Below are 115,343 nucleotides of genomic sequence, written 5' to 3' on the forward strand. Positions count from 1 at the left end.
CGATTTATAATAACTTGATTATTATCAGTATATTGCAGTTTTATGAGATTTCTTGATTGTGTAAGTTAAAGTCCCGTACGGACCGGAAGAGCGGGGGCGGAATCGTCCACTCCGTTGCGGGTGACGGTTCCGCCCCTGTCGTTTCTGCCTGCGGGGTGTGCCGCTCAGGCCTTCCAGTTCAGCGCCGCCTGGAAACGGGCTATGACCTCGGGTTTTCCCGTGTGCTTGCCGTCGTCCTCGCTCAGCTTGCAGGTGTCGTTGTAGAAGGGCCACGCCTCGGTGATCTTGGCGGCCGTGAGCTTGATGACGATGTTCAACGGCCGGATGCCTTCGAAATCGTTCGTGAAGTGCGTGCCGATGCCGAACGACGGCTGACACCACTCCCGGGCGTAACGCTGTATCTCGATGGCGCGGTCCGTGTCGAGCGCATTGCTGAAGATGACCTGTTTGGTGCGCGGGTCGATCCCCAGCGAGCGGTATTTGTCGACGATTTTCTGCAGCTGCTCGCGGTTGTCGCCGCTGTCGATGCGCAGCCCCTTGAAGAGGTTGGCGAAATCCTCCGAGAAGTTGAGGCTGAAGATCTCCCACCCGAACGTATCATAGAGATAGGTGCCCAGCGCACCGCGGAAGGTCTGCCGCCAGGAGTTCATGGCAATGTGGTTGGCCATCTGGGGACCGTACATGCCGCCGATGGCCGAGACGAACTCGTGGGCCATTGTTCCGATGGGGGTCAGACCGTATTTCATGGCCAGGTAGACGTTGCTCGTCCCCACGAAGCGTCCCGTATGGCTGTCCGCGGCCGCCTCGTCCTTCAGCGCCCGCACGGCCGTATCCTCGGCCTCGAACGAGGCCCGGCGGCGCGTGCCGAAGTCGCTGAAGAGACATCCCGCCTCGAGCAGCCGCCGGGCCTTGAGGCGGCTGCGGCGGTAGAAGTCCCCGTAGTCGAGACGCCCGGTCTGCCCCGTCATCCGGTAGTAGAGCTCCGAGATGATGGCCAGCACCTTGACCTCGAGCAGAATCGTGTCGGCCCAGCTCCCCTCGAAATCCACCGTGAGGTGTCCCTCCTCGTCCTGGCTGGCGGTGACCCAGCGGCGGTTGAACCGATAGCCCTTCAGGTAGTTGTAGAACCAGTGGGGGATATAGGGGCAGCTCCGCTTCATGAAGGCGATCTCCTCGTCGGTGATGACCAGCGTTTCGAGCAGGGCGATCTGTTCGAGCAGCGCTTCGGCGAAGCCTGCGGGATAGCGCGTGCCGTCGCGGTCGGTGAACGAGTAGCGGACGCGTGCCCTGGGGAAGTTGTCGATGACGGCACAGCACATCGTGAACTTGTAGAGGTCGTCGTCCGTAAAGTGAGAAATGATTCGCTCCATGTTGGTTGTCGGGTTTGGTCTTGTTGCGTATGCAAAAATACATCAGAGAGTGGGATGTTTGCAAGCAAAAGCGTCCGAAATCGGCTTTTCGGAACAATTCGGTGTATCCCGAGACCCCGGCCGGCTCCGATCCCCTTCTTCCGGCCGCCCGACGTGCCGGCCTTGCCGCAATTCCTAATTTCTCGAGAAGCGGTATTCGTTGGGCGAAAAACCGGTCATCTTCTTGAACAACAGACTGAAATACTGTACGTTGGCGTATCCCAGATGATGCGCGACGGCGGCCGGGGAGTTTTCGGCCCTGAGCAGCAGGCTTTTGGCCGCATCGAGCCGCTTCAACTGGAAATATTCGTCGAGGCTCTTGCCGGTCTCGAATTTCAGCAGATCCTGGAGGTAGGGGACCGAAAGCCCCAGTTCCGAGGCACAGTATTGCGGGGAGATCCCCTCGGAGCCGCACCGAACGCCGGAAAGGAGGTATCGGTCGATCAGCGCCTCGAGTTGGTCGATCAGGGCCTTGTTCTTCGCTTCGCGCGTGATGAACTGTCGTTCGTAGAAGCGCGTGCAGTAGTCGAGCATCAGTTCGATGAGCCGCGAGAGGATGGTGGCGCTGTGGGTGTCGACGGCGTGCCGCAGCTCCTCGACGACGTGTTCCATGCAATCGGTGACGGTGGCGGCCTCCCGCTGCGAGAGGTGCAGGGCCTCCTGCTTGCGGTAGGAGAAGAAGGTGTAGTTGCGGATGTGATTCTTCAGGGTGGTGCGGTGGAGCAGGTCGGGAGCGAAGGCCAGCAGCCACCCCTTGTCGGGCAGCGCCCCGGCTTCGCTCATGCGGAAGATCTCGCCCGGTTGGAGGAAGACCATCGTGGCGCAGGTGTAGTCGTCCGACCGGCGGCCGCAGCCGCAGCAGCCGTCGTTGCACTTTTCGATGAAGAGGATGGCGTAGAATTCGAATTTCACGGCATCCTCTTGCAGGTCGGGGTGCTGCAGGTTGATCACGCTGATCTGCGGATGCAGCGTTTGGCAGTTGAAACTGCGGTTGCATTCGCATACGGTTTTGATATCCAGCGTCGAGGGCTTCATGGCGCTCAGTCGGTCTTTCGCATGCGGTACTCGTTGGGCGTGCATCCGACGCGCTTCTTGAAGAGCCGGCAGAGGTGTTGCGGATACTGGAAACCGATCGAGTAGGCGATCTGGCTCACGGTCTGCTGCGTGTTGTCGATGCGCTCCTTGGCCACCTCGATGATCTTCTCCTGGATGTACTCCTGGGGGGTGTGTCCGGTCTCCTTTTTGAGCATGTCGCCGAAGTAGTTGGCCGACAGGCAGAGCTTGTCGGCAAAGAATCGCACCGACGGAAGCCCTTCGCGTTCGGCCGTGTGGCCCTCGAAGTAGTCGTCCAGCAGCCGCTCGAAGCGGATCAGAATGTCGCTGTTGGCCTTCGTGCGCATGGTGAACTGCCGCTCGTAGAAGCGCGTGCAGTAGTTCAGCAGCAGTTCGATGTAGTTGACGAGCAGCCTGCGGCTGTAGCGGTCGACGTCGTGGCGCAGCTCCGTGCCGATGATCTTCAGGCAGTCGAGAATGACGTTGCGCTCCTCTTCGGAGAGGTGCAGCGCCTCGTTGGCCTCGTAGTCGAAGAACGAGTAGCGTTTGATGTTCTTTCCGAGTGCGGTGCCGGCCAGCAGGTCCGGATGGAAGAGGATGCCGTAGGCGTTGATCTGCGTTTTGGGGGATGTGGTGATGATTTCGGTCGACTGTCCCGGCGCAAAGCAGACGACGGTACCCTCCTGATAGTCGTAGGGCTGGCGGCCGTACCAGATGTCGCAGGCCTTCTCCAGTTTGAGGAACAGGGCGTAGATGCCGTAGTTCCAGCGGGTGTATTCGACGCGTCGGGTGGCCTTGTTCAGGTCGACGACGCTGACCAGCGGGTTGAGGGTTTCGAGCCCGTAGAGGCGGTTGTACTGATCGACCGTATCCAGATTGACGGTTCGGGAATCCATCGTTGTTTCCATCCTGCTTGTTGTTTACTGCTGCAAAGATACGCAGGAATGGCCGGATTCCGATAACCTTTCTTACGGAACATGCCGGCGGTTTATAACCCGCGTTACGGATTTGCCTTTTCCGGGGGCCGACTCTCCGGCGAGGCCGGCCGGCGGCCGGTTCTGTAATCGGGGTCATAAAGGGGCGATAAATCCGTAATCCGTCTACACCGGATCCGGCGAAAAATTGCGATCTTTGCCCCGCGCAAACGGACTCCTGCACGAGGAACCGGATCGGCGATGCAATAAAACGTCCGGCGAACCGTTTACCGAGGAGTGCCCGGAGGATGGCAGGGATCTGCCGGTTCCTGCCGGGGTGCCGCAATGATAAGGGATCGAAAATGGAACGAACGATGAGACTGGCCAAACGGACCAATGAACTGCTGATTCTGATTCGCACGGGGCGGGCCATGACCTTGAGGGAGCGCCTGCAGCTGACCGTGCGGCTCAGCATCCCGGCCATCATTGCGCAGCTGTCGTCCATCTTCATGCAGTATATCGACGCCTCGATGGTGGGGCATCTCGGGGCCGAGGCCTCGGCCTCGATCGGACTGGTCTCGACCACGACATGGTTGTTCTGGGGGTTGTGTGCGGCCGTCACGTCGGGATTTTCCGTGCAGGTGGCCCATCGGATCGGGGCCGGCGATCTGGCGGGGGCCCGTGCCGTGGTGCGGCAGTCGATGACCGCCACGCTGCTCTTCAGTCTGTTGCTGGCGGCCGTCGGTGCGGCCATCAGCGGGCCGCTGCCCGCGTGGCTGGGTGGCGACCCCTCGATCCGGCGGGATGCATCGCTCTATTTCTGCATCTTTTCGCTCTTCCTGCCGGCCCTGCAGATGAACTTTCTGGCGGGCGGCATGCTGCGTTGCAGCGGCAACATGCACATCCCGAGCATCATGGGGGTGGCGATGTGTGCGCTGGACGTCGTCTTCAACTTCTTCCTGATCTTCCCCACGCGCGAATGGGACCTGGCGGGGCTGACGCTGACCGTGCCGGGAGCCGGACTGGGCGTATGCGGCGCCGCATTGGGAACGGCGGCCGCCGAGGTGGTGGCTGCGGCTGCGCTGCTCCGCTATCTGTGGACCCGCTCCGAGACGCTGCGGCTGAGCGGCGAGCGGGGCAGTTTCCGCCCGCGGCCCGAAACGTTGAAGCGGGCCTTCCGCATCGGTTTCCCGATGTGCATGGAGCATGCGGTCATCTGTGGCGCGCAGATCATGACCACGGTCATCGTGGCGCCGCTGGGGGTCTTCTCCATTGCGGCCAACTCGTTTGCCGTGACGGCCGAGAGCCTCTGCTACATGCCCGGTTACGGCATTGCCGAGGCGGCTACCACGCTCGTCGGGCAGAGCATCGGGGCCGGACGGCTGAAACTCACGCGCAGCTTTGCCCGGATCACCGTTCTGACGGGCATGGGGATCATGGGGGTGATGGGTGTGCTGATGTATCTGTTCGCCCCGCAGATCATCGGTCTGATGACGCCCGTGGAGGAGATCCGCCAGCTGGGCGTCATGGCCCTGCGCATCGAGGCCTTTGCCGAACCGATGTTTGCGGCCTCGATCGTCGCCTACGGCGTCTTTGTCGGGGCGGCCGACACGATGGTGCCGTGTCTGATGAACTTCTTCAGCATCTGGGCCGTGCGGCTTTCGCTGGCGGCGTGGCTGGCCCCGACGCTGGGGCTGAAGGGCGTGTGGATCGCCATGTGTGTCGAGTTGTGTTTCCGGGGGGGTATCTTCCTGGTCCGGCTGGCGGGCAAACGGTGGCTCAAGCGGCGATAAGCGGCTTCAGTAATCGTGGTTATATTATCCGTAATTCGTCTACAGCGATTCGGCGCAATCTCCCGTAACTTTGCGGGAGCAAGGACGAAAAACCGACAAATTCAAATCAAGAGATATGGAAGTGATTAAAAATCGGGAGTTCGGGGGCGAGCGACCCCTGTTCGGTTCCCATGACCTGCGCTTGGAGCAGGTGATTGTCCGGGCCGGGGAGTCGGCCATCAAGGAGTGCCGCAACATCGAGGCGGTCGATTGCCGTTTCGAGGGCAACTACCCCTTCTGGCACGTGCACGGCTTCCGGATCGACCGTTGCTATTTCGACGTCGGAGGGCGTTCGGCGCTGTGGTATTCCGACCATCTGAAGATGACCGATACGGTGATCGACGCCCCGAAGATGTTCCGCGAAATGCAGGAGATCGACCTTGAGGACGTCACGATGAACGATGCCGACGAGGTCTTCTGGCGCTGCCGGGGCATCCGCGCCCGCAACCTGAAGCTGCATGAGGGGACCTATCCCTTCATGTTCAGCCGGGATATCTACGTCGACGGGCTGGAGAGCGACAGCCGGTATGTCTTCCAGTATGTGAAGGACGCCGAGATCCACCACGCGCGGATCACCACCAAGGATGCGTTCTGGGAGGTGGAGAACGTGACGATCTACGACTCGGAGCTCAACGGCGAGTACCTGGGCTGGCACTCGCGGAACCTGCGGCTGGTGAACTGCCACATCACGGGCGAGCAGCCGCTCTGCTATGCGGAGAATCTGGTGCTGGAGAACTGCACGTTCGGCGAGGATTGCGACCGGGCCTTCGAGTACACCACCCTGCAGGCCGATATCCGCGGCGCGATCACCAACATCAAGAACCCGACGTCGGGGCGGATCGTGGCCGACGCGATCGGTTCGGTGACGATCGACCGGAACATCCTGCCTCCGGCCGACTGTGAGATCCGCCTGCGCGACGGCGGTACGTATGAGATCACCGATAAAACCCTCCTTCGATGAAATACGATTTCGATACGCCGGTCTTGCGGCGCGGTACCGACTCCTATAAATGGGACAGTGCCGACAGAGACGACGTGCTGCCCATGTGGGTGGCCGATATGGATTTCCGGACGGCTCCGGCGATTGTCGAGGCGCTGCGGCGACGGGTCGAACACGGGATTTTCGGCTATACGCGGGTTCCGGAGAGTTATTACGAGGCCGTTACGGGGTGGTTCGCCCGGCGTCACGGCTGGACGTTCGACCGCCGGTGGATGATCTACACGTCGGGGGTGGTGCCGGCCCTCTCGGCGATCATCAAGGCCGCGACGCGTCCGGGCGACAAGGTGCTGGTGCAGACGCCGGTCTACAACTGCTTCTTCTCGTCGATCCGCAACAACGGCTGCGAGACGGTCACGTCGCCGCTGCGGCCCGTTGGCGATACCTATGAGATGGATTTCGGGGATCTGGAGCGCAGGGCGGCCGATCCGCAGGTGAAGGTGATGCTGTTGTGCAATCCGCACAATCCGGTCGGGCGGGTCTGGCGGCGCGACGAACTGCAGCGCCTGGGCGAGATCTGCATCCGTCACGGAGTGCTGGTCGTCGCCGATGAGATCCATTGCGAACTGGTCTATGAGGGGCATCGCTATACGCCTTTTGCTTCGATGTCGGAGGAGTTCCTGCGCCACAGCGTGACGTGTGTCTCTCCGAGCAAGGGGTTCAATATCGCCGGGCTGCAGATTGCGAACATCGTCTGTGCGGATGACCGGCTGCGGGCACGAATCGACCGGGCCATCAACGACAACGAGGTTTGCGACGTCAATCCGTTCGGGGTCATTGCCACGCGTGCGGCCTACAACGAGGGTGGGGAGTGGCTCGACGAACTGGTCGGCTATCTCCATGCGAATTACCGGCACATGCGGGCTTTCTGCCGGGAGCAGCTGCCCGACTTCCCGATTGCGGAGCTCGAAGGGACCTATCTGGTCTGGATGGATTGCCGGGTGCTGGGACTTGCATCGGAGGAGCTCGAACGGTGGTTGGTCGACGAGGCCGGGCTGTGGCTGAATGCCGGAACGATGTACGGAGCCGAAGGGGAGGGTTTCATGCGCTGGAACATCGCCTGCCCGCGGACGCGACTCGACGAGGGTCTGAAGCGTTTCGCGGCGTTTGTCCGCTCGACCGGTCGTAGACGGTGAACCGGGGCAAAAGATATGAAAAAACGCTGCAAATCAAGTGATTTGCAGCGTTTTTTGTCTGGTCGATCCGCGGACCTGGCGGAGAGAACGATAACTGAACCCATATCGTAATTGCCAATATATCAATATGTTAAGATTGTAAAAATTTTTAGATACACCGAATAGGCCACAACCTTTTTTCGCTGTTTTCCCTTGTATTCACTTGGTTGTTACAAAGTTACTAAAATTCCCTGATTTTGCAACCGAATTGGAAACGAACCTGCGGATTTTTTTGCCGAATTTTGTAAGTAGTATACTGTGTGTAAATATAAATAAATCAAAGATTTAGTTCGGCAGATAGTCGTTTGTGTCCACCCGGATACCTCTGATTGTGTAATTTGCCTGGAGATTGTTCTGGCGGTTCAGTAGGGGATTCGGAAGTAGTCGAGCAACGCCTTGTAGTTGTCCTGCACCGTGAGGCAGGTGTCGCGCAGATATTCACGCACGGCGGGCCACTGTTGCAGACCACGGTAGTAGAACATCTTGAGGTCGTCGGTGATGATGAAGGGAACGATGCCGGCCGCCAGACACTCCTTGAACATCACAAGGCGTCCGACACGGCCGTTGCCGTCCTGAAACGGGTGGATGCATTCGAAACGCAGGTGCAGGTCGAGGATGTCGTCGAGCGTCTTGCTCCGCCGGGCGTTGTACTCTGCTAGGAGTCGCTTCATCTCGCGGTGTACCTCTTCGGGAGGTGTAGTCTCCATGCCGCCGACCTCGTTGGGCAGACGCTTGTATTCGCCCACGGCGAACCACTCCTTGCGGCTGTCCGACGTGCCGGACTTGAGTTGTGCATGCAGTTCCTTGATGAAAGCCTCGGTGAGCGGCTCCGTGGCCCGGTCGATGATCATGTCGATGCAGCAGAAGTGATTTGTGGTTTCGAGGATATCGTCCACGCGTAGCGTCTCGCCCTCGACACCCACCGTGTCGGTCTCGAAGATATGACGTGTTTGGTCGTGGGTCAGCCGACTGCCCTCGATGTGATTCGAGTTGTAGGTGAGGTCTATCTGCGTGCGGTGGTAGATGCCGCCCTTGAGACGCATCGTCTTCTGCTCACGCAGCACCTCCAACAACGGCATGATATGCCCGGCTCGCGGCTTGCGCTGAGGCAATGTAGCATCTGCCGGGATATTCCAGGTCTTGCCCGTCAAGAAGGCTCCCTCGATCTTTCCCGAGGCGCAGTAGTTGCGGGCCGTGCGTTCCGCGATGCCGTACTTTGCGGCGAATGCCGCGACTGAAATGTACTCCATAATCGAACGTCGTATCGGCAAGTGAAACGGTCGATTCCCGACCCAAATATAATGATTTTTGCCGATGCCGGCAAATTATGGGAATTTTGTTCTGCTCTCTGATGGATTGCCGGGAACAAGAAATCTCCGGGTTTCGGATCTGGGAAAACATATAATTGATTCAAACACTGATAAACGAGTTTCGGGGTTGTCCCATTTTTGCCGTGGAAACCAAACCCGACATAGATGGAAAATCAACACACGGATGACCTGTCCCGCATTCTGCGGACGGTCGAAGAGATCCTCGAGATCGTACACTTCATGGAGGATCACCGGAGCCAGCTCGAAGGCGATCCGATCCTCGATTTTGCGGAGGTCTGCCAGTTGCTCCGCCAGAGCGAACGCCAGGTGCGCCGCTTCCGCGAACAGGGGCTGCTCGTCGGCTTCAACATCGGAGCCCGGCGCATGTGCCTGCTCTCCGAGGTGCAGGAGTTCATCCGCAAGATACGCCGCCGCGGGAAACTCGAATTGTTGAATCAATAAATCTGTTACTCATGGAAACCAAACAAAATCCCCGCATCTATCGGCTTGTCTCCTCCGAACAGCTCGAACGTCTCATCAAGACGAACTTTCTTTTGAGCAAAAGTTTGCTGCTTTTTGAATACCTGTGCAGTCAAAGCGACGAGCCGTTATTCCTGACGGCCGATGCGGCCTGCGAAGTCCTCGATATTCGTCCCGAAACGCTGACCCATTACCGTCAAAAACGGCTGATTCGCCCCAAGATCTATCGGCGGCAATTCCTGTACAGCGCCTATGATCTGCTAATGCTCGTTTACCGGATCAACCAGCGCAATCTGCAGAATGCGCTGCGACGTACTCCCCGGATTGTAGTTGGACCGGATGAGCAAAAAGTTTGACAGTGGGGTATAAGGTTATTCCGCAAGTGCCGACCGCGGGCTAAGATAGCAGCGCGCCTGCACCTTGAAGCCCTTTTCGCACGATCTCCACCCGTTCGGGTCGTATCGTCCGAAAAGTGTCTCCGGTTGGTCCCGCCGCTGTGTATCTGCCCGTGGTCGGCACCTTCTTTCCTAAATGGGACCGGCCCATGAACCGTATGTCAAACTTCAAAATGGATTTGGTATGATTGACCTTCAGAAACACATCTGGGAAGGCTGGACCGTCGGAGATTTTGTCGAGCGCTTGGCTCCCGAGTTGGATCGTATTATGTCGGGACGCAGTTGGCATCGTCCCTTTACCACGAAGCAGCAGCTCGCCACGTGGTGCCGGGAGAATCAGCCCTATTACAAAAAGCACATTCCGGGCGTTGTTGCCTATTTTGCCCGGAGGTATCGTTTACGTTGAAGCAGCAGGAGATGATTTACTACCATCGCTTTTATGTTGAGAGTCTATATCCCGAGAACCGGCGGAGGATTCTCCGCTGGTTGTTCAGTACTTTTAGCGTCTACTTGTGTGAAGCGACGCCTGCGGGTTACAAGGGGCGCTTCTACACGCAGGACGTCCGCTTCCCGAAAGCAGCTTTCCGTGATCTGACATTCAATCTTCGAGGTGACCACTCGTTATGTCTGTGGGTCATCTCATATGACCTGCACACGCTCTATCTTGAGCGGAATATCTATATCTATGGCAAATGGCTTCCCAAAAATAAATCGTACAAAGGCAGGAGTAACTCTACAGATTTTTCAGATATGTGGCCATTGTTACTTTCAGACACATTTATTGGAATACTACCCATAGTGCGTAAAATAGATATGATATTATTATCTCTTACCTGAGCATATTCAGGAAATTCCGATAGCTTTCGCAGGAAAAAAACTCGTTGACTAAATTCTCCCGGCTAATCCTTCAGACAACCTGAAGGGATCACCTTGACCCCATCGTCGCGTGTATAGGCCATGTTTCCTCCGGTCAATACGATCATCAGGTCCGGAAGCCGCAGCGGCATTTGTCTTTCTTGTTTATTCTGCCGTTCGACAAGGCCTTTTAGTTCGGGCAGGTGTTTTGCACCTTCGTCTATCTCCCTGCTGCCGAGTTTACACTCGATAAGCGCATATCTGCCGTCATCCAGCTGCAAAACCGCATCGGCTTCCAGGCCATACCGATACTGGTAGTAGGACAAATTCCCGCCTAATGCCTGTGAATATATTCTCAGGTCCCGGATGCACATGCATTCGTATATGAATCCGAACGTCTTCAGGTCGACCTCCAGACTTCGGGGTGATGCGCCCATCGCCGCGATGGCTATCGACGGATCGACGAAGCATCGTTTTTCCCCGCTTCTGATGACTGTCGCTGACCGAATGGCGGGATACCATGCCTCTATATCTTCAATAACGAAAAACCGTTTCAGCGCACTCGTATAGTCATCGAAAGTTTTCATGGAGGAGCCTTCCATCTCAACCGAGACATCTGCCAGTATGCTTGTTTTTTTCGCCAGTGTGCAAAGGTTGAGGGCGTATGAACGCATGATGAGCCGCGTCAAAGCAGGATTGCGCCGGATCTTATCCTCTTTCGAAATATCCTCGTTACAGATAACGTCCAGATAATCCTTTGCGATCAGCAACTTGGCCCGATTACTCATTTCGTCCAACGATGCAGGCCATCCGCCGCGGCAGGCTGCAAAAATAAGCTCCTCAATGGAGAGTTCCGAACTGAACCGTCTATATCAACAGTTCTTTCAACGATATCTTACCGTTCGACTCTTCGGATTCGTAAAGGCTCATCGGATACATGGACATTTTCGATATCCTGCCGGTTCCTGTATGCATGATCTCCGTATCGTCTATTATAGTTGATTCAGTCAGGATAAACTGCCCTTTTAACCCTCTTTCGTCCACGGCATTACGGACCGCATCCCACAATACGGGGGCAACCTGCCATTCGTCGACCAGTCGCGGCGTCTCTCCCTTGAGCAGAAGCGAGGGCTTGGTACGTTGCAGTGGCCAAATAACCTTCTCGGGTATCCGGATCTTGTAACTTGATTACACTCCGGGCGAATTGCGCTTCTTCCGTGTGTCGGAGCCTATGATGGCGGAAGGTTACAAAGCTGAATACGGGATATGGATTGCGATGGATAAATATCTGTATTGAAATGAGATATCGGATATTTACGGGTTGTGATAATTGGGAACTTGCATAAAATTCGCGGTTGCAGAAATTTTGAATGCTGAAAAAAAATATTATCTTTGCAGCCGATTGGTTCCGGATATGGCTCTTTCCGAGTCATGGGATTAAAAGGGAACCGGGTGGGAATCCCGGACAGACCCGCTGCTGTGAAGCTCCTTCAATCATCCGAAAAATCTGTACCACTGGTTTTTTACCGGGAAGGTTTCGGATGAGGAGTCAGTCAGAAGACCTGCCAATGTTTTATGGATTTAACCGTACTCGTGGATCGGTCGGTTGGATATTTATATAAATGTTTGGCAGGTATTATAGATTCTTGTTATTCTTCCTGATTTTTGCGGGGGAAGGTATTCCGGGCGGCGTACATGCGCAAGGGCGTTTGGATAGCCTTCAACATGTACAGGAAGTCGTTGTGACGGGCCATGTTATCCGCAGGGAAGTGATTCCCGTGCAGGAGCTCTCGGGCGAACGCCTCCAGCGGCTCAATTCGCACAACGTAGCCGACGCGCTGCGTTACTTCTCGGGCATCCAGATCAAGGACTACGGAGGCGTCGGCGGTTTGAAAACGGTGAACATCCGCAGCATGGGCACCAACCACGTCGGGGTCTTCTACGACGGTATCGAACTGGGCAACGCTCAGAACGGCACGGTCGATTTGGGGCGCTTCTCGCTCGACAACATGGAGTCGGTGACGCTCTACAATGGGCAGAAAAGCGCCGTGTTCCAGCCCGCCAAGGACTTCGGCTCCTCGGGTTCCATCTACCTGCAATCGCGCACGCCGCGGTTCGAAGCGGGCAAAACCCACCGTCTGAAAGCTTCGTTCAAGACCGGTTCGTTCGGCGTCGTCAATCCGGCGTTGCTCTGGGAGCAGAAACTCGGCGGGCAGGTGAACGGCTCGCTCAGTGCGGAATACCTCCGTTCGTCGGGCCGTTACAGGTTCACCTACCGTATGCAGGAGGGTTACGACACGACCGCCGTGCGGCGCAACGGCGACGTGAACGCCGTTCGGGCGGAGGGTGGTCTCTACGGCCGGATGAACCGCGGCTACTGGCGGGCGAAAGTCTATTTCTACAACTCGGAACGCGGATACCCCGGTGCTGTCGTCCGCAACAAGTTTTCGCACGAAGACCGCCAGTGGGACACCAATTTCTTCGTGCAAGGAGCCTTCAAAAAGGATTTCACCTCATGGTACAGCCTGATGGCCAATGCCAAGTACGCTTACGACTACCTGCACTATCTGGCCGATCCGAACAAGGACGAGTCGCTGATGTACACGAACAACCGCTACTACCAGCAGGAGGCGTACCTCTCCGCCGCCAACCGCTTCACGATCTTCCCGTGGTGGGAGGCGAACCTCTCGGTCGACTATCAGTTCAACCTGCTGGACGCCGACCTGCGCGACTTCGTCTATCCCCGCCGTCACACGATGCTGGCGGCCGCGGCCACGGCGTTCCGCTTCGACCGCGTGGAGGTGCAGGCGAGCCTGCTCGGCACGCTGGTTCGCGACCGCACCCGAGGCGAGACGGCTCCCGACAAACGGAAACTCACTCCGGCGGTCATCATCTCGTGGCGGCCGTTCGGAGGGGCGGACCTGAACCTGCGCGCCTTCTATAAGCGCATATTCCGTATGCCGACGCTCAACGACCTTTACTACACGTTCGTGGGCAATGCGAACCTCGACCCCGAATTCACCACCCAGTACAATGCGGGCTTCACCTACCGGAAGGAGTTCTCCCGCACGTGGCTGCGTGCGCTGGAAATGCAGGCCGACGTCTACTACAACGAGGTGGAGAACAAGATCGTGGCCACGCCTACGTCGAACTTCTTCCGCTGGACGATGGTCAATCTGGGCAAGGTGGAGATCCGAGGCGTCGATGTTGCCGTGCAGACGGAGTGGACCGCGGGGCGCGCCCTCTCGATGGTCGGCCGGCTGAACTACACCTACCAGCAAGCGCAGGACTTTACCGATTCAGGAAGCGAATTCTACGGCGGACAGATTCCCTACATCCCGTGGCACAGCGGTTCGGCGGTGCTGAATGCCGCATGGCGCACGTGGGAGGCGAGTTACAGCTTTATCTACACGGGCGAACGCTATTCGTCGCAGGCCAATATCCCCTGCAACTATCAGCTGCCGTGGTACACGAGCGACCTCTCGGTGGCGAAAAACTGGCGGCTGTGGGGCGGCGACCTGAAAACGACGCTCGAAGTGAACAATCTGTTCGACCAGCAATACGAAGTGGTGGTCTGCTACCCGATGCCGGGCATCAACTTCAGGCTGATCGTGCAATATACCTTTTAAGTCATTATGAATCTGCGAAAACGATATCGCGTTATAACTGTCGCACTCTTCGTCCTGCTGCTCGCCGGATGCCGGAAGGAGCTGCCGATGATCCGCTCCGAGGCGGAATTCGTCGCGCTGCCGACGAATCCGGAGCGCATCGAGGGATTCTTCCTCGTCAACGAGGGCAACATGGGCAGCAACAAGTGCACCGTTGACCACTTCGACTTCCGCACGGGCGGCTATCTGCGCAACATCTATCCGGAGCGCAACCCCGACGTGGTGAAGGAGCTGGGCGATGTGGGCAACGACATTGCCATCCACGACGGCCGCCTGTACGTCGTGGTGAACTGCTCGAACATGGTCGAGGTGATGGACGTCTACACGGCCCGACACATCGGCAGTGTGGACATCCCCAACTGCCGCTACATCGTCTTCGACGGAGACAGGGCCTACGTCAGTTCCTATGCCGGACCGGTGCAGATCGACCCCAACGCCCGTCCGGGCAAGGTCGTGGAGATCGATACACGGACGCTGCGCATCACCCGCGAGACGGTCGTGGGATACCAACCCGAAGAGATGGTCGTCGTGAACGGGCGGCTCTACGTGGCCAATTCGGGCGGCTACCGGTTCCCGAACTACGACCGCAGGGTGTCGGTCGTCGACCTCGGCACGTTCGAGGTCGTGAATACGATCGACGTGGCCATCAACCTGCACCGTATGGAAAAAGACCGTTACGGCCGTATCTACGTCAGCTCGCGCGGCGACTACTACGGCACGGGATCGGACATCTTCGTGATCGATGCGGCGACGGAGCAGGTCGTCGGCAACCTGGGAATCCCGGCCAGCGAGATGTGCATGGACGACGACCTGCTCTACACGATCAGCACCGAGTGGAACTACACGACGGGAAAGAACGAGGTCTCGTATGCCGTATACGACACTGCCGCGGACGAGCGTCGGCCGGGCAACTTCATCACCGACGGCTCCGAAAAGAAGATCGCCCTGCCCTACGGACTGGCTGTGAACCCCGAAACGAAGGAGATATTCGTGTGCGATGCGACCGACTACGTGACGCCGGGTTACCTCTACTGTTTCTCTCCCGAAGGAAAACTGCAATGGAAAGTCCGTACGGGCGACATCCCGGCGCATATCGTTTTTTCGGAATACGAATTTTATTGATACCTGAATTTTATGGAGACAATGGAAAAAATGTTGTTGAAACGCATGTATCCGGCACTGCTCGGCTCGGCGTTGCTCTTCGGCGTAACGGCCTGTAACGACGATGAGGGTTCCGATACGCCCTCTCCCGACGGGGTTTCGCCGTATGTGACGAAAGTCCTCGACTATCGTCCTGCCGTGGGGCAATTCACCAATACGATGCCCGAGTACGAGGAGGGCGACACGCAGGAGGATATGAACCGGAAAGTACTCGAAGCCATCAGGGACAACCGTCGGACGATGATCTCTCTGGGTGGTTACGGCGGCTATGTCGTCGTGGGATTCGACCACACGATCGAAAACAAACCGGGGCTGTGCGACTTCCGTGTGCTGGGGAACGCATTCAATGCCGGCGGGCATACGGAGTACGGCAGCAGTGAGCCGGGGATCATCCAGGTGGCCTACGACGCCAACGGCAACGGTCGCCCCGATGACGACGAATGGTATGAAATCGCCGGCAGCGCCCATCCGGGCGGCAGGGAAGCGTGGTTCGACGAACTGCAAGCTGCGGGCAACGACATCCGGACCGTTACGGACTATCGGATCACCTATTACCGTCCGGAGACGGAAACTCCCGCCGATGCGGAGAAGTATATCCGTTGGACGGACAGCGAAAACGGCAGCGGCTATATTGCGAAAAACGGATACCATGCACAGCCGTACTTTCCGCAATGGGTCGAGGGGAATGAACTGACGTTCGAGGGAACCCGGCTGCCTCAGAACGGACTCGACCTCTCCGGCGAAGGAAATAACTTCGCACTCTACAAATTCGCTTACGGTTATGCCGACAACGAAACGAACACGGCCGATGCGTCGGCCATCGACATCGGATGGGCCGTGGATGCCGAAGGCAATCCGGTCGACCTTCCGGGTGCGGATTTCATCCGTATTTACACGGGCGTCAATCAGCAGAACGGCTGGCTCGGAGAAAACTCTACGGAAGTCATGGGGGTTGAGGATCTGCACCTGTTGGAGATAAGCATCGAAAGTTCCACTTTGAAAAAATGATATTTAATTTAAATTGGAAAAGAAATGAAACGGAAATTGTTACTTTGGGGATTGCTGCTGACCTCCGTGCTGTGTACCACGAGTTGCAGCGATGACAAGGAGGAGGTGATTCCGTCCCCTGAATTCGAACTGACGCCCCGGACCGATGCCGATACGCCGCTATTCGTCGTCCCCGGGCAGTCGTTGGAGTTGACCTACTCGGCGACCAACGTTTCGTCGGTTTCGGCGGGGACGCTTCCCGAGGGATGGACGGTTACGATCGACGAAAGCGATCGAAGCATCGACATTACGGCAACGGAAGATGCCCAGACAAAAGCGACGCTGACCCTTACGGCAACCGGAGGCGGGACGGAAACGGTCTCGGCGACGGTCGACCTCTATTGCCTCAATGCCTTCGACGATCCTAACGGCGCCTTCGTGCTCAACGAAGGCAATATGACGACCGAAAACGGCTCGCTGATCTGGATCTCGCCCGAGGGTTACGTTTTCGACGACGCTTACAAGACGGTGAACGGCTCCGAGTTGGGCAATGTCGCGCAGGACATGGCCTTCCACGACGGCAAAATCTATGTCATTTCCCAGAACGGCGATGAGAATGCGGTCGGCACGAAATTCGAAAACGACGGGATGCTGGTAGTCATGGATGCCAAGACGCTGAAAAAGGTCGCCTCGTTCGGCAAGAAGCAGCTTTCGACGCTGGACTGGCCCACGCATATCGCCGTGCTCGACGAGCAGCATATCTACCTTCGCGACAAGGTCGGTATTTACAGGCTCGATATTTCCGACAAGGAAAATCCGACGCTGACGAAGATCGAAGGCTCGGATGGTGCCCCACAAACTCCGTTTGCCGTATTGAACGGCAAAATCTACTCATATAAGGCCTCTATGCTAGGGACGTATCTGTGGGAAATCGGCCCGGAAAAGGACGGGATCACCAAAATCAAATTGCCCTATGTCCCGAAGTACGACCTGAGCAATGTCTACGGTATCCGGAGTTCCGACGACGGTAAACTCTGGCTCTTTTCGTTCGGATTGGGAAACCTGGCTATCGGGAAAGTCGATCCTGCCGATCCCAATGGAATTGAACAGCGTCGTGTCGGAGAAGCGAAACTCAAGGATATCGGGGCATCGGGCGTAGCATTCGCCACTCACGGAGACGATTTCTACTATGCCGAGGGTACGACGATCTACCATCTGGATTTCTCCGTGATTCAGGAAGACCCCGACGATCAGGGAGGTACGGTAACGGTCAAAAAGCCGAGTGCGGCGTGGTTTGCGGACATCACGGGATTTGGCGACGACGATGCCAAAAGGCTTTACAACGGTCTGGCTGTACATCCTGCGACAGGCAACCTCTATGTCAATACCATCAAGGGCGTGGGCCCGTTTTACACGACGAACCACATCTGGGTAGTCGATCCCTCCTCGGGCGAACCAGTGCAGACATATGAAGATTATACTAACTTCCCGGCCGGAACATTCTTTCCGGCCGACAAATAAATCCGTAAAATATTTTAGATGATGAAACGAATATTTTATTATCTGTTGCCCGCAATATCCTGCATGATGCTGTGGACAGCCTGTTCGGAAGATTCGGGTAAAGATGGCCCGGAAGGTTCCGGCGGAAATGGCGGAGGTAATGAACCGGGGGAAACACTCGGCGGATATGCCGATCCCGACGGCGTACTGATTTTGAATGGAGGTTCACGTCCTAACGAGAACGGATCGCTGACTTATATCGCTCCCGACGGAACGGTCGAGGAGGATGTTTACAAACGCGTGAACGGAACGGAACTCGGCAACGATGCTGCAGATCTTTATATGTGCGATGGCAAACTGTACATTCTTTGTGATGATCAGCTCCATTTTGATGACCTGCCTGTCGGAGACGGCGCACTGATCATTGCCGATGCCGTAACCTTGAAGAAGGAAAAAGTCTTCACATGCGACCAGCTTCAATTCCTTCGACCTCCCGAGACAAATGGAGAATCTGAATATATGCAGGTAATGTCGCTGAAAAATATTGTAGTGATGGATGAGGAAAACATCTATTTTTCAGATGAGCAAGGGCTGTTTCGCTTCAATAGTAAAACCGGGGAGAACGTCATTGTCAAGGGATCGTATGCTCTTGCCAATCAGGGAAGTCCGGTACACAACCTCGAAGCGATTGTTTCGACACGCGGTATGGCGGTTATCGGAGATAGGCTTTATTCGTGTGCGAGCGGTTTTTGGACATCGACGAAGCTTCTGGAGTTTGTCAAGGGAAAAGATGAGGTAAACCGTGAGCTGGAATTGCCGAAAGGCGATTTCATCAGTGGAATCTGCAAAAACGGGGATCATGAATTGATCGTAGGGACCTGCGGACGCTTGGGTGAGGGTTCAAATTTTCTGCACTTTATTGATCTCGACACTTGGACGATCACTCAGACGAAAGCTATCGGTTCCGAAATCTCAGCCGAGTTCAGGAACTCTCCGGGCATTACGTTATGCGGAGATCATATCTACCATGCTGCTGGTTCGACGACCGTCGGCCGCACCTCGATCAAAACATGGAAATCGGAGGCGGCATACATCGACACGACGGCCGACGAACCCACGGCACGGTATCTCAACTGCAATGTGGCGGCCGATCCGGAAAAACAGTATCTCTACGTTGCTGTATCGCAGGAGTATGCTGAGAATGTGGTCTCTCCGGGAAATATCCTGGTGTACGACATCAGCGGTGATGAGCCGAAACTCGTACAAAATATTGCCGGCAAGACGAGCTATCCCAACGGAATTTATCCGGTATCGCAGTTTTATTGATTGCCGGAGGTTGTTCGCTACAAACTCGATTGAAGAAGGAGCCTGTCAAAATAGCTGGATTTTAATGATCTCCCCCCCCCCTGCCAAGGCGTGGCAGGGGGTGAATCTTTCAGGAAAGAGTATTATGCTGACGACCGTGCCGGGTTCCCCAATAAATCGCTCGTTCCGCATTCTTTTTGATCTCCTGAGCCGGCTTGATTTTGCTGTTGTTGATCCATGCCAGCAATTCGTCCTCGTAGAAATAGGCTTTGCGTCCTTGACGACAGCTGGGGATTTCGCCTAAACGGGAAAGCGTATAGACGGTTTGCTTGGCTTTTCCCAGCATTTTGCTTACGGTGTAGATATCAGTTCCATTCGCCAACTGCAGGACTGCATAGGTGTGGCGCGCGCAATGCGTCGAGAGATTCTTGCGGATGCCGCAGATGTCGGCCAACTCCTTCAGGTAGGAGTTCATCTTCTGGTTGCTGCATACGGGGAGCAGCACGCCGTGCGTCTGGCAGTAGGGGTGGTCCCTGTAGCGGTCGATAATCTTTTGCGCCTCATCGAGCAGTGGAATGTTGCACATGTTCTTGGTCTTCTGCCGCGCCTTGCGAATCCAGATCTTGCCGTGGATGTCCGCCACCAGATGCTCGGGCTTGAGCTGTTGCACGTCCATAAAGGCCAGCCCCGTCAGACAACAGAAACAGAAGATGTCGCGAACCTGCGCCAGTCGCGTGATGGTGATCTCCTTGTTGAGCAACACCTTCAGCTCCTGTTTCTCGAGAAACTCGCGTTCGACCGGCTCGAAATGAAAGTGAACCTGGGCAAAGGGGTCCTTCTTCATCCAACCTTTGGCCAGCGCAATGCGGATAATCTTCTTGAAGTTCAGCAGGTACTTGGTGGTCGTGTTGTGGCAGCACCGCCGAACCGTCCTCAGGTAGAAATCATAGTCCTCGACAAACTGGTGCGTAATCTCATCCAGATAGCAGTCCTCCTTTTTGTAGGTCGTGCGCAGAAACGCCTCGGTCAGCCGCAGCGAAGTTTCGTAGCGGATCACCGTTCCCGGGGCGAGGCTGATTCCCGACAGTGCCCTGCACTTTTCGTTGTGGGCGCGGAAGACCTCCATCAGCGTGTGACGGTCCGACTGCTCCTTGCCCAGATAGCGGTTCAGAATGATTTGGGCGGATACCTCTTTCTTGTCGAGTTCGAGGTCTCTTTGAATCCGCAGAATGTTGGCGGAAATGGCGTCCAGGTATAGGTTCAAATCCTTTCCGCCGCGGCTTTTTTCGTTGGCTTTTCCTTTTGCCGAGTTCCAGGCGTGCGGCTCGATAAAGCGTTTGATCGAGGCGTCAGCGCGTTCTCCGTTGATTGTCAGACGCATAAACACGGGAGCTTCGCCTTTTTTGTTGGTCTTGTCCCGCCGAATGTAAAACAACAGTCCGAATGTTGTCCTTTCCATAAGTACACCGAATTAAGGGTTACAAAATTAGTTTCCCAAGTGTCTCACATCAAGAGGAAGACCACTGCAAACAAATGCAAACCAATCTGTTACGAGCAATTCGGTGTACTTTTTTGGCCCGGAAAAAAGTACACCGAATAGGCCACAGGTAACCCGCTTTTCGATGCCTTTTTCTGCATTTCGGCCAAAATAAAAATCCCTGTAAATTCGTGATTTACAGGGGTTTGCAATCTTTTGCGTTTTTTCTTGGCGGAGAGAACGAGATTCGAACTCGTGGTACGGGTTGCCCCGTACGTCGGTTTAGCAAACCGGTGGTTTCAGCCACTCACCCATCTCTCCGGACAACGCTCACGGAGCTTTTGCTCCGAAAGGGTGTGCAAATATAGAATCTTTTTGTGGAAATACAAAATAAAGTGGGCGAAAATTCCTAATTTTGCCTTGCAACCAACCCCGAAACCCATTCTTCCGATGCTGCGAATCCTCCTTTTTTGTCTGTGCATGACGTTCGCTGTACCGGCCGTGCAAGCCTCCGAACCCGATCCGTTCGCACCGCAGCCGCTCACACAACTGCTCCCGATGCTCGAATCCCGCTTCGGAACCCGTATCTCCTGCAAACGCTTCGATCCCGATACGGTGCGGATTTCGTATGCGGCATTCCGCTGTCGCCCCTATTCGTTGGACGAAAGTCTGGACAATCTGCTCCGCGCGACCGATCTGGTGTGGCGCCGTGCCGAGCCGGACGACGCCTCGCCCCGCATCACGATCCAACCCTACGAATACTACCGCCGTACGCCTGCCGACGGCGAGAAGCTGCTCGCCTGGCTTTCATCGCTCTGCGACGACCGCGCATCGTGGGAGCAGCGCCGCGGACAGCTGCTGACCGAGGCCCGCGCGGCGCTCGGACTCGAACCTTTCCGGCGGGCGCTGACGGCCGATCCCGATATCCGCCTCGGGCGCCGCATCCGCCACGACGGCTACGCGACGCGCAACTACGCCCTCGAGACGCTGCCGGGGCTCTACGTCTGCGGCACGATCTACGAGCCCCTCACCGGGGGACGCCACCCGCTCATCGTCTCGCCGGCCGGCCACTGGGAGGGCGGCCGCTACCGCCGCGACCAGCAGATGCGTATGGCTACCTTTGCCCGCATGGGAGCCGTAGCCGTCGACATGGACATCTTCGGCTGGGGCGATTCCGAACGGCAGGTGGGGCGCGAGGCCCACACGGCAGACTATGCCATGCAGATCCAGGTGCTGTGGTCGGTGGCGGTCACCGAGTGGATGATCGCTTCGCGCCGCGATATCGACACAACGCGCCTGGCCTCGACGGGCGGTTCGGGCGGGGCGACCCACGCGCTGCTGCTGGCGCTGTGCGACGGCCGCTTTGCGGTGCTGGCGCCGGTCGTGCATCTGGTGTCGCACTTCGACGGCGGCTGTCCGTGCGAGAGCCGTCGCCCGGTGACGCTGGCCGGCGGTGGGAGTTGTATGCCCGAACTGCTGGCTGCGGTGATGGCTCCGCGCCCGACGCTTGTGGTGAGCGACGGCGGCGACTGGACGGCGACCTATCCCCGGCTCGAATATCCCTTCCTGCAGCGCATCTGGGGCTTCTACGGTGCGGAGGCGAAGATCCGTAACGTCCATCTTCCCGACGAGCGGCACGACTACGGCGTCAACAAGCGCCGGGCGGTCTACGCCTTTTTGGCCGAGACGCTGGGGCTTGACCTCACGGCCGTGGATGAGAGCCGCGTGGAGCTGCTCCCCGAGCGGGCGCTGCAGAGTTTTGCCGACGGACTCCCCGCGGGAGCGCTGCGCAGTCGCGGGGAGCTGGAGCGGCTGCTCAAAACCTTGGAATAATCCGAAAACTGAAATGATATGAGACGAATTCTGCTGTTGATGCTTCTGCTGGGCTGCGTGTCCGGCCCCCTGACCGCCCGAACGCTGAAAGCCCGCTATCGGGTGACGACCTCCGACCAGCGGCGCGACTGTCCGGTGGTCATCCGCGACATCCCGGACTGGGCCGTGAGCGCCACGGTCACCTCCGACGGGGAGACCATCCCCGTGCAGCTGGACCGGCCGCTGGGCGAACTGGCCTTCGTGGCGGATATCTCCGGCAGCCGGGAGTTCCGCGTGACCTATTCGTCGCGCCCCGCGCGGCACGGCTACCCGAGCCGTGTCCACGCCCAGATGTGGTTGAAGCAGCCCGACAAGACGCTGCAGGCCGCCGATACGGTCAGCTCGACGCGTGACGACATGTATCACAAGCTGCACCACCACGGCCCGGCCTTTGAGTCGGAGTATGCCGCCTACCGCATCTACTTCGACAAGAAGCAGACGATCGACACCTATGGCAAGAAACACCCGCGGCTCGAACTGGCCGAGACGATGTGGTATCCGACTGCGGAGCAGATGGCCGCCGGATCGGGTTACGACAATCTGCGGGTTTTCGGCTCGGTGGGGGTCGGGACGCTCAAGGGGTGGGACGCCTCGAAGCGGAAGATGATCCACATTACGGATTTCGCCCGGCGCGAGGCGCGGATCCTGGCCCGGGGCCCCGTGCGCACGGTCGTGGAGATGCGCGTCGAGGGGTGGCGCTACTGCGGCCGCGAGATCGCCATGACGTCGCGCTATATCCTCTATGCGGGCCACGGTGAGGTGCAGGTCGAGAACCGCATCGAGGGCGACTTCAGGGGGTTGCTCTTCACGACAGGCGTGATGAAGATGGCCGAGCACCGTGTCGAGCGCGGCGAGGATTGGGTGGCCGCCTGGGGACGCGACTTTCCGGAGAACGACACGCTCAAGTGGGCGCGCGAGAGCGTCGGGCTGGCCGTGGCGTTACCGGCCGCGCAGATCGTCTCGCGGCAGGACGACCGGACGAGCTGCCTCTTCCAGCTGACGCCCGACGCGCAGGGGCGGATCGACTATGCCATGGGGATGTGCTGGCGGCGGAGCGAGTGGTTCGACGGGCTGAGCGACGAGGAGTGCCTCCGCCGGCTGGAGGCCTCGGTTGCCGAGGCGCGCAAACCCGTCGCGGTGGAACGTGTGCGGTAATTTTGCCGCAGATTTGAATAAAAGTACATCGTTTACGTCAAAAATTCCCGGTTCGATCGGCGGTGTATGTGTACTTTTGTATACCTGAAAAGGGCCGATTTGCAAATTTTCAAGTATACAGAATAAAACTACCTGCTTTATGAACTTCAAGGATGTAACGATCTGTCTGCTCGCCGCGGCGATGTCGGCGGGTGCGGGATGCTCGTCGCAACGGGCGTCGGCCGAGAGTCCGGAGGCGCTGCCCTTCGAGATGCCGGCAGTCCCCCGGCCGCAGATTCCGGCGCGTGCGGTCAGTATCGTTGATTTCGGGGCGGTGGGCGACGGCCACACCCTCAACACGACGGCCTTTGCCGCGGCCATCGATTCGCTGGCGGCGCAGGGCGGCGGCCGCGTAACGGTCCCCGAGGGGGTCTGGTACACGGGCCCCATCGTCCTGAAGGATCATATCGAACTGCATCTCGAACAGAATGCCCTGATCGTCTTCGACAACGATCCCGCGCACTATCCGCTCGTGGAGACCACCTTCGAGGGGCTCAATACGCTGCGGTGCCAGTCGCCGCTCTCGGCGTGCGGGGCGAAGGATGTCGCCATCACGGGCCGCGGGGTGATCGACGGCAACGGCGATGCCTGGCGGGCCGTCAAGCGCGACAAGCTCACCGACCGCGAATGGAAGGCCAAACTGGCCTCGGGGGGCGTTCTCTCCGACGACGGCAAGACATGGTATCCCTCCGAGAGTTACAAGTTCGGCGCCACGTCGGGGGCCGACCAGAACGTCTCGACGTGGGCCACCACGCGCGAGGATTTCGAGCGGATGCACGACTTCCTGCGTCCGGTGATGGTCTCGCTGCACCACTGCGAAAACGTGCTGCTTGAGGGGGTTACGTTCCAGAACTCCCCCTGCTGGAACATCCATCCGGCCATGTGCACCAACCTGACGGTCCACAATATCACGGTTCGCTGCCCGGACTACGCACAGAACAGCGACGGCATCGACATCGAGTCGTGCCGCAACGTTGTGGTGACCTCCTCGCGTTTCGACGTGGGTGACGACGGCATCTGCATCAAGAGCGGCAAGGACGAGGCGGGACGTCGGCGCGGCATTCCGTGCGAGAACATCCTGGTCTCGGACTGCATTGTCTTCCACGGCCACGGCGGCTTTGTCGTCGGGAGCGAGATGTCGGGCGGCGTGCGTAACGTGCTGGTTTCCGACTGCATCTTCTCGGGTACGGATGTCGGACTGCGCTTCAAGTCGACGCGCGGCCGCGGCGGGGTGGTCGAGAACATCTGGATCGAGGATATCACGATGAACAACATCTTGCAGGAGCCGCTGCTGTTCGACCTCTTCTACGGTGGCAAGTCGGCCTCGGAGGCTTTAGCCGAGGGCGGATCGGCCGCAGCCGCGGATCTCGAGCCGAAACCCGTCGACGAGACGACGCCGGCCTTCCGCAACATCCACATCCGGAACGTCTGGTGCCGCGGGGCGCGCCGTGCGATGTACTTCAACGGCCTTCCGGAGATGAACGTCGAACGCGTGACGGTCGAGAATACGCATATCTACGCCCGGACGGGCGCCCGGATCAACGAGTCGACGGACGTTGTGCTGCGCGACGTGCAGATCATCCCCGAGGAGGGCCCGGCGCTGATGCTCAACAACGTGAAGAGACTCCGCGTCGAGAACTTCACCTGCCCCGCGGGGCTTCCGACGGCGCTGCAGGTCACGGGCAGCCGCAACTGCGACGTGGAGATCCGTTCGCCGCACATTACGGCGTCCAACGCCTCCCTTTCGGAGACTTCCGCCGGGCAGGTGGCCATTAACCGATAAAACGTAAAACAAAACCGATAATCGAACTATGAATCGTTTCTTTTCCTATTTGGGACTGAGTGTCCTGTTCTGCGTGGGGGCCTGCAGCAGCAACTCCGCCGAAGAGACGCTCGATGGCGGGGGCCGGGTATTGCCGGTCCCGACGGTGAGCGTAACGGTGAAGGAGCTGACGGCCAACGTGCAGTGGAGCCTCTCCGAGCAGGTCACCAACGTGCGCTATACCTACGAATTCTACCGCGGCGAGGCGGCGTCGCCTGCAGAGACGGCCACGACGCGTTACACGTCGCATGATTTCGAACTGACCGAGGGCGAAAGCTACCGGGTGCGTGTGCGGGCGACATCGCCCGTCGGGACCAGCGAGTGGCAGGATTCGCCCTTCTCGGAGTTCGTCTCCTTCACGAGTGAGGGCCCGGAGCCCGATCCCGACGAACCGGACGATACGCAGCCGGGCGACGGTTCGATGTTCGGCCTTCCACTGGCCAACGAGAACGACGGCGTGGTGCGCGCCTTCCCGGGAGCCGAGGGCGGCGGCATGTACGCGACGGGCGGCCGCGGCGGCGAGGTCTATCACGTGACGAACCTCAACGACAGCGGTGCGGGGTCGTTCCGCGACGCGGTGAGCAAGTCGAACCGCACGATCGTCTTCGACGTGGCCGGCACCATCGCCCTGAACTCGAAGCTCAAGATCACGAGCAGTAATCTGACCATCGCCGGGCAGACGGCCCCGGGCGACGGCATCTGCATCCGCAACTATACGGTCGAGCTGCAGGGCGACAACATCATCATCCGCTACCTGCGCTTCCGCATGGGCGATACGACCAAGACCGAGGACGATGCGCTGGGCGGCCGCTACCACGCCAACATCGTGATCGACCACTGCTCGATGTCGTGGTGCACGGACGAGTGTGCGTCGCTCTACGCCAACCGCAACTTCACGATGCAGTGGTGCATCATCTCCGAAAGCCTCTGCAACTCGGTTCACGCGAAGGGCGAACATGGCTACGGCGGCATCTGGGGCGGCAAGGACGCCTCGTTCCACCACAATCTGCTGGCCCACCACGTGAGCCGCAACCCGCGTTTCGACCACCCGTACGTCTACGACAAGAACAACGCCTCGATCATCGAGCAGTACCACGGTCACGTCGACTTCCGCAACAACGCGATCTACAACTGGGGCCAGAACGAGAACTGCTACGGCGGCGAGCTGTGCTGGCTCAACATGGTGAACAACTACTACAAGGAGGGTCCCGCGTCGAAGAGCAACAACTACTTCTTCGTGGCCTACGGCAACAGCTGCAGCAGCTGCGCTTCGTACGGCTACAGCTACGAGGAGATCATGCCGCGGATCTACGCCGACGGCAACCTCTACCTGAAGCGTGACGGTTCGCAGGCCGCCTTCTCGACGGACAACTACACGGGCATCTACGACAAGGACAAGAAGTCGTTTGACACCTACGCAAAGGATGCCACCGGGACGTTCCGCCAGCCGGCTGCACTTTCCATTACGTCGGACGGCCGCTCCTGCTATACGACCACGCACAGTGCCCGGGAAGCGTTCGATGCCATTCTCTCCTACGGCGGCGCTTCGCTGAGCCGCGATGCGGTGGATCAGCGTGCGGTGAACGATGCGCGGTCGGGCGGTGCGACGATCAACGACGGCGGCAACGGCTCGACGGGCGGTATCATCGACACGCAGTCGGCCGTGGGCGGATGGCCCGAGCTGACGGCTACCGACGAACAGATCGCCCGTGCCGACACGGACAGCGACGGCGACGGCATCCCCGACTACTATGAGGAGCTCTTCGGTCTGGACAAGAACAACGCTGCGGACGGCAAGGCGAAGACGCTCGATCCGCAGGGACTCTATACCAATCTGGAGGTCTATCTCCACTACCTGGTGCGCGACATCACCAAGGCCCAGGTCGAGGGTGGCAACTATACGGTGCTCAATTGATTGGATACGATGACGGTCGTACGGGATTCGGGTGCGGAGGTCCGCACCCGAATCTTGTCCCCCGGGACCGAAAACGGACGAACGGATGAAACGACTTTTGATGTTGATAGGGGTGCTGGCGGCTTTGACGACGTCGGCGGCGCCGTTGCGCATCCACCTGATCGGCGACTCGACCTGTGCGACGAAGGATCTCGCCGGGGAGAATCCCGAACGGGGCTGGGGGCAGATGTTCGAGCCGCTCTTCGACGAGGGGGTCGAGGTGCTGAACCATGCGCTGAACGGCCGCTCGACCAAGTCGTTCCGCGATGAGGGACACTGGACCGAGGTGCTGTCCGATCTGCGCGAGGGGGACTACCTCTTCATCCAGTTCGGCCACAACGATCAGAAACTGAACGACTCGACCCGTTATGCCCTGCCCGAGGCGTATGCGGAGAATCTGCGGCGCTACATCCGCGAGGCGCGCGAACGGGGAGCCCGGCCGGTGGTGCTGACCTCGGTGGTGCGGCGCCACTTCACCGACGGACGGCTCGACGATACGCACGGCGCCTACCTCGATGCCGCACGCCGCACAGCGGCCGAAGAGCACACGCCGCTGATCGACGCCGAGCGGCTGACCCGCACGTGGATCGAGGGGCTGGGCGACGCGGCTTCGCGGAACTTTTTCGTGTGGGTCGAGGCGGGCACCTGTCCGCGGTGGCCCGACGGTCGTGAGGACAATACGCATCTCAACGTCCGCGGGGCGCGGACCGTGGCGCGGCTGATTGCCGCACAGCTGCCCGCCACGCTTCCGGAGTTGGGCCGGCACCTTGTCGGGTCGGATTTTACGGTGGCCCGGGATGGTTCGGGGGACTTTTTCACCCTGACGGAGGCCGTGGCCGCCGTTCCGGACTTCGGCCGCGACACGACGCGTATTGTCGTCTGTGAAGGGGTCTATCGGGAGAAGATCTCCATTCCGGCCACCAAACGATTGGTGGCCCTTACGGGACGCGGCGCCGTGACGGTCTCGTGGAACGACCATGCCTCCGAAACGGGCCCGACGGGCCATCGGCTCGGGACGTCGGGCTCCTCGACCGTCTACTTTGGCGGTGAGGGGTGGACGGTGCGCCACATGACCTTCGAGAACACGGCCGGACGCGTCGGGCAGGCCGTGGCGGTGCAGTGCCTGGCCACGAACCTCCGCTTCATCGGCTGCCGTTTCCTGGGCAATCAGGATACGCTCTACCTCTACGGCGTGGGCAACCGCGACGGCGAACGCGTGGCGGAGAATGCCCGTATCTGCTTCGAAGGGTGCTACATCGAGGGGACGACCGACTTCATCTTCGGCTCGGCGGCGGCGCTGTTCCGGCGGTGCGAGATCCGTTCGAAGGCCGACTCCTACGTGACGGCCGCCTCGACCTGCCGCGGGCAGCGTTGCGGGATGATCTTCGAGGAGTGCCGCCTGACGGCCGACGAGGGGGTGACTTCCTGCTGGCTGGGGCGTCCGTGGCGCAACTATGCGCAGACGCTCTTCCTCCGATGCTGGCTCGGCGGTCATATCCGCCCCGAAGGGTGGCACGACTGGGACAAACCCCGCGCCCGCCGTACGGTCCGTTACGGCGAGTATGCCTGCGAGGGGCCCGGTGCCGCCCCGAAGGCGCGCGTCGGATGGTCGCGGCAGCTCTCCGCACGCGAAGCCCGGCAGGCTATCGCCGATTTCGACCGCTGAGGTTGGAAAAGACCGGATTTTTTTGTACATTTAGCTTCGGATTCGCGGGCAAAGTGACCCGTGAACCCTCTGAAACCGATATTCCCGACCGGGGCGACACCTCCCCGAAGGGGCTGACTACCGACCATGAAACGACTTCTTGTTACTCTGTTGCTGGCGGTTGCCGCTGCCATCCCGTCTCTTTTTGCGGCGGCGCCACCGCAGAGTCTTTTCCGTACCTACTCGACGCTTGACGGCATGACCCACGACCGCATCGCCGACATCTATACCGATTCGCGGGGCTTCGTATGGATCTGCACGTGGTACGGCGTGAGCCGTTTCGACGGTTATACGTTCAAGAACTTCAGCACCACGCCGGGCGACTTCTCGCCGCTGGCCCACCACCGCTTCATTTCGGTGAGCGAGGATGCGAACGGCCACCTCTGGTTCACGACCTACAATCTGCACGTCTATCGCCTGAACCGCTATACGGAGCAGTTCGAGGATGTGGTGTCGCTGATCGACGGTCTCGATTCGAACCACTACCGGACGCTTTTCTGCCGTCACGACCGGCGGGGCGGCACGTGGGTGGCCGTGGCCGGCGTCGGGGCGATCCGCTTCGAGGATGCGGCCGACGAGTCGCCGGTTCGCGTGACGGCCTTCCATACGTGCGACGAGCTGGGCGGCGACGTCACGGCACTCTATCTCGATGCCCGGGGCGGTACGTGGCTGGCCTCCTCCGGGGGCGGGCTGCATTACCTCCCAGCCGATGCGGATACGCTGCGGGTCCTCTGCCAGTCCGAGGCTCCGGGATTCGACTTTGCGGCCGATTCGACGCACGTCTACTGCCTGATGCCCTCGGAGATCGTCCGTTGCGGGATCGACGGTACGGGGATCGAACGCCTCGGTGGCGGCAGTTCGCCGCTGACGGCCATCACGGCCGACACGGTGCGCCAGCGCATCTACGCCGGCAGCCGCACGGGTGAACTCTACCGCGTGGGCGGCGACCGTCTCGAGCGGCTCGATCCGAAGGGCCACCGCCCGCGACGGATCCGGGCCCTGGCCACCGATTCGCACGGTATCGTCTGGGTGACCACCCCCGAGACGGGCATCACGCGCTACAACCCCGCATCGGACGACTACAAACACTTCGAGCAGAAGCCCTATACGGTCTCCTACTACCTGGATACGATTCCGAAGATCGCCGAGAGCGGCGGCCGGCTGTGGATCAAGATGAACAATTGGGGCTTCGGCTACTACGACCGCAAGAACGACCGCATCGAACCCTTCTACAACGATCCGGAGCAGCCCGACTGCCGGATGACCAATGCCGTGGTGCGTTTCGACGTGCACGACAACGTGCTGTGGCTGTCGACCTACAACGAACGGGGGCTTCGCAAGGCGGTGCTGCTGCAGCAGCCGGCCGATGTACTGACGCTCGACGCCAAGTCGTCGAATCCGTTGTCGGGGGAGATCCGCGCGCTGATGACCGACCGCCGGGGACGGATGTGGGTCGGGACGCGCGACGGCGAACTGACGGCCTTCGACGCCTCGAACCGCCCGGTTTACACGCTGCCGCAGCAGGGAGCCGGCACGGGCATGATCTATGCGCTCCGGGAGGATGCCGAAGGGCGTATCTGGGTGGGTACCAAGGGCGAAGGCCTCTACCGGCTGACGCCGAAGGGAACGGATGACTATGCGGTGACGCACTTCACCCACTCCGACGCGGAGGCCTATTCGCTGAGCGATGACCAGATCTACTGCGTCGAGATCGATACGCGGGGGCGGATCTGGGTGGCCACCTACGGCGGCGGCATCAACCTGCTGGAGGATCCTGCCGGGAGCCGCTTCATCCACGCCGGGAACCAGTTGTCGCACTATCCGCTCGACGAGGCGGGGCGCGTGCGGTGGCTGCTGTGCGACGGTGCGGAGCGGATGTTCGCCGCGACGGTCGACGGACTGCTGCTCTTCGATCCGAGTCTGCCGCCGCGCGAGATGCGCTTCCGCCTGATGCAGAAGATCCCGGGCGACACGACCTCGCTGGGCAACAACGACATCATCCACATGCTCAAGGATTCGAAGGGGCGGATCTGGCTGGCGACCTTCGGCGGCGGACTGAACCTCATCACGGGTTACGACAGCGTGGGGCTTCCGCACTTCCACTGCTACGACCGTTCGTACGGTCTGGCCAGCAACATCTGCATGGCGCTGACCGAGGACCGGCGGGGTGACATCTGGGTCTCGACCCACAACGCCGTCTCGCGCTTCGACCCCTCGCGCCATCTCTTCTCGAACTACTACGTCTACGACGAACACCGCAACGAGATCTTCAGTGAGGCCACGGCGCTCACCTCGCCGCTGGGCGACGTCTACTTCGCCGGCGGGCGTCAGCTCTACCGCTTCAGCCCCGGGGAGATGCTCTCCGAGAAGATCGACTACCGGCTGCGTTTCACGGGTTTCGACGTGCGCAACAAACCGGCGCGGGTCGGCAAGGACGCTCCGCTCGAAGTGGCCGTCCCGGAGGCCGGCCGGGTGGTTTTACCCTACAACTTCTCGAATTTCCGCGTGGAGTTCGCCACGCTGAACTTCTCGATCCAGCACGAGGTGGGATACATGTACCGCCTCGAGGGGTACGACCAGGACTGGAACATCTCGGGAACGATCAACCGCGCGTCGTACTCCAACGTGCCGATCGGCAAATACCGTTTCCATGTCAAGGCCTTCGTCGGCAACGCCGATACGGCCGACGAGGGGATCTCGATCGAGATCGAGGTGCTGCCTCCGCTGTGGCTGACGTGGTGGGCCAAGACACTCTACGTGCTGGCGGTGCTGGCGGTGCTGGTCATCGCCTTCCGCATCGCCGCCTCCGTGATGCGGATCCGCCGCGAGGCGAGCGTCGAGCAGAACATGACGGATCTGAAGCTGCGCTTCTTTACGAACATCTCGCACGAGCTGCGCACGCCGCTGACGCTCATTCTGGGCGGCATCGAGGATGTGCGCAAGCACGACCAGCTCTCGCCGCGCGGCGAGACGAGCCTCACGCTGGCCCATCGCAACGCCAAACGCATGCTGACGCTGATCAACCAGCTGCTGGATTTCCGCAAGATCGTCAAGAACAAGATGGAGTTGAAGATCTCGCGCGTGGATCTGGTGCCGCTCGTGGAGGATGCGCTGGATGACTTCCGCGAGATGGCCTCCGAGCGGCGGATCGAGCTGCTGTTCACGGTCTCGAGCCGCTCGGTGCTGGTGTGGGTCGACCCGGAACGCATGGAGAGCGTCGTCTACAACCTGCTGTCCAACGCCATGAAGTTCACGCCCGACGGCGGCCGCATCGAGGTGATTCTCTCGCTGCGCGAGGCTGAGGAGCGGGTGCTGCTGACCGTGCGCGACACGGGCATCGGCATCCCGAAGGACAAGCAGGAGCAGATCTTCGAACGCTTTGCGCAGGCATCGCGGGCCGTCGACCGATCGATGAAGGGGTCGGGCATCGGCCTGTCGCTGTGCCGCGACATCGTCGAACTGCACCACGGCGAGATCTCGGTGGAGAGCCGTCCGGGCGAAGGTGCGGCCTTCACCGTGCGGCTGCGGCTGGGCAACGCCCACTTCGGCATGGAGCAGATCGACTTCTCGCAGGCGGGCAGCGAGGCCGACGGCCACGGACACAGCCATCGCAACAATTACATGGTGAGCGACTACACGTCGGCCGACAGCCAGCGCCGTACGGACGTACGGCCGCCGAAGGATGCACAGAAGATCCTGCTCGTGGAGGACAACCGCGAGCTGCGGATCTTCATGTACAACAGCCTGATCGACACGTACCACGTCGTGGAGGCCGACGACGGCGTCGAGGCGCTCGAGAAGATCCGCAGCGAACAGCCCGACATCATCGTCACGGACCTGATGATGCCCCGCATGGACGGCATCGAACTGATCGACAAGGTGCGCCACGACTTCACGATGAGCCACCTGCCGATCATCATGCTCACGGCGCGCCACTCGCCCGACGACCGGGTGAAGGCCATGGAGTTCGGCGCCGACGGCTACATCACCAAGCCGTTCAGCATCGAGCTGCTGCTGGCACGCATCGACAACCTGCTCACGCAGCGGCGGACGCTGTTCGAACGCTTCTCGACGCAGTCGGCCCGCAACAAGGTGGTCGAGCTGGCGGTTGAGGATGTGGTCGTTACGGACCGCGACGAGGAGTTCCTGCGGGAGGTGATGTCGTGGCTCGGGGAGAACATCGAGAATTCCGAACTGACGATCGACCAGTTGGCCTCGCACCTGGGCGTGGGGCGCACGACGATGTACAACAAGCTGAAGAGCCTCACGGGCAAGTCGCCCGTCGAACTGATCAAGGAGTACCGCATCACCAAGGCACAGATGCTGCTGCGCACGGGGCAGTTCTCCGTATCGGAGGTGGCCTACAAGGTGGGCTTCTCGGATCCGGGCTACTTCAGCCGCTGCTTCCGCGAACAGTACCACATGTCGCCGGCCGAGTTCCTCAAGACGAACCATTTGAAGCAGAATCAGGATAAAGAGACCAAAAAAGAGACCAGAAAATCATGAAACGACTGTTGATTGCCGTGGCTGTCCTGGGGATGGCCGCCTGCTCCTCGGGATCGGGAGCGCTGTACGATTCGCCGGTGTCGCTGGCCGTCCGGATGGCCGAGAGCGAGATTGCGCGCAACCCTTCGCCCGCGATGCTCGACGGCATTCCGGCCGGCAAGGTGAAGTGGAACTATACGACGGGGCTCGAACTGCTGGCCATCCGCGATGCGGGCGAGGCGTGGAACCGTCCGGACTTCATCGCCTATGCCGACCGCTACTACGACACGATCGTGCAGGCCGACGGCAGCGTGCTGACCTACAGCCGTGCGAAGTACAATCTCGACCACATCTGCCCGGGCCGTGCGCTGTTCAGTCTCTACAACCGCACCGGAGAGCAGCGTTACGCGCAGGTGCTCGACACGCTCTACGCCCAGCTGCGCGCGCAACCGCGCAATTTCGACGGCGGCTTCTGGCACAAGGCGGTCTATCCGCACCAGATGTGGCTCGACGGCCTCTACATGGCCGAACCCTTCTATGCCGAGTATGCGATGACGCACCTGACCGGTGCGGCGCTCGACGATGCCGTGGCCGACATCGTGAACCAGTTCGTCACGGTGGGCAAGCACACGTGGGACCCCGCGACGGGGCTCTACCGCCACGCCTACGACGATTCGCGCGAGATGTTCTGGTGCGATTCGATTTCGGGGCAGTCGGCCCACGCCTGGTGCCGGGCCATGGGGTGGTATGCCATGGCGATCGTCGAGACGATGCAGTATCTGGGCAAGAGCGATGCCACGCGTCCGATGCAGGCCATCCTGGAGCGGATCTACGATGTGCTGCCGAAGTACGCCGACCCCCGGACGGGGATGTGGTACCAGGTGCTGGACCAGCCGGGGCGCGAGGGCAACTACCTCGAGTCGACCGGATCGGTGATGTTCGTCTATGCGCAGCTGAAGGCCGTGCGTTTGGGCTATCTGCCCGAGGAGATGCGCGAGGAAGCGCTGCACCGCTACGAACAGTTCGTCGACCGCTTCATCCGTGAGAATGCCGACGGCACGATCTCGATGACGGACTGCTGTGCGGTGGCCGGACTGGGCGGCAAGCAGCGGCGCAGCGGCACGTTCGAATACTACATCTCGGAGCCGGTCATCGAGAACGACTGCAAGGGCGTGGGACCCTTCATCTGGGCCTCGCTCGAGTACGACCGTGCCAAGGGGCGGCTGTAGCTCCGGACCGGAGGTGTGAGGGGTGGTTGTGAGGTCGGATCTCCGGCGAAAATCCTTTGTGGAATCCCGTCACCGAATACGGAAAATCCTCCCTGTGGGGAGGATTTTTTGTTCGGAGAGGTGCTTCCGGATCCATTTGGAGGCCGATCGGGACTATTTGATAAAATCTCCATGAGAAGTGATAAATTTTACCATTTGAATCTGGGTATGGATTCTATTTTTGTATAGGGAAAAGCGGGTAATTCCATAAAAAAAATTAAAAAAGAATAGGAACCTAATTATTAACCAAAACCTTTTTTATGAAAAACTTTACGCTAAAGTTTGCCCTGACGCTCCTGTTGGGACTGGGGATGGCTGCCGCGGCCATGGCCCAGAAGATCGGAGGAGTGGTCAAGGATTCGGCAGGCAATCCGGTAATCGGAGCCTCGGTGGTCGTAGAAGGCACGACTTTGGGAGCAAGTTCGGGAGTCGACGGTTCGTGGACCCTGCAGGTCCCCGACGCGTCGAAGAAGACACTGGTGGTCTCCTATATAGGAATGAAGACGCAGCGTGTGGCCATCGGCACGAAGACGCAGATCGACGTGACGCTCGAGGTCGAGTCGACGGCGCTGGACGATGTGGTGGTCGTGGGTTATGCGGCCGTCAAGCGTCGTGACGTGGTCGGATCGGTGGCTTCGGTGAGTGCCGACGCACTGACGCAGATGCCGGTCAACTCGGTGACCGAGGCGCTGTCGGGTCGCATGGCCGGTGTGACGGTGACGGCTACCGAAGGAGATCCCGATGCGGAGATCAAGATCCGCGTGCGCGGCGGCGGTTCGATCACGCAGGATAACTCGCCGCTCTACATCGTCGACGGCTTCCCGGTGGAGAGCATCTCGGACATCCCGGCTTCGGAGATCGCCTCGATCGACGTGCTGAAGGATGCCTTCTCGACGGCCATCTACGGTGCGCGAGGCGCCAACGGCGTTGTGATCGTGACGACCAAGAGCGGTGAATCGGGCCGCATCACGGTCAACTACAACGCCTACTACGGCATCAAGAAGTTTGCCAACCAGGATGCGCTGACGCCGATGACGCCCTACGAGTTCGTGCAGTACCAGTACGAGGCGGCCATGGTGGAGGGCAAGCTTGCCACCAACTACGAGCCCTATTTCGGCGGATTTGCCGACATGGACCTCTACAAGAACCTGCAGGGCATCGACTGGCTCGACCAGACCTTCGGCCGTACGGGTACGACCTTCAACCACAACCTTTCGATCTCGGGCGGCGGCGACAAGTTCAAGTGGACGGCCGGCTATGCCCACATCGACGAGCGGGCCATCATGGTGGGGTCGACCTTCAAGCGCAACAACCTCAACTTCAAGGCCAGCTACAAGCCGACGAAGAAGGTTTCGTTCGACTTTTCGATCCGTTATTCGGATACGAACGTGCGCGGAGCGGGTTCGAACTCCTACAACGATTCGGGTTCGACGTCGGGCAACGGCCGTGTGAAGCACGCCATCCAGTACCGACCGTTCCCCTTCACGACGGCCGTGTCGGGTGACGAAGATGAGACGTCGGCCGGCGACAACGTCAACCCGCTGATCGCCACGGCCGACAACGACAGCCGCTACGAACGCAAGAACTGGAACGGCAATGCGGCCTTCCAGTGGGAGATCGTCGACAATCTGAAGCTGCGCGTCGAGGCGGGTCTGGATACCTACGACCAGACGAAGGACCGCTTCTACGGCATGACGACCTATCTGATCTACAACTCGAACCGTCCGGGTCCCGCCACGCAGTATACCGACTATACGCGCAACAAGATCCGCAGCACCAATACGCTGAGCTACGATTTCAAGAACGTGATCGGCAACAAGGACCACTCGCTCAACCTGCTGCTGGGTCAGGAGTACATCGTGACGCGTTCGAACACGCTGACGGCCTGGGCCTATGATTTCCCGGAGTTTTACGACTCGATGATGGCCTGGCAGATGATGAGCTCGGCTACGGGAACGCGTTCGGTGAACAACTTCTACGATCCGGACGACCGTCTCTTCTCGTTCTTCGGTCGTCTGAACTACGACTACAAGGGCAAGTACATGTTCTCGGCGACGATGCGGGCCGACGGTTCGTCGAAGTTCGCCAAGGACAACCAGTGGGGCTATTTCCCGTCGGCGGCCGTGTCGTGGCGTCTGTCGGGCGAGGAGTGGATGAAGGACATCACCTGGATCGACAACCTGAAGCTGCGTTACAGCTACGGTACGGCCGGTAACAACAACATCCCCTCGGGCCTGATGCTGCAGGAGTATGCCGGAAACGACAATGCCAGCAACTGGTATCTGTACGACAACTGGTGGGGCGTGGCCAAGGACGACGACGCCAAGATCGTCATGGCCAATCCCGATCTGACGTGGGAGACGACCTATTCGCACAACCTGGGTCTGGACTTCAGCTTCCTGCGCGGCCGGATCAACGGTTCGGTGGACGTCTACCAGAACAACACGAAGGACCTGCTGATCAAATACCCGTTGACGGGCAGCGGCTACGAGTATCAGTACCGCAACCTGGGCGAGACGCGCAACCGCGGTGTCGAGCTTGCTGCGACGTTCGTGCTGTTGGAGAAGCCGGACTACGGTCTGACCTTCACGGCCAACGCCAGCTACAACGAGAATACGGTGATGGATCTGGGCGGTCTGGACTTCCTCGACGGTCTGCAGTCGGGCTGGGTATCGGCCAATGAGGTCGGTACGGACTACCGCGTGACGGTAGGCAGCGCCCTGGGCCAGATGTACGGCTACGTTTCGGACGGCCGCTACGAGGTCGACGACTTCAACTACGTCGACGGCAAGTGGGTGCTCAAGGAGGGTGTCGTGGACTGCTCGGCCGTGATCGGTACGACCTATCTGCGTCCGGGAGCCATGAAGCTCAGGAATGTCGACGGCAGCGCGGACAACAAGGTGACGACGGCCGACCGTACGATCATCGGCAATGCACAGCCCAAGTGGACCGGAGGTTTCTCGCTGACGGGCTATGCCTACGGCTTCGACTTTGCAGCCAACTTCAACTGGGTCTACGGCAACCAGATCTACAATGCCAACAAGATCGAGTTCACCACGGAGCGCGGTACGAATAACAAATTCCGCAACCTGATCGACATGATGGCCACGCAGAACCGCTGGACGAACATCGACTGGTCGACGGGCGAGCTGATCACCGATCCGACGCAGCTGGCCGAGGCGAATGCCGGGACGACGATGTGGTCGCCGCTGATGTCGACGGCCGTCTTCTCGGACTGGGCCGTCGAGGACGGGTCGTTCCTGCGTCTGTCGTCCGTGACGCTGGGCTACACGCTTCCCGATCGGTGGATGCAGAAACTGCACATCAAGAAGTTCCGCCTCTACGTGACGGGCGCCAATCTCTTCTGCTGGACGGGGTATTCGGGCTACGATCCCGAGGTGGATACCCGCCGTGCCACGCCGCTGACTCCGGGAGTCGACTATTCGGCCTACCCGCGCAGCCGTTCGGTTGTCTTCGGTGCGAATCTGACCTTCTAAAGACCTTCAAAAGCAAATTTTCCAAACGAGTATGAAAACACTGATCAAATATATGTTCGTATTGTCGGGAGCGGGTGCACTGACGGCCTGCGCCGACCTGTTGGAGACGGAGACCAAATCGTCGTTCGATACCGAGACCGTCTTCTCGAACTACGAGTTGGCCGAAGGTTGCAACTTCGGTATTACGCAGGCCTTGCTGGAGAAGGCGAACCACCGCGGACGTTACCATCCCTACGTGGGTCTGAACTCCGACATCGAGTGGGCCAACAACTGGAGCAACGATACCGAGAAGGTGACCAACGACAACCGTCAGGCCATCTACGGCTACAACCTGCTGCCGACCAACGGCGAGATGAACACTTCGGGCTCGAGTGCCGACGCCTATTCGCCCTACTATACGGCCATCGAGCGGGCGAACCTCAACATCAAGAACCTGCGCCAGTACGGCGACGTGGCCAACAACCCCGACATGGCCTACCTGCTGGGTGAGGCGCTGACGCTGCGTGCGGTGATGTACTACGACCTGATCCGTGCGTGGGGCGACGTTCCCTTCCGTACGGAGCCCATCAGCGACGACATCTACATTCCGAAGACGAGCCGCGACGTGATCTTCAAGCAGATCCTGGGCGACCTGCAGGAGGCGTGGGACTACCTGCCGTGGCCGGGTCAGGGCCATGCCACGACGACCGACCGTGTAAGCCGGGCCTTTGCCAAGGGACTCTACGCGCGTCTGGCGCTGATGGCTTCGGGCTATGCGCTTCGTCCGGCCGACGGAGCCGTCGGAACGGGTGATCCGGGTTCGATCCGCCTCTCGTCGGATCCCGAACTGCAGAAGGAGGTCCTCTACCCGAAGGCGCTGGCCGCCTGCGTGGATGTGATCCGCAACAGCGGCATGTCGCTCTATCCGAGCTACGAGCAGCTGTGGCGCGACCTGAACAACTTCGACCGCACGTCGGCCGGTACGGGCCGCGAGGTGCTGTGGATCTTCCCCTACGGCAACAACCGCGGACGCTGGAACTACTCGTTCGCCATTCCGCACCCGGGTACGGACCAGTATCTCGGAGCATCGGCCGGAACGTCGAGCCGTGGCGGCAATGTCGGTCCGGTACCCACCTTCTGGTTCGAGTATGAGAAGCAGGATACGCGCCGCGACGTGAGCTGCGTGAACTTCGAGTGGGAGTACGTCTCGGGGTCGACCGCCGCGCCGCAGCTGGCCGGTATCGACCAGTGGTTCTTCGGCAAGTACCGCTACGAGTGGATGGAGAACTATCCCTACAGCGGCGGTAACGACGACGGCTTCAAACCGCCCTACATGCGTCTTTCGGACGTCTATCTGATGGCGGCCGAGTGTGCGATCCACGAGTCGTGCTCGGATGTCGACGGCGGCGGTCTGAACAACGCGAAGAATTACCTGCTGGAGGTCCGCAAGCGTGCCTATGCCGGCAACGAGCAGATGGCCCAGGTGTATGTCAATGCGATCGGCTCGGCCGACGCGATGTTCGAAGCCCTTGTCAGGGAGCGTGCGCTGGAGTTCGTGGGCGAGATGCTGCGCAAGACGGACCTGATCCGCTGGAACCTGCTCAAGACGAAGATGGACGAGACGAAGCAGAAGATCAGCGACCTGAACAACTGGTCGGGTGATTTCAGCTACCTCTCGCAGGGTGACGGCTATATCTACTACAAGGTGGACGGCACGAAGCTGGAGATGTACGGCCTGCTGCCCGACGAGCAGACGGCGCCGACCGACAACACGTGGATTCCCTACACCGATTCGAAGGGTGCCGTAGCGCGCTACATGCCGTGTGCCTCGAAGACCGACAGTCCGAAGTTTACGCAGGCGGAGATCGACCGCCTCTACGACCGGGATCCCAATACGCGTCAGTACTGGCCCATCTTCCAGAGTGTGGTCGACAACTCGCAGGGTCAGATCCGCAACGACTACGGATATTAACAGGTTGACCGCATCAAAACAGAACAAACGATTATGAAAAGCATATTTCGCAAATGGATGTCCGGCCTGCTGCTGATTGCCACGGCAGGACTGGGCGGCTGTTCGGACGATCCGGACGGCATTAATGACGAACTGGTGCTCGATCGGGCGCTGATGCCGTTGAATGTCATGGGATCGGTCCTGACGACGGGCAACCAGATCCGTCTGACGTGGGATGTCCGCACGACGGACACCTACGAAGTAGTGGTCTATTCGGACGAAGGACTGACGCAGAAGGTCACGACGCGGAGTGATATCCAGCCGACGGATCTTCCGGTGACGTTCGATCTGAAGGTCGAGGTGGATTACTATGCGACGGTCCAGGCCTTCAGTTCGAACGAGCGCACGGCGCCGTCAAAGGTGGCCATCGTGGGCCCGATGACGACCTACGCCATCATGTCGCCGCTGAATCCGGTGGTTACGGCGCGCACCTCCGAGTCGGTGACGCTGAAGTGGGATCAGGACGACTTCGTGTCGCACCTGCTGGCTACGCCGGTAGCCGCGACGGCCGAGGAGCCTGTCCGGCTGGATCTGTCGGAGGATCAGATCGCACAGGCCGAGGCGACGATCTCGGGGCTGAAGCCCTCGACGGAGTACTTCATTACGGTTTGCTACAACAGTGCGGTTCGCGGCGGACAGGATGTCTGGACGCGTCCCGATACGGAGGGCGCCTCCGAGGCTGCAACGGCCGAGGAGCTGCTGCGTCTGGTAACCGACGGCGCCACCCGGATCCTGCTGACCAACACGGAAACCCCCTACGACGTGACGCCTCCGAGCGAGCCGGCCGGTTCGACCAATGCTCTGAGCACGGCGCTCACGCAGGATCTGGCCATCTACGGTCAGACCTCCACCGAGGGTAAGAAGCCGACCGTAATCGGCCTTGCCGCCAAACTGGGAGTCGGCACGGCGGCCTATTCGTTCCACCTGGAGGATCTCGTGCTCAACGGCAACGGCGGCGGATCGGTTGTTGCGATCGAGTCGGCCAATGTCAAGATCGAGAACCTGACGGTCAAGAACTGCGAGGTATATAACTACACGAAGGGTGTGATTGCCGAGACGCTCGATCAGGCGGACAACGGCATCGATGTCCAGAAGATGACCTTCGACGGACTCTACATGCACGACATTGCGGGAGACGGCGGTGATGCGATCGACTTCCGGTTCGGTACCTACCATGAGGTTTCGGTTGTCAATTCGACGTTCTACAACGGCGGCCGCGGCTTCCTCTTCATGCAGCGCGGTACGATCCCGGGCAAGGTGACCGTCAGCAACAACACGATTTCGAACTTCTCGCTGGCGACCAACCGCAAGGGTCTGATCTGCCTGCGTGCCACGGGGCTGACCACGGAGAACTTCACGGTTTCGAACAACCTGATCCTGAATGAATATCTGGCCTCCAAGGATTTCTCGTTCATTTCGAACTATTCGGATGCCGTCGTTCCGACCCTGTCGGCAAACTACTTCTTCAACTACTACGACAATGCGGATAAGAAGGAGGGCTTCTTCTATGCGTCGAATCTGGACCTGACTCCGGAGTTGATCCTGGTCAACGGCAGCAAGGTGCTTTCGGAGGATCCGTGCGAGGCTTCGGAGCGGGGCAAGTTCTATCTGGTGAACGGCGAGATCGCGTCGGTACGCGTGGGAGACCCGCGCTGGTGGAATGCCGTGGCACCGGTCATCCCGGAGCAGACGGAGCTCAACGCCATCACCGAGGCTACGGTCTGGAACTTCGCCGATCCGGAGACCTTCGAGGCACAGACGATCGACCGCAACCGGATTCTGGGCAACCTGCAGTTCCTGGTCAACGACGCGGAGGCTCCGATGGCCATTACGGGGAACGGAACGATTTCGTTCTCGGCCGCCTCGACCTTCTCGCCCGTGGACGAGCCGACGAACAATGCGCTGGCCTTCAAGGTGAGCGTACCGGGTTCGGTGCTCATCACGCCGTCGGATGCCGGCTATAACAAACACATGGAGCTGATCGTCAACGGTTCGCGCTATGCGCTTCCGGCCGACGGTTCGCAGAGCAAGTTCGGCTTCGGCGACATCCAGGGCGAGACGATGATCTACATCTGCAGCTGCTCGCCCGTCGAGCTCGAGGCGCTGGAGTGGTCGCTCGAGGTGGTGTCGGGCGGCGAGCCGAAGGTGCTTGAGACGCCGGTCTTCACGACCACGGAGCTTCCTTCGCTGGATCAGGGCACGTCGCAGGTCGTGACCGTCAGCTGGAATGCCGTCCCGAATGCCGCCGCCTATGAGGTGACCTTCAACGGCAAGACGCAGACCGTAGAGACGCCGACGTATGAGATTTCGGCCTCGACGGTAGCGGCTCTGAAGGCGGGCAACTATACGGTGACGGTGGTAGCCAAGGCCGCCGAGGGCTCGCTTAACTGGACGGATTCTCAGGCAGCCAGCCTGCCGTTGAAGATCAACGAGGTACTGACGACCATCCTGACCAACCATACCTGGGACTTCTCCGATGCCGAGGTCTTCCCGGCCGGTGATATCAAGGAGACGACCGTTTATGGCAACCTGCAGTTCCTGGCCAACGCTTCGAAAGGCATCACCATCGAACACTCGACGGGGGATGGCGGTGAACCGGTGAACCGGATCAAGTTCAACGGCAAGAGTACGCTTTCGGGCGTGACGCCGTCGGCCCGTGCCCTGGCTCTGCGCGTGAACGGCAACGGTACGCTGACGCTGAAGGCCATTTCGAGCAGCGGTTCAGATCCCGATCGAGAGGTAGGCGTGAGTGCCAACGGCAAGGAGTATCTGAAGGAGGCCTGCCCGACGTCGTCGGACGGCGCTGCCAAGACGGTGACCTTTACGGATCTGACGGGCGAGACGATGATCTATATCTATGCCTACGACAACATCAACCTCTACGCGCTTTCGTGGGAGCCGGATCCCTCGACGGTACCCTCCACGAAGGAGTATACGATGACCCTTACGGGTACGGCCGGCGTGCTGTCGACAAATATCTCGGGGCTGCCGACGAGCTGGAAGGAGGAGGATTCGACCTGGACGGCCACCGACGATTCGGGCGCCTCGACGATCACCTTCACGGGCAACGTCTATTACAGCACCGATGCCGCGAAGAACATTGTCTGGTACTTCAACAAGGGCAAGGCCGAGACGCACGTGGCCGGTTCGGGCATGGGCAAGATCAAGTCGATCACGGTTTATCCCAATTCGACGCGCGATCCGGCGATGCTGAAGTGTACATACGACGGAACGACGCTGGCCGCCGTTGAGCCTGCCGGCGAGAAGTCGGAGACGATCACGTTCGATTTCGCTGCGGCGGGAGTGGTGACCGACAACTTCCGCATCGACTACACCGACAAATCGACCAACGTCGAGGTAGGCAAGGTGGTGATTGTTTACGAGAAATAGCCGATCCCTGCTGGGAGAACGGGGCGTGGAGCAATCCACGCCCTTTTTTGTGCCCCGGCGGGCCGAAAGGGGTCTGCGGCACCGGTTTTGAAGGCAGTATTATGAAATTCGGATTAGAATTTGTATCTTTGCTCGATATTTTGCAAGCAATGGCAGAGAACGAAAAAGAGATACTGGAAAACCTCGGAGAACAGGAATACAAGTACGGCTTTACCTCGGCGATCGAGACCGAAACCATCGGCAAGGGGCTCTCGGAAGAGGTCGTGCGGCTGATCTCCGCCAAGAAGGGCGAACCGGAGTGGATGACCGAGCGCCGTGTGGCGGCCTACCGCCACTGGCTGACGCTGGAGCCCCCGACGTGGGCACATCTCAGGATCCCGGAGATCGACTTTCAGGATATCATCTACTACGCGGCGCCGAAGGCCCGCAAGAAGCTGGGTTCGATGGACGAAGTCGACCCCGAATTGAAACGCACGTTCGACAAACTGGGCATTCCGCTCGAGGAGCAGATGGCGCTGTCGGGGGTGGCCGTCGATGCGGTGATGGACTCCGTGTCGGTGAAGACCACCTTCAAGGAGACACTGGCCGAGAAGGGGATCATCTTCTGCTCGATTTCGGAGGCACTGCGCGACCACCCCGAACTGGTGCGGAAGTACCTCGGAAGCGTCGTCCCCTACACGGACAACTTCTACGCCGCGCTGAACGCCGCGGTCTTCTCCGACGGCTCGTTCTGCTACATCCCGAAGGGGGTGCGGTGCCCGATGGAGCTGTCGACCTACTTCCGCATCAATGCCGCCGGGACGGGGCAGTTCGAGCGGACGCTGATCGTGGCCGACGAGGGTGCCTACGTGAGCTACCTCGAAGGGTGCACGGCGCCGCAGCGTGACGAGAACCAGCTGCATGCCGCCGTGGTGGAGATCGTCGTCGAGCGCGACGCCGAGGTGAAGTACTCGACGGTGCAGAACTGGTACCCGGGCGACCGGGAGGGGCGCGGCGGCGTCTACAACTTCGTGACCAAGCGCGGTCTGTGCCGCGAGAACGCACGGCTGTCGTGGACGCAGGTCGAAACGGGTTCGGCCATCACGTGGAAATATCCGAGCTGCATTCTGGCCGGTGACAACTCGGTCGGGGAGTTCTATTCGGTGGCGATGACCAACAACTGCCAGCAGGCCGATACCGGTACGAAGATGATCCACATCGGCCGCAACACGCGCAGCCGGATCGTCTCGAAGGGCATCTCGGCCGGACAGAGCGAGAACTCCTACCGCGGGCTGGTGCGCGTGGCCAGGGGGGCGGAGCATGCGCGGAACTACTCGCAGTGCGATTCGCTGCTGATCGGTGACCGTTGCGGTGCCCACACCTTCCCGGTGATCGACATCCGCAACCGCACGGCGGTGGTCGAACACGAGGCCACGACGTCGAAGATTTCGGACGACCAGCTCTTCTACTGCAACCAGCGCGGGCTGTCGACCGAGGATGCCGTGGGACTGATCGTCAACGGCTACGCGCGGGAGGTGCTGGCGAAGCTGCCGATGGAGTTTGCCGTCGAGGCGCAGAAACTGCTGGCCCTGCAGCTGGAGGGCACGGTGGGATAAACGATCGGGTAGATGAAAGTCGTTGTTTTGAACGGAAGCCCGCGCCGCAGCGGACTGGTGTCGCGGATGCTCGACGAGGTGATTGCCGGAATGCCCGAAGGGGTTGAGGTGGAGCGCTTCTTCGTTCACGATCTGACCGTCAGACCGTGCTGCGGATGTATGAAATGCCGGTCGTTGCACCGGTGTGTGCTGGCCGAGGACGATGCGCACCGCGTGGCGGAGGCCCTTCGCGGTGCAGATGCGCTGGTGGTAGGGTCGCCCTGCTACTGGGGCGGCATGAGCGGCGAGTTGAAGGTGCTGTTCGATCGAATGGTTTATGCGCTGATGGAGGACCGGGAGGGAGGATTGCCCGTTCCGTTGCACAAGGGAAAACGGGCGGTGATGGTGGCCACATGCAATACGGCCTGGCCGTTCAGCGTGTGGTTCCACCAGACGAGCGGGGTTTTCCGCTCGCTGCGGGAGATTTTCCGCTGGAGCGGCTTCCGGGTTGTCGGGACGCTGGGCAAGGGCGGCTGCCGGAAGCATCCGGAGCTGACGGCCCGGGAGGTTTCGAAATGCCGGAGACTGGGCGGAAAGCTCTGCCGGGCGTAGGAACCCGAGAAGCGACAATGCGAAGTCCGGCGGCCGAGACGGATTTGAATCCGCGGCCGCAGGGCGCGGGAAACGGCCGCCGGAAAAGAGATAACAAACGAAATTTAGAGAATAGATACAGAATATGCTAAGCGTAAAAAATCTACACGCGACGGTTGATGGCAAGGAGATCCTGCGGGGCATCAACCTCGAGGTGAAGGCCGGTGAGGTGCACGCCATCATGGGGCCGAACGGTTCGGGCAAGTCGACGCTGGCTTCGGTGCTGGCCGGCAACGAGAAGTTTACGGTCACCGAGGGCTCCGTGGAGTTTCTGGGTCACGACCTGCTCGCGATGTCGATCGAGGATCGGGCGCGGCTGGGGTTGTTCCTCGGCTTCCAGTATCCGGTGGAGATCCCCGGGGTGACGATGGCCAACTTCATGAAGATGGCCGTCAACGAGCAGCGCAAGTACCGCGGTGAGGAGCCGCTGTCGGCCGCGGAGTTCCTGCACCTGATGAAGGAGAAGAGCGCCGTGGTCGAGCTGTCGTCGAAACTCACGTCGCGGGCCGTGAACGAGGGTTTCTCGGGCGGTGAGAAGAAGAAGAACGAGATCTTCCAGATGGCGATGCTCGATCCGAAGCTGGCCATCCTGGACGAGACCGACTCGGGACTGGATATCGACGCGCTGCGGATCGTCGCCACGGGCGTTACGAAGCTCCATACGGCGGAGAATGCCACGGTGGTCATCACGCACTACCAGCGGCTGCTGGATTACATCGTGCCCGACGTGGTGCACGTGCTCTACAAGGGGCGGATCATCTATACGGGAGACAAGACGCTGGCGCTGAAACTCGAACGGGAGGGCTACGACTGGCTGATCAACCAATACGACAAGTGATGGAGCGGATTCTGGAGATTATCGGCGGGTTGCGCAAGGCGGGTCCGGAACTTTTCCGGGTCGAGACGCCGATACCGCAGGCCTATGCGGCGGCGGATCCCGACCACCTGCGGGTGGAGCTCACGGCCGGGGCTGCGGCGCAACTGGTGGTGCTCCATACGAAGGCGGGCGTTGCGCGGCTTGACGTCGAACTGGCCGAAGGGGCGCAACTGGACCTGACGGAGATTTTTCTGGGAGAGACTTTTGCTGAAATAGCCCTTCGGCAGGGAGAGCGGAGCTGTTGCCGCGTGACGACGGTCGAACTGTCGAGCGCCAACGCCTCGTACCGCATCGACCTGAACGGCCGCGGAGCCTCGAACGAGCTCAACGGCGTCTTCCTCGCTACGGAGAAGGAGCATTGCGTGGTACGGCTCCACACGGCGCACAACGTCCCCGACTGCACGAGCGTCTCGTGCATCAAGGGAGTGGCCGATGACGAGGCGGTGGGCGAGTTCTCGGGACTGGTCTATGTGGCGCCCGACGCCCAGCGGACGGATGCGCGGCAGCAGAGCCGCAACGTGCTGCTGAGCGAGAAGGCCCGTATCGAGACGATGCCGCAGCTGGAGATCTATGCCGACGACGTGAAGTGTTCGCACGGTGCGACGGTCGGGCAGATGGATTCGGAAGCGATCCTCTACATGCGGCAGCGCGGCCTGAGCGAAGCGCAGGCCCGGGCCCTTCAGATCGAGGGCTTCGTGGGAGACATCGTGCGTCGGTGCGGTGTCGAGCCGCTGGGTGAGGCGCTCATGCGGCTGGCCGCTGCGAAGCTGGAGCGGTAGCGGGCCTCCGGAGAGGAGGGGTCGGCCCGGCAAAGAAAAGAATAACGAAGCGAACAAGCAGGCAAGTGACATGGGGACAAAGGAGAGATTCGATGTCGAAAAGATACGCGGGGAGTTTCCGATCCTTGGGGAGAAGGTCTACGGCAAGCCGTTGATCTACCTCGACAGCGGCGCTACGGCCCAGAAGCCGCAGCAGGTGCTGGAGCGGATCGACTGGCTCAACCGCCACCTGAATGCCAACATCCATCGGGGCGTTCATCTGCTTTCGGAGCAGGCCACGGAGCTCTACGAAGAGGCGCGTCGGCGCATTGCCGACTTCATCGGTGCGGCCGAGAAAGAGGAGGTGGTCTTTACGGCCGGCGCCACGGCGTCGCTCAATACGGTGGCCTACGCCTGGGGCGATACGTTCGTCGGGGCGGGGGACAACATCGTGGTGAGCGAGATGGAGCACCATTCGAATCTGGTGCCGTGGCAGCTGGTGGCCCAGCGGCGGGGTGCCGAGTTGCGGATGCTCCCGATCGACGACCGGGGGGCGCTGCGCACGGATCTGCTCCCGACGCTCATCGACGAGCGCACGCGCGTGGTGGCCGTTACGCAGGCATCGAATACGCTGGGCACGCGGCCCGACCTGCGGCCCGTCATCGAGGCGGCCCACGCCGTGGGTGCCGTTGCGGTGGTCGACGGCTGTCAGGGGGTGGTCCACGGCGGCGTCGACGTGCGGGCGCTGGATTGCGACTTTTACGCCTTTTCGGGCCACAAACTCTACGGCCCGACGGGCATCGGCGTCCTGTACGGCAAACGGGAACTGCTCGAACGGATGCCGCCCTTCTTCGGCGGAGGTGACATGGTCGACCGGGTGACCTTTGCCCGTACGACCTACGCTCCGGTTCCGCTGAAGTTCGAGGCCGGCACGGCCAATTTCATCGGGGCCATCGGGCTGGGCGAGGCCATCCGGTTCCTTTCGCGGTTCGACGCCGCGGAGATCGAGGCCCACGAGACGATGCTGCGGCAGCGGGCCGAGGAGCGCCTTTCGGCCATCCCGGGGCTGCGCATCTACGGAGAGACGGCGGACAAATGCGGCATCGTGTCGTTCAACATCGAGGGGGCCCACCATTACGACGTGGGGATGATCCTCGACAAACTGGGTATCGCCGTCCGGACGGGGCACCACTGTGCCGAACCGGTCATGGACCACTTCGGCATCACGGGCATGTGCCGCGTGTCGCTGGCGCTGTACAATACGGCGTCGGAGATCGACGCATTGGCCGCCGGCGTCGAGCGTGCCGTCCGCATGCTGCGCAACTGACCCTCCGACGGCAAGGGATCTGATCCCGGAAAAACTCGGAAGCAACAACAAACGAAATAAACGGTAGAAGCCTATGTTCATCGTACTCGAAGGTCTGGACGGGGCCGGCAAGTCGACCCAGATCGGGATGCTGCGCCAACTCTTTGCGGAGCGAGGCGTGGAGAGCGAATACGTCCATTTCCCGCGTTTCGATGCGCCGGTCTACGGCGATCTGATCGCTCGTTTTCTCAGGGGTGAGTTCGGGGGTGTGGACGAGGTGAACCCCTATCTGGTGGCGCTGCTCTACGCCGGCGACCGGGCCGAGGCCGCCGGGATGATCCGCGGCTGGCTGGCTGCGGGCCGGGCTGTGATTCTCGACCGTTACGTCTGGTCGAACGTCGGTTACCAGTGTGCGAAACTTCCGGCCGGAGAGGAGCGTGACCGTCTGGCGCGGTGGATCCTCGACCTGGAGTTCGGCCACAATGCGCTGCCGCGTCCCGACGTGTCGCTCTTCCTCGATGTTCCCTTCGCCTTCACCGAGCGCAAACTCGCCGAGACGCGCGAGGGTGCCGACCGCGACTACCTTCACGGCGGGCGCGACATCCACGAGGATGCCCTCGATCTGCAGCGCCGCGTGCGCGAGGTCTACCTCTCGATGGCGGCGCGCGATGCGAAACTGCGCGTCGTGGAGTGCGGCGATTCGAGCGGTGCGATGGAGAGCCCGGAACGTATCTTTGAAAAAATCCGCGGGGTGCTGGCCCCGATAATCGACGCACGATGAGAGGGACGCGAACATTCAAGATTGTGGCGAACATCTGCCGGCTCATTCTGGCCTGCACGTTCATCCTGTCGGGTTTCACGAAGGTGATCGACCCGTGGGGCACGGCACTCAAGGTGAGCGAATACCTCTCGATCTACGGCATGGAGTGGCTCGATCCGGCGGCCATGACCTTCTCGATCTGGTTGTGCGGCGCCGAACTGATGATGGGCTGCATGCTGTTGTTCAAGGTGCGTATCCGGCTGATTTCGATCTTTGCGGTGCTGTCGATGACCTTCTTTACGGTGCTGACGCTGCTGAGCGCCACGGTGCTTCCGGTCGAGGATTGCGGCTGCTTCGGCGATGCACTGCGGTTGACGCCATGGGAGACCTTTGCCAAGAATGTCGTGCTGCTGCCCATGGCGCTGGTGGTGTGGTGGCGTTACCGCCCGGACAAGGTCTTTGCCTTCAAACCCATGGAGATCGTGCTGACCTGCACGTTCTTCTGCCTGTCGATGTATCTGGGCTACTACTGTTACATTCACCTGCCGCTGATCGACTTCCTGCCCTACAAGGTGGGGGTGAACATCCACGAGGCGATGCAGGCTCCGGACGAGGCTCCGGACGAATCGGAGACGGTGCTCGTCTACCGCAACCGGGCGACGGGTGAGGAGCGGGAGTTCTCGCTGGAGGATCCCGAGTGGCAGGACGATACGAAGTGGGAGTGGGTCGATACGCGCACGACGAGCGATGTACCGTCCGTCCGTCCGCTGGTGAGTGAGTTTGCGCTGCGTGATGCCGCAGGTCGCGACGCCACGCTGGAGGTGATCACCCGCCCGGGGAGGGTCTACATGCTCTGCGTGACGGATTTCGAGCGGCAGTCGAAGCGTTGCACCCGCCGGATGGCCGAACTGGTCGAGCGGGCCCGCAGCGAAGGTGCGTGGGTGGTCTGCCTGACCCCCGACCTGCTCCACGGGGCGATGACGCACGATTTCGGTACGGGCGGGGTGCCCTGCTACAACATCGACGCCTCGACGATGAAGACCATGCTGCGGGCCGAATGCGGACTGGTGACGCTCGACGACGGCACCATCACGGCTAAGAAGAACTGTCGCGATATTCGTCCGTAGAGGCGCGCGAGGGGGCCCAGCGGGGCTTGTGGTATGAAAGTTGACCTTCCGACGGGAGGTCGACTTTTCTTTTTGAGGGGCCTTCCGTTTGCGGGGGATCTCCGCACGGTGGAGCCGCGGTCGGAATCCCGGCATCGGAGCCCGGACGGGGGAGAGGTCGATCCATGAAATCGAACTCATCCCATGCGCCACATTCTCTGTTATCTGCTTTTGCCGCTGCTGGCCGGCGGGTGTTCACGCCGCGGAGCGTCGGTAGCGACGGCTCCGCGTCCGGTGAAGGTCACCACGGCGGCTGCGGCCCACACCCTGGAAAAGGATTTTGCCGGTCTGGCCACGCCGGACGATGCCGTCACGCTGGCCTTCAAACTCTCGGGTCAGGTGCTGCGCGTGGCCGTATCGAAGGGCGAACGGGTCGAACGGGGGGCGTTGCTGGCCGAACTCGATCCGCGGGATGTCGAACTGCAGGCCACGGCGACGCGTTCGGCCTACGAGGAGGCGCGTTCGGTGCGTGAGCGCATGCAGCGGCTGCTGTCGCACGAAGCCGTTTCGCGGCAGGAGGCCGAGGCGGCCGACACACGCTACGCCCAGGCGCGGTCGACCTACGAGAATACGCTCGACCTGCTGGACGAAACCCGTCTGAAGGCCCCCTTCGCCGGGGTGATCGAGCGTACGTACGTCGACAATTTCGAGCGGGTGCAGGCCGGACAGTCGATCGTGCGGCTGGTCAATCCCGTGACGACGACCGTGCAGTTCACCCTGCCCGAGAGTGCGCTGGATGCGCTGCGCGACACGACGACGCGCTTCGTGGTGCGTTTCGACAACTACCGCGGGGTGACGATCCCCGCCCGGCTGAAGGATTACGCCCAGACCTCGTCCGACGCCTCGGGATTTCCGGTGTCGCTGCGGCTGGAGAATCCCGATCCGTTGCGGTGGCGCATCTCGCCCGGCATGTCGTGCACGATTACGATGCAGAGTGCCGATCCGGTGGCGGATGCCGTGTCACTGCCGCTGACGGCGGTCTGCGCCCCGGCCGAGGGCGGGACCTACGTCTGGATCGTGGGTGCGGACGACCGGGTGACGCGGCGGGCCGTGACTCTGGGCGAGCTTTTCGGTCGCGACCGTGTGGTGATCGACCGCGGCGTGCAGCCCGGCGAGCGGGTCGTCACGGCGGGGGTCTACCGCCTGACGGAGGGCGAAGAGGTACGGATTCTCAACTGATCGGGCCATGAATCTCACTACCTATTCGCTGCGCAACGGCCGCGTCGTCGGTTTCTTTCTCGTCCTGCTTCTGGTCGGGGGCGTGGCGGGCTTTCTGCGCCTGGGCAAGAAGGAGGATTCGACCTTTGTCATCAAGAGTGCCCTGCTGATGTGCTCCTACCCGGGGGCGACGCCGCAGGAGGTCGAGGAACTTGTCACCGAACCCATCGAACGCGAGGTGCAGTCGATGCGCCGCATCCACAAGATCACCTCCGAATCACACTACGGACGTTCGCGGATCCTGGTCGAACTCGACCCGGGCACCCCGTCGCGCGAGATCCCGCAGCTGTGGGACGAACTGCGCCGCAAGGCGCTCGACATCCAGCCGCAGCTGCCTTCGGGGGCCTCGGCCATTGCGGTGGCTGACGACTTCGGCGACGTCTACGGCATCTACTACGGCCTCTCGGCCGACGAGGGCTTCACGCTGACCGAGCTGCGCGACTGGGCCCAGCGGCTGAAACGCGAGCTGGTGACGCTCGACGGGGTGCAGAAGGTGACCCTCTTCGGCGAGCAGAGCCCCGTGGTGAACGTCTACGTGAGCCTCTCGGCGCTGGCCAACTTTGCGATCCGCCCCGAGACGATCGTCGCGACGATCGGCCAGCAGAACACCCTGGTCGACAGCGGCGAGAAGCAGGCCGGCGAGCTGCAGATCCGCATTCTGGAGGACGGCACCTACCATTCGCTCGACGATCTGGAGAATCAGCTGCTGATCTCCTCCTCGGGCCGGCAGTACCGCCTGGGCGACCTGGCCCGCATCGAACGCGGCTATGCCGATCCGCCGCAGACGCTGATGCGCGTCGACGGACGCCGGGCGGTGGGAATCGGCATCTCGACCGAATCGGGGAGCGACGTGGTGCGTGTCGGTGAGCGGATCGACGCCCGATTGGCCGAACTGCGCGGCGAAATGCCCCTCGGCATGGAGCTCACGGTGCTCTACCCCGAGAACCGCATCGCCCGCGAGGCGACGCGCACCTTCCTGTGGAATTTGGTCGAGTCGGTGGCCATCGTCGTGGCGGTCATCATGCTGGTGATGGGGCTGCGCCCGGGGGTGCTCATCGGCACGTCGCTGCTCTTTTCGATCGGCGGCACGCTGCTGCTGATGCAGTTTGCGGGCGAGGGGCTGAACCGCACCTCGCTGGCGGGCTTCATCATCGCCATGGGCATGCTGGTCGACAACGCCATCGTCGTCACGGATAACGCGCGTCAGGCGATGCGGCGCGGCGCGGCGTGCCGCGAGGCCTTCATCACCGGGGCCACGGCCCCGCGCTGGAGCCTGCTGGGGGCTACGCTGATTGCCATCTTCTCGTTTCTTCCGCTCTATCTGGCCCCGTCGTCCGTGGCCGAGATCGTGCGGCCGCTCTTCGTTGTGGTGGCCTTCTCGCTGCTGCTGAGCTGGGTGCTGGCCCTGACCCAGACGCCGCTCTTCGGCGTGCGGCTGCTGCAGGTCGCCCCGGCCCGGCGCGATCCCTACGATACGCGCTTCTACCGGGCCTTCGATCGCCTGCTCGATGCGTTGCTGCGCCACCGCTGGGCGACCGTTGCCGCGGTGGCCGCACTCTTTGTCGTGTCGCTGGCCGTCATGGGCCGCATGCCGCAGAATTTCTTCCCGGCGCTCGACAAACCCTACTTCCGGGCCGACGTGCTGCTGCCCGAGGGGTACAACATCCACGATACGGAGCAACAGCTCGAACGGATGGAGGCGTGGCTGCACGAACAGCCCGAGGTGAAGTGCGTCTCGTGGACGGCCGGTGCTACGCCGCCGCGCTACTACCTGGCCAGCGGCACCTCGTCGCAGCGGCCCAATTTCGGCAACCTGCTCGTCGAGCTCCACGACAGCCGTCAGACGGCCGCCGTCGAGGAGGGTTTCGACGGCTGGGTCACCGCTACGTTCCCCGACGTGTGGCTGCGCTCGTCGTTGTTCAAGCTCTCGCCCGTGCCGGATGCGGCGATCGAGTTCGGCTTCATCGGCGGGAACATCGACACGCTGCGGCGCCTGACGGCGCGGGCCGAGGCTGTCATGCACCGTACGCCCGGCGCTACGAACATCCGCAACAGCTGGGGCAACCGCATCCCGACCTGGCAGCCGCTCTACTCGCAGATGAAGGGGCAGCGCATCGGCATCACGCGCAGCCAGCTGGCCCGCGGCATCACCATCGCCACGCAGGGCTATCCGCTCGGACAGTACCGCGAGGGGGATCTCACGCTGCCCATCCTGCTCAAGGATGAGAATATCGCCGCCTATAACCTGACCAACCTCCAGTCGTTGCCGATCTTCAACCCTTCGGGGCGGGTCTTCTCGATCGAGCAGGCGACCGACGGCGTGCGCTTCGACTTCCGCCCGGGGGTGATCCGCCGTTTTGACCGCCAGCGGGTGATGAAGGCGCAGTGCGACCCGGTGCGCGGGGTCAACACCATGCAGCTCTTCGCGGCACTGAAGGACTCCCTCCGCCGTGCCGTCGACCTTCCCGCGGGCTATGCGATGCGCGTCTTCGGCGAGCAGGAGAGCCAGCAGGAGTCCAACGCCGCACTGGGCCGCTACCTGCCGCTGACGCTGGTGCTGATCTTCATCACGCTGCTGCTGCTCTTCCGCAACTACCGCGAGCCGGTGGTCATTCTGCTGATGATCCCGCTGATCTTCATCGGCGTGGTCTTCGGACTGGCCGTGACGGGCCGGATCTTCAACTTCTTCTCGCTGCTGGGGCTGCTGGGGCTCGTCGGGATGAACATCAAGAACGCCGTGGTGCTGGTCGAACAGATCAACACGCTGCGGGCCGCGGGCCGTACGCCGCGCGAGGCGCTCGTCGAGGCGACGCGCAGCCGCATCGTCCCCGTGGTGATGGCTTCGGGGACCACCATCCTCGGCATGCTGCCGCTGCTTTTCGATGCGATGTTCGGCGCGATGGCCGCCACGATCATGGGCGGACTGCTCGTGGCCACGCTGCTGACGATCTGCGTCCTGCCCGTAGTCTATGCCCTCTTTTACCGGATCCGATGACCATGAAAACCTGCTTGTTCCCACTCATTCTGCTGCTCACCGGGCCTGTTGCCGCCTTCGGGCAGACGTCGCTCGAAGAGTACCGCACGGAGGTCGCCTCCTACAGCCGGACGCTGAAAATCGCCCGGGCCGGGAGCCGGGCCGCCGAGGCCGAGGCCGCCGCCGCGCGTACGGGCTACCTGCCGCAGTTGTCGCTGGCCGGGAACTTCTCGTGGGCGTTCCGCTGCCGCGAGGGCGCCGAACAGTGGACCTTCGGTGTGCTGCCGCAGCTGGTGCAGACGCTCTACGGCGGCGGAGCCGTGCGTGCGGCGGCCCGGCAGACGGCCCTGGGAAGCGACATTGCCCTTTGCGAGGAGGCGTTTTCGCGTTTCGAGGTGCGCTACGCGGCCGAATACGCCTATTGGAGCCTCTCGGCCGTGGAACTCTACGCCGCGGCGATGCGTGAATACGTCTCGCTGATCCGTTCGCTGAAGGAGGTCGTCGACCGCCGCTTTGCCGAGGGCTATATCGCAAAGGGCGACGTGCTGATGATCGACGCGCGGCTGAGCGAGGCGGAGTATTCGCTGGTCAGCGTCGAGCAGAACCGCGAGGTGGCCCTGCACAACTTCAACATCCTGCGCGGCACCGATCCGGCCGAGTCCGTGTCGTTGCGCGAGAGCATCCGCGACACGCTGCCGCTGCCGCGCCGCATTCCGGCCGGGGAGGCCGTGGCGCGACGTCCCGACCATACGGCCGCGTTGCTGCGCACGGAGCAGGCCGACGAAGGGGTGCGGGCGGCCCGGGCCCCGTACAATCCGCAGGTGAGCGTCGGGGTGGGAGGCTCATGGCAGCCGGCGACGCCCAACCGCGACGGCCGCACGCATATCGACGGTTCGGCCTTCGTGCAGCTGTCCGTTCCGATCTTCCATTGGGGCGAGCGGCGTCGCACGGTGGCCGCGGCCCGGGCCGCCCGTGAACAGCAGGCTTGGGCGGCCGAACAGCGTTACGACGAAATCGTCCGCGAGGAGATGAACGGCTGGACGGCGCTGGTGCAGAGCCGGGCGCAGGTCGATGCCTCGGAGGCGAGCCTGCGCATCGCGGGCGAGAACCTGCAGATCAGCACTTACTCCTACGGCGAGGGGCTGGCGACGATCCTCGACGTGATGCAGGCGCAGCTGAGCTGGATCCAGCTCTATACCAACGCCATCCGGGCCCACTTCAACTACGCCGCAGCCCTGTCGGATTACCGCCGCATCACGGCGCAGTGACCTCCCTTCCCGACACCAGACGGGCGAAGATTCCCGACGCTTTTCCTCAATCGGAAGAGTCGAGGATGTCTTCGCCCGCTGCCTTTTCTGAACTGGCGCGAGGGGCTCAGGCCTTGACCGGCGCGGTGTTCACGACGGCGATCTCACGCGAGACGGGGGCGATGCGCGAGAGCATCTGCACCAGCCCGCAATACTTGTCGTGGGTGAGTTCGAGGGCGTGGCTGGCCTTTGCACAGTCCTCTTCGCTCGCGCACGCGACGTTGTAGACGACATGAAAGCAGGTGAAGGTGCTCTCGGTGCGGAGCGTTTCGGTCGAGAGGTCGCCCGAGACGCTGATTTCGAAATTGCAGGGCTTCATGCGTTCGCGCTGCATGATGGCGGCGGCGGTCTGCCCGGCACACTGCGCCGCGGCATAGAGCAGCAGCTCCTTGGGGTTCATCGAGGCCGTATCGGCCCCTCCGCGCGGTTCGAAACGCCCGGCGCGGTTCATCTGAACGTTCACTTTCTCAGTCATGGTATTCGGTTTTTGGTTTGAACAATACGCCGCGGGCAAATTCCGTTCCTTTAAGGGTGTGGCGTCGGATAAATTTTCTTATCTTTGTCCGATTCTCCATCCGCCCCGGCCGCCCGGAGCGCGGAGATGAACTTGAATTGACTATGCGAAGATTCCGAATATTGCTGCCGTTGATGGCGCTGGCACTCTGTGCGCCCGGTGTACGGGCCGCGGAGAGCGATCCCGAAACCCTGATGCGGCGGGCCCGCGATCTGTTCGGCTACGGCCGTTGGAGCGATGCCCGCCACGAACTGCTGCGGGCCCGCGAGGCGATGGCCCCGGACGACCGTTCCCTGCAGCAGGAGATTGATTACTACCTGGCGGCGTGTGCCGTCGAACTGGGCAGCGCCGATGCCGAGGCGTCCCTGCGCCGTTTCGAGGAGCGTTATCCGCAGTCGGTCTATGCCAACGACGTGCGCTTCTCGCTCGGATCGTTCTACTGCGCGGCGGGGAACATGGCCCGGGCGCGCGAAGCCTTTGAACGTACGAATTACAAGGCCCTGAGTCCGCAGCGCCGCGAACAGTACGACATCCGCATGGGCTACGTCGAGTTCACGGACGGCCGTTACAAGGAGGCCGGCGGGCACTTTTCGCGCATCGGCGACCGCAGCGAGTATGCCGACCATGCGCACTACTACCTGGCCTACATCGATTATGCCGAGGGCCGCTATGCCCGGGCCAAACAGGGCTTCCTCCGGCTGCGGAAGAGCGACACCTACGGGGCGCTGGTTCCCTACTACCTGCTTCAGATCGAGTTCCGCGAGGGCAACTACCGCTACGTGGTCGAACATGGCGATGCGCTGGCCCGGCAGGCCGTGCCGGAACGCCGTGCCGAGCTGGAGCGTGTGATTGCCGAGTCGTGGTTTCGGCTCGAGGATTTCAACCGCACGCTCGAACATCTGGCCGCCTACCGCACTTCGGGCGGCGAGATGGACCGCGACGCCTGCTACCTGGAGGGCTTCTCGCTCTACCGCACGGCGCGTTATGCCGAGGCTGCGGAGTGGCTGCGCAAGGCGTGCGGCGCGGAGGATGCCCTGACGCAGAACGCCTCCTACCACCTGGCCGACTGCTACCTGCGGGCCGGCGACAAGGAGCGTGCGATGCAGGCCTTTGCCATGGCCACGGACGAGTCGCTCGATGCCGCGATCGCCGAGGATGCGCTGTTCAACTACGCCAAACTGCAGTACGAACTGGGCGGCGGGGCCTTCAACGGGGCGATCAACCTGCTGACGCGCTATATCGAACGTTACCCCTCGACGCCGCGGACCGCCGAGGCGCGGACGCTGCTGATTGCCGCCTACTACAATTCGCGCGACTACGAAGCCGCCTACCGGGCCATCAAGGCGATGCCGTCGGGCGATGCGGAGATCCGTGCCGCGCAGCAGAAGATCGCCTACTACCGCGGACTGGAGGCCTACCGCACGGGTGATATCCGCACGGCTCGGACGTGCCTGGCCGAGGCGCAGTCGATCAACGTCAGTCCCAAGTATACGGCGCTGAGCACCTTCTGGCAGGGTGAGATTGCCTTCCGGGAGGGGGACTACGCCGTGGCTGCGGCCAAGTACAACGCCTATCTGAAACGGGCGCCGCGTACGGAACGCGAGTATGCCCTGGCGTGGTACAACCTCGGTTACTGCGCCTTCGACCGCAACGACTGGGCACAGGCCGGCGATTCGTTCCGCCGCTTCCTCGCGGCCCATGCGCCGAAAGACCGCTACCGGGCCGATGCACTGAACCGGCTGGGCGACGTGGCTTACTCGGATCGCCGTTTCGAAGAGGCGGTCGGGGAGTACGACCGGGCCATTGCGCTGGCCACCCCCGAGGCGGAGTACGCCCGCTACAAACGGGCCGTGACGCTCGGCATTCTGGGCCGCACGGAGCAGAAACAACAGGCCCTGCGGCAGATCGAGGCGGCGGGCGGCGAATATGCCGACGAGGCCTCCTACGAACTGGGCCGCAGCTACATCGCCCAGCAGAAGTATGCCGAAGGTGCCGCCCAGCTGGAGCGTTTCGTGGCCCGCTACCCCTCGTCGCCGCGGGTGACGGCCGCCTGGTCGGACCTGGGTCTGGCCTATCTGAATCTGGGCAACCGGCAGAAGTCGCTGGCCTGCTACGACCGCGTGGTGAATGCGGCTCCGCAATCCTCCGAGGCACGGGGTGCGATGCAGAGCATCCGCGAGATCTACGTCTCGGAGGGTGATGCCGATGCCTACTTCGACTATGCGGCCCGGGCGGGCATTGAGAGCGATCTGACGGCCCTGTCGCGTGACTCGCTCTCGTTTGCCGCGGCGCAGAAACTCTACCTCGACGGCGACCGCACGGCCGCCACCCGTGCCCTGAACAGTTATGTCGAGACCTATCCGAAGGGCTCCTACCGCACCGATGCCCTCTACTACCTGAGCGACTGCTATCTGGTGGCCGACAACCGCGAGCGGGCCATCGAGACCCTCACGGCGCTGGCCGATCAGGGCAAGACCCCCTATACGGTTCCGGTGCTGGAGAAGCTTTCGGAGCTGACCTGCGCCGAGAAGCGTTGGGACGAGGCCGCCGCGGCCTACCGGCGGCTCTACGATGTGGCGCCGTCGCGCACGGCGCGTGAGGATGCCGCGACGGGCTACGTGCGGGCGAGAGTGGCCGGCGGTGACGCCGCGAAGATTGCCGCGGCGGCCCGCGAGGTGATTGCGCTTCCGGATGCCGGTCAGACGGCCACGCGTGAGGCGAAGTATGCGCTGGCCACGCAGCTGCGCGAAGGGGGCGATGCGGCAGAGGCCGCGAAGCTCTACCGCGACCTGGCTGCGGAGGTCCGCACGAAGGAGGGTTCCGAGGCGGCCTACCGCCTGATCGAGGCGACCTTTGCGTCGGGCGATCTGGACCGTACCGAGAAGGAGGTCTTCACCCTCTCGGATCGCAACCCGCAGCCTTACTGGCTGGCCCGTGCCTACCTGCTGCTGGGCGAGGTCTACGTGCGCCGGGGCGATACGTTCCAGGCGCGGGCCACGTGGCAGAGCGTGGCCGACGGATATTCGCCCGCCGATGACGGCATTGTCGAGGAGGCCCGGGCGCGAATCGCTAAACTCAACTGATGATGAAACGATTGTGGATGATAGCCGCCTGTGCGGCGATGGTGGTGCCGCAGTGGGTTGCGGCCCAGGTGGAGAAGCAGGTCGAGGTGACGAAGGCCTACGTCCCGCGGGTGGAGAGCGCCGCGAAGCTGGCGATAGAACCCGACATGAACGATACGACGCGGATGCGTCCCGAGATCGGTTATACGGTGACGCCGCTGTCGCTGCGCACGACGCTCACGACGCGTCCGATCCGTCCGGCGACGGTCACCTACTGGGAGTTCAACCGTCCGCAGCCCTTCTACTTGAAGGTCGGGGCGGGCTATCCGTTGAACTCCGTGCTGGATTTCTACGCCACGACGCAGAATCCCTCGACGGGCTACGCCATGGCCTATGTGAACCATGCGGGATATTATGCGAAGATCGCCAATCCGTTCGGCGGGAAGCACAACTCCACGCGGATGTACAACCGGGCGGGCATTGCGGCCGGCAAATACATCGGACGCCATACGCTCGAGGGCGAACTCTCCTACGACAACCGCATGTATCACCGTTACGGGGTCTGGGTACCCTCCGTTCCGGAGCTCGCATTCGGTGCCGGGGCGATGACCGACTATGGCGATGCACGGCTGCAGCTGCGTTTCGGCGACGATTTCCAGGATCTGAGCCGGCTGAATTTCGAGGTGGGGCTCCACGGCGGGCTCTTCTTCGACCACTCCGATCTGCCCGTTCCGGACATGTCGGGACGTGAGAGTTCGATCGGGGCTGACGGCCGGATTGCCTGGGCCTGGGGCCGCAGCCGCTTTGGCATGTCGATAGCCTACGATTACCTGGGCGGCCACAAGTATCTGGAGGGCAGCAACCAGCAGCTGATCCGTGCCGGAGTGCGCTACGGCTTCGACGGCGGGGTGGTTCGGCTCGACGCGGGGGCCGACTACTACCGTGACCGTGTCGGCACGACAGCCCTTGCGGACTACGAGCGCGGCAACTACCTCATTCCCTACCTGCGGCTGAATTTCAACCTCGGCACGCCCGGACTGCAGCCCTTCGTCGAGGCCGACGGCGAGGTGCATCCGAACGACCTGCGCTCGCTCACGGAGCAGAACCCCTACGTGCGTTCGTCGCAGTGGCCGTCGGACGCCTTCCTCACCACGTCGGACCAGCCGCAGGGCAAGAGCCTCTTCCCGATCTACGACGAAACTTCGCTGTGGCTTGCGAAGAGTTCCGTAGACTACAACTTCCGCCTCGGTCTGGGGGGCAGCCTCTGGCATTCGATCGTTGCCTATCGCCTCTATGCGGGCTTTTCGATCCACGACAACCACCTCTTCTGGACGGGATGGCAGGTGGCAAGACCCGACACGGGGTGTGACGTGCTGTTCCTGCCGGTCCAGGCGCGCCAGACCGTGACGTCGCTCAACGGCGAGATCGAAATCCGTCCGTTGAGTTCGCTGAAGATCGACCTCGGGGCTCACGGCCGTCTCTACAACGACGAAACCGATCTGAAGAACGGCGATCCGGCCTTTGCGGGGAATGCCGGCATCGTCTATGAGGGGCGCAGGATCGCCTTCGGTGTCGAGGCCCTGTTCGAGAGTGCGCGCAGTTGGTCGGTCTATCGGTATACGCTGCAGTCTGCCGGCGTGGACGGCTCGACGTGGGAGACGAGCGGCACGTTGGAGAAGGAGGCGCTGGATCCCTTCCGGACACCGTTCGGAGTTGATCTGCGGGCCCATTTCGACTGGCATGTTTCGGGTCGCGTGACCTTGTTTGCCGAGGGCCGCAACCTGCTCAACCGGAAACTCTACAACGAGGCCTGGTTCCCCGAACCGGGCGCGCGGTTTACCGTCGGCATCAAGGCCAACTTCTGATCCGGCGAACCGGCCTGGTCCGCACGCGGCGCGGTGGAATCGGGTCGGTCGTAGGTCGGTCCCGGGCCGGAATCGGGCTGGCTGGTCTTGGGTTTTGATAGGGTCGGTCCCGGGCCGGTCGCAAATCGGACCCGGGTCAGTCTCGGGTCGGTCCCGGGGGGGTAAGGGCCGAAACATGATTTTTTCGGTCGTCATGATACCAACGTGCGGGATTTTTGCTATCTTCAGGACGTGTTGCGGAGAGTTCTGCGACACGTCTTGTTCATTCAATAAAAAACGAACTGCCATGAAACATGCAATGCCTGCGCTTCCGTATGCACCGGAGGCCCTTGCTCCGAAGATGAGCCGCGAAACACTCGACTATCACTACGGCAAACACCTGCAGACCTACGTCGACAATCTCAACGCCCTGATTCCCGGCACTCCCTACGAGGAGATGCCTCTCGAGGAGATCATCCGCAAGGCCGACGGGGCGATCTTCAACAACGCCGCCCAGACCTGGAACCATACCTTCTTCTTCCGCCAGCTGACCCCCGAACAGGGTCCCGTACCCGCGAAACTGGCTGCCAAACTCACGGCCGAATTCGGTTCGGTCGAGGCCTTCCGCGAGCAGTTCACCCGGGCGGCTCTGGGGCTGTTCGGCTCGGGCTGGGTGTGGCTGGCGGCCGACCGTGCGGGACACCTCTCGATCGTGGCGATGTCGAATGCCGGCAATCCGCTGCGTGACGGGCTGCGCCCGGTGATGACGGTCGACGTCTGGGAGCACGCCTACTACATCGACTGGCGCAACCGACGGGCCGACTTTCTGAAGGCCTTCTGGGAACTGATCGACTGGAAGCAGGTGGCCGACCGGGCCGTACCTCGCCGTTATCGCTGCACGGCGTGTGACTACGTCTACGATCCCGCGAAGGGTGATCCCGAGACGGGCATCGCCCCCGGTACGCCGTTCGAGGAGATTCCCGACGACTGGACCTGCCCCGTGTGCGGACTCTACAAGGAGGCATTCCGTCCCGTCGAGGAGTAACGGACGTCTGCCGGTTCCGCTCCGGAACCGGGAGTTCCGGAGCGAATCTGAGCGTGCCGGGAACCGCCTTTTCCCGCGGACTCCGGGCGGGCCGGAAACCCTCCGGGGCGTCCCGGGAGATCCGGAAAACCCGAAGCCACGAAAAAGCCCGTCCGGGCATTGGCTCGGACGGGCATCTCGGCGGCGCAGAGTCTGCCGGCGATCAGAAGACGAACTTTTCGAGCTTCAGTTCACCGAGTTGCTCCATGCGCGGAACGAGGGTCGTGAAGTGTGACGAACGTTCGTGGGCCGACAGCGCCTTGGCGTCGCTCCACGTCTCGCAGATCATCAACACATCGCGGCGCGTCGCGCTTTCGAAGAGGTCGTATGCGACGCATCCTTCATCCTTGAGCGAAGCGGTGACCAGTTCGCGGGCCGTGCGGACCAGTTCGTCACGGTTGCTCTCCGTCGTGCGGATAAAAACATTCAAACGGATCATATCGTATCGTTTTATGGAGATCGGAGCCGGGCTCCGTATCTCCGGGTTATGCTTGACGAGGCGAATTTAGTAAAAATTTCGGGAAACGATTCGGCCGTGAGGTTCTTTTCGCGGTTCGGTTTTTGCAGCCGGACTTCGGGATCCGGCCCCGGGGCGTATCCGACCCGTGGAAGGTTCACCCGATCAAGCACATTAAAATCGGAAAAGAGATGAAAGCAAAACATCTGTTATTGGCCCTTGCGGCCATTGGCGGCGCCTTCGAGGCGTTGGCCTGTACGGGAATCTCGCTCACGGCGGCCGACGGCAGCTACATCCAGTCGCGGACGATTGAGTGGGGCAACAGCGCCCTGGAGAGCATGTATGTCGTCATTCCGCGCGGCGAACGGCTGCAGTCGCTCACGCCCGACGGCCAGACGGGGCTCTCCTTCAAGGCACGCTACGGGGTTGTGGGGCTGGCCGTTGTCGAGAAGCAGTTCATCGCCGAGGGGATCAACGAGGCGGGACTTTCGGCCGGACTCTTCTTCTTCCCGCAGTACGGCAGTTACGAGACCTATCAACCGGCACAGAGCGCCCGCACGCTGGTTGATCTGGAGGTGGCGCAGTGGATTCTGACGCAGTTTTCGACCATCGACGAGGTGAAGGCCGCGATCGGCGGGGTGCGCATCGTGGGGCTCGAGGCCAATGCCGTCGTGCACTGGCGCATCGGCGAGCCGTCGGGCCGCCAGGTGGTGCTGGAGATCGTCGGCGGCGTGCCGCACTTCTACGAGAATGAGGTGGGAGTGCTGACCAACGCCCCGGGCTTCGAGTGGCAGGTGACCAATCTGAACAACTACGTCAATCTGCGTCCGGGCGATGTCGAACCCTGCAAGATCGGTGAGAAGACGCTTCGGGCCTTCGGGGCCACGGCCGGATTTCTGGGGCTTCCGGGTGACGATACGCCGCCGTCGCGTTTCGTACGTGCGGCCTTTTTCCGTGCCACGGCCCCCGTGCGTGCCACGGCCTTCGCCACGGTGCAGGAGTGTTTCCACCTGCTGAACAACTTTGACGTGCCGATCGGTCTGGAGCACCCGGCCGGCAAGTGTCCCGACATTCCGAGCGCCACGCAGTGGACCTCGGCCATCGACCTGACCCACCGTGTGGTCTACTACAAGACGGCCTACAACAATACGATCCGCTGCATCGACCTCTCGCAGATCGACTTTGCGCGGGTGAGCTACCAGGTCCACCCGTTGGACCGCACACAGACGCAGCCCGTCGAACGGATCGCGATTCGGTAGGGGTCGGCCGTCCGGCCCTCCCGACGACTATTTGCGGAAGATGAAGTAGACGGCCAGAATGATGCAGAGGAACCCGGCCAGATGGTTCCAGCGCAGCGTGTCGGACTTCATGAAGACCAGCGCGAAGATGGTGAAGACCGAGAGCGAGACGACCTCCTGAATGACCTTCAGTTCCCAGATCGAGAAGGGTCCTCCGAATTCGGCCGAGCCGATGCGGTTGGCCGGCACCTGGAAACAGTATTCGAAGAGGGCGACGCCCCAGCTCATGAGGATGACCAGCATGAGACTGAAGCGTTCGAGACGTGATTTGAAGGCGATCTGCCCGTACCAGGCCAGCGTCATGAAGGCGTTGGAGATGACGAGCAACGCGACGGTGGCAAGTCCACGGAACATAAGCATCTGTTTTTAAAAGCGGCGCAAAATTAGCGAATTTTTCGCAAATGTGACTCTTTTGCAGGCGAAAACGTACATTTCCCGACAGGAATGTGCGTTTTTTCGCTCTTCGGCAGGGAGGTGTCGGTGAGGCTTTGAGCCCGGAGAAGGGCCCGGTCAGCGGGCCGCCATAAGCACCGGATCCACAGAACGACCCGGGGACGGATCAGGCCAGCAGCGCGTCGAGGTCGGTCAGATCGGCGAAGGTGTCGATCACCAGATCGGCACTGGTTTCACGCTCGAGCACCTCGCGCGGCAGGGTGGTGGCCAGCGCCACGATGCGCCCGGCGCCGGCCCGGCGGGCCGACTCGATGCCGGCCTTGGCATCCTCGAAGACCACACAGTCGGCCGGATCGCACCCGACGGCCGCCGCAGCCTTGAGATAGATCTCCGGATCGGGTTTGCAATGCGTCACCGCGTCGCCCGAGATGCGGGCCTCGAACCATTGTCCGATCCGGCACTTTTCGAGCACGAAGTCGACGTTGGCGCGGCAGCCCGACGACCCGACGGCGCAGCGGATGCCGGCCCCGTTGAGTCGTTCGAGCAGCTGACGCAACCCCTCGACGGGGTGGATCTCCGGGGCGTAGATCTCACGGTAGATGGCCTCCTTCTCGTCTCCGAGGGCCTTGACGCCCTTCTGGCGGATCAGCTCCTCGGGCAGGATCAGACGCATGATGTCGTCGTTTCCCATGCCGTAGGCCTGGCTGAGGCGCTGCTGCCAGCCCTCGACGCCGTAGCGGGCGCAAAAGACCTCGAAGGCGCGGACATGAGCCAGTGTGTTGTCCACCAGCGTGCCGTCCATATCGAATAAAGCGGCTTTTTTCATGATTGCAGTTCGTTTTCGGAGGGCAAAGATACGAAAAGACGGGCGGGAAAACACGCCGACCGGGAATTTTTTGTCTCCGTGCGGCGCTCTCCTGTCGCGAATCCGATGCTGCGGCCGCTGGCCGAAAGCGGGCTGGCGAAGCGGGCGTTGAAGAGCACGATGTAGTTGTCGACGTCCGAGACGCGGCTGGCGCGGATCACCTCGCGTTTGAACTCCGGCGAACGGCTGCGGTAGAGGTCGGCCGTCGATTCGGAGATCATGGCCGGGAGATAGGCCTGACCGGTCAGGGCCGAGGTGTCCATGTAGTTGAAGATGAATCCGAAGTTGCGCTGCATGCGTCGGTTGCGGAACCCGGGCCGGATATTCGTCAGATCGAGCTCCATTTTCGTGTAGGTCCGGCAGTGATACGTATCGTGGCGGTCGGGGTCGTTGCGCGCGCGGTTTCGGATGACCGGGTCGCGCGTCTCGAGCGAATAGAAGCCCTGTTCATCGGTCGTAATCCCGACGGTCGTACCGGGGAATACCACACTCACAAAAGCCAACGGCTCGCCGTTGGAGTCTGTCACACGTCCGCGTATCCGGATCATTTGAGCATGGGCGCCGGCAGTTCCGAGCAGGGCGGACAGCAACCCGAAAATCATTCTCCGTACATATGCGGGCAAATGTAAGAAAAAAGTTCAGAATCGCAGAAAATAAACTACCTTTGCGGCAAAACGGTTGAAAATGATGACAGCTTATGGCACACGGCAAAATTGAAAAGACGAATGCGGCACGGCTGCTCGACCGCGCGAAGATAGCCTACGAGTTGGTTCCCTACGAGGTTGACGAGACGGATCTGGCCGCCACGCACGTGGCTGCGCAGTTGGGCGAGGATATTTCGACGGTCTTCAAGACGCTGGTTTTGAAGGGTGACCGTACGGGTTATTTTGTCTGTGTGGTTCCGGGCGACCACGAGGTGGACCTGAAGGCTGCCGCGCGGGTTTCGGGCAATAAGAAGGTGGATCTGATTCCGATGAAGGAGCTGCTTCCGGTGACGGGTTATATCCGGGGCGGATGTTCGCCGATCGGGATGAAGAAGGCCTTCCCGACCTACATCCATACGTCGGCCGAGACGCTTCCGTATATTTATGTCAGTGCGGGGGTCCGGGGGCTTCAACTGCGTGTGGCGCCGAAGGAGTTGGCGGCGTACGTGCATGCGACATTCGCCGAGATCAGCCGGCTTCCGGAGTGATTGGCGGAGGTTTGTGACCGGGGGCGAGAAGAGGCCTGGCCGCCTCTGAAACCGGTCTCTTGGGTCGGGAGCGATGATTTGTTACTGAGTCGTAGAGGGGTATGGCCGCCCCTGAAACCGGTCTCTTAGACCGGGAGCGGTGATTTGTTACTGAGTCGTAGAGGGGTATGGCCGCCCCTGAAACCGGTCTCTTAGACCGGGAGCGGTGATTTGTTACTGAGCCGTAGAGGGGTATGGCCGCCCCTAAAACCGGTCTCTTGGGTCGGGAGCGGTGATTTGTTACTGAGTCGTAGAGGGGTATGGCCGCCCCTGAAACCGGTCTCTTAGACCGGGGTTATTCGGCAACTTCGTTGTTTTTGGAACGCTTGCGGGAGTTGATGTTCAGATAGCGCTGCAGGGTCTGCTGCAGACGGGTCGGATCGAGATGCTGACGGATCTCACCGCCCTGGGCGATGGCTATCTCGCCGCTCTCCTCGGAGACGACAATGATGATGGCATCCGAGATTTCGCTCATGCCGATAGCGGCACGGTGGCGTGTTCCGAACTCCTTCGGAACGTCGCTCTGCGTGACGGGGAGGATGCACTTGGCCGCCACGATGCGGTCGCCTTCGATCAGCACGGCGCCGTCGTGCAGCGGGGCGTTCTTGAAGAAGATGTTTTTCAGCAGCGGAGTGGAGACTTTGGCATCGAGGGCGATTCCGCCTTCGGCGATGAGCCGCAGGTCGCTCTGCTGTCCGATGACGATCAGGGCTCCGGTTTTGGTCTGTGCCATTTCGCGGCACGCCGTGACGATGGGCGCGATGTTCGTCTGTACGGGGTCTTCGCCCGAGGAGAAGATGCGTGTGATGAAGTTAAAGTGTTTCTGCCGCATGCCGATCATCTGCAGGAAGCGTCGCAATTCGGGCTGGAAGACGATGATCAGGGCGATGGCGCCCACGGAGATCAGTTGTCCGAGGATCGTGGAGAGAAGCTCCATGTTGAGGGTGCGGACGACGACCCAGAGCAGATAGACGGCGATGATGCCCGAGAGGATATAGGGGGCATTGGTGCCTTTGGTCATGCGGTAGATCCAGTACATGATCAGGGCCACCAGAACGATGTCTATCAGATCAATGAAGGTGAACGGAACGAATCCCATTGCAATCGGACTTTAATCAGGTTTCGGAGTTGACAGCGCAAATGTAGGAAAAAAAAACGACTTCCACTCGTTGTGGAAGCCGGTTTTTTGTTCCGCACGGACGGGCTATTTTTTTGCGTCTTTCTGATCGGCGGCGTAGAGCTCGTTGACCTTGGCCAGAATGGCGGGGGTGATGTCGAGCGTCGAGTCGGCGTCGATCAGTGCCGAAGCGTTGATAATGAGTTTGTACTTGCCGTCGGCGTTGATCTCCTTCACGGCGCGGTGGAGCAGGTCCTGGGCGCGGTTCGTGAATACGAAGTTCTCCTCATCGAGCGACTGGGCCTCTTTCTGGGCGTTGGCCTGATAGGAAGCGACCTTTTTCTGGATGCTCTCCTGCTGGGCCTGTGCGTCGCGGGTGGTGATCAGCCCCTTGTCGAACTTCTCCTGCAGCTGAGCGGCTTCGGCCTGGAGGCTCTGCTCGCGCTGGGCCCAGCTTTTCTGGGCCTTCTGGGTCTTCTCCTGCAGGGCGACACCCTCCTTCTGATAGAGGTCGCACTGGGCCAGGACGGCTTCAACCTGTATGTAGGCGATGTCGCTGGAGACGACCTCCTGAGCAACCGTTGCGCTTGCAGACTCAGCCTTTTCCGCGGTTTTCGTACCGCAGGCCGCGAGGACAAGAGCCGCAGCCAATGCCGGGAATAGCGTTTTTTTCATCTTGTTACGTAGTGTTTGGTTAAAAATTCTTCATTTGAAACACAAAGGTAAAAAAAAATCTTTACTTTTGCCTACCGGAAGACAATTTTATCGCACCCCGGGCGGGCGTTGTTGCCGGATGCGGCTCTGCGCAGGGATGAGGGTCCGTCGAAGCGGCGGCAGGGACCGTCTTACGGACGCGCCCCGACTTTGGCCCGGATGTCCGTAAGTCGCGGATTGCGTGCGGAATTTATAGCAGACGATCATGTACGAATATATCCAGGGAACGGTAGCCGAGGTTGCTCCGGCCTATGCCGTGATCGACGTGGGCGGAGTGGGCTACTACCTGCACATTTCGCTCGAAACCTACACGGCCATCGAGCATGCCGCACAGGCGAAGCTTTTTGTTCATTATGTCGTGCGCGAGGATGCGCAACTGCTCTACGGTTTCTCGACGAAGGTCGAGCGTGAGTTGTTCCGGCTGCTGATCAGCGTTTCGGGCGTGGGGGGCAATACGGCGCGGATGATCCTGTCGACCTACTCGCCGCGCGAACTGCAGGGGATCATCTCGTCGGGGAACGCCGTCCTGCTGAAGAATGTCAAGGGACTGGGGCTCAAGACGGCGCAGAAGATCATCGTCGAGTTGAGCGGCAAGCTCATGACGCTGGGTTTCGACGACAACGGCCCACAGCCGGCGACTCCCGACGGAGGGGTTGTCGACGAGGCGCTGGAGGCATTGGTCATGCTGGGCTTTGCACGCGGGGTGGCCGAGAAGGCCGTGCGGGCCGTGGTGCGCGAATCGCCCTCGGCACCGGTCGAGGAGGTGGTGCGCATGGCCCTCAAACGGCTCTGAGACGGCCGGCTGAAGGCCCGAGGCGGCCGGGACGATTCCCATGCGGCTCTGAGACGGCCGGCGGACGATCCACATGCGGTTCCAGGGCGGCTGCATGAGGTCGATCTTCCTCCTGCGGTTCCAAGGCGGCCGTGGAGTGTTCCGACTCCGGGAGCGGGACTTCTGAATACTCCCGGTTTGAACGGCCTGCCGCAAATCCTGTAAAACGTTGTATTTGTGTCCCAAAAGGCCTGAAAGTTGCACTAAAGGCCCAAGGTTAGGGGATTCTGTTTTTTTTCTGGCAGGAGATTTGCCTTATCTTTGTCGAACTGTAAATGCAATGACCCATGGGTGAATTTCCGATCGGATTCCTGCTTTTGATGCTCGGCCTTGCGGTCGGAGCCTTCGTGGTGCTGCTGATTGCCTACGTGTGGCGGCAACGCCGGCTTCACCGGCTGATGGACCCACGCCGGGATTATGCCTACCATTCCGAGGAACGAGGATAGCTGCGGCTCTCCTCTTTTTTTTGTCCGTTCGGACGCTACGGGGCGAATTTTTACGTTTCATATTCATGGATATCGGATTGTTTTTGTACATTTGCACAATTGTATGCCGATGAAACGACCTTTTGCCATCCTGTTTTGTGCTGCGGCGCTGCTTCTGGGCGGGTGCTCGCAGGAGGAGGATACGCTCTCCGGACAGCGGGAGAAACTCGTCTCCTACCTGGAGCGGACCCACTCTCCGTCGCTGATCCCCGACACTTCGGTCGAGGAGGGGAGCCAGTTGCCCTTTTATACGGTCGCGGGGAATTCGGTCTATCGGTACATCCAGAATGTCTACGACCCCGACCGGGCGAACCGGCCCGAAGTGGGCGAGAACTCCACGGTGGCGATCACCTTCCGGGCCTATGTGTTCGAGTTTTCGAACATTACCGACTCGACCTTTCCCTTCTGGTCGAACGATCCGCTGCTGGAGAGCGCCTATCAGGAGCTGGGGCTGAGTGTCGGCGAGGGCGGATGGACCTTCGAGCCGCTGCACGTATCGATGAACGGCAACATACTAAACGGACTGCGTCTTGCGTTATTGGGATGTCGCGAGGGCGACGAAGTCGAGGCCTACATGACCTACAACATGGCTTACGGCGACAGTTCGTTCAGCACCATTCCGAGCGAAAGCCCGATCGCGTGGTTCTTTACGGTGGATGCCGTAGAATGATAAAATGTGGATTTAGAATCGGAAAACGAAATATGAAGTTGATTACCCGTTTGCTGTATCTTCCGCTGGCCGGTGTATTGCTGCTGGCCTCATGTGCCAAGGAGGAGAGCGAATCCTACGACAAGTTCGAAGACCAGGCCCTGGAGGCGTGGATGACCCAGAACCGACCGGAGTTGGTGGGCAACCTGCAGAGCGACGGAGGCTATTACGTCGAGGTGCTGGAGGCTGGGGAGGATCTCTCCACGATCAAGCCGATCCGCGATACGGCATGCTGGGTGCGGTTCGACTTTTCGGGGCGCGATCTGAGCGGCAATATCGTACTGACGCGCCGCGCCGCCGAGGCCAAGCTGGTCAATACGTTCACCAAATATACCCACTACGTTCCCTATTACCGTTATTGCGGAACGGTCAATACGAGCCTGATGGAGGGGACGTATCTGGCCATGCGCAACGTGCTGCACCTGAGTGCGGAATATGCGGCAGACCACGGTTTGAGCGAGGATTTCGAGCTGCGCAAGGGTTCGAAGGTGCGGCTCTACCTGCCGTCGCGCATCGTCAGCTCGAGCGGCGTGGAGGGGCAGGGCGGTTACGAAGGCCAGTATTCGCTCAGCTCGCAGCGGCCGTTCATCATCGAGATGGAGATCCGCGAGATCGTGAAGAATCCGCTGGAGAGCGAAGGTTCGGAGGTGGATTCGTTCTGTGCGGCCAACGGTAGCCAGTGGCTCTATACGAAGGAGGGCGACGAAGAGGGATCGTCGAAAATCCCGGCGGGATACGATGACGAGAACCACCCTTACAAACTGCGGGAGAAGGGCTACCGGTGGGTGAGTGCCTGCGACTCGGTGGCCCAGGTCTATGTCGACGTGTGCTACGATCCGACGAAGGCCTCCGACTACCTGAATTTCAACTTCCCGGTTCGCAGCGAGAAGAACGAGTTGCTGTGGGACAACAAGGCGTATGATGTGGGCTTCGAGCCGTATAACGGGTCGGATCTCGAGGCTCGGATCTCCGAGGCACTCAAGAAGCGTTTCCATGCCGACGAGGATTATAAGCATCCGGGACTCGAGAGCCGGGATGCGGACTCGGTTGGGATGGACGGCGAGGCCAAGATATGGTATATCGCGCGGATGCTCGACGGATTCATCTACGATACGAACATCGACGAGGTGAAGGAGATTATCTACGGGGAGGCCGACTCGGAGGGTTCGGCTCTGACCTATACGCCCGACGAAGATCAGAGCAGTCAGATCTCGGCCTACTATTACGTGGTTCCGAATCTGTGCTACGGACAGTGGGCGGAGTTCGTCACGGTTTCGACCCAGGGTTACGGCGCTACGGGACGTACGGGCAGTACGACGACGAGCGGCGGATCGACGGGTTATTCGTCGAGCTACCTCGATTACCTGAACTATTACAACTACTACAACAGCTACTACGGCAACAGCTACTACGGCAGCTATTACAATAACTATTATTATAATTATCTGAACAGCTACTATTATAACTACGGTTACGGCTACGGCGATACCACGACGGAGACGACGACAACCATTTCGACGGAGATTCCGCCCTATACGCCGCTGGTTTATCAGATCTACATCGAGCCGGCCGAAGAGGAATAGACATTGCCGCGAGTGCCGTCATTACGAGGATCAAACGATCGGGAGAAGATTCTTCCGGTCGTTTTTTTGTGTTGCGAAGTCGGTCGGCCGGAGATTTGCATCCATGTCGGAACGGGCTTTCGGATAGGGTGGAGATTGTTGCGTTTTGATGACAAAGGGGTTACATTTTTTTGTGGTTTTTGATCTGGAAATTTTGTAAATCCATAAAATTATATTAATTTAGTGTTCGAGAACCATCAACCATAAAATCTACGGATATGATAATCACATTTAACGAGTTGCGCCGTATCAAGGATCGGCTGCCCAGCGGCAGTTCGCAGCGCATTGCAGATGAGTTAGGAATCGATGTCGAGACGGTCCGCAACTACTTCGGAGGGAGTCACGAAGCGAAGGAGTGCGTCGGGGTTCACTTCGAACCGGGACCGGACGGCGGGGTTGTCACGTTGGACGACACGACGATTCTTGATGTTGCGATGCGTATCCTTAGCGAGCAACAGCAATAATAGTATAAGGATCTGTCCGGTGAGAGCCGGAACGAAGCCTGCGGAGACGCAGGCTTTTTTTTGCCCCTTAAGACGGGGCTTTTAGGGGCAACCGGGCGTCGTCAGGTTTCGGAGGGCCGCGACTGCTTCTATCTTTTCCGCTGTCTTGTTCGGGAGCGGATATGGCCTCGGGCAACCCCGTAAAGGTCCGGCCGCCCCTAGAACCCCGAAGTCTAGTATTGGGAGCGGACGTGACGTTGGGAAAAACCGTAAAGGTCCGGCCGCCCCTAGAACCCCGAAGTCTAGTATTGGGAGCGGACGTGACGTTGGGAAAACCCGTAAAGGTCCGGCCGCCCCTAGAACCCCGAAGTCTAGTATTGGGAGCGGACGTGACGTTGGGAAAAAACGTAAAGGTCCGGCCGCCCCTAGACCCCCTTTCTTAAAGGGGTGACAAAATGCCGGGTGGAAGGGGGTGTTGGCGGGGATTTCTGCCAAAATGCTGACAAATTGGCAGAGGTGCCCGATTGGTACGGCGTTTGTGAGAATTCCGGGCGTAACCGACGGCCACGGACCGAAGGGGACCCGGAGACGGGAACCTGGAAGAGAAAGGACCGGAGGGGACGATGAAGACGAAAATTATAAACAATTAAAAACAGATACGATTATGGCAAAGATTATTGGTATTGACTTGGGAACCACGAACTCCTGCGTAGCAGTGATGGAGGGCAATGAGCCCGTAGTGATTCCGAACTCGGAGGGACACCGTACGACCCCGTCGGTTGTAGCCTTCACGTCGGAAGGCGAGCGTAAGGTGGGTGACCCTGCAAAGCGTCAGGCCATCACGAACCCGAAGCGGACGGTCTTCTCGATCAAGCGTTTCATGGGCGAGACCTATGACAAGGTAACGGCTGATATTGCGCGTGCCCCGTATACGATCGTTCGTGGCGACAACAACACGCCGCGTGTCGACATTGACGGACGTCAGTACACGCCTCAGGAGATTTCGGCCATTATTCTTCAGAAGATGAAGAAGACGGCCGAGGATTACCTGGGTCAGGAGGTGACGGAGGCCGTGATCACGGTACCTGCCTACTTCTCCGACTCGCAGCGTCAGGCCACGAAGGAGGCCGGTGAGATTGCCGGTCTGAAGGTTCGCCGAATCATCAACGAGCCTACGGCCGCTGCGCTGGCCTACGGTCTGGACAAGAAGGCGAACGACATGAAGATCGCCGTCTATGACCTGGGTGGCGGTACGTTCGATATCTCGATTCTGGAGCTTGGTGACGGTGTCTTCGAGGTTAAGTCGACGAACGGTGATACGCACCTGGGAGGTGATGACTTCGACCACGTGCTGATCGACTACATGGCCGAGTCGTTCAAGGCTGAACACGGAATCGACCTGCGTGAGGACCCGATGGCGCTTCAGCGTCTGAAGGAGGCCGCCGAGAAGGCAAAGATCGAGCTTTCGTCGTCGACCACGACGGAGATCAACCTTCCGTACATCATGCCTGTGAACGGCATTCCGCAGCACCTGGTCATGACGCTGACGCGTGCCAAGTTCGAGCAGCTGTGCGACCATCTGATCCGCAAGACGATCGAGCCGTGCAAGCTGGCCCTGCGCGACGCAGGTCTGACCGCCTCGCAGATCGACGAGGTGATCCTCGTAGGTGGTTCGACGCGTATTCCTGCGATCCAGAAGATCGTCGAGGACTTCTTCGGCAAGACGCCCAACAAGTCGGTCAACCCGGACGAGGTCGTAGCCATCGGTGCAGCCATCCAGGGTGGTGTGCTGACGGGCGAAGTGAAGGACGTGCTGCTGCTTGACGTGACGCCGCTGTCGCTGGGTATCGAGACCTTGGGCGGTGTGATGACCAAGCTGATCGATGCCAACACGACGATCCCGACGCGCAAGTCGGAGGTCTTCTCGACGGCAGCCGACAACCAGCCTTCGGTAGAGATCAACGTATGCCAGGGTGAGCGTCCGCTGGCCCGCGACAACAAGTCGATCGGTCGGTTCCACCTCGACGGGATTCCGGCAGCACCGCGTGGTGTGCCGCAGATCGAGGTAACGTTCGATATCGATGCCAACGGTATTCTGAACGTATCGGCCAAGGACAAGGGTACGGGCAAGGAGCAGAAGATCCGTATCGAGGCATCGTCGGGTCTGACCGAGCAGGAGATCCAGCGGATGCGTGACGAGGCCAAGGCCAACGAGGAGAAGGACAAGGCCGAGAAGGAGCGTATCGACAAGATCAACGCCGCCGACTCGAACATCTTCACCACGGAGAAGCAGCTGAAGGAGTACGGTGACAAACTGCCCGCCGATAAGAAGACCGCCATTGAAGGCGCTTTGGCCAAACTGAAGGAGGCCCACAAGAACGCCGACGTTGCCGCCATTGACACGGCGATGAACGAGCTGAATGCCGCATGGCAGGCCGCTTCGCAGGACATCTACTCGGCCCAGCAGGCTCAGAGCCAGCAGCAGAGTTCGCAGTCCAATGCCGGACAGCAGACGAACGCCGGCAGCCAGCAGGGTGGCAACAACGGCCAGCCTGAGGATGTCGAGTTCGAAGAGGTGAAATAATGCCGTCCGACTCCACCGAGGAGCCGGCCTAAAAACGAAGGAGACATTCCCGCAAGGGGATGCCTCCTTTTTTTGTGCCTGCCCGACTCCTGCTCGGCTTCCAGTCCGGCCCCCCCCCTGCCCGACACCCCGCAAACGGCTCCGCGGGACGTTGCTGCAGCGCGGAAATTTTGCTACCTTTGCACGATCTCAACAACAACATCGTATGGCATGGTGGTATTTGGCATTGGCCGGATTATTTGAACTGGGCTGGCCGTTGGGCTTCAAGCTGGCGGCGCTCAGTGCGCGTTATCATCTGCTCTTTCTGCTGCTGTCGGTTCTGTCGATGGGGCTGAGCGGGCTGTTTCTCTATTGGGCGCAGCGGGAGATCCCGATGGGCACGGCCTATCTGGTCTGGACGGGCATCGGGGGCATCGGCACCGTATTGATCGGGATATTCTGCTTCCACGATGCGGTGACCTTCTGGCGGATGTTCTTCCTGACGCTGGTTTTCATCGGGATCGTGGGGCTGAAGCTTGTGCACTGAGGCCTATTGGCGGATGGTGAGGACGACGATGTGGTCCGGGGTCGCGGTCCGCTCTCCGAGACGGATGACGACGCCGTCGTCGTTCTGCCGGAAGTCGAGCCGCTCCCCGCTGTCGCAGGCCGTGGCCTGACGCACGCGCAGCCCCTGCAGGGGGACGAAGAGCTCCGTGTCGGGCCAGTCGAGGATGTGGAGATAGACCTTGTCGCCCCGGCGGGTCGTGACGCCCCACGCACGCGGCGTCACGGGCCCGGCCTGCGTTCCGTAAATTGTCTCGCCGTGGCGTTCGAGCCACTCTCCGATTCCGGCGAGCCGTTCGAGGGCCGCTTCGGGCAGCCGGCCGTCGGGCTGCGGCCCGATGTTGAGCAGCAGATTGCCGCCGCGCCCCGCCGCTCCGACCAGATAGCGTACCAGCTCGTCGACCGGCTTGTAGTCGCAGTCGGTGATGCGGTATCCCCACGAATGGTTCATCGTCTGACAGGTTTCGAGCGGCAGGCGGCTCACCTCCTGGCCCGACAATCCGGCGCTGTTTTCGCCCGGGAGGTCGCGTTCGAAGGTCTGTGCATCCTCGCCCTCGAAGGGAGCCAGGTGGTGGTTGTTGATCACCAGACAGGCGGGCTGCAGCCGGTGGATCAGACCGTAGAGTTCGTCGAGCCGCCAGTCGAAACCGGGGTTCTGGTCCTGATCCCAGACGCCGTCGAACCAGATGGCGCCGACCGGCCCGTATTGCGTTAACAGTTCGGTGAGCTGGGCCTTCATGAAGTCGAAATAGGCGTCGGCATCCTCCTTTCGGGGGTCGCGGCCCGTTCCGCGGCCGGTGCGGCCGCGGGGTGCATCCTCGCGCCACCAGTCGATGAGCGAGTAGTAGAAGTGGATGCCGAGCCCCTGCCGGCGGCATTCGTCGGCCAGTTCGCGGACGACATCGCGGCCCAGCGGCGAGGCGTCGACGACGTTGTAGTCCGACTGTGCGGTGTCGAAGAGCGAGAATCCGTCGTGGTGGCGCGTCGTGAAGCAGACGTATCGGGCACCTGCCTGCCGGATGGCCGTGACCCATTCGCGGGCATTGAAGGCCGGGGCGGCGAAGGCGCCGGCCAGCTTGCGGTATTCGCGGAAGTCGATATCCTGATTGGTCATGACCCATTCGCCCTGCCCGAGCAGGGAGTAGAGACCCCAGTGGAGGAAGATTCCGAAGCGATCGTCGGCGAATTGCTGCCGGGCAGCTATGTTCTCGGAAGCGGGCACATACCCGGATTGGGCCGCGGCCGCCAGCGAGAGTGCGGCGGAGCAGCAGGCGAGGAGGATTTTTTTCATCGTGTTCGGGGATTGAATACCCGAAGGTACGAAAAGATTGGCTAAAAAGCGAATTCCGGCTGTGAATTATGCCTTCGGGGTTGTGCTTTTGGTTTTTTTCGGGCCGTTCAGCGCGCCCGAGCTGGCGAGGAGTCGTCCGCGGGTCAGGGGGAGGATCCAGAGACAGGCCATCGAGAAACGCAGGAGGAAGATCTCGGCCGGGCACGCTCCCCTGCGCCGTCCGAATGCCCTCGACGCCGCAGCCCGACATTCCGGCGGCTCCGTTGCGTGAGCGCCCATGCCGCCGCAACGTGCGCAACGGGGCTGCAGGGGTGATAATTTTGCCGCAATGGCCATTTTCTGCCGCTGAAACCGTGGGATTTAATTCTTTTTTTCTATCTTTGCGTGCTATTGTGCCCAACGACATTAAAACAAACATAATAACAACTATTTTTTCCAAATGCAAAGTAAAGGTTTCATTAAACTCATCGCGGTGCTTCTGGCCCTCGCATGTGTTTATCAACTCTCGTTCACGTTCAAGACGCGGAGCGTAGAGAAGAAGGCGGCGGCCTACGCTGCCCAGTTCCCCATCGACGAGCAGTCGGCGGCCGAACAGCATTACCTGGATTCGATCCAGAACCTGACGGTCTACAACGTGGGCTTCAAGAAGTTCACCTACAAGGAGTGCAAGGAGAAGGAGCTGAATCTGGGTCTGGACCTGAAGGGCGGAATGAACGTCATGCTGGAGGTTCAGGTCGAGGATGTCGTGAAGGCGCTTGCCGGCGACAGCCAGAACGATCCGGCCTTCCAGCAGGCCATTGCCGAGGCCAATGTGGCCATGAAGGACGGTTCGTCGAACGACTACATCGGCGACTTCGTGAAGGCCTACTCGCGTCTGTCGAACGGCAGTCCGATTGCCGCGATCTTCGTGAGCCCCGACCGCAAGGACATCACGCTCGAGAGTTCGGATGCCGACGTGGAGAAGATGCTCAAGCGCGAGACCGAGGCAGCCATCGGCGCTTCGTTCAACGTGCTGCGCAGCCGTATCGACCACTTCGGCGTAACGCAGCCCAACATCATGCGCCTTCCGAACTCGCACCGCATTCTGGTCGAGCTCCCGGGCGTGAAGGAGCCGCAGCGTGTGCGCGACCTGCTGCAGGGAACGGCCTCGCTGGAGTTCTGGCTGACGTACGACGCCCGCGAGGTGCTTCCGATGCTGGTATCGGCCGACAAGCTCCTCAAGGAAGAGGCTTCGCATACTGCCGCCCCGGCCACGGAGAACGCCACGGAGCAGCCTGCCGCCGAGGCCGCCGCACCGACGGCCGGTGAGGGTCTGATCGGTGAGATCGGCGCCGACTCGACGGCCAAGTCCGAGACGGCCCATACGGGCAACTTCGACCAGGCGCAGAACCCGCTCTTTGCGGTGCTGGATCCCAACTATGCCGGAGGCGCCGCCATCGGAGCCGCCTATAAGGCCGACATTGCTACGGTGAACGAATATCTGGCCCGTCCGGAGGTTCGCGACCTCTTCCCGGCCGACATCCTCTTCAAGTGGGGCGTGAAGGGCGACGACCACATCGACGGCCGTTACTACCTCTACGCCATCAAGGTGACGACACCCGACGGCAAGGCGCCGCTCGACGGATCGGTCGTAACGGACGCCCGCGAGCAGTATGCGCAGCGCGGCGCCACGGCCGAGGTTTCGATGACGATGAACGCCGAGGGTACGCAGAAGTGGGCGCGCATGACGGGCGAGAACATCGGCAAGTGCATTGCCATCGTTCTCGACGGCTATGTCTACTCGGCCCCGCGTGTCAATACGAAGATCGACAAGGGACAGTCGCAGATCACGGGCGACTTCACGATCCAGGAGGCCCAGGACCTTGCCAACGTGCTCAACTCGGGTAAGGTTCCGGCTCCGGCGAAGATCATCCAGGATACGGTCGTAGGACCGTCGCTGGGACAGGAGTCGATCAACGCCGGTATGCTGTCGTTCGTCGTCGCCTTCATTCTGGTGCTGCTCTACATGGGGCTGTTCTACAAGACGGCGGGTTGGATGGCCGATGTGGCACTGCTGATGAACGTCTTCCTGCTGATGGGCGTACTGGTATCGTTCGGTGCGGTGCTGACGCTGCCGGGTATTGCGGGTATCGTGCTGACGATGGGTATGGCCGTCGACGCCAACGTGATCATCTACGAACGTATCAAGGAGGAGCTTCGCGAGGGCAAGGGTCTGTCGCTGGCCATCAAGGAAGGTTTCTCGAAGGCCTACTCGGCCATCATCGACGGACAGCTGACGACGATCATTACGGGTATCGTGCTCTTCATCTTCGGTACGGGTCCGGTTCAGGGCTTCGCCACGACGCTGATCATCGGTATCATTACGTCGGTCTTCTGCGCGATCTTCATCACGCGTCTGCTGATCGATTGGATCGTTGCGAAGTGGGGCTCGATCTCCTTCTCGTACAAGTGGTCGGAGAAGTTCCTCAGCAATACGCACGTCAACTTCCTGAGCAAGCGTAAGGTAGCCTACTGGATTTCGGGCGCGCTGATCGTGCTGTCGATTCTTTCGTTCTTCGTCCGGGGTCTGAACCTGGGTGCCGAGTTCACGGGCGGCCGCGCCTATGTGGTTCGTTTCGACAAGGCCGTGTCGGCCGAGGAGGTTCGTGCGAACATGGAGCGTGTCTTCTCGCAGATCGAAGGGGCCGACGAGTCGTCGATCAGCTTCGAGGTCAAGCAGTACGGCAACGAGAACCAGATGCGCATCGTGACGCAGTACCGTTACGACGATACGTCGGATGAGGCTACGGGCGAGGTTGAGGAGCTGATCTACAAAGCACTGAAGCCGCTCTACTCGTATGACATCACCTTCGACCAGTTCCGCAGCACGCAGACCGATGTGAACGGTATTCTGACGGCCGACAAGATCGGACCTTCGATTGCCAACGACACGACGTGGAACGCCGTCTACTCGGTGCTCTTCTCTCTGATTGCCATCGGACTCTACATCACGTTCCGCTTCAAGCGCTGGCAGTGGGCAACGGGTGCCACGCTGGCCCTGGCCGTCAATGCGCTGCTGATCATCGGTATCTTCTCGATGTTCTACGGTATTCTGCCCTTCAACCTGGAGGTGAATCAGGCCTTCATTGCGGCCATTCTGACGATCATCGGATATGCGATCAACGATACGGTGGTTGTCTTCGACCGAATCCGCGAGTACCTGGGTATCTATCCGAAGCGGAGCCTCTATGAGAACGTGAACAACGCTATCAACTCGACGCTGTCGCGTACGATCAATACGTCGGGCACGACGCTCGTTACGCTGCTTGCAATCTTCTTCTTCGGCGGCGAGACGATCCGTGGCTTCATTTTCGCGCTGATCATCGGCGTAGTAGTCGGTACGGTGGCCACGATTTTCATCGCCACGCCGCTCGCCTACGATCTGATGAAGAAGCGCGCCAAGATCGACGAGGAGAAATAATCGCGTTCGAGGCTGAACTCAAAGCCGCTCCCGGATTCCGGGAGCGGCTTTTTCGTGTTCTCATCCGTCGGCATGTTTTTTGCGATTAAAGAATCACGAAGGCACGATTACCGTAGCCTTGGAGAACCGGACCTCCCGCGTGCCGTCGATAGCTTGCCTGATCGGCGGAGTCAGCGCCTTGGCGCTTTCGACGGGACTGATGTTGTGCGGACGCTGCGCCATCGCCAGCGTCTGGCCGGCTGGCTGTTCGTCCCCTGCTTGATCAGGATCCTCTTCGCCTCTTACCTGAATCTCTACGTGCTGGCGGCCAACGGCACAGGATTCTGAGCCGGCGACGGCCGATGGCGGATTGTCGTTGGCAAATTGGTATTTATTTTTTACCTTTGTCGGGAAGATAGAGGTCACACTATGGAAAATCTGCTGCATGGAATGCGACGTTACGTCTCGCCGGTCTTTCTGGCGCTGCTCGTGGCGTCGTTCATTCTTTGGTACATTGCCAAACTGAGCTATACCTATACGACGGAACAGACCGTTCGGGTGAGTGTCGACGATCAGCCCTTCGAGGTGACGTGCGTGGTGGAGGGGGTCGGGACGAATCTGTTCGGCTACCGGGTCTACATGAACAAACGGTTGCGGATTCCGCTTTCGGAGCTCAAGACGCGCCCTTCGCAGGAGGAGGGCCACGAGGGCAAACTGGTCATCGACCCGCAGTCGTTGCAGGATGCGCTGGCGCCGCGATTCAGCGACATCAAGATCATCTCGATCAAGGATATTCCGGAGATCGACCAACCGCAGGCGAAGTCATGATGAAGATTGGAATTACGGGCGGCATCGGGAGCGGGAAGAGCACCGTATGCCGCCTCTTTGCACAACGGGGCATTGCGGTCTACGATTCGGACCGGGAAGCCAAGCGGCTGATGACGGAGGATGCGGCGCTTCGCGCGGCGATTTCGGCGCGCTTCGGGGCCGAGGCCTATACGGCCGACGGCGCCTTGAACCGCGGCTATCTGGCTTCGCGGGTCTTCACGGATTCCGAGGCGCTGGCGGATCTCGATGCGCTGGTCCATCCGGCCGTGAAGGCGGACTTTGCGGCGTGGGCCGAACGTCAGCTCTCCCCCTATGTGGTGCTGGAGAGTGCGATTCTCTTCGAGGCGGGTCTGGAGCACTCCGTGGACCGGACGGTTGCCGTGGTGGCGCCGTTCGAGCTGCGTCTGGAGCGCACGTGCCGGCGCGACGGCTGTGACCGGGAGTCGGTTCTGCGGCGCATGGCCGCCCAGCTGGACGACGATACGCTGCGCGACCGGGCCGACTACTGCGTGGTGAACATCCGCGAGGAGGATCTCGAACCGACGGTGGCCGAACTTGACCGACGTTTCACGCTTGAAGCCCACCATCGCCGCCATGATGCCTGATCTGACCGTGCCGCAGGTGATGGCGATTCTGAACGTCACGCCCGATTCGTTCTATGCGGGGAGCCGTATGCCGGAGCGAGATGCCGTCGAACGCCGCGTGCGCGAGGCGCTCGACGAGGGGGCTTCGCTGATCGACGTCGGGGGGTACTCCTCGCGTCCGGGGGCCGACGAGGTTCCGACGGAGGAGGAGTGGCGGCGCGTGGCGCTCGGCGTGGAGACGGTGCGGCGCCTGGCCCCGGGGATGACGGTCTCGGTCGACACGTTCCGCAGCGAGGTGGTTGCGCGCACGGTCGAAGCCTTCGGCGAGGTGGTCGTCAACGACATCTCGGCGGGCGAACTGGATGCGAAGATGCTGGAGACGGTGGCCCGATACGACCTTCCCTACGTGGCGATGCACATGAAAGGGACGCCGCAGACGATGCAGGCGCAGACCGACTACCGGCGCGACATCACCACCGAGGTGGTCGACTATTTCCGCCGCCGGACCGACGAGATGATGGCGGCGGGCATCCGCCGCGAGCGGATCATCCTCGATCCGGGCTTCGGCTTTGCCAAGACCGTGGCGCAGAATTTCGAACTGCTGCGCGGTCTGCACCGCCTGTGCGGAGAGGGATTTCCGGTGTTGGCGGGGCTTTCGCGCAAGTCGATGATCTACCGCACGCTGGGCTGTACGCCGGAGGAGTCGTTGGCCGGGACCGTGGCGCTCGACTGGGAGTGCCTGCGTCAGGGGGCGCGGATCCTTCGGGTCCACGACGTGCGCGAGGCGGTCGATACGGTCAAACTGTTCAATGCATTCCGATCATGATACGCATAACGGATATACACAAGAGTTTCGGTACGTTGGAGGTGCTGCGGGGCGTGTCGCTGGAGGTTGCGCCGCGCGAGGTGGTCTCGATCGTCGGGGCGAGCGGCGCCGGGAAGACGACACTGCTGCAGATCATCGGGACGTTGTCGCGTCCCGATTCGGGCCGTGTCGAGATCGACGGGACAGACGTCTTTACGCTGGATGACAAGGCGTTGTCGCGTTTCCGCAACGAGCGGATCGGCTTTGTCTTTCAGTTTCACCACCTGCTGGCCGAATTTACGGCCTTTGAGAATGTCTGCATTCCGGGGCTGATCGGCCGCCGGCCGCGGGCCGAGGTGGAGCGCCGAGCCGCGGAACTGCTCGAGCTGATGGGCCTTTCGGCGCGCCGCGACCATAAACCGGCCCAGCTGTCGGGCGGTGAACAGCAGCGCGTGGCCATTGCGCGGGCGCTGATCAACTCGCCGGCGGTGCTGCTGGCCGACGAACCCTCGGGCAACCTCGATTCGCACAACCGCGAAGAGATCCACCGCCTCTTTTTCGAACTGCGCGACCGCCTGGGGCAGACGACCATTCTGGTGACCCACGACGAGCATCTGGCCTCGATGGCCGACCGGAAGATTACGATGTCCGACGGACGGATCGTCGAACCCTGATCCTTTTTTTTCGTGAACGGGGGCTCTTCTGCCGGACCGTGGCCCCGATGTCTGCGATTCGGCGTGTACCCCGCATTCCGTTTGTCCATGCCGGCGGCAGCAGCCGCTGCGACGTTTGATTCTATTCCCGAATTGACCATGATGGAACCCTCGCTGCTCAGGGAGCTGCTCGAATCGCTCTATGACCGCTATAACCGCCCGGAGTTCATCCCGGACGATCCGATTTCGGTGCCGCACCGCTTCACGGAGCGCGCCGACCGGGAGATTGCCGGTTTTCTGTCGGCCACGATTGCCTGGGGCAACCGCCGTTCGATCGTCCGCAACGGCCACCGGATGATGCTTCTGATGGACAACGCCCCGGCGGACTTCGTGCGCCACGCCTCGGAGCGTGAACTCAAGCAGCTGGAAACTTTTGTCCACCGCACCTTCAACGGCGGTGATCTCAGGGATTTTGTGCTGGCGCTGCGGGGCTTCGAGGAGCGCTACGGCGGACTGGGCGCCTTTTTCGAAGAGCGTTACGCGGTGCACGGCGATCTGCGGCCCGTGCTGGCGGAGTTCCGCCGGGAGTTCTTCGCTGCGCCCCACGCCCCGCGCTGCGAGAAACACCTCTCGTCGATCGAGCGGGGAGCGGCCTGCAAACGGCTGTGCATGTACCTGCGGTGGATGGTCCGCCGCGACGACCGCGGGGTCGATTTCGGCCTTTGGCGGCGTATTCCGATGTCGGCGCTTTACCTGCCGCTGGACCTCCACGTCGGCGTGACGGGACGGGCTCTGGGGTTGCTCACGCGGCGTCAGAACGACTGGCGGGCTGTCGAGGAGATCACCTCGCGGCTTCGTGAGTTCGACGCGGCGGACCCCGTGCGATACGATTTTTCGCTCTTCGGAGCCGGTATGGACCGAATTCTCAACGACCATGAGTGAACCCGTCGAACATCTCGAAGGAGCCTTTCGCTTCAAACGCTTCACGATCCGCCAGCAGCGCACTGCGATGAAGGTCGGTACGGACGGCGTGCTGCTCGGCGCGTGGGTCGGTGTGCGGCCCACGGACCGGCAAATCCTCGACATCGGTACCGGTACGGGGCTGATTGCCGTGATGCTGGCGCAGCGTTGCCCGCAGGCCGAGATCACGGGAGTCGATATCGACGACCTGTCGGATGCGCGCGAGAACGGTGACGCCTCGCCCTGGGGCGACCGTCTGCACTTCGTCGGGCAGGCGATCCAGGAGTTCCGCCCCGCGGAGCGCTACGACCTGATCGTCTCGAATCCGCCCTTCTACGTCGATTCGCTGACCTGCCCCGACCCGGGTCGCACGACGGCCCGCCATACGGTCAGCCTCTCCTACGAAGAGCTTCTCGATGCGGTTGTCCGGCTTCTTTCGCCTGGCGGACGCTTTGCCGTGGTGCTGCCGACACCCGAGGCCGAACGGTTCCGGCGGCTGGCGGTGCAGCACCTGCGGTTGCGACGCCTCACGTGGGTTCGCACCACGCCCCGCCGGGCTCCCCGCCGGGTGCTGATGGAGTTCTCCCCGGCCGGGGATCCGGCGGTGGCCTGCGGCACGGATACGGATCTTCGGATCGACGAACTGACCATCGGAACGGGCGCCCACGAAGACTATACGCCCGAATACCGGGCGCTGACGCGTGATTTTTACCTGAAATTTTGACGACACGCGAAAAAACGCTACTTTTGTTCTTCGACAGCATCAAACTATTCAGACCATGAAATACAGACTTTTGGCGCTGATCCTGCTGCTTGCGGGAGGCGCTTCGGCTCAGAATCCATACATTGCCCTGCAGGGTGCCAACGAGACGGCTGACGGCGTGGTTGTGTCGCAGCCGCGGACGATCCTTGCCGTGGACCTGACCGTCGAGTGCGACCGGACGCTGGCGGGGCCCTACGCGCGCTATGCGCAGAAGTTCCTGGGCGTGCGGCCGGCGCTGGCCGACAAGACGACGTGGAGCATCACCGGCGCCCGGATCGCCCTTCTCGACGGCGCCACCTGCCTGAACGCAACGGCCCCGGCGGCCCCCGCGACTCGTGTGCAGAGCTATGCCGCGACGGATGAGGAGTTTGCGCGGCTGCAGCCCGACAAACTTGAGATGACGACCTCTTCGTTGGAGGATGCGGCGCGCGCGGCCGCCGAGCGGATCTATTCGCTGCGTCGCCACCGCCTCGACCTCATCACGGGCGAAGCGGGTGAGAATGTCTTCGGCCAGGGGCTGGATGCGGCGCTGAAGGAGATCGACCGCCAGGAGCAGAGCTATCTGGAGCTCTTCCTGGGCAAACACGTCACCACCACCTCGACGCGCCGCTATGTGGTCTATCCGCAGACGGACAAGAAGCAGTATATCGTCTGCCGTTTCAGTCCGGCCGGCGGTTTGCTTCCGGAGAACGATCTTTCGGGCGACATCGTCCTGCTGCAGATCGAGCCGTCGGGCGCCGAGGCCGGAGCGGGACTCGAGGCCGGACCCAAGGAGACGAATGTTGTCCGCTGCCGTGTGGCCGATCCCTCGACCTGCACGGTGCTCTCGGGCGGTCAGGAGTATGCCCGCACGGTGCTTCCGGTCTTTGAATTCGGCCGAACGATCAACGTAGCCCTGCCTCGCCGCAAATGATGGATTTCACCACGCGAATGACCGCGTTGCTTGGCGCCTTTCGCCGGGAGCGGAACGGCGCCGTAGCCGACTCGATGCGCTATTACGGCCGCACGTACGGCTTGAACTACGGTGTGAGCCTTCCGACCCTGCGCCGTCTGGCCCGGGCCGAGTCCACGGATCACGACTTTGCCCGCTATCTCTATCAGCAGGATGTCCGCGAGTTGCGCCTGGCAGCCTTCCATATCGCCGATCCCGGGCGCCTCACACCGGACGAATTTCCGTTCTGGGGCGACGGGTTGCTCAACTCCGAAATGGCCGAAGAGGGGGCCTTTGCCCTGCTGGGACGGACGCCTTCGCTTCCGGCGCTTTTCGACGCATGGACGACCCCCGAAGCCGGCTGGCTCCAGCAGTATGCGGTGCTGATGGCCGTTGCTCGGACCGAAGCTCCGCAGACGGCATGGATTCCGCGCGTGGCCGATATCGTTCGCCGGGCGGCAGCGTCGGAGTTTCAGGAGAGCCATTTGCTGGCACAGGGAGCCGTTGCGGCGCTGGTCAACCTCGGCTCCCGAAGCGAGGAGAACCGCCTTGCCGTGCAGCAGGCCGTCGATTCGCTGGGGACGCACCCCGCCGAGGAGCTGGTCCGCGAGGAGCTTTCGTGGCGGCTGGACCCGGATCTCTGATCTCTCCGGCCGACCTGCGGGCTCACCCTCCGGGTTACCCCGTTACCGCCTTTCTGACTGTCCTTCTGATTGCCCCGGCCGACTTGCGGACCCTCCCCTCCGGCCGCCCCTTCCCCGAAGCCAAAACAGCCCGTCTGTATGTACAGACGGGCTGTTCTTTTGTAACGCCGTTTCTTGTCCACCGTTTTGCGGTGCGACATTTTCTCTATGTTTGTTCTCGCGCTCCCTCGTTTTTTTTGCTCCGGCGACTCCGCCCCTCACTTTCGGCCGCTACTCCACGAAGAGGGCCTTGGGAAGCTGGTCGATGCTGCTGATTCGGACGACCTCGATCCCTTTGGGATGCTTGGTCCCTTTGGGCAGATAGGCCGAGACGACGATGCGTCGGAATCCGAGCCGTGCGGCCTCGCTGATACGCTGTTCCGAACGGGGGGCGGGACGCACCTCGCCCGAGAGGCCGATCTCGCCGGCGCAGCAGACCCCGTCGGCCACGGGGCGATCGTAGTAGGAGGAGATGACGGCGGCCACGACGGCCAGATCGAGCCCCGGATCGGCGACCTTGAATCCTCCGGCGAAGTTCAGGAAGACATCCTTCTGGAACATCTTCATGCCGACCCTTTTTTCGAGTACGGCCAGCAGCATGTTCATCCGCCGGGCGTCGTAACCGGTCGACGAGCGCTGCGGGGTGCCGTAGGCGGCGCCGCTGACCAGGGCCTGCACCTCGATCAGATAGGGTCTTACGCCGTCGGCCGAAGCCCCGACGGCAATTCCCGACAGCGGCTCTTCGTAGTGGGTCAGCAGAATTTCCGAGGGGTTGTCGACGCCGCGCAGCCCCTCTTCGAGCATTTCGAAGACGCCGATTTCGAACGTGGCTCCGAAACGGTTCTTGATACCGCGCAGAATGCGGTAGACGTTGTTGCTGTCGCCTTCGAACTGCAGGACGACATCGACGATGTGTTCGAGGATCTTGGGACCGGCGATGGCACCGTCCTTGGTGATGTGTCCGATGATGAAGATCGATGTGCCGGTCGTTTTGGCATACTTGAGCAGCGAGGCGGCGCACTCGCGGATCTGCGAGACGCTGCCGGCCGAGGAGTCGAGCACCTCGGTGTAGATGGTCTGAATCGAGTCGATGATGACCAGATCGGGCTTCTGCTCGGCCATCTGCGCGATGATGTTCTCCAACAGCGTTTCGGGATAGATCAGACACTCGTCGTTTCCGACGCCGATCCGCTGGGCGCGCATCTTGATCTGTTCGGCTGACTCCTCGCCCGAGACGTAGAGGGTCTTCAGCCCGTTTGCCGCCAGGGCGATCTGCAGCGAGAGGGTTGACTTTCCGATTCCGGGCTCACCGCCGAGCAGGATCAGCGAACCGGGAACCATTCCGCCGCCCAGTACGCGGTTGACCTCCGGGTTTCCGAGATCGATCCGGCGGTGTTCGCTTTCGCGGATGTCGCGCACGCGCTGGGGCTTCGTCGCAGGGAGCGGACCGGCCACGGCTGCGGCCACCGGACCGCTTTCGCGGGCGATGATCTCCTCGGTGAAGGTGTTCCATTCGCCGCACGAGGGGCATTTCCCGAGCCATTTCGGGGCTTCGAAGCCGCAGTTTTTGCAGAAGTAGGCTTTTTTGACCTTGGCAGCCATCGTGGTATCAGTTTGAAGGGGTCGAGGTGTATTCCTGTCGGACGACCTTGGTCAGGCCGGCCGAGGGGTAACGCTGCTGGTAGATCTCGGTCAGATCGACCGTCAGCAGGACCTTGTATTTGCCGTCCGTATCGCGGTACGAGGAGATCGTGCAGGCGTAGTTGTCTTCCAGGAAGAAGAGGTTGATCTCCGAGGCTCCGGGCTCCTTGAAGAAGGCGCCCTGGACGGTCCCGGCCTCGGAGGCGGTGTCGACCGTCAGCGGTCCGCGGTTGTAGCGGGTGAAGTCGAGCACGTAGCGTCCGCCGACCTGTACCGGGGCTTCGGCCAGCACCTCGGCCTGGATCTGTGCCACCAGCGGATCGACCGGTTCTTCCGTACCTTCGCCCTCTCCCGTTCCGGTGTCCGAACCCGAGCCGGAGCCCGTACCTGTTCCCGTTCCGCCTGTTCCGGTCTCCGTCCCGTCGGTTCCCGTTCCGCTGCCGGTTCCGTCATTGCCACCCGTTTCGGTTCCCTCGCCGGTCGAGGGTTCTTCGGGCGTCGGTTCACTCTCGGTGACGGTGACCTGGGCCTCGATGCGCACAATGGGGTAGGAGATCGAGTAGAAGACCTCCGAATTGTCGCTGCAGCCGTTTGCCAGCGGGAGCGCAGCCAGCAGCAGGGCTGTTATGACTGTGTGTTTCATAATCCGAGCTCCTGATCGATCAGAATGACGAGAATACGCCCTGCGGGGTAGCAGCGCAGCATCTCCATGCGGGTGTTGCAGATACGGTCCGGGGAGTTGCAGTCCATGCAGACGCCGGTTTTGGCACACGGGGTTCGGAATCCCGGATGGCGGGCGATGTTCTGCGGGGCGGCGATGCGGCGGATGCGCTCTTCGGCCTCCTCGCGATTGGCGACGATCTTGTTGCGGCCTGCGACGAGGATCACCTTGCGGGGGCCGAACGCCACGGGAGCGATGCGGTTTCCGACCATGTCGAGCCAGTGGAGCGTCCCCTCCTCGGTCACGGCGTTGATGCCCGTGATGAAGAGGTCGGACATCAGGGCCTGACGGCGTATTTCGAGGCGTTCCGGACGCGGCATGTCGGGGTTGAATCCGTCGAGCAGCGTCCAGTCGCCGTTATCGCGCAGCCAGTCGATGATTCCGGTTTTGCGCATGGTCTTCGAGTCGCCGAACGAGACGATCTTCGGCGCTTCGGCCTCGACGACGGCCTTGATCCGATCGAAGGCCTCCTGTGTGTTTTCGACGACGGCGGTTTCGAAATGGTGGCGGCGGAGCGCTTCGGCGCAGGTGTTGAGTTTTTCAGTCGTCATGTTTCTCGAGTTTGCGTTTTACGACGGCGGGGTTTCCGGCCGCCAGCGAGTCATCGGGTATGTCGTGTGTCACGACGCTTCCGGCGGCGATGATGCAGCGGTCGCCGATCGTGACCCCCGGGCAGACGATCACGCCGCCGCCCAGCCAGCAGTCGTTGCCGATGCGGACGGGTTTTCCCGTTTCGACGGGTTTGCGGCGTTCCAGATAGTCGATCGGGTGGTGAGGCGTCAGGAGCTGGCAGTTGGGGCCGATGAGCGTGTGGTTGCCGATCGTGATGCCGCCGCCGTCGAGGAACGTGCAGTTGAAGTTGATGACGACGCCTTCGCCGACGGAGATCCGGAACCCGAAGTCGCAGCGAAACGGCGTGATCAGGTAGCTCGTGTCGGGGAATCCGGGGATCAGTTCGCGCAGGGCGGAGCGATAGGCCGCGAAATCCCGGTACCGGACCGTATTGAGCTTCTCGAGCCGCTCGTGGGCCTGCAGGTTGAGTTCCATGGCTTCCGGGTCGCTGTAGTCGTACAGCTCGCCGCGCATCATCTTTTCGACTTCGGTCATATTTGCGGAGCTATTTGATGAAGAATCGGTAGATATCGTTGCCGTTGGCGTAGAGCAGCAGCATGAGGATGATGACCAGTCCGACATACTGGGCGGCCTCGAGGACCTTGTCGCTGACCTTTCGCCGGGTGATCATCTCCCAGAAGGTGAAGATGGCGTGACCGCCGTCCAGACCGGGGATGGGGATGATGTTCATCACGGCGAGGATGATCGAGAGGAATGCGGTCTTGAGCCAGAAGTCCTGCCAGTCCCACGACGAGGGGAAGATGCTTCCGATGGCGAGGAACCCTCCCAGCTCCTCGTACATCTTGGTCTTGGGCTTCACGATCATCTTCAGCTGCTGCCAGTAGGAGGAGATGACCTCTCCGGTTTTGTGGAATCCGGCGGGGATAGCTTGCCAGAAGGTGTACTTTTGGGTGCGGAGGGTGTACCCTTCGCGGATGACTCCGAGCGTACCCTCCTGGGAGACCGGGACGGCGAAGGCGGGCAGCGCGACGCCCTGCCGCACGACGTGCAGCCGGACCGAATCGCCGGCATGCGACTGGATGTACTCGCGGAAGGCGGGATATTCGACGCCGGCCAGTTCGTCGATTCCGACGATCTCGTCGCCCGGGCGGAGCATGGCCACCGTCGGAGCCACGACGCTGTCGATGACGAACGGCTGACGCGGGACGAGCAGTCCTTCGTAGCCCTTGTTCTGGCGCATGGCGATCAGTTCGTTGAGCGGGAGGGTGAGTTCGACCTGCTCTCCGTTGCGCTCAACGACGATCTTTCGGTCGGCGTCGACGATGACCATGGCGTTGAGGATGTCGAGGAAGTCGTCGATCGGCTGGCCGTCGACGGTCAGGATTCGGTCACCGTCCTGGAAGCCGAGCCGGTGTCCGGCCTCGTTGAAGTTGTAGCCCCACTTGACGTCCTCGTTCGAGAGGTAGGTCGTGCCCCAGGTGTAGCTGATTCCGATGTAGATGGCCACGGCGAGCAGGAGGTTCATCACCACGCCGGCGATCATGACCAGGAAGCGTTGCCAGGCGGGTTTGGCGCGGAATTCCCAGGGCTGTACGGCCTGACTCTGATAACCCTTGTCCATCGACTCGTCGATCATGCCGGCGATTTTGCAGTAACCGCCCAGCGGGAGCCAGCCCATGCCGTACTCGGTGTTTCCGCGGCGGAACTTGAAGAGCGAGAAACCGATGTCGAAGAAGATGTAGAACTTTTCGACGCGGATCCGGAATACGCGGGCCATGATGAAGTGCCCGAACTCATGGATTCCGACCAGGATCGTGAAGCAGAGGAAGAACTGAATGATTTTGATGAGTATGTCCATTCTTGTTTGGTATTTTTCCGGGTGAAGGGTTTAGCCCCGCCGGGCGGGGGTTGTGTCGACGCCGAGGAACCGGGCGGCCAGCTGCCGGGCTTCTCTGTCGGCCTCGGCCAGGTCCCCGAGCGAGGGACGGGCCGTGAACGCGGCCTTGTCGAGCGTGTGTTCGATCGTTCGCACGATGTCGAGCCACGAGCACTGCCGGGCGAGGAATGCGGCCACGGCCACCTCGTTGGCTCCGTTCATCGTGCAGGGGGCCGTTCCGCCGCGGCGCAGACATTCGTAGGCGATTCCCAGCGCAGGATATTTTTCGCCGTCGACCGGGCCGAACGAGAGCTGGGGATGGTCCGCGAAGCTGAATCGGGCGTCGGGACGCGTGGCGCGGTCGGGGAACATCAGCGCGAAGCTGATCGGCATGCACATGTCGGGTTCACCGAGCTGGGCCTTGATGGCTCCGTCCTCGAATTCGACCATCGAGTGGACGATCGACTGGGGGTGCATCACCACCGCGATGCGTTCGGGCGGGGTTCCGAACAGCCAGTGGGCCTCGATGACCTCGAAACCCTTGTTGACGAGCGTCGAGGAGTCGATCGTGATCTTGGCACCCATGTGCCACTGGGGGTGGTGGAGGGCCTGCTCGACGGTGACCGAGGCCAGCTCTTCGCGCTTCAGGTCGCGGAATGCGCCTCCGCTGCAGGTGATGAGGAGCCTGCGCACCGGCGCGTGTTCGCCCAGCAGACACTGGAAGATGGCCGAATGTTCCGAATCAATGGGCAGGATCGGGGCCTTGTGTTCGCGGGCCAGGGGCATGACGCACGCACCGCCGACCACGAGCGACTCCTTGTTGGCCAGAGCGAGCTTCTTGCCGGCGCTGACGGCGGCCACCGTAGGCGCGAGGCCGGCATATCCGACCAGGGCGTTGACCACCACGTCGGAATCGCCTCCGGCGGCTACCTGAGCCACGGCCTCCTCGCCGGCATAGACCTTCGTGTCGGTATCGGCGAGGGCCTCGCACAGCGGCGTGTAGTATTGTTTGTCTGCGATGACCACCGTATCGGCGTCGAATTCGCGGGCCTGACGGGCGAGTTGTTCCCAGTTGCGGTGGGCTGAAAGGATCCTCACTTCGAAGCGGTCGGGGTTTTCACGGGCGATGTCGAGGGTCTGCACACCGATCGAGCCGGTGGATCCGAGGATGGCGAGGCGTTGTTTCATGGGCAGGGTCAGAAGACGATGTATCTTTCGGGATCGACGGGTTTCCCGTTGTTCCAGAGTTCGAATTCGAAGAGTTTGACCTCTCCGTTTTCGGCTTCGGCATTGTACCCGATCTGTTCGCCGGCGCGGACGGTCTGACCCGTAGCGACGAGCGACTGGGAGAGGTTCCGGTAGATCGAGAGGAGGTTAGCGGCGTGCTGGATGACGATCGTGTATCCGTTGTCGGGGGACCAGAGGCTCTGGACGACGGTTCCGTTGTCGACGGCGGCGATGCGGTCGGCGGCAGCGGCGGCGATCTTGACGCCGTATCGGTTCTCCTTCAGATCGAAGTGTTCGGTGATGATACCCTCGACGGGCGAGGCGAGTTCGATGGCCTCACGGACCTGTCGGCGCGAGCCGTTCTCCTGGCCCGAGAGGGCATAGGGGCCGCTTCCCTCCATTTCGGCGCGCAGGATCGAATCCTCGCGCGAGGGGACGACGAGCACCTTGGAGATGCGCGACGAATCGGAGGAGGCGAGGACGCGTGATACGGGTGTCCGGCCCTCCATGATCAGGGCGATGTTTTCGTTGTAGGTCATCATGTCGTTCATGACGCGCTCCATCGAATCGAGTCGGATGATGTTCTGAATGAGGCTTTCGCGCGAGCGGTCGGCCTCGGTGCGGTATCCGGGGAGGAACTCCAGCACGGGGGTGTAAGCCACCAGCGAGAGGGTGATGATGAAGAGCATGAGCAGGAATGCGATCAATCCGGCGAAGATGCTGGCCGGCGAGAGGTGCATGTGCCACTCTTCGGAGAGGTCCGTGGCGTTGAGCATGTTGAATCTTCGTTTGCGGAAGAATCCGTGCCACCAGGCCTTTATTTTTTTCAACCAGTTCATAGACGGGGTCGGTTAAGTCGTAGCCGGGCCGGGGTAGTCAGCCGGGGCGGAGGTCCGCACGGTGGGGCGGGGAGTCCTGCAGCGGGGGCCGGCCGGGTTTATCCTTGCAAAGATAGCACAAGCGACCGGGACTGCCAAATTTATTTGAGTCTTCGTCCTCGTCCCGAGACCCCGAGGTGTTTGAATAGCGGAAAAAAGTTGGCAATTCGCGCTTAAAGTGTTAACTTTGTAATTCGTTGAGAACAAAACGTCAAAAGCACGATAAAATTATGGTAAAACCCACATTATTGGTACTCGCCGCGGGCATGGGATCCCGCTACGGGTCGCTCAAGCAGATGGACGGAGTCGGTCCGAACAACGAAGCGATCATCGACTATTCGATCTACGATGCCATCCGGGCCGGATTCGGCAAGGTGGTCTTCGTCATCCGCCACTCCTTTGCCAAGGAGTTCCAGGAGATTTTTTCGGCCGACCGGTTTGGCGGGCGCATTGCCGTGGAGTTTGTTTTCCAGGAGTTGGACTACCTGCCCGAGGGGCTGACCGTTCCCGAGGGGCGCGTGAAGCCGTGGGGGACGAACCATGCGGTGATGATGGCGGCCGATGCGATCCACGAGCCGTTTGCGGTGATCAACGCCGACGATTTCTACGGAGCCGAGGCATACCAGACCATCGGCGAATACCTTTCGCAGCTCGACGGCAGCAAGGACCGCTACTGCATGGTGGCCTACGATCTGAACAGGACACTGTCGGCGAACGGCACGGTTTCGCGCGGGGTCTGCGGCGTGGATAAGGACGGCAACCTCTCGTCGATGGTCGAGCGGACGCAGATCGAGCGGATGCCCGACGGGAAGATCGTCTTCCACGACGGCGGAGCCGATGAGGAACTGGCCGAGGATACGCCGGTTTCGATGAACCTGTTTGGCTTCACGCCGGACTATTTCGACCACACGAAGGCCTATTTCCGAACCTGGTACGAGGCCAACCGGGACAATATCAAGGCGGAGTTCTACATTCCGACGATGGTCAACAAACTGATCGGTGACGGGACGTCGACGCTTCGCGTGCTGCGTTCGGCCGCCCAGTGGCACGGCGTAACCTACAAGGAGGACAAACCGGCGCTGATGGCCGCCATCGAGAAGATGATCTCGGAGGGCAAATACCCGCGCAACCTCTGGAAATAACCTTCCGAGGAAGGAGGGGGGGGGAAAAAAATTAAGATGAGGAGAGCCCGAAAGGGCGAAAGAACCGTCGGGCGTACGGCCTGACGCAATCCCCTCCGGCGAAGATGGAGCCGCATTCCTGTTTCAGCAGGGATGCGGCTCCGTTTTTTTCGTGCCGGGCGGACTCGGTGAACCTACTCTTCCTGCCAGACGACGTGTGCCGGCACCTCGACGTGGTCGCACTCCGCAAAGCGGAAGAAGAGCTCCGGATCGAACTGTGCGGGATAGTTCGTCGTGCGGATGATGCGGTTGTTGTCGGCGAATCGGAACCCGTCGACGCAGTAGAGGTTGACGATGCGGGGGTCGAAGACGCGGAAGGTGTTCCCCTCGACGCGGATGTTGCGGTGGTATCGGCTCGCCGCGCGATCCGGGATTCCGCTGCCGACGGCGATGCAGGCTGCGCCCCAGCCCAGACTGCCGTAGTTTCCGTTTTCGAAACGGTTGTTCCGGATCGTGACGTCGCGCACGCCGGACTGTTCGAACCAGAAGTTGCCGTCCCCCTCGAAGAGGATCGAGGCGCCGGCGATGTGGAAGTAGTTCTCCTCGATGACCACCTTCCCGCGCGAACCGATCAACAGCCCGCGGGCGCGGTTTCCGGACATCCGGCATCCCCGGATCAGTACGTCGGGACCGGCCTCGTCGGCGGCGATCAGATGGCCCGTTCGGATCGAGTCGGGGAGGGGTTCGGTGAAGGTCACCTCCGTGAACTCCTTGTTGAGGCGTTGCACCTGCCCGACTGTGCGACGGGCATAGGTCATCAGCGAGCGGTTGTCTACCACCTCGACCTGCATGCCCTCGCGGAGGAAGTCGACGCCGTACTGCCCGCTGTGGGCGAGCCGGAGCCGGAGTGTTTTCGGGCCGATGCATCTGACGACGGGCATGTAGATTCCGTGGATGTTTGTGGCGTCGTCCTTCTGGTTGAGGAACGTGCAGTCGAGCAGGCGGATCTTCCCCGAGCAGTTGGCGAAGTGGGTGGCGTCGGCCGTGATGCTGATCATGCGGCCGGGAGCGGGGACGACACGCAGTCTTTCGAGGGTGATGTCGCTGCACCGCTGGGCGATGACGCCCATTCCGCCGCAGTGGTGGATCGTGACGTCGTGAATCTCAACGACCTGCGAATCGGAGAGGACGAATCCGGGATTGAGCCGTCGTGCGGCGCCGAAGACGAGCGTATTTCCGGGCGTGGCCTTCAGATCGGGGCGGAAGATGCGGATCCGACCGTCTGCACGGCGCTCGGCGGGAATGGTGTGAGCCGGGAGCCAGTAGTCGTCGACGTGGAAGGCGGGTTCGCGGCGTCGGGCGTCGAACTCCAGCAGACTGGAGTAGGGGTACGAGCGACCTTCGTCGTCGAACAGCCGCAGACAGCCGTCCGAGAGGTCACAGCGATACGTTGCCGGGAACTCCAGATCGAGCCAGCCGGGGCCGGCGGCACGGACCGTGGCTTCGGAGTGGAACGTGCGGGTGAAGTCGATTTCGAGGTTGCGGATCCGGACGTTTCGACAACGTTCGAGGCTGAACGGCGAGACGAAACCCGTGAAGAGGAGCCTTGTTCCGGCGCCTTCGACGGTGAAGTTCTCGAATCCGTCCAGATCGAAGGCGATGCGCTTGAGCCCTTCGTCGTTGTTGCTGATGAACTGATACTTTTCGACGAGCAGATCTTCCCGGATGCGGAGTTCGCCGCCGGGGAGGATGAGCCGTCGGGCGTGGGTCGAGGCACAGTGTGCCAGGGCGCGGCGGATGGCGGGTCCGGCGTCGAGACTGTCGGCCCGGGGATCGAGGAAGTCGCTCAGACGGACGTCGCCGCCGGAGGCCGACGTCCGGCAGGCCGAGAGGATCACAGCGGCCCCAAGGAGCAGTACGCGGAGGAGAGATTTCATGATCGGACGTGTATTACGGATGTTGCGGGAGACGGATCTGCAGGGTCTCTGTCTGACGGATCCGGAAGGTTCGGGCCGGCTGCCCGGCCACTGCGAGGCGGAGCGAGAGGTGGTCGTTGTCGATGCGTTCGACCTCCAGATCGAAGTCGTTTCCGAAGGCGCGGATGTGCCGCAGGGCCATCCGTTTCCAGCCCGAAGGCATCGAGGGGGTGCATTCGAAGGTCCGCAATCCGGTGGGTCGGATGCCGAACAGCCCTTCGGTCACGACGCGGCAGAAGAGTCCGCTTTCGGCGGCCAGATGGCGTTGCGAACCCTCGGGCCACGCCTCGATGGGATAGGGGACATGGTCGCCGGTCAGCCGGCGGCGGGCGTATCGGGCGAGGACGTCCGTGGCGCGGTCGGCCTCCCCGGCGATGTAGATGCCCCTCAGGGCGTAGAGCGTCGAGCGGTCCCAGAAGGTCGAGCTTCCCTGTTCGGTGAGCAGGCCGTCGGGCGTCATGAGCTCTTTGCCGAGCAGGGCGCTGACGGTCCCCCGACTGCGGTTTTTCAGTCCGGCGATCAGCGGCATGCAGATCCACGAACGGAGTTTCGTGCAGCCGTCGAAGTAGCGGTAGGTCTCATACCCGGCCACCGTAGCGCCGAAGTGGCGGTCGATGGCTTCGGCCAACCGGTCGGCCTGATGCGCATATTGCCGCAGCCGGGCGGCGGGGCGCTTGAGTTCGCGTCCGAGATAGACGGCCGAACGCAGGGCGTCGTAGTAGAGCGTCGAGGTGCAGAGGTTGGCCTCACCGGCCGGGAAGCGGCCTTCGAGTTCGTCGGTATCGGAGGCGACGACTCCCTGCGGGGTCAGTTTGCGGCGGCAGTACTCGAGACACCACTCGATGAGGGGCCACAACTCTTCGGCCTCGCTTTTCGAACCGCGGGCCAGGGCGTATCGGGCGGCACCGTAGGCGATCATGGCGGCATCGCCGCGATCTCCGGCGCCGTTCCAGATGTCGCGGCCCTCGGCGATGATCGAGCTGGGCAGCGGTCGGTATTCGGGGTTCATGAATCGGGCGAAGTGGCGGAAGGCATTCAGTGCCGATTCGTCCGCGATTTCGTAGCCGAGCATCGGGAAGAAGGGGTTGACATATTCGGCCTGATCGTTGGCCCAGATGGCGACATAGTAGCACTCGCCGCCGGGGGCATGCATGTAACCGCCGGCGGTTTTGATGATGCTTTCGGTCGATCGGATCTTGGCGAAGCGGAATTCGCGGTCGATGACCGGATCGGGAGTTTCGAGCACGAGGTTGTTTGTCACCTCATTGATGAAGGCCTTCCGGGCGGCGAGTTCCGCTCCGACGTCTGTCGGCTGGAGGGATTCGCCGACGCGGCAGGCGCGGAAGAGCGTCTCGACGAGGGTCGAATCCCCGGGCTGGAGAGTTCTCACCCCGGGATCGGCGATCTCGGCCCGGATGAGGTAGCTGCCCGTCATACCGCGATGAGCCGGCGTGACGAACTCCTGCGTGAACTCCGGGACGGAGATTTCGAGGGGTTTTGGCCCGATGTTGCGGAGCAGGTAACGTTCGCAGAGGGCGGGTTGCGTAGGCGAGGGGAAGATCGTGCGCTCCATGGCGAGCACCGGGGCGGGGTTTTCGACCTCGTCGTATCCGGCCCCGACGCCGTTGAAGCTCCACAGACTTTGCACGCGGAGCGTGCCGTCGAAGAGCATTTTCTCGACGCGTTCGAACTGCAGGGCCGAGGCGTTGAACCCCACGGCCGAGGTGTTGACGGCCAGCAGCGAGGGGATGTCGGTTGCCACGCGGCACATCAGGCTGGCGTGCGTGTCGTCGGGTTTGACGCGCAGCAGCGGGAAGACGAGCGACCGTTCGACGTGGAAGGCCCCCCGTTCATCGACCGCCCAGCGGAGGACAGCGGAGATCTGCTCGCCGGTCATTTCCAGATGGTCCTTGTGGGGGATGTCGCCCTGGGGCTGCCAGACGATACCACCCTGGGGATCGAGCGTCCAGCGTTGAGCGGCGGCCGGCAGGGCGAGCAGGGCTGCCGCAAGTGAGAACAACAGTTTTCGGGTCATTGGTTTTTCCGTGTTTTATGGGTGATTCGATGGCGGATTGCGCCGCCGGCCGGAAGGTCCCGGCGGAACGACCCCTCGCCGCGATGGCCTGGAGGCGTCAGTCGATCCAGCGGCCGACGAACTCCCCGACGCACCGCGTGTACTCCTTCGGATCTTCGAGATAGGCGGCGCCGTGGTCGACTCCGGGGAGTACCCAGAGCACCTTTTCTCCGGATTTGGCCTCGTAGAGGCGGTAGACCATCTCCACGGGGACGACCGAATCCCGATCGCCGTGGATGAACATCATCGGCACGCGGCTTCGGCCTACGGCCTCGAGGGGCGACGCCTCCCGGAAACTCCATCCGTAGAGGATTCGGCACCAGAGGTCCGAGAGCTGGAAGAGCGGAAAGCGTGGGATGCGCGACTGCTTGCCCCAGGCATCGTGGAAGATGTCGTAGGTCGAGGTGTATCCGCAGTCCTCGACGGCGCAGCGGACCGATGCCGGGAGCGACTCTTCGCCGCAGACGATCATCGTGGCGGCGGCCCCCATCGAGATGCCGTGAACGACCACCCGCGCCTCGGGGCCGAAGAGCGAGTCGGCCGTCCGGATCCAGTCGAGCACCTCGCCGCGTTCGGTCCATCCCATGCTCACGGCCCGGGGCTGGCTTTTGCCGTGGCCGCGCAGGTCGGGCATCAGGACGTTGTAGCCCAGATCGTGGTTGTAGAGATATCCGATCATGAACATGGCCTCGGCGGCCCCTTCGTATCCGTGCAGCAGCACGGCGGTGCGGGGTGTCGGCTGCGGGGCCCGGAGCCAGAGGGCGTGGAGCTGTTCGCCGCGGGCGTTGGGGCGGTAGATGTCGTGCAGCCGGTCGTTTTGGCGGATGCTGTCGATCCATCCCACGACGTGGGGATACTGCTCCTCGAGCCAGTGGATGTCGTTCATCCTGTCGGGGTTGAGCGTCCGGTAGCAGAAGTAGCCGCTTCCGCCCACCAGCGCGACCAGGAGCAGGCCGACGATTACGGCTGCCGTGACGATGATTCTTTTTCTACTCTTTTTCATAGGTGAGATCTTTCGGTTTCATGTGGAAGGTTTTGACGTCGGGCTTGTCGTAACCGACATAGCGGTTTCCGGCGATGAGGACATCCCGGCACCCGTCGAGTCGGAATGATTCGCGCTGAGCGGCCGATGACGGGAAGTCGGAGGTCTGCTCGATGCGGTTGTTGACGAACTGCAGATGACCGACCGCACGGGCGTGGATTAGAGGCCGGTCGTAGGTCCGGATGCGGTTGTCGTGAATCCGGATGCGGTCGTGGTAGACGGGCGACGTCTCCGAGTCGGGACGGAAGGAGGGGGTGATGCTGATGACGGCTTCGCCCCACCCGGTGCCGCCGTTGTTCGAGGCCGAGGTTCCGCAGTTGTCGAAGAGGTTGTTGCGGATCTCCATGTCGCGCACGGCTCCCGATTCGAACCAGTAGTTGACGTCGCCCTCGATGAGGATGGCCGTTCCGGCGGTTTCGAAGCGATTGTCGAAGACCTCGACCCGCCCGGGTGAGGTGAGCAGAATGCCGCGGGCGCGGTTTGCGCGGCCGAACCGGCAGTTGTGGATCCTGATGTCGGGCGTCCACGAGGCGTTTTCGACGAAGTCGCCGCACGCGAACTCCCCGTCGAGCGGCCGATCGAGCTCGATCTCCAGCTGCTGTCCCTTGCGGCCGACAATCCGCGTGATGCGCCGGGGCTCCCCGCGGGCAACCGTCAGCCTGTGGACGGGCCAGATCTCGTCACCGACGCCGAAGACCTTGTCGGCCGGGAATCGGTCGCCTTCGAGCCGGAGTCTCCGCCGCTGCTTCGAGATACCGGCCACGCGGATGTAGACGCCGTGGATGTTGAGTGCGTCGTCGCCCTGACCGTCGAACCGGCAGCCGTCGAGTTCGATCATCCCGCGGCAGGAGGTGAAGTGCAGGGCGTCGGCCACACAGCTGAAACAGCGCCCTTCGGCGCGGTTCGGCCGGGTGGAAACCTCCCGCAGGAGGAGTCCCTTGCAGCGCAGGGCATAGACCCCCATGCCGGGGGCATGGAACAGATCAATCCGTTCGAGACGGGTGTTGCGGCAGCCGCTCAGCGTTATGGCCGGCGCCAGATAGCGACCGTGATAGAGGGCGATCCGGGTTCCGACGGGCAGTTTGCGGTCGACGCGGCCGAAGAAGCGCACCGTGTCGGGCGCCACCTCACGGACCTCGCCGCGGAAGAGCACATTGCGTTCCGAGAGCGGATAGTCACGCGTCCCGTAGAGGACCGCGCCGCTCCTCGGATCGTAGGCCGTGGAGTAGCTTTCGGGATCGACCTCCCGGACCCAACCGTCTCCGAGGAAGCGGATCCGTCCCTGTTCGATGCGGTAGGGATAGCGAGCCCGGTCGATAGCCAGATCGACCTGCCCGTCGCCGATTGCCGTGATCGTGGCCTGCGTGATGTAGGGGCGCTGCCAGTCGAGCGAGAAGTTGCACAAGGTGAGGTTCCGGCACTCCTCGGCGGCGAAGAGCGTGAGGCGGCCGTGGCCGATGAAGCGGGCACCGCCGCCGTCGATCACCAGATTCTGCAGCCCGCAGAGACGGGCGGCGACACTGGCCCGGTCGTCCTGCCCCCGGGGAGCGTGGAAATCGTAGCGTCCCTCTTCGAAACGGAGCACCGTGGGACGGCCGCTCCGTGCGATGGCGGCGATGGCGCGGCGCAGGGCCCCGGTGGCATCTTCGCCCGTATCGGGGCGGAGTCCGAACTCGCTGATGCGGACCGTGTCGCGCACTGCCGTGCCGGCTGAATCCGGGGCCTGCATGCCGTTCCCGGACTTGTCTTCGGCGATCTGCGCTTCGGAGAGTGCGCCCTCGGAGATGACGATACCCGGCGAGGCCGGGACCCGACAGGTCCCGACCAGCGCCCCGACAATCGCAGTCCCGACGACGGCCGGCAAGAGGTATCGACTAATTTTCATAGAAATAGGGGTTTGGATTTTCGGTTACGGGAGGCATTCCGTCTCCCTGCAGATGGCGTTCGGGGCAGTCGACCAGACTGATCGACGCATCCTTTTTCCAGGCCGAGAAGTCGTTGTCCTGAATCGTGATGCTGCGGCAGCTCTGGGCGTCGATGACCGACAGCCCTTTGAAACGGGGCTCGAAACGTCGCGAGTCGACGAAGCGGTTCGATCGGATGACCATCGAATCGACCGACAGGGCATAGATTACCTGGTTGTCGAACGTCTCGACGAGATTACCCTCGAAGCGGATGCAGCCGTGATAGGGTTTTCGTCCGGCGCGGGCCCGGTGCGGGATGACGGGGTCGATCTGCAGGACGGCCTGGGGCGAAACGCCGCCTGTTGCCATCGTGCCGAAGCGGTTGTTTCGGATGACGATGTTCTGCGTGCGGCCCGATTCGAACCAGTAGTTGGCGTCGCCGCAGATGCGTATGCCGGCCATCATCGACGAGAGGTCGCAATCTTCGATGCAGACGTCACCCGGGGTTGAGATCAGCAGGCTGCGGGCGCGGTTGTACCGGACCGTGCAACCCGAGATGCGGACGCGGGTGTCGAACGTGGGGTTCGCCACGGCCAGCTGTATCGAGTCGGGGATGTTCCCGAGGTCGAACGAGGTCTGGATCGAGTAGTAGTTTTCGTTGACGCAGTCGATCTTCGCGACCTTTCCGACGCCGACTACGGAGAGGTCGGCGCGGTCGACGAAGACGAGCGAATCGCCCTCTTCGGCGAAGTCGTATCCCTCCTGCTGGAAGTGTCCGAAGCTGGCTCCGAAACGGTGGCCGGAGAGTCGGTCCACGATCTTCATGTAGGCGCCGTGGATGTTCGTGGCGTCGTCGAGCATGCTTTCGAACCGGCAGTCGCGAAGTTCGATGCGCCCCGAGCACCCGACGAAGTGGGTTGCGTCGGCCGAGGCCGAGACCATCCGACCGCTTCCGGCGGGGACCTCGACGCAATACCTCGTGCAGACGACGTCGCGACAGCGTTCGGCAATCAGCGCCATTCCGCCCGAATCGTGGAGCGTCACGTCGCAGAGTTCGATCTTCGAACTGGCGTAGAGCGAGAATCCCGGATATCGGCGGTTGGTCGAATGGGGGCCCTTGTCCGTATAGACGCTGCCGACCGGAGGCAGCTCCCGGGCCGCATATCCGCTCAGCCGCACCAGCGAGTCGTTGAGACGTTCGGCCTTCAGGGCGATGCTCGGGTTGTGTCCGTAGCGTTCGGCGTCGAAGTAGGGCGAACGGGTTTGGGGATCGAACAGGATGTTTTCGCCGAAGGGACTCTCCCAGTCGTATCCCGAGAACCGGGGCTCGCCGTCGCGGATCAGGAAGCGTTCCGGATCGAGCAGCCGCAGGGTGATGCTGCGCGTTGCGGGATCGTTGGCGACGACCCGCCCTTCGAAGATGAACGAGGCGTCGTATTCGACCGCGAAACGGCCGAACTGCACCTCGCTGCAGCGCTCTATGCGGAAGGGGACCATCGCACCGTGGAAGCGGAAACGGGTCCCGTCGCCCAGCCCCTCGATCCGTACGCGGTTCATCCCCTCGAGCAGGAAGGCGCAACGCTTGTATCCGTTGTCGTTGTTCGAGATGCAGAGGTACTTTCCGGCGGCCCGTTCGGGGAAGAAGTCGAAGCACCCCTCGCCGAACCGGATCGTGACCTCACCGTCGGGGTGGTTTTCGAGGATCTCGCGCACGACGGGGGTGAAGTCGCCGATGGCCGGATCGGCCTCGACGACGACCGTCTCCGGCTGCGTCACGCAGCCGGAAACGATCAGAGTCAGCAACAGAAGGAATTTTCTACCCGACATGCCCCTTATCAATAGAATACGACCTTTCTCCAGGCCAGCGAGCGCTGTCCGAGATCATTCATGTCGGCGGCGTAGTAGAGGCGTACGGCCTGCCCGCCGGTCAGATCACCCTCTTCGCTGATCAGATTGGGATACATGGCCTTCTCCTCGCCCAGGTCGAGTGACTTGGGGGCCTCCCAGACGATACCGTCGCTGCTCGTCGACAGACAGATGCGCTGGCTCCAGGAGTGGAAGACCATGACCCATTTGTTGAGGTAGTGGTTCCACATGACCGAGGGGTTTCCGCCGGCATAGGCGTCGAGGTTGGCGATCTTGAAGTTTTCGCCGCCGAGTTGCGACTGCTGGTTGCAGCCCTCGATGGTGAAATCCTCGCCGTCCCACTTTTTCCAGGTGCCGGCCGCACCGGCGGGGTCGGTCGAGCGGGCCATCGTGATCATGTAGTTTCCGGGGTCGTTGCAGTATCCCGAGTAGTAGCAGATCCAGGCGCCGAGCGCCTCGTTCCAGACCACGCAGCCGTCGCCCAGACCGTATGAAACGCCCTGTCCGGCAGGGTTTTCGGGCTTGGGGTCCGTACCGGCGAGGATCCGGCTGCCCTTCTCCCAGGTCAGGCCGTTGTCCCGGGAGTAGGTGACACCGATGGACTTGTAGGCGGAGTTGGACCCGGCCCAGTGGCTTTCGGCGTGGAAGAATCCGGCCAGACGGCCGTCCGGGAGTTTGTGAACGCCGATGAACCAGGCACCGCCGTCGTAGAAGCCGTCGACGGGCTCGAGATCCTTTCCGAAGACCTCCATCTCCGCGCTCAGAGCGTTGACATTCTCCTCGAGCCAGGGCGAGTCGGAGGTTTGCCTCAGGGAGTTGTCGGCCGACCAGTAGAGGGTGAACCGTCCCGAATCGTCGTACTTGCCCACGGAGATCTTTCCGTCGAGCCAGAACGAGTAGCGGGGGATGTCGGGCTGTTGTTCACAGACGACGCGGTCGCTGACGACGAACGAGCCGAAGTCGATGTAGTCGTCGAAGTTGAAGTCCTTGTCGAACTCGTAGGGTTTCGAACTGGAGGAGTTGTCGTAGGCGTGCGCGAGATCGAGGTCCCGGTCGCAGGCTGCAGCCGCGAGCATCAGCACGGCTCCGGCCGTATATAAAGCGAATTTTTTCATGATAACGTCGTATTAGCAACCGGTGCGGTTATTTCCAGAGGGGGTTCTGTTCGATCTTTCCGTTCGAGGCGTCGATGACGTCCTGCGGAATGGGGAAGAAGAGGTGTTTGGGCTGGAAGTTCTGGGCCTGGGAGGTGGCGGCGCTCGAGTACTTGGCTAACTTTTTCACGCCCTCCTCGAGTTTGCCGAATCGAACCAGGTCATACCAGCGCTGGCCTTCGAAGCAGAGTTCGAAGCTGCGTTCCGCGAGCAGGGCCTCGCCGAACTCGTCGCCGCTCATCATCTTGAGATCGACCTCCGGATCGGGGGTGTGGATATCGACCCCGAAGCCGCGGCGCCGCACCTGATTGACATATTCGAGGGCCTGATCCGAGGGTGCTCCGTGAGCGCGCCATACGGCCTCGGCATACATCAGCAGCACGTCGGCATAGCGGATGATGGGGAAGTTGATCGGGTTGGCCCAGTTGGCCCAACCGGCACCGCGGTCCTCTTCGGTCAGGGCGTGGCGGAACTTGTAGGCGTAGTAGATGGGTTCGGCGCTGAGATCCTCCTTGACCAGATTCTGGTTGTCGTCGTAGACATACTTGAAGCGGGCGATGTTGTCGCGGCGGAGGTCCTTGGGGTCGAACGTTTCGTAGAACTCCTGGGTGCTCCACACGGCGGTCCAGTAGAGGTTGTTGGGGGTCTGGACGCCGTCGGTGGTTCCGACCTGCCCGCCGTAGGTGGTCGTACCGTTGTTGGCGAACTCGACGTCGAAGAGGTACTCCGAGCTGTATTCGTTCGAGGCGTCGAAGAGGCTGAAGTAGTCCGTCACGAGGGCGAATCGTCCGCTCTGGATCACGTCCAGGAGTTCGGTTTCGGCCAGTGCGGCGGCATTGGGGTCCTGCAGGGGCTGGCCGGCCATCTGCAGATAGACCTTGCCGAGCATGGCCTTTGCGGCGTAGTAGTGCGCGCGGCCGTTGGCATTCGAGACGGGGAGTTTGTCGATGGCCTGCTTCAGGTCGCTGACGATCTGTTCGTAGACCTGGGCGATCGAGGCCTTTTCGGTGCGGACCATCTCCAGATCGGTGACCTCATGGTTGATGATGGGCACCTCGCCGAAGAGCCGTACCAGGTGGAAGTAGTAGAAGGCGCGCAGGAAGTAGGCCTCGCCGAGGATTCGGTTTTTCTCGCTTTCGTTGCCGATGTCGGTGTTCGTCAACCGGTCGATGATGACGCAGGCGCGCTGAATGCCGCGATACTGGACATACCACGTACGGGAGATGTATCGGTGCGAGGGGGTGTAGGTGTAGTTGCAGAGTTCGGTTTCGTTGCCGTCGATGTTGTTCGGGATGATCATCTCGTCGGTACCGACGCGTCCGAGGATCAGGAACCCCTGGAAATAGGAGCCGTAACGGTCCCCGTTGGCCCACTCTGCGGAGAGCAGCATGTTGTAGACGCCCGTCAGACCGAGATCGAACTCTTCGGCCGTTTTGTAGAAGTTGGAGGTGGCGACGGTGCTTTCGAGCGGGACTTCGAGGAAGTCGCTGCAGGAGACCGTCGTGGCGCCGGCGGCCAGGACGAGCGAGACCCCGCCGACGATGGAGTATGCTGAATGAATGAGATTTTTCATGATACGGATCGTTTTATTGGAACAGGATGTTGAGACCGACGGTGAAGGTGCGCGGGCGGGGGAAGCAGCCGTAATCGAACCCTGAGGTGAGGATGTTGCTCATGCTTCCGGATCCCTGTTTGGAGTATACTTCGGGGTCATATCCCGAGTATCGGGTCAGGACGAAGAGGTTTTCGGCGGCGACATAGAACTTGATGGTTCCGATGTGGCTGTTGGGGCCGAACCACTTGTGGGGGCAGGTGTATGCGATGCGTGCCGAGCGCAGTCGGAGGAACGAGGCATCCTCGACGAATGCCGAGCAGACCTGGTTGTTGGTCATCCGGGCGTACTGCGTGCTGGAGAGGTTCTGAGGGGACCATCGCTCCTCGAAGAAGGCCATCTGGTTGTTCGTGGTGCCGGAGAATGCGGCCAGCTGGTTGTAGTTTGCGTTGTAGACATCGCCGCCCCAGGAGTATTGGAACGAGAGGTTGAGATCGAGGTTCTTCCAGGAGAAGTTCGTGCCGAAAGCGCCGTAGAAGTCGGGCGAGGAGTTTCCGATGACGGTGCGGTCGTCGGAGGTGATCTTGCCGTCCTTGTAGAGATCGGCGAAGCGCATGGATCCGGGCTCCTCGGCGCCGGTTTCGACTGCTACGCCGGGTTTGGGGGTGATACCGTCGATTTCGAAGTCGTTCAGGCCGTATACGCCCTCGGTGACATATCCGTAGATGTCTCCGATCTGGCCGCCCTCCTGGAGGATCACGGCGTTCTGGCCGCCCAGACAGGTGACACCCAGCAGAATGGGGGCTCCGCCCTGCCCCAGTTCAAGGATTTTGGTTTTGTTGAGTGCGAAATTTGCGAAGAAGTCCCATTTGAAGTTCCGGTGGTTGACGAGCTGGGCGTTGAGGCTCAGCTCGACACCGCGGTTTCGCATGCGGCCGATGTTCTGCCAGGCCTTGTCGAATCCGACGATGTTGATGACCGGCGCCTCGAGCAGCAGATCCCGGGTGACCTTGTCGTAGAAGTCGGCGGTGAAGCGCAGCCGGTCGTTCCACAGACCGATCTCCAGACCGGCATTCACCTCGCGGGTAGTCTCCCACGAAAGGTCCTCGTTGGCGATCGACATCGACGACTGGCCGATGGATTCGATGTTACCGAAGGAGTAGTTTGTGCCGTAGAGCTGAGAGTAGGAGCCGGCCGTGGGGACGTTCGAGTTGCCGACCTCGCCCAGACTCAGCCGCAGTTTGAGGGTGCTGACGGTGTTTTGGTTCTGCATGAACTTTTCGCTGTCGATGTTCCAGGCCAGGGCACCGGAGAGGAACGTACCCCACTTGTTGTTGATGAAGCGCGAGGTAGCGTCGCGGCGGACGGTGAAGGTGGCGATGTATCGGTTGTCGTACGAGTAGTTCAGACGGCCGATGAGCGAGACATACCGGATCTGCTCCTTGCTCGAGAAGACGTTGAATACCTTGGCCATCTGGGCGTTGTTCGATCCGAGATCCTCGTATTCGTACTGGGTTGTTTCGCTGCGGTCGTAGAAGGTGGTGTAGCCCTGTTCGGTCATGCCGACCAGCACGTTGAGGCGGTGTTTTCCGAAGACGGGTTTCCAGGTGAGGGTATTTTCGTTGATCCAGCTGCCGGACTCGGAGCTTCCGATGATGCCCTGTCCCTTGTAGAAGTATCCGCGGGGAGTCGACGTGGGGTAGAACTGCCGGTCCTTGAGCGAGTAGTTGTCATAACCGGCCGTGACGCGCAGGGTGAGGTCCTTCAGGATGTCGGCTTCGAGATAGGCGTTGAGCATCATGCGGTTGATCCGCTTGGAGAGTTCGGTCTGGTTGGCGATGTTGACGGGGTTTCCGTGATAGCCGTCGATGTAGGAGTCGAGCGTGGACTGCGAGACTCCGGCACGGCGGAAGAAGGCCTGCGTGGTTTCGTCGAATTCGAAGGGCAGGGCGGTGAGCGCCGAGGTGATGATACCGGCGACCTGGGCGGTTCCTTCGCCGCCGGTGGGGACGCCGTCATCGACGATGCGGTTGTATCCGATGTCGACGCCCGTGCGGAGGAAGTCGGTGAAACGGTGGTCGATGGTGGCCTTCGCGGTGAGTTTCTGCCAGTTGGTGGAGATCAGCACCGACTTGTTCTGCATGTAGGATCCGGAGAAGAACATGCTGGTCTTGTCGCTGGAGTGTGACACCGAGAGCGAGTGGTTCTGGATGAATCCCGTACGGAAGATTTCGTCCTGCCAGTCACGCGACTGTACGTCCCCGATCTGACGGGGCAGCTGGGTGACGGGGTCGGTGAAGAGATGGTTGTTCGAGGGGTTCCGGTCGACCTGATAGGCGGCATACTGGCGGAAGTCCATCATGTCGTATCGGCGGTTCATCTGCTGGAAACCGAAGTAGGTGTTGTACTGGATCTTGCCGCTGTCGCCGCGACCGCGTTTGGTGGTGATCAGGATGACGCCGTTCGCGCCGCGGTTGCCGTAGATGGCCGTAGCGGAGGCATCCTTGAGAACCTCGATCGAGGCGATGTCGTCGGGGTTGATCATCGAGAGGGAGGACATGCCGGTGTCGTAGCCGTCGATACCGCCGCCTGTGGAGGTGCTGACGTCGAACAGGGGGAATCCGTCGAGGACGATCAGCGGGGCGGTCGAGCCGGTGAGCGAGTTGGCTCCCCGGATGAGCATGTTGGACTCCGAGCCGGGTTTACCCGACGAGGAGTTGACCATCAGACCGGCCACGCCGCCTGCCAGGGCGTCATCGACCGAGAAAAGGACGCGGTTTTCGAAGGCATCGCCCTTGATCGAGGAGACGGCCCCGGTCATGTCCTTTTTGCGGAGCGAGCCGTAACCGACCACGACGACGTCGTCGATTTTCAGATCGGAGGGAGCGAGCGAGACGTCGATGCGCGTACGCTGTCCGACGGTTTCGCGGACGGAGTTGTACCCGAGGAAGCTGAATACGAGGACATCATTCGACGAGCGGACCTGGATACGGTAGGCGCCGCTGGCATCGGACGTTGCGCCGACGGTCGTGCCGTCGATGATCACCGAAGCGCCGGCGACGGGTTTGCCGTCCGAGGAGGTGATCGTGCCGCTGACGGAGGTTTGGGCCCGGAGCCCCGACACGACGAGCAGCAGGGCGGTCAATATGGGAACGAAACGTTTCATGGTTCAAGGTTTATGCTGGTTTATTCTTCGATGAGGTTGATCTGCACTTCGTCCAGATACCAGTTTACGTCGGCGCCGTTCGTGGAGAGGAACGCGAACTGGGGATAGGAGTTGAGCAGGTCGGTGTATTTGGCGCTTGCGGCGGTGAATTCGAAGCGCACCTGCTTCCATTCGGACGAGGGCATCAGCTCGGGTGTAGCGGGGAGGGTGATCTCCTCGGTAAGGGGGTATTCGACGTTGCTCCAGATCGACAGGAGCTCTTCGGGCTGTTCCTGGAAGGGGATATTGGGGAAATAGGTGCTCCAGTGGTCACTGGCCAGAGTCCCGAGCACGTCGTTCCACGACCACGAGGGGAGGTAGTTGTAGACGCCGAGCAGGACGATGAGCGTACCCTGCGGGGCATCGGTCTTCTGCCAGAAGGAGATTTCGTACTTTTTGCCGGCCGTGAGTTGGGCGTTGTTGACCCAGTTGTCGCGCGTGAAGAGCTGGTAGATGATACCGGGTTGGATGGTCACCTTGAAGGCCTGTTTGGTCTGATCGGCGCCGCCTGTCACGATCGCGGTGTTGGTCGTGATGTCATCCGTGTTGGTCGTTGTGTTCCAGAAGGTCCATTTGCCGCGCGAGGCGAGTTCGAACTGCCAGGGGTCGTAGTCCTTGTCGGCAATGGGGTAGAGCAGCGGGTAGTTTCCGACGATATAGGTTTCGGCCAGGTCGGTGGTTTTGCCGTCGTCGGCTCGTTTCAGACGGCAGGTGACGCGTGCGCCCTTCTTGTTGGGCGACGACCATACGACCTGGGGATTTGCCTCGGTCGAGGTGGCCGGCGTTCCGCCCTCGAAGGTCCACTCGTAGGAGGTCGGATCGCCCTCGACCTCCGACAGACCGAAGGTCATCGTGGTATTGAGCCGTATGCAGCCCTTCGGGGTGAGGTTCTGAGGGCTGATTTTGGCGTTCAGGGGGTAGAAAACCTCGACGTCGAACGACTGGGTCTGGCTTTCGCCGTTGAGGAAGTGAATGGTGAGCGAGACGGTCTTCGTGCCCATGGAGTTGAAGACGACGGCGGGTTCGGGCTCGGTCGAAGTTGCGGGAGTGGCGTCCTGGAAGCTCCACTGGCGGGTTTTGACGCCGAGCGAGAGGTCGGTGAAGGTGGCAGGTTTGCCGACACTGATCTGGGTTTGGGTATCGTAGCGCCAGGCCAGTTCGTAGGGTTGCGACCACCCGTTCGAATCGTTGCCGCAGGCCACGGTCAGACAGGCGAGTGCGAGGGCCGGCAGCAGATGGAGTAAATCGTGTTTCATGGTTCGTGGTTTTAAGGATGGCGAAAAAAATCGTTAAAGAGACAAGGTTTGCAGGTGAGGGGTCACCGGTCGGGTCGGTCCGGGTCGTGCGTCATCGGTCGGGCACGGCGGGAGCCGTCCGACTGGGCGGGAGATAGAGGTGTAAAGGGATTCATTGGCGTTGATTTTAGGTTTCGGGACTGCCGTATTTCGGGCAGCCAATACAAAGAAAGGGGATCGGAACCTGAAAAATTAACGCAAATGTTGCAAAATATGCGGTTGTCGGAAAAAGTATTTATTAATTTATCTGAAAAATGGCATCCGGGATCAGTTAAGGTTCAGACTCTCAGCTGTTCGTCTTTTTATGGTCGTTTTCCTCCCGGTTCCGGCCTTGGAGGGCGAATTCCTTGGGCAGGAGGCCGAATTCATCGTGGAAGATTTTGGCGAAGTGGCTGAGGTTGGTGTATCCGACGCGGTACATCACCTCGCTGACGGGCAGCGAGCCGTCCTTTGACAGGAGTTGTGCGGCGTGCCGGAGGCGGATGTTGCGGATGAACTGTACGGGGGTCAGCCCGGTCAGGGCGAGCAGCCGTCTGTAGAGCAGCGATCGGGAGACGCCGGTTTTGCGGCACAGCTGCTGTACGTCGAATTGCGGATCGGCCATCTCCTGTTCGACGGTTTCGGTGCATTTGACCAGGAAGCGGTCCTGGCTCTTTTCGACGGAGACCTCCGAGACGGGGATTTCGGCGTGCGGCAGTCGTGTTCTGCGGATCATCTCCTGCCGGGCCACGAGGTTGTCGATCCGTGAGAAGAGCACCTCCAGGGAGAAGGGTTTGGCGATGTAGCCGTCGGCGCCGACTCTGTAACCGGAGATTTCGTAATCCTGAAGATTGTGTGCCGTGAGGAGGATGACGGCGATCTGAGCGGTTTGGGGTTCCGTTTTCAGACGGCGGCAGAGTTCGATACCGGTCATTCCGGGCATGACGATGTCGGTGAGCACCAGATCGGGCTGCTGTTCGACCGCCAGCGAGAGAGCCTCCTGACCGTTTGAGGCCGTGATGACGTCGTATCGGCCCTGAAGAGCCGCGTGGAGATAGTCGCGCAGGGCGGGGTTGTCCTCGGCCACAAGGATCGAGACGCTTCGCCCCGACCCTTTTTCGATACCGGATCTTCGAGCCTGCCGTGCGGCGGATTCACCCCGACCTCCGGCGGCTTTCTCCGATCCGGACGATCCGGCTTCGGCACGGGCTGATCCGGACGTTTTGGTCGCGGAGCTTCCCGGCCCGGCGGTCACGTGCCCCTGCGCGGCTGGTCCGGCAGCCGCGTTGCCGGTCCCAACTGCATCTTCGGCCGCAAACCTTCCCGGCCCGGCCGTTGCACTGTCCGACCCGGTTGACCCGGTTGTCCCGGCAGTCGCGCTGTACGTTCCGGATGTTCCGGTTGCCGCTCTCCCGTCCGCTCCGGCGAAGGGAACTGACACCCCGGACGCCTCTCCATCCCGGGACGTTTCGGCCGAACGACCGTCTGGCGTCTGCGCCTCCATCCCGGCCGAAGCTGCGGTCAACTCCTCCTCGATCTGCGCCGGGAGCCGTTGCAGTCTGTGGTCCGGCACCTCGTCGGGCTCTTTGATCTGTTCGGGTGAGAGATGGGCCGACCCTTTGGGCAGCAGGACCCGGAAGAGCGAACCGACGTTGAGTTCCGATTCGACCTCGATGGTTCCGTGGTGCAGTTCGACGATGTGTTTGGAGAGCGCCAGACCGATGCCGACGCTTTTTTGGGCGGCGGCGTTGTTCGAGGCCTGATAGAAACGCTCGAAGATGCGGGTCTGTTCGTTGCGGGCGATGCCGATTCCGTTGTCCTCGACGAGGATTGCGACCTCGTGCTGCCGCTCTTCGCAGGAGAGGGTCACCTTGCCCGAACCTTTGCGGGTGTACTTGAAGGCGTTGTATAACAGATTGACGACGACGGTCTCCATCTTGTCGCGATCCATCCGGACGAAGATCGGCGTTTCCGGGAGCTCGATCGAGAAGCTGATCCGGAGGTTGTCGGCCAGCGGTCTGAAGAGTTCGGCCACACGGCGCAGGAACTGCGTCAGATCGGTCTGGACGGCGACCAGATTCATCTTGTGGTTTTCGTATTTCCGCAGGTCGAGGATCTGTTCGAGCAGGGTGGTGAGGGCCGCGGTGTTGCGGCTGACGAGTTCGAGTCGTTTTCGGGTGGTTTCGCCGATGTGTGGATTCATCAACAGCTCCTCGACAGGTGCGGCGATCAGCGAGAGCGGGGTTTTGAGTTCGTGGGCGATGTCGGTGTAGAACTGCAGCATGTTGGCGCTGCTTTTCTGCTCTTCGTAGTATCTATTGCGTTCGAGTTCAATCTGGTGCCGCTCCTGGAGTTTGCGCAGCGATCGGCGGTGCCAGGCGTAGATGCCCAGGGCGGCCATACATATATATAGGAGGTATGCGACCCGGGTGGCATAGAGCGGCGGATGGATGACGATTTCGAGTCGGGCCGGCTCATCGCACCAATATCCGTCTTCGTTGGCGGCATAGACCACCAGCCGGTAGTTTCCGGGGCGGAGGCTGGTGTAGACGGCCTGTGGCGACATTCCTCCGGTGTAGTTCCAGTCGTGGTCGAAATTCTCCATGCGGTACTTGTAGGTGTTGTACTGCGGGTCGACGTAGGCGAATGCGGAGAATTCGAAGGTGAGGTTGTTGCAGCGGTAGGAGAGTTCGAGGCGTTCGAGGCGGTTGACGGCCTTGCGAAGGACGACCTTACCGCGGATGGAGTCGCCGGCATGGACGACGCGGTTGCGGATTCTGAGCCGGGAGATGGCGGCACGGGGTCGGATGTTGTTGTCGGTGATGCTGTCCGGGTGGAAGATGTTGAAACCCTTCACGCCGCCGAATGCCATCTGCCCGTCGCGCAGCCGGCACGAGGCCCAGATCTTGAACGAGTTGCTCTGGAGTTGGTCCTTGACCGTGAAGTGCCGGACCGAGCGTGTGCGTGGGTCGAAGCGTGTGATTCCGTATCCACCGATCCAGAATGCGCCGTGATCATCCTCCTGCAGACTTTCGAGTTCGTTGTTGAAGAGTCGGGTATTCGAGGTGTCGAAGCCCTCGAAACGCGGGGTTTCCCCACCGTTCCGGCCTTCGGACATGCGGAAGAGCCCTTCGCCGATGGTTGCGATCCAGAGGTCCCCGTTCTGGCGGTCGCAGTGGATTGTCGAGATGAAGGGGTTCCGGCGTTTAGCGGTGTTGCCGGCGTTTCCGAGTTCGATGCGCTGGCAGTTGGCCTTCCCCCCCCCTCCGGCATCGAAGCGGATCCGGTTCAATCCCGAGCGGGTTCCGATCCAGATGGTCTTCTCGCGCGTGGCGGGATCGGGACAGATGTCGGTCGTGAAGTCCGAGCAGAGCGAATTGGGGTCGTTGACGTCGTGAGCATAGTTGATCCAGCGGTCGACGCCGCCGGGGGCCGCCGGAATGTACTCGAAACAGCCGCGGTTGGAGCTGATCCAGAGATGGCGGTCGCGGTCCTCGACGATTCGGAAGACGGAGAGGGCGCCGTCGATGACGGGATGACGGAGTTGCCGGGCCTGGACTTCGCCGCTTGTCGGGGCCTGTTCGACCTCTTTGCGGGGGACGATCCAGAGGCCCTTGTCCCAGGTTCCGATCCAGAGGTCGCCGTTCTGCGCGGTGAAGAAGGCCGAGACGGTGGCGAATCGGATGCTCGGCATTCCGTTGATGCGGAGTTTGCGGAACGACACCGACCGTCGGTCGAAGAGGTCGATTCCCCCGTGGGTGCTGACCCAGAGCGTGCCGTCGCGGGCTTCGAGGAAGGTGATGACGCGGTTTTCGCTCAGCCCCTGCGCTTCGGTGAAACAGGCGATGTGTTTTTCGACGATGTTGAGTCGGTTCAGACCGCCGCCGATGGTTCCGATCCAGAGCACGCCGGAACGATCCTCGAACAGGGCGCTGATTTCGAACGAACTGATGGCGTGCGGAATGGGGAGTTTTGGGTGGTAGTGTGCCAGTTGGGCGCCGTTCGCATCGTATTTGTAGAGGCCCTGATTGAACGCTCCGACCCAGAGTTCACCCTGGCTGTCCTGAAAGACGATGCGGGATGAGAAGTCGCAGATTCGGCTGACTTTCCAGCTTTCGGGATCCAGAATTCTCACGCCCCAACCGCCCGAGAGGGCGATTTTCCCGTCGCGGAGGGTTCGGATCGAGAGGCATCGGGCGCGGATCTCGTCGCGGAGCACGTTCTGGATCTCTTCGGTTT

The 115,343-nt window shown here is 61.2% G+C and carries 86 protein-coding genes, 1 tRNA gene and 1 riboswitch (1 of these 88 running past the window's edge); of the genes, 53 read left to right on the forward strand and 34 right to left on the reverse strand.

What is annotated here, in order from left to right; genetic code table 11:
* Window positions 1–164: 164 nt before the first annotated feature.
* The 3 genes from pncB to PUQ42_RS01300 form a co-directional block, all read right to left on the reverse strand.
* On the reverse strand, window positions 165–1,370 hold the full coding sequence (pncB, locus tag PUQ42_RS01290; RefSeq protein WP_273370251.1) for a nicotinate phosphoribosyltransferase: 1,206 nt from the start codon (window positions 1,368–1,370) through the stop codon (window positions 165–167).
* A gap of 174 nt (window positions 1,371–1,544) precedes the next feature.
* Window positions 1,545–2,444 (reverse strand): helix-turn-helix domain-containing protein, encoded by a 900-nt coding sequence (locus PUQ42_RS01295; RefSeq protein ID WP_122121410.1) that lies wholly within the window; start codon window positions 2,442–2,444, stop codon window positions 1,545–1,547.
* A 5-nt stretch (window positions 2,445–2,449) separates the two neighbouring features.
* On the reverse strand, window positions 2,450–3,358 hold the full coding sequence (locus PUQ42_RS01300) for a helix-turn-helix domain-containing protein (RefSeq protein WP_273370392.1): 909 nt from the start codon (window positions 3,356–3,358) through the stop codon (window positions 2,450–2,452).
* Between the two features lie 392 nt (window positions 3,359–3,750).
* Here PUQ42_RS01300 and PUQ42_RS01305 point away from each other — a divergent pair, with 392 nt between their 5' ends.
* The 3 genes from PUQ42_RS01305 to PUQ42_RS01315 all read left to right on the forward strand — a co-directional run bounded on the left by PUQ42_RS01305 (window position 3,751) and on the right by PUQ42_RS01315 (window position 7,341).
* The gene (locus tag PUQ42_RS01305) at window positions 3,751–5,169 is read left to right on the forward strand and encodes an MATE family efflux transporter (RefSeq protein ID WP_273370252.1); all 1,419 of its coding nucleotides are present in this window, start codon (window positions 3,751–3,753) and stop codon (window positions 5,167–5,169) included.
* Window positions 5,170–5,284: 115 nt separating this feature from the next.
* A complete protein-coding gene (locus PUQ42_RS01310; RefSeq protein WP_273370255.1) occupies window positions 5,285–6,169 on the forward strand; it encodes a DUF3737 family protein in 885 nt (294 codons plus the stop codon).
* Window positions 6,166–7,341 (forward strand): MalY/PatB family protein, encoded by a 1,176-nt coding sequence (locus PUQ42_RS01315; protein WP_273370258.1) that lies wholly within the window; start codon window positions 6,166–6,168, stop codon window positions 7,339–7,341. The genes PUQ42_RS01310 and PUQ42_RS01315 overlap by 4 nt, the downstream gene beginning before the upstream one ends.
* A gap of 401 nt (window positions 7,342–7,742) precedes the next feature.
* On the opposite strand, the gene PUQ42_RS01320 is transcribed toward PUQ42_RS01315, so the two are convergent.
* Window positions 7,743–8,630, reverse strand: a complete 888-nt coding sequence (locus PUQ42_RS01320; RefSeq protein WP_273370260.1) for a Fic family protein — start codon at window positions 8,628–8,630, stop codon at window positions 7,743–7,745.
* 225 nt (window positions 8,631–8,855) lie between these two features.
* On the opposite strand from PUQ42_RS01320, the gene PUQ42_RS01325 reads away from it, so the two are divergent.
* The 3 genes from PUQ42_RS01325 to PUQ42_RS01335 all read left to right on the forward strand — a co-directional run bounded on the left by PUQ42_RS01325 (window position 8,856) and on the right by PUQ42_RS01335 (window position 9,971).
* The gene (locus PUQ42_RS01325; RefSeq protein WP_273370263.1) at window positions 8,856–9,152 is read left to right on the forward strand and encodes a helix-turn-helix domain-containing protein; all 297 of its coding nucleotides are present in this window, start codon (window positions 8,856–8,858) and stop codon (window positions 9,150–9,152) included.
* An 11-nt stretch (window positions 9,153–9,163) separates the two neighbouring features.
* Window positions 9,164–9,526 (forward strand): hypothetical protein, encoded by a 363-nt coding sequence (locus PUQ42_RS01330; protein WP_273370265.1) that lies wholly within the window; start codon window positions 9,164–9,166, stop codon window positions 9,524–9,526.
* A gap of 223 nt (window positions 9,527–9,749) precedes the next feature.
* The gene (locus PUQ42_RS01335) at window positions 9,750–9,971 is read left to right on the forward strand and encodes a hypothetical protein (protein ID WP_273370266.1); all 222 of its coding nucleotides are present in this window, start codon (window positions 9,750–9,752) and stop codon (window positions 9,969–9,971) included.
* A gap of 493 nt (window positions 9,972–10,464) precedes the next feature.
* On the opposite strand, the gene PUQ42_RS10295 is transcribed toward PUQ42_RS01335, so the two are convergent.
* Both PUQ42_RS10295 and PUQ42_RS10300 read right to left on the reverse strand, forming a co-directional pair.
* On the reverse strand, window positions 10,465–11,190 hold the full coding sequence (locus PUQ42_RS10295; RefSeq protein WP_337956012.1) for a DUF4143 domain-containing protein: 726 nt from the start codon (window positions 11,188–11,190) through the stop codon (window positions 10,465–10,467).
* Between the two features lie 97 nt (window positions 11,191–11,287).
* Window positions 11,288–11,488: a hypothetical protein gene (locus PUQ42_RS10300; protein WP_337956013.1), complete on the reverse strand. Its 201-nt coding sequence runs from the start codon at window positions 11,486–11,488 to the stop codon at window positions 11,288–11,290.
* A 318-nt stretch (window positions 11,489–11,806) separates the two neighbouring features.
* Window positions 11,807–12,004: riboswitch (cobalamin riboswitch) on the forward strand.
* Between the two features lie 38 nt (window positions 12,005–12,042).
* Here PUQ42_RS10300 and PUQ42_RS01345 point away from each other — a divergent pair.
* From PUQ42_RS01345 to PUQ42_RS01365, 5 genes are read left to right on the forward strand one after another with little or no spacing between them, the layout of a single operon-like run.
* On the forward strand, window positions 12,043–14,049 hold the full coding sequence (locus PUQ42_RS01345) for a TonB-dependent receptor (RefSeq protein WP_122121392.1): 2,007 nt from the start codon (window positions 12,043–12,045) through the stop codon (window positions 14,047–14,049).
* Window positions 14,050–14,055: 6 nt separating this feature from the next.
* The gene (locus tag PUQ42_RS01350) at window positions 14,056–15,210 is read left to right on the forward strand and encodes a DUF5074 domain-containing protein (RefSeq protein ID WP_122121390.1); all 1,155 of its coding nucleotides are present in this window, start codon (window positions 14,056–14,058) and stop codon (window positions 15,208–15,210) included.
* Between the two features lie 21 nt (window positions 15,211–15,231).
* Window positions 15,232–16,257, forward strand: coding sequence for a PKD domain-containing protein (locus tag PUQ42_RS01355; RefSeq protein WP_273370268.1), 1,026 nt, complete (start codon window positions 15,232–15,234; stop codon window positions 16,255–16,257).
* Window positions 16,258–16,281: 24 nt separating this feature from the next.
* The gene (locus tag PUQ42_RS01360; protein WP_273370269.1) at window positions 16,282–17,757 is read left to right on the forward strand and encodes a DUF5074 domain-containing protein; all 1,476 of its coding nucleotides are present in this window, start codon (window positions 16,282–16,284) and stop codon (window positions 17,755–17,757) included.
* A 21-nt stretch (window positions 17,758–17,778) separates the two neighbouring features.
* On the forward strand, window positions 17,779–19,062 hold the full coding sequence (locus PUQ42_RS01365) for a DUF5074 domain-containing protein (RefSeq protein ID WP_273370270.1): 1,284 nt from the start codon (window positions 17,779–17,781) through the stop codon (window positions 19,060–19,062).
* Between the two features lie 109 nt (window positions 19,063–19,171).
* Here the strand turns inward: PUQ42_RS01365 and PUQ42_RS01370 are convergent, their stop codons facing one another.
* The gene (locus PUQ42_RS01370; protein WP_273370272.1) at window positions 19,172–20,500 is read right to left on the reverse strand and encodes a phage integrase SAM-like domain-containing protein; all 1,329 of its coding nucleotides are present in this window, start codon (window positions 20,498–20,500) and stop codon (window positions 19,172–19,174) included.
* A 247-nt stretch (window positions 20,501–20,747) separates the two neighbouring features.
* Window positions 20,748–20,839, reverse strand: a tRNA-Ser gene (locus PUQ42_RS01375).
* Between the two features lie 129 nt (window positions 20,840–20,968).
* Here PUQ42_RS01375 and PUQ42_RS01380 point away from each other — a divergent pair.
* The 20 genes from PUQ42_RS01380 to PUQ42_RS01475 all read left to right on the forward strand — a co-directional run bounded on the left by PUQ42_RS01380 (window position 20,969) and on the right by PUQ42_RS01475 (window position 56,247).
* Window positions 20,969–22,351 (forward strand): alpha/beta hydrolase family protein, encoded by a 1,383-nt coding sequence (locus tag PUQ42_RS01380; RefSeq protein WP_087311352.1) that lies wholly within the window; start codon window positions 20,969–20,971, stop codon window positions 22,349–22,351.
* 18 nt (window positions 22,352–22,369) lie between these two features.
* Window positions 22,370–23,545: a DUF4861 family protein gene (locus tag PUQ42_RS01385; RefSeq protein WP_273370276.1), complete on the forward strand. Its 1,176-nt coding sequence runs from the start codon at window positions 22,370–22,372 to the stop codon at window positions 23,543–23,545.
* 139 nt (window positions 23,546–23,684) lie between these two features.
* Window positions 23,685–25,367: a glycoside hydrolase family 28 protein gene (locus tag PUQ42_RS01390; protein WP_273370278.1), complete on the forward strand. Its 1,683-nt coding sequence runs from the start codon at window positions 23,685–23,687 to the stop codon at window positions 25,365–25,367.
* A 28-nt stretch (window positions 25,368–25,395) separates the two neighbouring features.
* On the forward strand, window positions 25,396–27,321 hold the full coding sequence (locus PUQ42_RS01395; protein WP_273370280.1) for a pectate lyase: 1,926 nt from the start codon (window positions 25,396–25,398) through the stop codon (window positions 27,319–27,321).
* Between the two features lie 85 nt (window positions 27,322–27,406).
* Window positions 27,407–29,026 carry a pectinesterase family protein gene (locus PUQ42_RS01400; RefSeq protein WP_273370282.1) on the forward strand — a complete coding sequence of 540 codons (1,620 nt, stop codon included), beginning with the start codon at window positions 27,407–27,409 and terminating at the stop codon, window positions 29,024–29,026.
* A 126-nt stretch (window positions 29,027–29,152) separates the two neighbouring features.
* Window positions 29,153–33,571, forward strand: coding sequence for a hybrid sensor histidine kinase/response regulator transcription factor (locus PUQ42_RS01405; protein WP_273370284.1), 4,419 nt, complete (start codon window positions 29,153–29,155; stop codon window positions 33,569–33,571).
* A complete protein-coding gene (locus PUQ42_RS01410; protein WP_273370286.1) occupies window positions 33,568–34,779 on the forward strand; it encodes a glycoside hydrolase family 88/105 protein in 1,212 nt (403 codons plus the stop codon). Before PUQ42_RS01405 ends, PUQ42_RS01410 begins: the two co-directional genes overlap by 4 nt.
* A 299-nt stretch (window positions 34,780–35,078) precedes the next feature.
* The gene (locus PUQ42_RS01415) at window positions 35,079–38,315 is read left to right on the forward strand and encodes a SusC/RagA family TonB-linked outer membrane protein (protein WP_122121371.1); all 3,237 of its coding nucleotides are present in this window, start codon (window positions 35,079–35,081) and stop codon (window positions 38,313–38,315) included.
* Window positions 38,316–38,346: 31 nt separating this feature from the next.
* Window positions 38,347–40,266 (forward strand): RagB/SusD family nutrient uptake outer membrane protein, encoded by a 1,920-nt coding sequence (locus tag PUQ42_RS01420; RefSeq protein WP_273370289.1) that lies wholly within the window; start codon window positions 38,347–38,349, stop codon window positions 40,264–40,266.
* A 33-nt stretch (window positions 40,267–40,299) separates the two neighbouring features.
* Window positions 40,300–43,695 (forward strand): DUF4957 domain-containing protein, encoded by a 3,396-nt coding sequence (locus PUQ42_RS01425; RefSeq protein ID WP_273370292.1) that lies wholly within the window; start codon window positions 40,300–40,302, stop codon window positions 43,693–43,695.
* A 149-nt stretch (window positions 43,696–43,844) separates the two neighbouring features.
* Window positions 43,845–45,290 carry a Fe-S cluster assembly protein SufB gene (gene sufB, locus PUQ42_RS01430; RefSeq protein ID WP_273370293.1) on the forward strand — a complete coding sequence of 482 codons (1,446 nt, stop codon included), beginning with the start codon at window positions 43,845–43,847 and terminating at the stop codon, window positions 45,288–45,290.
* A gap of 12 nt (window positions 45,291–45,302) precedes the next feature.
* Window positions 45,303–45,881 carry a flavodoxin family protein gene (locus PUQ42_RS01435; RefSeq protein ID WP_273370295.1) on the forward strand — a complete coding sequence of 193 codons (579 nt, stop codon included), beginning with the start codon at window positions 45,303–45,305 and terminating at the stop codon, window positions 45,879–45,881.
* Between the two features lie 124 nt (window positions 45,882–46,005).
* Window positions 46,006–46,758: a Fe-S cluster assembly ATPase SufC gene (gene sufC, locus PUQ42_RS01440; protein WP_087311341.1), complete on the forward strand. Its 753-nt coding sequence runs from the start codon at window positions 46,006–46,008 to the stop codon at window positions 46,756–46,758.
* A complete protein-coding gene (locus PUQ42_RS01445; protein WP_087403536.1) occupies window positions 46,758–47,576 on the forward strand; it encodes a SufD family Fe-S cluster assembly protein in 819 nt (272 codons plus the stop codon). The genes sufC and PUQ42_RS01445 overlap by 1 nt, the downstream gene beginning before the upstream one ends.
* 70 nt (window positions 47,577–47,646) lie before the next feature.
* A complete protein-coding gene (locus tag PUQ42_RS01450) occupies window positions 47,647–48,882 on the forward strand; it encodes an aminotransferase class V-fold PLP-dependent enzyme (RefSeq protein ID WP_087311339.1) in 1,236 nt (411 codons plus the stop codon).
* A 73-nt stretch (window positions 48,883–48,955) separates the two neighbouring features.
* Window positions 48,956–49,642: a nucleoside/nucleotide kinase family protein gene (locus PUQ42_RS01455; protein WP_087403534.1), complete on the forward strand. Its 687-nt coding sequence runs from the start codon at window positions 48,956–48,958 to the stop codon at window positions 49,640–49,642.
* Window positions 49,639–50,748, forward strand: a complete 1,110-nt coding sequence (locus PUQ42_RS01460) for a BT_3928 family protein (RefSeq protein ID WP_273370300.1) — start codon at window positions 49,639–49,641, stop codon at window positions 50,746–50,748. Before PUQ42_RS01455 ends, PUQ42_RS01460 begins: the two co-directional genes overlap by 4 nt.
* 183 nt (window positions 50,749–50,931) lie before the next feature.
* Window positions 50,932–51,966, forward strand: a complete 1,035-nt coding sequence (locus tag PUQ42_RS01465; protein ID WP_273370303.1) for an efflux RND transporter periplasmic adaptor subunit — start codon at window positions 50,932–50,934, stop codon at window positions 51,964–51,966.
* A 7-nt stretch (window positions 51,967–51,973) separates the two neighbouring features.
* Window positions 51,974–55,000, forward strand: a complete 3,027-nt coding sequence (locus PUQ42_RS01470) for an efflux RND transporter permease subunit (protein ID WP_273370304.1) — start codon at window positions 51,974–51,976, stop codon at window positions 54,998–55,000.
* 14 nt (window positions 55,001–55,014) lie between these two features.
* Window positions 55,015–56,247, forward strand: a complete 1,233-nt coding sequence (locus PUQ42_RS01475) for a TolC family protein (RefSeq protein WP_273370306.1) — start codon at window positions 55,015–55,017, stop codon at window positions 56,245–56,247.
* Window positions 56,248–56,353: 106 nt separating this feature from the next.
* On the opposite strand, the gene PUQ42_RS01480 is transcribed toward PUQ42_RS01475, so the two are convergent.
* Window positions 56,354–56,761, reverse strand: coding sequence for an OsmC family protein (locus tag PUQ42_RS01480; protein ID WP_122121350.1), 408 nt, complete (start codon window positions 56,759–56,761; stop codon window positions 56,354–56,356).
* A gap of 143 nt (window positions 56,762–56,904) precedes the next feature.
* On the opposite strand from PUQ42_RS01480, the gene PUQ42_RS01485 reads away from it, so the two are divergent.
* The 3 genes from PUQ42_RS01485 (at window position 56,905) to rd (ending at window position 62,751) form a co-directional block, all read left to right on the forward strand.
* Window positions 56,905–59,883, forward strand: a complete 2,979-nt coding sequence (locus tag PUQ42_RS01485) for a tetratricopeptide repeat protein (RefSeq protein ID WP_273370308.1) — start codon at window positions 56,905–56,907, stop codon at window positions 59,881–59,883.
* Between the two features lie 2 nt (window positions 59,884–59,885).
* Complete coding sequence (locus PUQ42_RS01490) at window positions 59,886–61,727, forward strand: hypothetical protein (RefSeq protein WP_273370311.1); 1,842 nt, start codon at window positions 59,886–59,888, stop codon at window positions 61,725–61,727.
* A 286-nt stretch (window positions 61,728–62,013) separates the two neighbouring features.
* Window positions 62,014–62,751 carry a rubredoxin gene (rd, locus tag PUQ42_RS01495; protein ID WP_122121346.1) on the forward strand — a complete coding sequence of 246 codons (738 nt, stop codon included), beginning with the start codon at window positions 62,014–62,016 and terminating at the stop codon, window positions 62,749–62,751.
* A gap of 202 nt (window positions 62,752–62,953) precedes the next feature.
* On the opposite strand, the gene PUQ42_RS01500 is transcribed toward rd, so the two are convergent.
* Window positions 62,954–63,229: a putative quinol monooxygenase gene (locus PUQ42_RS01500; protein ID WP_087311330.1), complete on the reverse strand. Its 276-nt coding sequence runs from the start codon at window positions 63,227–63,229 to the stop codon at window positions 62,954–62,956.
* A 209-nt stretch (window positions 63,230–63,438) separates the two neighbouring features.
* On the opposite strand from PUQ42_RS01500, the gene PUQ42_RS01505 reads away from it, so the two are divergent.
* Window positions 63,439–64,506, forward strand: coding sequence for a linear amide C-N hydrolase (locus tag PUQ42_RS01505; RefSeq protein WP_087311365.1), 1,068 nt, complete (start codon window positions 63,439–63,441; stop codon window positions 64,504–64,506).
* Window positions 64,507–64,533: 27 nt separating this feature from the next.
* Here the strand turns inward: PUQ42_RS01505 and PUQ42_RS01510 are convergent, their stop codons facing one another.
* The 3 genes from PUQ42_RS01510 to PUQ42_RS01520 all read right to left on the reverse strand — a co-directional run bounded on the left by PUQ42_RS01510 (window position 64,534) and on the right by PUQ42_RS01520 (window position 66,330).
* Window positions 64,534–64,899 carry a DMT family protein gene (locus PUQ42_RS01510; protein ID WP_087311329.1) on the reverse strand — a complete coding sequence of 122 codons (366 nt, stop codon included), beginning with the start codon at window positions 64,897–64,899 and terminating at the stop codon, window positions 64,534–64,536.
* Window positions 64,900–65,104: 205 nt separating this feature from the next.
* Window positions 65,105–65,764, reverse strand: a complete 660-nt coding sequence (locus PUQ42_RS01515) for an HAD family hydrolase (RefSeq protein WP_087403526.1) — start codon at window positions 65,762–65,764, stop codon at window positions 65,105–65,107.
* Window positions 65,761–66,330, reverse strand: a complete 570-nt coding sequence (locus PUQ42_RS01520; RefSeq protein ID WP_273370317.1) for a peptidase associated/transthyretin-like domain-containing protein — start codon at window positions 66,328–66,330, stop codon at window positions 65,761–65,763. The genes PUQ42_RS01515 and PUQ42_RS01520 overlap by 4 nt, the downstream gene beginning before the upstream one ends.
* Before the next feature lie 170 nt (window positions 66,331–66,500).
* Between PUQ42_RS01520 and ybaK the strand changes: the two genes are divergently transcribed.
* On the forward strand, window positions 66,501–66,995 hold the full coding sequence (ybaK, locus tag PUQ42_RS01525; RefSeq protein ID WP_273370318.1) for a Cys-tRNA(Pro) deacylase: 495 nt from the start codon (window positions 66,501–66,503) through the stop codon (window positions 66,993–66,995).
* Between the two features lie 334 nt (window positions 66,996–67,329).
* Here ybaK and cdaA read toward each other — a convergent pair whose 3' ends face one another.
* Together cdaA and PUQ42_RS01535 are read right to left on the reverse strand one after the other, a co-directional pair.
* Window positions 67,330–68,133 (reverse strand): diadenylate cyclase CdaA, encoded by an 804-nt coding sequence (cdaA, locus tag PUQ42_RS01530; protein ID WP_087403524.1) that lies wholly within the window; start codon window positions 68,131–68,133, stop codon window positions 67,330–67,332.
* Window positions 68,134–68,238: 105 nt separating this feature from the next.
* Window positions 68,239–68,826: an OmpH/Skp family outer membrane protein gene (locus tag PUQ42_RS01535; protein ID WP_087403523.1), complete on the reverse strand. Its 588-nt coding sequence runs from the start codon at window positions 68,824–68,826 to the stop codon at window positions 68,239–68,241.
* Window positions 68,827–69,070: 244 nt separating this feature from the next.
* Here PUQ42_RS01535 and ruvA point away from each other — a divergent pair, with 244 nt between their 5' ends.
* The 7 genes from ruvA (at window position 69,071) to PUQ42_RS01570 (ending at window position 76,066) form a co-directional block, all read left to right on the forward strand.
* Window positions 69,071–69,658 (forward strand): Holliday junction branch migration protein RuvA, encoded by a 588-nt coding sequence (ruvA, locus tag PUQ42_RS01540; protein WP_087311324.1) that lies wholly within the window; start codon window positions 69,071–69,073, stop codon window positions 69,656–69,658.
* A 326-nt stretch (window positions 69,659–69,984) separates the two neighbouring features.
* Window positions 69,985–70,143, forward strand: a complete 159-nt coding sequence (locus tag PUQ42_RS01545; protein WP_162992919.1) for a hypothetical protein — start codon at window positions 69,985–69,987, stop codon at window positions 70,141–70,143.
* 109 nt (window positions 70,144–70,252) lie between these two features.
* The gene (locus tag PUQ42_RS01550; protein ID WP_087311364.1) at window positions 70,253–70,852 is read left to right on the forward strand and encodes a hypothetical protein; all 600 of its coding nucleotides are present in this window, start codon (window positions 70,253–70,255) and stop codon (window positions 70,850–70,852) included.
* Between the two features lie 32 nt (window positions 70,853–70,884).
* Window positions 70,885–72,474 (forward strand): hypothetical protein, encoded by a 1,590-nt coding sequence (locus PUQ42_RS01555; protein WP_273370324.1) that lies wholly within the window; start codon window positions 70,885–70,887, stop codon window positions 72,472–72,474.
* A gap of 257 nt (window positions 72,475–72,731) precedes the next feature.
* Window positions 72,732–72,977, forward strand: a complete 246-nt coding sequence (locus PUQ42_RS01560; RefSeq protein ID WP_087311322.1) for a DNA-binding protein — start codon at window positions 72,732–72,734, stop codon at window positions 72,975–72,977.
* Between the two features lie 643 nt (window positions 72,978–73,620).
* On the forward strand, window positions 73,621–75,540 hold the full coding sequence (gene dnaK / locus PUQ42_RS01565) for a molecular chaperone DnaK (RefSeq protein ID WP_273370327.1): 1,920 nt from the start codon (window positions 73,621–73,623) through the stop codon (window positions 75,538–75,540).
* A 205-nt stretch (window positions 75,541–75,745) separates the two neighbouring features.
* Entirely contained in the window at window positions 75,746–76,066 is a 321-nt protein-coding gene (locus PUQ42_RS01570) for a DMT family transporter (protein WP_087311320.1), read from the forward strand.
* 3 nt (window positions 76,067–76,069) lie between these two features.
* On the opposite strand, the gene PUQ42_RS01575 is transcribed toward PUQ42_RS01570, so the two are convergent.
* Window positions 76,070–77,374: an alpha-L-fucosidase gene (locus tag PUQ42_RS01575; RefSeq protein ID WP_273370330.1), complete on the reverse strand. Its 1,305-nt coding sequence runs from the start codon at window positions 77,372–77,374 to the stop codon at window positions 76,070–76,072.
* Between the two features lie 439 nt (window positions 77,375–77,813).
* Here PUQ42_RS01575 and secDF point away from each other — a divergent pair, with 439 nt between their 5' ends.
* Entirely contained in the window at window positions 77,814–80,834 is a 3,021-nt protein-coding gene (secDF, locus tag PUQ42_RS01580) for a protein translocase subunit SecDF (RefSeq protein ID WP_273370332.1), read from the forward strand.
* A gap of 93 nt (window positions 80,835–80,927) precedes the next feature.
* On the opposite strand, the gene PUQ42_RS01585 is transcribed toward secDF, so the two are convergent.
* A complete protein-coding gene (locus tag PUQ42_RS01585; protein WP_273370333.1) occupies window positions 80,928–81,260 on the reverse strand; it encodes a hypothetical protein in 333 nt (110 codons plus the stop codon).
* Here PUQ42_RS01585 and PUQ42_RS01590 point away from each other — a divergent pair.
* The 8 genes from PUQ42_RS01590 to PUQ42_RS01625 all read left to right on the forward strand — a co-directional run bounded on the left by PUQ42_RS01590 (window position 81,243) and on the right by PUQ42_RS01625 (window position 86,981).
* Window positions 81,243–81,641 (forward strand): hypothetical protein, encoded by a 399-nt coding sequence (locus PUQ42_RS01590; protein ID WP_087311316.1) that lies wholly within the window; start codon window positions 81,243–81,245, stop codon window positions 81,639–81,641. The two genes, PUQ42_RS01585 and PUQ42_RS01590, sit on opposite strands and share 18 nt — an antisense overlap.
* A complete protein-coding gene (gene coaE, locus PUQ42_RS01595) occupies window positions 81,641–82,246 on the forward strand; it encodes a dephospho-CoA kinase (protein WP_273370395.1) in 606 nt (201 codons plus the stop codon). Before PUQ42_RS01590 ends, coaE begins: the two co-directional genes overlap by 1 nt.
* The gene (gene folP / locus PUQ42_RS01600; RefSeq protein ID WP_475652125.1) at window positions 82,236–83,051 is read left to right on the forward strand and encodes a dihydropteroate synthase; all 816 of its coding nucleotides are present in this window, start codon (window positions 82,236–82,238) and stop codon (window positions 83,049–83,051) included. Before coaE ends, folP begins: the two co-directional genes overlap by 11 nt.
* On the forward strand, window positions 83,048–83,704 hold the full coding sequence (locus tag PUQ42_RS01605; RefSeq protein ID WP_087311315.1) for an ABC transporter ATP-binding protein: 657 nt from the start codon (window positions 83,048–83,050) through the stop codon (window positions 83,702–83,704). The genes folP and PUQ42_RS01605 overlap by 4 nt, the downstream gene beginning before the upstream one ends.
* A gap of 141 nt (window positions 83,705–83,845) precedes the next feature.
* Window positions 83,846–84,625, forward strand: a complete 780-nt coding sequence (locus tag PUQ42_RS01610; protein WP_122121745.1) for a TIGR02757 family protein — start codon at window positions 83,846–83,848, stop codon at window positions 84,623–84,625.
* Complete coding sequence (locus PUQ42_RS01615) at window positions 84,618–85,367, forward strand: tRNA1(Val) (adenine(37)-N6)-methyltransferase (protein ID WP_241147587.1); 750 nt, start codon at window positions 84,618–84,620, stop codon at window positions 85,365–85,367. The genes PUQ42_RS01610 and PUQ42_RS01615 overlap by 8 nt, the downstream gene beginning before the upstream one ends.
* A 55-nt stretch (window positions 85,368–85,422) precedes the next feature.
* The gene (locus PUQ42_RS01620) at window positions 85,423–86,319 is read left to right on the forward strand and encodes a DUF4831 family protein (protein ID WP_122121330.1); all 897 of its coding nucleotides are present in this window, start codon (window positions 85,423–85,425) and stop codon (window positions 86,317–86,319) included.
* On the forward strand, window positions 86,319–86,981 hold the full coding sequence (locus PUQ42_RS01625; RefSeq protein ID WP_273370340.1) for a DNA alkylation repair protein: 663 nt from the start codon (window positions 86,319–86,321) through the stop codon (window positions 86,979–86,981). The genes PUQ42_RS01620 and PUQ42_RS01625 overlap by 1 nt, the downstream gene beginning before the upstream one ends.
* A gap of 270 nt (window positions 86,982–87,251) precedes the next feature.
* Here the strand turns inward: PUQ42_RS01625 and radA are convergent, their stop codons facing one another.
* From radA to PUQ42_RS01660, 7 genes are read right to left on the reverse strand one after another with little or no spacing between them, the layout of a single operon-like run.
* Window positions 87,252–88,622, reverse strand: coding sequence for a DNA repair protein RadA (radA, locus tag PUQ42_RS01630; protein ID WP_273370343.1), 1,371 nt, complete (start codon window positions 88,620–88,622; stop codon window positions 87,252–87,254).
* Window positions 88,623–88,629: 7 nt separating this feature from the next.
* Window positions 88,630–89,304 (reverse strand): hypothetical protein, encoded by a 675-nt coding sequence (locus PUQ42_RS01635; RefSeq protein WP_273370344.1) that lies wholly within the window; start codon window positions 89,302–89,304, stop codon window positions 88,630–88,632.
* Window positions 89,301–89,933 carry a lactate utilization protein gene (locus PUQ42_RS01640; RefSeq protein WP_087311427.1) on the reverse strand — a complete coding sequence of 211 codons (633 nt, stop codon included), beginning with the start codon at window positions 89,931–89,933 and terminating at the stop codon, window positions 89,301–89,303. The genes PUQ42_RS01635 and PUQ42_RS01640 overlap by 4 nt, the downstream gene beginning before the upstream one ends.
* On the reverse strand, window positions 89,923–90,489 hold the full coding sequence (locus tag PUQ42_RS01645) for a sugar O-acetyltransferase (protein ID WP_122121323.1): 567 nt from the start codon (window positions 90,487–90,489) through the stop codon (window positions 89,923–89,925). Before PUQ42_RS01645 ends, PUQ42_RS01640 begins: the two co-directional genes overlap by 11 nt.
* A gap of 10 nt (window positions 90,490–90,499) precedes the next feature.
* Window positions 90,500–91,813, reverse strand: coding sequence for an RIP metalloprotease RseP (rseP, locus tag PUQ42_RS01650; RefSeq protein ID WP_087311429.1), 1,314 nt, complete (start codon window positions 91,811–91,813; stop codon window positions 90,500–90,502).
* Window positions 91,814–91,843: 30 nt separating this feature from the next.
* Complete coding sequence (locus PUQ42_RS01655) at window positions 91,844–93,019, reverse strand: 1-deoxy-D-xylulose-5-phosphate reductoisomerase (RefSeq protein WP_273370346.1); 1,176 nt, start codon at window positions 93,017–93,019, stop codon at window positions 91,844–91,846.
* Window positions 93,020–93,027: 8 nt separating this feature from the next.
* Window positions 93,028–93,897 carry a murein hydrolase activator EnvC family protein gene (locus PUQ42_RS01660; protein WP_273370348.1) on the reverse strand — a complete coding sequence of 290 codons (870 nt, stop codon included), beginning with the start codon at window positions 93,895–93,897 and terminating at the stop codon, window positions 93,028–93,030.
* A 269-nt stretch (window positions 93,898–94,166) separates the two neighbouring features.
* Here PUQ42_RS01660 and PUQ42_RS01665 point away from each other — a divergent pair, with 269 nt between their 5' ends.
* Complete coding sequence (locus tag PUQ42_RS01665; protein WP_197714869.1) at window positions 94,167–95,078, forward strand: nucleotidyltransferase family protein; 912 nt, start codon at window positions 94,167–94,169, stop codon at window positions 95,076–95,078.
* Between the two features lie 173 nt (window positions 95,079–95,251).
* Here the strand turns inward: PUQ42_RS01665 and PUQ42_RS01670 are convergent, their stop codons facing one another.
* The 10 genes from PUQ42_RS01670 to PUQ42_RS01715 all read right to left on the reverse strand — a co-directional run.
* Window positions 95,252–96,994, reverse strand: coding sequence for a right-handed parallel beta-helix repeat-containing protein (locus tag PUQ42_RS01670; RefSeq protein ID WP_273370350.1), 1,743 nt, complete (start codon window positions 96,992–96,994; stop codon window positions 95,252–95,254).
* A 13-nt stretch (window positions 96,995–97,007) separates the two neighbouring features.
* Entirely contained in the window at window positions 97,008–99,068 is a 2,061-nt protein-coding gene (locus PUQ42_RS01675; protein ID WP_273370352.1) for a glucosidase family protein, read from the reverse strand.
* A gap of 97 nt (window positions 99,069–99,165) precedes the next feature.
* Window positions 99,166–100,110: an alpha/beta hydrolase gene (locus PUQ42_RS01680; protein ID WP_273370355.1), complete on the reverse strand. Its 945-nt coding sequence runs from the start codon at window positions 100,108–100,110 to the stop codon at window positions 99,166–99,168.
* Window positions 100,097–102,034, reverse strand: coding sequence for a hypothetical protein (locus PUQ42_RS01685; protein ID WP_273370357.1), 1,938 nt, complete (start codon window positions 102,032–102,034; stop codon window positions 100,097–100,099). Before PUQ42_RS01685 ends, PUQ42_RS01680 begins: the two co-directional genes overlap by 14 nt.
* Window positions 102,024–103,856, reverse strand: coding sequence for an alpha-1,3-galactosidase-related protein (locus tag PUQ42_RS01690; RefSeq protein WP_273370360.1), 1,833 nt, complete (start codon window positions 103,854–103,856; stop codon window positions 102,024–102,026). The genes PUQ42_RS01685 and PUQ42_RS01690 overlap by 11 nt, the downstream gene beginning before the upstream one ends.
* Before the next feature lie 32 nt (window positions 103,857–103,888).
* Complete coding sequence (locus tag PUQ42_RS01695; protein ID WP_122121306.1) at window positions 103,889–105,034, reverse strand: sialidase family protein; 1,146 nt, start codon at window positions 105,032–105,034, stop codon at window positions 103,889–103,891.
* 28 nt (window positions 105,035–105,062) lie between these two features.
* A complete protein-coding gene (locus PUQ42_RS01700) occupies window positions 105,063–106,646 on the reverse strand; it encodes a RagB/SusD family nutrient uptake outer membrane protein (protein WP_273370364.1) in 1,584 nt (527 codons plus the stop codon).
* A 13-nt stretch (window positions 106,647–106,659) separates the two neighbouring features.
* Window positions 106,660–109,791, reverse strand: coding sequence for a SusC/RagA family TonB-linked outer membrane protein (locus PUQ42_RS01705; protein WP_087311440.1), 3,132 nt, complete (start codon window positions 109,789–109,791; stop codon window positions 106,660–106,662).
* 20 nt (window positions 109,792–109,811) lie between these two features.
* On the reverse strand, window positions 109,812–111,086 hold the full coding sequence (locus PUQ42_RS01710; RefSeq protein WP_273370368.1) for a hypothetical protein: 1,275 nt from the start codon (window positions 111,084–111,086) through the stop codon (window positions 109,812–109,814).
* Window positions 111,087–111,411: 325 nt separating this feature from the next.
* On the reverse strand, window positions 111,412–115,343 hold the 3' portion of the coding sequence (locus PUQ42_RS01715) for a two-component regulator propeller domain-containing protein (protein ID WP_273370371.1). It continues 610 nt past the right edge of the window; the window shows 3,932 of its 4,542 coding nt (coding positions 611–4,542); its start codon lies beyond the right edge, outside the window; the stop codon is at window positions 111,412–111,414.

Origin of the sequence: Alistipes megaguti (assembly GCF_944320325.1) — a bacterium.
GTDB classification, from domain to species: Bacteria; Bacteroidota; Bacteroidia; order Bacteroidales; family Rikenellaceae; genus Alistipes; species Alistipes megaguti.

Bases quoted from the DNA above. Each gene is read 5' to 3' on its own strand.
- PUQ42_RS01355 (WP_273370268.1), top strand. From the start codon at position 15,232: ATGGAAAAAATGTTGTTGAAACGCATGTATCCGGCACTGCTCGGCTCG.
- PUQ42_RS01640 (WP_087311427.1), bottom strand. From the start codon at position 89,933: ATGACGACTGAAAAACTCAACACCTGCGCCGAAGCGCTCCGCCGCCAC.
- PUQ42_RS01310 (WP_273370255.1), top strand. From the start codon at position 5,285: ATGGAAGTGATTAAAAATCGGGAGTTCGGGGGCGAGCGACCCCTGTTC.
- PUQ42_RS01400 (WP_273370282.1), top strand. From the start codon at position 27,407: ATGAAACGACTTTTGATGTTGATAGGGGTGCTGGCGGCTTTGACGACG.
- PUQ42_RS01435 (WP_273370295.1), top strand. From the start codon at position 45,303: ATGAAAGTCGTTGTTTTGAACGGAAGCCCGCGCCGCAGCGGACTGGTG.
- sufC (WP_087311341.1), top strand. From the start codon at position 46,006: ATGCTAAGCGTAAAAAATCTACACGCGACGGTTGATGGCAAGGAGATC.
- PUQ42_RS01480 (WP_122121350.1), bottom strand. From the start codon at position 56,761: ATGACTGAGAAAGTGAACGTTCAGATGAACCGCGCCGGGCGTTTCGAA.
- PUQ42_RS01705 (WP_087311440.1), bottom strand. From the start codon at position 109,791: ATGAAACGTTTCGTTCCCATATTGACCGCCCTGCTGCTCGTCGTGTCG.
- PUQ42_RS01670 (WP_273370350.1), bottom strand. From the start codon at position 96,994: ATGAAATCTCTCCTCCGCGTACTGCTCCTTGGGGCCGCTGTGATCCTC.
- dnaK (WP_273370327.1), top strand. From the start codon at position 73,621: ATGGCAAAGATTATTGGTATTGACTTGGGAACCACGAACTCCTGCGTA.
- PUQ42_RS01710 (WP_273370368.1), bottom strand. From the start codon at position 111,086: ATGAAACACGATTTACTCCATCTGCTGCCGGCCCTCGCACTCGCCTGT.
- radA (WP_273370343.1), bottom strand. From the start codon at position 88,622: ATGGCTGCCAAGGTCAAAAAAGCCTACTTCTGCAAAAACTGCGGCTTC.
- PUQ42_RS01510 (WP_087311329.1), bottom strand. From the start codon at position 64,899: ATGTTCCGTGGACTTGCCACCGTCGCGTTGCTCGTCATCTCCAACGCC.
- PUQ42_RS01320 (WP_273370260.1), bottom strand. From the start codon at position 8,630: ATGGAGTACATTTCAGTCGCGGCATTCGCCGCAAAGTACGGCATCGCG.
- PUQ42_RS01395 (WP_273370280.1), top strand. From the start codon at position 25,396: ATGAATCGTTTCTTTTCCTATTTGGGACTGAGTGTCCTGTTCTGCGTG.
- PUQ42_RS01390 (WP_273370278.1), top strand. From the start codon at position 23,685: ATGAACTTCAAGGATGTAACGATCTGTCTGCTCGCCGCGGCGATGTCG.
- PUQ42_RS01700 (WP_273370364.1), bottom strand. From the start codon at position 106,646: ATGAAAAATCTCATTCATTCAGCATACTCCATCGTCGGCGGGGTCTCG.
- PUQ42_RS01330 (WP_273370265.1), top strand. From the start codon at position 9,164: ATGGAAACCAAACAAAATCCCCGCATCTATCGGCTTGTCTCCTCCGAA.
- rd (WP_122121346.1), top strand. From the start codon at position 62,014: ATGAAACATGCAATGCCTGCGCTTCCGTATGCACCGGAGGCCCTTGCT.
- PUQ42_RS01300 (WP_273370392.1), bottom strand. From the start codon at position 3,358: ATGGATTCCCGAACCGTCAATCTGGATACGGTCGATCAGTACAACCGC.
- PUQ42_RS01575 (WP_273370330.1), bottom strand. From the start codon at position 77,374: ATGAAAAAAATCCTCCTCGCCTGCTGCTCCGCCGCACTCTCGCTGGCG.
- PUQ42_RS01505 (WP_087311365.1), top strand. From the start codon at position 63,439: ATGAAAGCAAAACATCTGTTATTGGCCCTTGCGGCCATTGGCGGCGCC.
- PUQ42_RS01675 (WP_273370352.1), bottom strand. From the start codon at position 99,068: ATGACCCGAAAACTGTTGTTCTCACTTGCGGCAGCCCTGCTCGCCCTG.
- PUQ42_RS01610 (WP_122121745.1), top strand. From the start codon at position 83,846: ATGGAACCCTCGCTGCTCAGGGAGCTGCTCGAATCGCTCTATGACCGC.
- PUQ42_RS01550 (WP_087311364.1), top strand. From the start codon at position 70,253: ATGAAACGACCTTTTGCCATCCTGTTTTGTGCTGCGGCGCTGCTTCTG.
- PUQ42_RS01645 (WP_122121323.1), bottom strand. From the start codon at position 90,489: ATGACCGAAGTCGAAAAGATGATGCGCGGCGAGCTGTACGACTACAGC.
- folP (WP_475652125.1), top strand. From the start codon at position 82,236: ATGATGCCTGATCTGACCGTGCCGCAGGTGATGGCGATTCTGAACGTC.
- PUQ42_RS01500 (WP_087311330.1), bottom strand. From the start codon at position 63,229: ATGATCCGTTTGAATGTTTTTATCCGCACGACGGAGAGCAACCGTGAC.
- PUQ42_RS01490 (WP_273370311.1), top strand. From the start codon at position 59,886: ATGAAACGATTGTGGATGATAGCCGCCTGTGCGGCGATGGTGGTGCCG.
- PUQ42_RS01685 (WP_273370357.1), bottom strand. From the start codon at position 102,034: ATGAAAATTAGTCGATACCTCTTGCCGGCCGTCGTCGGGACTGCGATT.
- PUQ42_RS01560 (WP_087311322.1), top strand. From the start codon at position 72,732: ATGATAATCACATTTAACGAGTTGCGCCGTATCAAGGATCGGCTGCCC.
- rseP (WP_087311429.1), bottom strand. From the start codon at position 91,813: ATGGACATACTCATCAAAATCATTCAGTTCTTCCTCTGCTTCACGATC.
- PUQ42_RS01470 (WP_273370304.1), top strand. From the start codon at position 51,974: ATGAATCTCACTACCTATTCGCTGCGCAACGGCCGCGTCGTCGGTTTC.
- PUQ42_RS01485 (WP_273370308.1), top strand. From the start codon at position 56,905: ATGCGAAGATTCCGAATATTGCTGCCGTTGATGGCGCTGGCACTCTGT.
- PUQ42_RS01410 (WP_273370286.1), top strand. From the start codon at position 33,568: ATGAAACGACTGTTGATTGCCGTGGCTGTCCTGGGGATGGCCGCCTGC.
- PUQ42_RS01370 (WP_273370272.1), bottom strand. From the start codon at position 20,500: ATGGAAAGGACAACATTCGGACTGTTGTTTTACATTCGGCGGGACAAG.
- PUQ42_RS01585 (WP_273370333.1), bottom strand. From the start codon at position 81,260: ATGCAGCAGATTTTCCATAGTGTGACCTCTATCTTCCCGACAAAGGTA.
- PUQ42_RS01295 (WP_122121410.1), bottom strand. From the start codon at position 2,444: ATGAAGCCCTCGACGCTGGATATCAAAACCGTATGCGAATGCAACCGC.
- PUQ42_RS01515 (WP_087403526.1), bottom strand. From the start codon at position 65,764: ATGAAAAAAGCCGCTTTATTCGATATGGACGGCACGCTGGTGGACAAC.
- PUQ42_RS01615 (WP_241147587.1), top strand. From the start codon at position 84,618: ATGAGTGAACCCGTCGAACATCTCGAAGGAGCCTTTCGCTTCAAACGC.
- PUQ42_RS01445 (WP_087403536.1), top strand. From the start codon at position 46,758: ATGGAGCGGATTCTGGAGATTATCGGCGGGTTGCGCAAGGCGGGTCCG.
- PUQ42_RS01590 (WP_087311316.1), top strand. From the start codon at position 81,243: ATGGAAAATCTGCTGCATGGAATGCGACGTTACGTCTCGCCGGTCTTT.
- PUQ42_RS01460 (WP_273370300.1), top strand. From the start codon at position 49,639: ATGAGAGGGACGCGAACATTCAAGATTGTGGCGAACATCTGCCGGCTC.
- PUQ42_RS01455 (WP_087403534.1), top strand. From the start codon at position 48,956: ATGTTCATCGTACTCGAAGGTCTGGACGGGGCCGGCAAGTCGACCCAG.
- PUQ42_RS01365 (WP_273370270.1), top strand. From the start codon at position 17,779: ATGAAACGAATATTTTATTATCTGTTGCCCGCAATATCCTGCATGATG.
- sufB (WP_273370293.1), top strand. From the start codon at position 43,845: ATGGCAGAGAACGAAAAAGAGATACTGGAAAACCTCGGAGAACAGGAA.
- PUQ42_RS01450 (WP_087311339.1), top strand. From the start codon at position 47,647: ATGGGGACAAAGGAGAGATTCGATGTCGAAAAGATACGCGGGGAGTTT.
- PUQ42_RS01620 (WP_122121330.1), top strand. From the start codon at position 85,423: ATGAAATACAGACTTTTGGCGCTGATCCTGCTGCTTGCGGGAGGCGCT.
- PUQ42_RS01655 (WP_273370346.1), bottom strand. From the start codon at position 93,019: ATGAAACAACGCCTCGCCATCCTCGGATCCACCGGCTCGATCGGTGTG.
- pncB (WP_273370251.1), bottom strand. From the start codon at position 1,370: ATGGAGCGAATCATTTCTCACTTTACGGACGACGACCTCTACAAGTTC.
- PUQ42_RS01535 (WP_087403523.1), bottom strand. From the start codon at position 68,826: ATGAAAAAAACGCTATTCCCGGCATTGGCTGCGGCTCTTGTCCTCGCG.
- PUQ42_RS01405 (WP_273370284.1), top strand. From the start codon at position 29,153: ATGAAACGACTTCTTGTTACTCTGTTGCTGGCGGTTGCCGCTGCCATC.
- cdaA (WP_087403524.1), bottom strand. From the start codon at position 68,133: ATGGGATTCGTTCCGTTCACCTTCATTGATCTGATAGACATCGTTCTG.
- PUQ42_RS01385 (WP_273370276.1), top strand. From the start codon at position 22,370: ATGAGACGAATTCTGCTGTTGATGCTTCTGCTGGGCTGCGTGTCCGGC.
- PUQ42_RS01415 (WP_122121371.1), top strand. From the start codon at position 35,079: ATGAAAAACTTTACGCTAAAGTTTGCCCTGACGCTCCTGTTGGGACTG.
- PUQ42_RS01605 (WP_087311315.1), top strand. From the start codon at position 83,048: ATGATACGCATAACGGATATACACAAGAGTTTCGGTACGTTGGAGGTG.
- PUQ42_RS01545 (WP_162992919.1), top strand. From the start codon at position 69,985: ATGGGTGAATTTCCGATCGGATTCCTGCTTTTGATGCTCGGCCTTGCG.
- PUQ42_RS01625 (WP_273370340.1), top strand. From the start codon at position 86,319: ATGGATTTCACCACGCGAATGACCGCGTTGCTTGGCGCCTTTCGCCGG.
- PUQ42_RS01420 (WP_273370289.1), top strand. From the start codon at position 38,347: ATGAAAACACTGATCAAATATATGTTCGTATTGTCGGGAGCGGGTGCA.
- PUQ42_RS01665 (WP_197714869.1), top strand. From the start codon at position 94,167: ATGGTAAAACCCACATTATTGGTACTCGCCGCGGGCATGGGATCCCGC.
- PUQ42_RS01635 (WP_273370344.1), bottom strand. From the start codon at position 89,304: ATGAAACACACAGTCATAACAGCCCTGCTGCTGGCTGCGCTCCCGCTG.
- ruvA (WP_087311324.1), top strand. From the start codon at position 69,071: ATGTACGAATATATCCAGGGAACGGTAGCCGAGGTTGCTCCGGCCTAT.
- PUQ42_RS01360 (WP_273370269.1), top strand. From the start codon at position 16,282: ATGAAACGGAAATTGTTACTTTGGGGATTGCTGCTGACCTCCGTGCTG.
- PUQ42_RS01555 (WP_273370324.1), top strand. From the start codon at position 70,885: ATGAAGTTGATTACCCGTTTGCTGTATCTTCCGCTGGCCGGTGTATTG.
- PUQ42_RS01425 (WP_273370292.1), top strand. From the start codon at position 40,300: ATGAAAAGCATATTTCGCAAATGGATGTCCGGCCTGCTGCTGATTGCC.
- coaE (WP_273370395.1), top strand. From the start codon at position 81,641: ATGAAGATTGGAATTACGGGCGGCATCGGGAGCGGGAAGAGCACCGTA.
- PUQ42_RS01315 (WP_273370258.1), top strand. From the start codon at position 6,166: ATGAAATACGATTTCGATACGCCGGTCTTGCGGCGCGGTACCGACTCC.
- PUQ42_RS01335 (WP_273370266.1), top strand. From the start codon at position 9,750: ATGATTGACCTTCAGAAACACATCTGGGAAGGCTGGACCGTCGGAGAT.
- ybaK (WP_273370318.1), top strand. From the start codon at position 66,501: ATGGCACACGGCAAAATTGAAAAGACGAATGCGGCACGGCTGCTCGAC.
- PUQ42_RS01465 (WP_273370303.1), top strand. From the start codon at position 50,932: ATGCGCCACATTCTCTGTTATCTGCTTTTGCCGCTGCTGGCCGGCGGG.
- PUQ42_RS01680 (WP_273370355.1), bottom strand. From the start codon at position 100,110: ATGAAAAAGAGTAGAAAAAGAATCATCGTCACGGCAGCCGTAATCGTC.
- PUQ42_RS01695 (WP_122121306.1), bottom strand. From the start codon at position 105,034: ATGAAAAAATTCGCTTTATATACGGCCGGAGCCGTGCTGATGCTCGCG.
- PUQ42_RS01345 (WP_122121392.1), top strand. From the start codon at position 12,043: ATGTTTGGCAGGTATTATAGATTCTTGTTATTCTTCCTGATTTTTGCG.
- PUQ42_RS01570 (WP_087311320.1), top strand. From the start codon at position 75,746: ATGGCATGGTGGTATTTGGCATTGGCCGGATTATTTGAACTGGGCTGG.
- PUQ42_RS01350 (WP_122121390.1), top strand. From the start codon at position 14,056: ATGAATCTGCGAAAACGATATCGCGTTATAACTGTCGCACTCTTCGTC.
- PUQ42_RS01660 (WP_273370348.1), bottom strand. From the start codon at position 93,897: ATGAACTGGTTGAAAAAAATAAAGGCCTGGTGGCACGGATTCTTCCGC.
- PUQ42_RS01325 (WP_273370263.1), top strand. From the start codon at position 8,856: ATGGAAAATCAACACACGGATGACCTGTCCCGCATTCTGCGGACGGTC.
- PUQ42_RS01305 (WP_273370252.1), top strand. From the start codon at position 3,751: ATGAGACTGGCCAAACGGACCAATGAACTGCTGATTCTGATTCGCACG.
- secDF (WP_273370332.1), top strand. From the start codon at position 77,814: ATGCAAAGTAAAGGTTTCATTAAACTCATCGCGGTGCTTCTGGCCCTC.
- PUQ42_RS01380 (WP_087311352.1), top strand. From the start codon at position 20,969: ATGCTGCGAATCCTCCTTTTTTGTCTGTGCATGACGTTCGCTGTACCG.